The 94,391-nt window shown below is 71.3% G+C and carries 93 protein-coding genes and 3 pseudogenes; 39 read left to right on the top strand and 57 right to left on the bottom strand.

Features of this window, described 5'->3' with window-relative positions:
* The 6 genes and pseudogenes from Ato02nite_RS15005 to Ato02nite_RS14980 all read right to left on the bottom strand — a co-directional run.
* Positions 1–231: pseudogene (locus Ato02nite_RS15005) on the bottom strand (sugar ABC transporter substrate-binding protein); the annotation flags it as partial.
* A 168-nt stretch (positions 232–399) separates the two neighbouring features.
* Positions 400–1,347, bottom strand: a complete 948-nt coding sequence (locus tag Ato02nite_RS15000; protein WP_213007110.1) for a transcriptional regulator TrmB — start codon at positions 1,345–1,347, stop codon at positions 400–402.
* A gap of 244 nt (positions 1,348–1,591) precedes the next feature.
* Positions 1,592–3,082 carry a GGDEF domain-containing protein gene (locus Ato02nite_RS14995; protein ID WP_213007125.1) on the bottom strand — a complete coding sequence of 497 codons (1,491 nt, stop codon included), beginning with the start codon at positions 3,080–3,082 and terminating at the stop codon, positions 1,592–1,594.
* Between the two features lie 119 nt (positions 3,083–3,201).
* Positions 3,202–4,125: a sensor histidine kinase gene (locus Ato02nite_RS14990; protein WP_213007109.1), complete on the bottom strand. Its 924-nt coding sequence runs from the start codon at positions 4,123–4,125 to the stop codon at positions 3,202–3,204.
* Positions 4,122–4,979, bottom strand: a complete 858-nt coding sequence (locus Ato02nite_RS14985) for an MEDS domain-containing protein (protein ID WP_213007108.1) — start codon at positions 4,977–4,979, stop codon at positions 4,122–4,124. Before Ato02nite_RS14985 ends, Ato02nite_RS14990 begins: the two co-directional genes overlap by 4 nt.
* Positions 4,980–5,068: 89 nt before the next feature.
* Entirely contained in the window at positions 5,069–6,229 is a 1,161-nt protein-coding gene (locus Ato02nite_RS14980) for an LCP family protein (protein WP_438873041.1), read from the bottom strand.
* Between the two features lie 204 nt (positions 6,230–6,433).
* Between Ato02nite_RS14980 and Ato02nite_RS14975 the strand changes: the two genes are divergently transcribed.
* The 3 genes from Ato02nite_RS14975 to Ato02nite_RS14965 all read left to right on the top strand — a co-directional run bounded on the left by Ato02nite_RS14975 (position 6,434) and on the right by Ato02nite_RS14965 (position 9,897).
* Positions 6,434–7,435: a glycosyltransferase family 2 protein gene (locus tag Ato02nite_RS14975; protein WP_213007107.1), complete on the top strand. Its 1,002-nt coding sequence runs from the start codon at positions 6,434–6,436 to the stop codon at positions 7,433–7,435.
* Positions 7,425–8,522 carry a glycosyltransferase gene (locus tag Ato02nite_RS14970; protein WP_213007106.1) on the top strand — a complete coding sequence of 366 codons (1,098 nt, stop codon included), beginning with the start codon at positions 7,425–7,427 and terminating at the stop codon, positions 8,520–8,522. The genes Ato02nite_RS14975 and Ato02nite_RS14970 overlap by 11 nt, the downstream gene beginning before the upstream one ends.
* Before the next feature lie 136 nt (positions 8,523–8,658).
* A complete protein-coding gene (locus tag Ato02nite_RS14965; protein WP_213007105.1) occupies positions 8,659–9,897 on the top strand; it encodes an acyl-CoA thioesterase/bile acid-CoA:amino acid N-acyltransferase family protein in 1,239 nt (412 codons plus the stop codon).
* Positions 9,898–9,928: 31 nt separating this feature from the next.
* On the opposite strand, the pseudogene Ato02nite_RS14960 reads toward Ato02nite_RS14965, so the two are convergent.
* A pseudogene (locus tag Ato02nite_RS14960) lies at positions 9,929–10,018 on the bottom strand (IS5/IS1182 family transposase); the annotation flags it as partial.
* 14 nt (positions 10,019–10,032) lie between these two features.
* Here Ato02nite_RS14960 and Ato02nite_RS14955 point away from each other — a divergent pair.
* The 4 genes from Ato02nite_RS14955 (at position 10,033) to surE (ending at position 13,576) form a co-directional block, all read left to right on the top strand.
* Positions 10,033–10,605 (top strand): hypothetical protein, encoded by a 573-nt coding sequence (locus Ato02nite_RS14955; RefSeq protein ID WP_213007104.1) that lies wholly within the window; start codon positions 10,033–10,035, stop codon positions 10,603–10,605.
* Between the two features lie 29 nt (positions 10,606–10,634).
* Positions 10,635–11,807 (top strand): glycoside hydrolase family 27 protein, encoded by a 1,173-nt coding sequence (locus tag Ato02nite_RS14950; protein WP_246606974.1) that lies wholly within the window; start codon positions 10,635–10,637, stop codon positions 11,805–11,807.
* Between the two features lie 76 nt (positions 11,808–11,883).
* Positions 11,884–12,732, top strand: a complete 849-nt coding sequence (locus Ato02nite_RS14945; RefSeq protein WP_213007103.1) for a pyridoxal-phosphate dependent enzyme — start codon at positions 11,884–11,886, stop codon at positions 12,730–12,732.
* Positions 12,733–12,790: 58 nt separating this feature from the next.
* The gene (gene surE / locus Ato02nite_RS14940) at positions 12,791–13,576 is read left to right on the top strand and encodes a 5'/3'-nucleotidase SurE (protein WP_213007102.1); all 786 of its coding nucleotides are present in this window, start codon (positions 12,791–12,793) and stop codon (positions 13,574–13,576) included.
* A 30-nt stretch (positions 13,577–13,606) separates the two neighbouring features.
* Here surE and Ato02nite_RS14935 read toward each other — a convergent pair whose 3' ends face one another.
* Both Ato02nite_RS14935 and Ato02nite_RS14930 read right to left on the bottom strand, forming a co-directional pair.
* Positions 13,607–15,202 (bottom strand): class I SAM-dependent methyltransferase, encoded by a 1,596-nt coding sequence (locus tag Ato02nite_RS14935; protein ID WP_213007101.1) that lies wholly within the window; start codon positions 15,200–15,202, stop codon positions 13,607–13,609.
* Positions 15,199–16,059, bottom strand: coding sequence for a hypothetical protein (locus tag Ato02nite_RS14930; protein WP_213007100.1), 861 nt, complete (start codon positions 16,057–16,059; stop codon positions 15,199–15,201). The genes Ato02nite_RS14935 and Ato02nite_RS14930 overlap by 4 nt, the downstream gene beginning before the upstream one ends.
* A 311-nt stretch (positions 16,060–16,370) precedes the next feature.
* Here Ato02nite_RS14930 and rho point away from each other — a divergent pair.
* Positions 16,371–17,495, top strand: a pseudogene (gene rho / locus Ato02nite_RS14925) (transcription termination factor Rho); the annotation flags it as partial.
* Between the two features lie 8 nt (positions 17,496–17,503).
* Here rho and Ato02nite_RS14920 read toward each other — a convergent pair.
* The 9 genes from Ato02nite_RS14920 to Ato02nite_RS14880 all read right to left on the bottom strand — a co-directional run bounded on the left by Ato02nite_RS14920 (position 17,504) and on the right by Ato02nite_RS14880 (position 24,735).
* Complete coding sequence (locus tag Ato02nite_RS14920) at positions 17,504–18,133, bottom strand: putative glycolipid-binding domain-containing protein (protein ID WP_213007098.1); 630 nt, start codon at positions 18,131–18,133, stop codon at positions 17,504–17,506.
* Between the two features lie 101 nt (positions 18,134–18,234).
* Positions 18,235–18,732 (bottom strand): MarR family winged helix-turn-helix transcriptional regulator, encoded by a 498-nt coding sequence (locus tag Ato02nite_RS14915; protein WP_246606972.1) that lies wholly within the window; start codon positions 18,730–18,732, stop codon positions 18,235–18,237.
* A 50-nt stretch (positions 18,733–18,782) separates the two neighbouring features.
* Positions 18,783–20,654: a pectate lyase-like domain-containing protein gene (locus tag Ato02nite_RS14910; RefSeq protein WP_213007097.1), complete on the bottom strand. Its 1,872-nt coding sequence runs from the start codon at positions 20,652–20,654 to the stop codon at positions 18,783–18,785.
* Between the two features lie 911 nt (positions 20,655–21,565).
* On the bottom strand, positions 21,566–22,186 hold the full coding sequence (locus Ato02nite_RS14905; RefSeq protein WP_213007096.1) for an MBL fold metallo-hydrolase: 621 nt from the start codon (positions 22,184–22,186) through the stop codon (positions 21,566–21,568).
* Positions 22,187–22,202: 16 nt separating this feature from the next.
* A complete protein-coding gene (locus Ato02nite_RS14900) occupies positions 22,203–22,964 on the bottom strand; it encodes an ABC transporter permease (protein ID WP_213007095.1) in 762 nt (253 codons plus the stop codon).
* Positions 22,961–23,704, bottom strand: a complete 744-nt coding sequence (locus Ato02nite_RS14895) for an ABC transporter ATP-binding protein (protein ID WP_281419741.1) — start codon at positions 23,702–23,704, stop codon at positions 22,961–22,963. Before Ato02nite_RS14895 ends, Ato02nite_RS14900 begins: the two co-directional genes overlap by 4 nt.
* A complete protein-coding gene (locus tag Ato02nite_RS14890; RefSeq protein WP_213007094.1) occupies positions 23,701–24,111 on the bottom strand; it encodes an SHOCT-like domain-containing protein in 411 nt (136 codons plus the stop codon). Before Ato02nite_RS14890 ends, Ato02nite_RS14895 begins: the two co-directional genes overlap by 4 nt.
* A gap of 13 nt (positions 24,112–24,124) precedes the next feature.
* Positions 24,125–24,370, bottom strand: a complete 246-nt coding sequence (locus Ato02nite_RS14885; RefSeq protein ID WP_213007093.1) for a hypothetical protein — start codon at positions 24,368–24,370, stop codon at positions 24,125–24,127.
* Positions 24,367–24,735 (bottom strand): DUF2089 domain-containing protein, encoded by a 369-nt coding sequence (locus Ato02nite_RS14880; RefSeq protein ID WP_213007092.1) that lies wholly within the window; start codon positions 24,733–24,735, stop codon positions 24,367–24,369. The genes Ato02nite_RS14885 and Ato02nite_RS14880 overlap by 4 nt, the downstream gene beginning before the upstream one ends.
* A 168-nt stretch (positions 24,736–24,903) precedes the next feature.
* Here Ato02nite_RS14880 and Ato02nite_RS14875 point away from each other — a divergent pair, with 168 nt between their 5' ends.
* The 3 genes from Ato02nite_RS14875 to Ato02nite_RS14865 are packed head-to-tail and all read left to right on the top strand — an operon-like array spanning position 24,904 to position 27,626.
* On the top strand, positions 24,904–25,506 hold the full coding sequence (locus Ato02nite_RS14875) for a hypothetical protein (protein ID WP_213007091.1): 603 nt from the start codon (positions 24,904–24,906) through the stop codon (positions 25,504–25,506).
* Position 25,507: 1 nt separating this feature from the next.
* Positions 25,508–26,455, top strand: a complete 948-nt coding sequence (locus tag Ato02nite_RS14870; RefSeq protein WP_213007090.1) for a hypothetical protein — start codon at positions 25,508–25,510, stop codon at positions 26,453–26,455.
* A 43-nt stretch (positions 26,456–26,498) separates the two neighbouring features.
* Positions 26,499–27,626: a 5-methyltetrahydropteroyltriglutamate--homocysteine S-methyltransferase gene (locus Ato02nite_RS14865; protein ID WP_213007089.1), complete on the top strand. Its 1,128-nt coding sequence runs from the start codon at positions 26,499–26,501 to the stop codon at positions 27,624–27,626.
* Here the strand turns inward: Ato02nite_RS14865 and Ato02nite_RS14860 are convergent.
* From Ato02nite_RS14860 to Ato02nite_RS14840, 5 genes are read right to left on the bottom strand one after another with little or no spacing between them, the layout of a single operon-like run.
* Positions 27,579–28,214 (bottom strand): TetR/AcrR family transcriptional regulator, encoded by a 636-nt coding sequence (locus Ato02nite_RS14860; protein ID WP_213007088.1) that lies wholly within the window; start codon positions 28,212–28,214, stop codon positions 27,579–27,581. The genes Ato02nite_RS14865 and Ato02nite_RS14860 overlap by 48 nt on opposite strands.
* Before the next feature lie 20 nt (positions 28,215–28,234).
* Positions 28,235–28,675 carry a nuclear transport factor 2 family protein gene (locus Ato02nite_RS14855; protein WP_213007087.1) on the bottom strand — a complete coding sequence of 147 codons (441 nt, stop codon included), beginning with the start codon at positions 28,673–28,675 and terminating at the stop codon, positions 28,235–28,237.
* A 41-nt stretch (positions 28,676–28,716) separates the two neighbouring features.
* The gene (locus tag Ato02nite_RS14850) at positions 28,717–29,472 is read right to left on the bottom strand and encodes a metallophosphoesterase family protein (RefSeq protein WP_246606971.1); all 756 of its coding nucleotides are present in this window, start codon (positions 29,470–29,472) and stop codon (positions 28,717–28,719) included.
* On the bottom strand, positions 29,469–30,701 hold the full coding sequence (locus Ato02nite_RS14845; RefSeq protein WP_246606970.1) for a diacylglycerol/lipid kinase family protein: 1,233 nt from the start codon (positions 30,699–30,701) through the stop codon (positions 29,469–29,471). Before Ato02nite_RS14845 ends, Ato02nite_RS14850 begins: the two co-directional genes overlap by 4 nt.
* 59 nt (positions 30,702–30,760) lie before the next feature.
* Positions 30,761–31,621: a Sco1979 family transcriptional regulator gene (locus tag Ato02nite_RS14840; RefSeq protein ID WP_498371284.1), complete on the bottom strand. Its 861-nt coding sequence runs from the start codon at positions 31,619–31,621 to the stop codon at positions 30,761–30,763.
* A gap of 107 nt (positions 31,622–31,728) precedes the next feature.
* On the opposite strand from Ato02nite_RS14840, the gene Ato02nite_RS14835 reads away from it, so the two are divergent.
* Complete coding sequence (locus Ato02nite_RS14835) at positions 31,729–32,538, top strand: SAM-dependent methyltransferase (RefSeq protein WP_213007085.1); 810 nt, start codon at positions 31,729–31,731, stop codon at positions 32,536–32,538.
* Here Ato02nite_RS14835 and Ato02nite_RS14830 read toward each other — a convergent pair.
* Positions 32,535–33,092 carry a P-loop nucleotide/nucleoside kinase family protein gene (locus Ato02nite_RS14830; RefSeq protein WP_246606964.1) on the bottom strand — a complete coding sequence of 186 codons (558 nt, stop codon included), beginning with the start codon at positions 33,090–33,092 and terminating at the stop codon, positions 32,535–32,537. The genes Ato02nite_RS14835 and Ato02nite_RS14830 overlap by 4 nt on opposite strands.
* Before the next feature lie 10 nt (positions 33,093–33,102).
* Positions 33,103–34,206 carry an aminotransferase-like domain-containing protein gene (locus Ato02nite_RS14825; protein ID WP_213007084.1) on the bottom strand — a complete coding sequence of 368 codons (1,104 nt, stop codon included), beginning with the start codon at positions 34,204–34,206 and terminating at the stop codon, positions 33,103–33,105.
* A 27-nt stretch (positions 34,207–34,233) separates the two neighbouring features.
* Between Ato02nite_RS14825 and Ato02nite_RS14820 the strand changes: the two genes are divergently transcribed.
* Entirely contained in the window at positions 34,234–34,824 is a 591-nt protein-coding gene (locus Ato02nite_RS14820; protein ID WP_213007083.1) for an RraA family protein, read from the top strand.
* Positions 34,825–34,829: 5 nt separating this feature from the next.
* Positions 34,830–35,330: an LURP-one-related/scramblase family protein gene (locus Ato02nite_RS14815; protein WP_213007082.1), complete on the top strand. Its 501-nt coding sequence runs from the start codon at positions 34,830–34,832 to the stop codon at positions 35,328–35,330.
* On the opposite strand, the gene Ato02nite_RS14810 is transcribed toward Ato02nite_RS14815, so the two are convergent.
* On the bottom strand, positions 35,260–35,607 hold the full coding sequence (locus Ato02nite_RS14810) for a hypothetical protein (protein ID WP_213007081.1): 348 nt from the start codon (positions 35,605–35,607) through the stop codon (positions 35,260–35,262). The two genes, Ato02nite_RS14815 and Ato02nite_RS14810, sit on opposite strands and share 71 nt — an antisense overlap.
* A gap of 161 nt (positions 35,608–35,768) precedes the next feature.
* Here Ato02nite_RS14810 and Ato02nite_RS14805 point away from each other — a divergent pair, with 161 nt between their 5' ends.
* Positions 35,769–36,374, top strand: coding sequence for a TetR/AcrR family transcriptional regulator (locus Ato02nite_RS14805; RefSeq protein ID WP_213007080.1), 606 nt, complete (start codon positions 35,769–35,771; stop codon positions 36,372–36,374).
* Between the two features lie 6 nt (positions 36,375–36,380).
* Positions 36,381–37,316, top strand: coding sequence for an NAD(P)-dependent oxidoreductase (locus tag Ato02nite_RS14800; protein WP_213007079.1), 936 nt, complete (start codon positions 36,381–36,383; stop codon positions 37,314–37,316).
* Positions 37,317–37,967: 651 nt separating this feature from the next.
* Here the strand turns inward: Ato02nite_RS14800 and Ato02nite_RS14795 are convergent.
* The 3 genes from Ato02nite_RS14795 to Ato02nite_RS14785 are packed head-to-tail and all read right to left on the bottom strand — an operon-like array spanning position 37,968 to position 44,706.
* Positions 37,968–39,269 carry an FAD-dependent oxidoreductase gene (locus Ato02nite_RS14795; RefSeq protein ID WP_213007078.1) on the bottom strand — a complete coding sequence of 434 codons (1,302 nt, stop codon included), beginning with the start codon at positions 39,267–39,269 and terminating at the stop codon, positions 37,968–37,970.
* Positions 39,270–39,323: 54 nt separating this feature from the next.
* On the bottom strand, positions 39,324–41,273 hold the full coding sequence (locus Ato02nite_RS14790; protein ID WP_213007077.1) for an AAA family ATPase: 1,950 nt from the start codon (positions 41,271–41,273) through the stop codon (positions 39,324–39,326).
* Positions 41,274–41,319: 46 nt separating this feature from the next.
* Positions 41,320–44,706, bottom strand: coding sequence for a bifunctional proline dehydrogenase/L-glutamate gamma-semialdehyde dehydrogenase (locus Ato02nite_RS14785; protein ID WP_213007076.1), 3,387 nt, complete (start codon positions 44,704–44,706; stop codon positions 41,320–41,322).
* 97 nt (positions 44,707–44,803) lie between these two features.
* On the opposite strand from Ato02nite_RS14785, the gene Ato02nite_RS14780 reads away from it, so the two are divergent.
* The gene (locus Ato02nite_RS14780) at positions 44,804–45,703 is read left to right on the top strand and encodes a LysR family transcriptional regulator (protein WP_213007075.1); all 900 of its coding nucleotides are present in this window, start codon (positions 44,804–44,806) and stop codon (positions 45,701–45,703) included.
* A gap of 39 nt (positions 45,704–45,742) precedes the next feature.
* Here the strand turns inward: Ato02nite_RS14780 and Ato02nite_RS14775 are convergent, their stop codons facing one another.
* The 3 genes from Ato02nite_RS14775 to Ato02nite_RS14765 form a co-directional block, all read right to left on the bottom strand.
* A complete protein-coding gene (locus tag Ato02nite_RS14775; RefSeq protein ID WP_246606955.1) occupies positions 45,743–47,914 on the bottom strand; it encodes a putative bifunctional diguanylate cyclase/phosphodiesterase in 2,172 nt (723 codons plus the stop codon).
* A gap of 88 nt (positions 47,915–48,002) precedes the next feature.
* Positions 48,003–49,835 (bottom strand): right-handed parallel beta-helix repeat-containing protein, encoded by a 1,833-nt coding sequence (locus Ato02nite_RS14770; protein ID WP_246606940.1) that lies wholly within the window; start codon positions 49,833–49,835, stop codon positions 48,003–48,005.
* A 161-nt stretch (positions 49,836–49,996) separates the two neighbouring features.
* Complete coding sequence (locus Ato02nite_RS14765; protein ID WP_213007073.1) at positions 49,997–51,157, bottom strand: MFS transporter; 1,161 nt, start codon at positions 51,155–51,157, stop codon at positions 49,997–49,999.
* Positions 51,158–51,218: 61 nt separating this feature from the next.
* Here Ato02nite_RS14765 and Ato02nite_RS14760 point away from each other — a divergent pair, with 61 nt between their 5' ends.
* Positions 51,219–51,959 (top strand): hypothetical protein, encoded by a 741-nt coding sequence (locus Ato02nite_RS14760; protein ID WP_213007072.1) that lies wholly within the window; start codon positions 51,219–51,221, stop codon positions 51,957–51,959.
* Here the strand turns inward: Ato02nite_RS14760 and Ato02nite_RS14755 are convergent.
* The 10 genes from Ato02nite_RS14755 to Ato02nite_RS14710 form a co-directional block, all read right to left on the bottom strand.
* Positions 51,920–52,333, bottom strand: a complete 414-nt coding sequence (locus tag Ato02nite_RS14755) for a hypothetical protein (RefSeq protein ID WP_213007071.1) — start codon at positions 52,331–52,333, stop codon at positions 51,920–51,922. The genes Ato02nite_RS14760 and Ato02nite_RS14755 overlap by 40 nt on opposite strands.
* A gap of 34 nt (positions 52,334–52,367) precedes the next feature.
* Positions 52,368–53,132: a cytochrome b family protein gene (locus Ato02nite_RS14750; RefSeq protein ID WP_213007070.1), complete on the bottom strand. Its 765-nt coding sequence runs from the start codon at positions 53,130–53,132 to the stop codon at positions 52,368–52,370.
* Between the two features lie 180 nt (positions 53,133–53,312).
* Positions 53,313–53,771 (bottom strand): hypothetical protein, encoded by a 459-nt coding sequence (locus tag Ato02nite_RS14745; RefSeq protein ID WP_213007069.1) that lies wholly within the window; start codon positions 53,769–53,771, stop codon positions 53,313–53,315.
* A 9-nt stretch (positions 53,772–53,780) separates the two neighbouring features.
* Positions 53,781–55,292, bottom strand: coding sequence for an acyl--CoA ligase family protein (locus Ato02nite_RS14740; protein WP_213007068.1), 1,512 nt, complete (start codon positions 55,290–55,292; stop codon positions 53,781–53,783).
* A gap of 62 nt (positions 55,293–55,354) precedes the next feature.
* On the bottom strand, positions 55,355–56,020 hold the full coding sequence (locus Ato02nite_RS14735) for an esterase/lipase family protein (RefSeq protein WP_213007067.1): 666 nt from the start codon (positions 56,018–56,020) through the stop codon (positions 55,355–55,357).
* Positions 56,021–56,147: 127 nt separating this feature from the next.
* Positions 56,148–56,327: a hypothetical protein gene (locus tag Ato02nite_RS14730; protein WP_213007066.1), complete on the bottom strand. Its 180-nt coding sequence runs from the start codon at positions 56,325–56,327 to the stop codon at positions 56,148–56,150.
* A gap of 65 nt (positions 56,328–56,392) precedes the next feature.
* Positions 56,393–56,833 (bottom strand): protealysin inhibitor emfourin, encoded by a 441-nt coding sequence (locus Ato02nite_RS14725; protein WP_213007065.1) that lies wholly within the window; start codon positions 56,831–56,833, stop codon positions 56,393–56,395.
* Positions 56,834–56,894: 61 nt separating this feature from the next.
* On the bottom strand, positions 56,895–57,821 hold the full coding sequence (locus Ato02nite_RS14720) for an NADP-dependent oxidoreductase (RefSeq protein ID WP_213007064.1): 927 nt from the start codon (positions 57,819–57,821) through the stop codon (positions 56,895–56,897).
* Positions 57,822–57,864: 43 nt separating this feature from the next.
* Positions 57,865–58,908: an NAD(P)-dependent alcohol dehydrogenase gene (locus tag Ato02nite_RS14715; RefSeq protein ID WP_213007116.1), complete on the bottom strand. Its 1,044-nt coding sequence runs from the start codon at positions 58,906–58,908 to the stop codon at positions 57,865–57,867.
* Positions 58,909–58,950: 42 nt separating this feature from the next.
* Positions 58,951–59,298 (bottom strand): ankyrin repeat domain-containing protein, encoded by a 348-nt coding sequence (locus tag Ato02nite_RS14710; protein WP_213007115.1) that lies wholly within the window; start codon positions 59,296–59,298, stop codon positions 58,951–58,953.
* An 83-nt stretch (positions 59,299–59,381) separates the two neighbouring features.
* Here Ato02nite_RS14710 and Ato02nite_RS14705 point away from each other — a divergent pair, with 83 nt between their 5' ends.
* Complete coding sequence (locus Ato02nite_RS14705; RefSeq protein WP_213007063.1) at positions 59,382–60,566, top strand: glycosyltransferase; 1,185 nt, start codon at positions 59,382–59,384, stop codon at positions 60,564–60,566.
* Here Ato02nite_RS14705 and Ato02nite_RS14700 read toward each other — a convergent pair.
* Genes Ato02nite_RS14700 through Ato02nite_RS14670 form a run of 7 tightly spaced genes read right to left on the bottom strand, consistent with a single transcriptional unit; the run spans position 60,563 to position 68,770 of the window.
* A complete protein-coding gene (locus tag Ato02nite_RS14700) occupies positions 60,563–61,855 on the bottom strand; it encodes a BNR-4 repeat-containing protein (RefSeq protein ID WP_213007062.1) in 1,293 nt (430 codons plus the stop codon). The genes Ato02nite_RS14705 and Ato02nite_RS14700 overlap by 4 nt on opposite strands.
* Positions 61,852–63,291, bottom strand: a complete 1,440-nt coding sequence (locus tag Ato02nite_RS14695) for a glycosyl hydrolase family 79 C-terminal domain-containing protein (RefSeq protein ID WP_213007061.1) — start codon at positions 63,289–63,291, stop codon at positions 61,852–61,854. Before Ato02nite_RS14695 ends, Ato02nite_RS14700 begins: the two co-directional genes overlap by 4 nt.
* An 11-nt stretch (positions 63,292–63,302) precedes the next feature.
* On the bottom strand, positions 63,303–64,412 hold the full coding sequence (locus tag Ato02nite_RS14690) for a hypothetical protein (protein ID WP_213007060.1): 1,110 nt from the start codon (positions 64,410–64,412) through the stop codon (positions 63,303–63,305).
* Positions 64,406–65,674, bottom strand: coding sequence for a glucarate dehydratase family protein (locus Ato02nite_RS14685; RefSeq protein ID WP_213007059.1), 1,269 nt, complete (start codon positions 65,672–65,674; stop codon positions 64,406–64,408). The genes Ato02nite_RS14690 and Ato02nite_RS14685 overlap by 7 nt, the downstream gene beginning before the upstream one ends.
* Positions 65,671–66,534 (bottom strand): carbohydrate ABC transporter permease, encoded by an 864-nt coding sequence (locus Ato02nite_RS14680; protein WP_213007058.1) that lies wholly within the window; start codon positions 66,532–66,534, stop codon positions 65,671–65,673. Before Ato02nite_RS14680 ends, Ato02nite_RS14685 begins: the two co-directional genes overlap by 4 nt.
* The gene (locus tag Ato02nite_RS14675) at positions 66,531–67,451 is read right to left on the bottom strand and encodes a carbohydrate ABC transporter permease (protein WP_246606931.1); all 921 of its coding nucleotides are present in this window, start codon (positions 67,449–67,451) and stop codon (positions 66,531–66,533) included. The genes Ato02nite_RS14680 and Ato02nite_RS14675 overlap by 4 nt, the downstream gene beginning before the upstream one ends.
* On the bottom strand, positions 67,448–68,770 hold the full coding sequence (locus tag Ato02nite_RS14670) for a sugar ABC transporter substrate-binding protein (protein WP_213007057.1): 1,323 nt from the start codon (positions 68,768–68,770) through the stop codon (positions 67,448–67,450). The genes Ato02nite_RS14675 and Ato02nite_RS14670 overlap by 4 nt, the downstream gene beginning before the upstream one ends.
* A 126-nt stretch (positions 68,771–68,896) precedes the next feature.
* Between Ato02nite_RS14670 and Ato02nite_RS14665 the strand changes: the two genes are divergently transcribed.
* Complete coding sequence (locus Ato02nite_RS14665; protein WP_213007056.1) at positions 68,897–69,718, top strand: IclR family transcriptional regulator; 822 nt, start codon at positions 68,897–68,899, stop codon at positions 69,716–69,718.
* An 81-nt stretch (positions 69,719–69,799) separates the two neighbouring features.
* Positions 69,800–70,138: a hypothetical protein gene (locus Ato02nite_RS14660; protein WP_213007055.1), complete on the top strand. Its 339-nt coding sequence runs from the start codon at positions 69,800–69,802 to the stop codon at positions 70,136–70,138.
* A 56-nt stretch (positions 70,139–70,194) separates the two neighbouring features.
* Here Ato02nite_RS14660 and Ato02nite_RS14655 read toward each other — a convergent pair whose 3' ends face one another.
* The gene (locus Ato02nite_RS14655; RefSeq protein ID WP_213007054.1) at positions 70,195–71,016 is read right to left on the bottom strand and encodes an NAD-dependent epimerase/dehydratase family protein; all 822 of its coding nucleotides are present in this window, start codon (positions 71,014–71,016) and stop codon (positions 70,195–70,197) included.
* 117 nt (positions 71,017–71,133) lie between these two features.
* Between Ato02nite_RS14655 and Ato02nite_RS14650 the strand changes: the two genes are divergently transcribed.
* The 5 genes from Ato02nite_RS14650 to Ato02nite_RS14630 all read left to right on the top strand — a co-directional run bounded on the left by Ato02nite_RS14650 (position 71,134) and on the right by Ato02nite_RS14630 (position 76,317).
* Entirely contained in the window at positions 71,134–72,015 is an 882-nt protein-coding gene (locus tag Ato02nite_RS14650) for a 2-hydroxy-3-oxopropionate reductase (protein ID WP_213007053.1), read from the top strand.
* Positions 72,012–72,854 (top strand): HpcH/HpaI aldolase family protein, encoded by an 843-nt coding sequence (locus Ato02nite_RS14645; protein WP_213007052.1) that lies wholly within the window; start codon positions 72,012–72,014, stop codon positions 72,852–72,854. Before Ato02nite_RS14650 ends, Ato02nite_RS14645 begins: the two co-directional genes overlap by 4 nt.
* A 77-nt stretch (positions 72,855–72,931) precedes the next feature.
* On the top strand, positions 72,932–74,461 hold the full coding sequence (locus Ato02nite_RS14640; protein ID WP_213007051.1) for a pectate lyase family protein: 1,530 nt from the start codon (positions 72,932–72,934) through the stop codon (positions 74,459–74,461).
* The gene (locus Ato02nite_RS14635; RefSeq protein WP_213007050.1) at positions 74,461–75,369 is read left to right on the top strand and encodes a pectate lyase family protein; all 909 of its coding nucleotides are present in this window, start codon (positions 74,461–74,463) and stop codon (positions 75,367–75,369) included. The genes Ato02nite_RS14640 and Ato02nite_RS14635 overlap by 1 nt, the downstream gene beginning before the upstream one ends.
* 120 nt (positions 75,370–75,489) lie before the next feature.
* A complete protein-coding gene (locus tag Ato02nite_RS14630; RefSeq protein ID WP_213007049.1) occupies positions 75,490–76,317 on the top strand; it encodes an FAD binding domain-containing protein in 828 nt (275 codons plus the stop codon).
* Here the strand turns inward: Ato02nite_RS14630 and Ato02nite_RS14625 are convergent.
* Complete coding sequence (locus tag Ato02nite_RS14625; RefSeq protein WP_246606927.1) at positions 76,314–77,255, bottom strand: S1 family peptidase; 942 nt, start codon at positions 77,253–77,255, stop codon at positions 76,314–76,316. The two genes, Ato02nite_RS14630 and Ato02nite_RS14625, sit on opposite strands and share 4 nt — an antisense overlap.
* 86 nt (positions 77,256–77,341) lie before the next feature.
* Between Ato02nite_RS14625 and Ato02nite_RS14620 the strand changes: the two genes are divergently transcribed.
* Together Ato02nite_RS14620 and Ato02nite_RS14615 are read left to right on the top strand one after the other, a co-directional pair.
* Positions 77,342–78,001, top strand: a complete 660-nt coding sequence (locus Ato02nite_RS14620; protein ID WP_213007048.1) for a response regulator transcription factor — start codon at positions 77,342–77,344, stop codon at positions 77,999–78,001.
* On the top strand, positions 77,998–79,044 hold the full coding sequence (locus Ato02nite_RS14615) for a HAMP domain-containing sensor histidine kinase (protein WP_213007047.1): 1,047 nt from the start codon (positions 77,998–78,000) through the stop codon (positions 79,042–79,044). The genes Ato02nite_RS14620 and Ato02nite_RS14615 overlap by 4 nt, the downstream gene beginning before the upstream one ends.
* A gap of 5 nt (positions 79,045–79,049) precedes the next feature.
* On the opposite strand, the gene Ato02nite_RS14610 is transcribed toward Ato02nite_RS14615, so the two are convergent.
* The gene (locus tag Ato02nite_RS14610) at positions 79,050–79,649 is read right to left on the bottom strand and encodes a malonic semialdehyde reductase (protein ID WP_213007046.1); all 600 of its coding nucleotides are present in this window, start codon (positions 79,647–79,649) and stop codon (positions 79,050–79,052) included.
* An 84-nt stretch (positions 79,650–79,733) separates the two neighbouring features.
* Here Ato02nite_RS14610 and Ato02nite_RS14605 point away from each other — a divergent pair, with 84 nt between their 5' ends.
* Positions 79,734–80,219 carry a MarR family winged helix-turn-helix transcriptional regulator gene (locus tag Ato02nite_RS14605; protein ID WP_213007045.1) on the top strand — a complete coding sequence of 162 codons (486 nt, stop codon included), beginning with the start codon at positions 79,734–79,736 and terminating at the stop codon, positions 80,217–80,219.
* A gap of 1 nt (position 80,220) precedes the next feature.
* Here the strand turns inward: Ato02nite_RS14605 and Ato02nite_RS14600 are convergent, their stop codons facing one another.
* Positions 80,221–81,381 (bottom strand): mannosyltransferase family protein, encoded by a 1,161-nt coding sequence (locus Ato02nite_RS14600; RefSeq protein ID WP_213007044.1) that lies wholly within the window; start codon positions 81,379–81,381, stop codon positions 80,221–80,223.
* Positions 81,362–82,324: a glycosyltransferase family 2 protein gene (locus tag Ato02nite_RS14595; protein ID WP_213007043.1), complete on the bottom strand. Its 963-nt coding sequence runs from the start codon at positions 82,322–82,324 to the stop codon at positions 81,362–81,364. The genes Ato02nite_RS14600 and Ato02nite_RS14595 overlap by 20 nt, the downstream gene beginning before the upstream one ends.
* 221 nt (positions 82,325–82,545) lie before the next feature.
* Here Ato02nite_RS14595 and Ato02nite_RS14590 point away from each other — a divergent pair, with 221 nt between their 5' ends.
* From Ato02nite_RS14590 to Ato02nite_RS14580, 3 genes are read left to right on the top strand one after another with little or no spacing between them, the layout of a single operon-like run.
* Positions 82,546–82,890 carry a VOC family protein gene (locus tag Ato02nite_RS14590; RefSeq protein ID WP_213007042.1) on the top strand — a complete coding sequence of 115 codons (345 nt, stop codon included), beginning with the start codon at positions 82,546–82,548 and terminating at the stop codon, positions 82,888–82,890.
* Positions 82,887–83,333: a pyridoxamine 5'-phosphate oxidase family protein gene (locus tag Ato02nite_RS14585; RefSeq protein WP_213007041.1), complete on the top strand. Its 447-nt coding sequence runs from the start codon at positions 82,887–82,889 to the stop codon at positions 83,331–83,333. The genes Ato02nite_RS14590 and Ato02nite_RS14585 overlap by 4 nt, the downstream gene beginning before the upstream one ends.
* Positions 83,334–83,341: 8 nt before the next feature.
* Positions 83,342–85,690, top strand: coding sequence for an ATP-binding cassette domain-containing protein (locus tag Ato02nite_RS14580; RefSeq protein WP_213007040.1), 2,349 nt, complete (start codon positions 83,342–83,344; stop codon positions 85,688–85,690).
* Here Ato02nite_RS14580 and Ato02nite_RS14575 read toward each other — a convergent pair.
* The gene (locus Ato02nite_RS14575; RefSeq protein WP_213007039.1) at positions 85,687–86,193 is read right to left on the bottom strand and encodes a hypothetical protein; all 507 of its coding nucleotides are present in this window, start codon (positions 86,191–86,193) and stop codon (positions 85,687–85,689) included. The two genes, Ato02nite_RS14580 and Ato02nite_RS14575, sit on opposite strands and share 4 nt — an antisense overlap.
* Positions 86,194–86,210: 17 nt before the next feature.
* A complete protein-coding gene (locus Ato02nite_RS14570; protein ID WP_213007038.1) occupies positions 86,211–86,975 on the bottom strand; it encodes an alpha/beta fold hydrolase in 765 nt (254 codons plus the stop codon).
* 147 nt (positions 86,976–87,122) lie between these two features.
* Here Ato02nite_RS14570 and Ato02nite_RS14565 point away from each other — a divergent pair, with 147 nt between their 5' ends.
* From Ato02nite_RS14565 to Ato02nite_RS14550, 4 genes are read left to right on the top strand one after another with little or no spacing between them, the layout of a single operon-like run.
* Entirely contained in the window at positions 87,123–87,995 is an 873-nt protein-coding gene (locus tag Ato02nite_RS14565; RefSeq protein ID WP_246606911.1) for a sigma-70 family RNA polymerase sigma factor, read from the top strand.
* Between the two features lie 37 nt (positions 87,996–88,032).
* Positions 88,033–88,353, top strand: a complete 321-nt coding sequence (locus Ato02nite_RS14560) for a siderophore-interacting protein (RefSeq protein WP_246606910.1) — start codon at positions 88,033–88,035, stop codon at positions 88,351–88,353.
* Positions 88,354–88,375: 22 nt separating this feature from the next.
* Positions 88,376–89,311 (top strand): SDR family oxidoreductase, encoded by a 936-nt coding sequence (locus Ato02nite_RS14555; RefSeq protein WP_281419739.1) that lies wholly within the window; start codon positions 88,376–88,378, stop codon positions 89,309–89,311.
* Complete coding sequence (locus tag Ato02nite_RS14550) at positions 89,289–90,119, top strand: helix-turn-helix transcriptional regulator (RefSeq protein WP_213007034.1); 831 nt, start codon at positions 89,289–89,291, stop codon at positions 90,117–90,119. Before Ato02nite_RS14555 ends, Ato02nite_RS14550 begins: the two co-directional genes overlap by 23 nt.
* On the opposite strand, the gene Ato02nite_RS14545 is transcribed toward Ato02nite_RS14550, so the two are convergent.
* The gene (locus tag Ato02nite_RS14545) at positions 90,079–90,813 is read right to left on the bottom strand and encodes an SDR family oxidoreductase (RefSeq protein WP_213007033.1); all 735 of its coding nucleotides are present in this window, start codon (positions 90,811–90,813) and stop codon (positions 90,079–90,081) included. The genes Ato02nite_RS14550 and Ato02nite_RS14545 overlap by 41 nt on opposite strands.
* 101 nt (positions 90,814–90,914) lie before the next feature.
* On the opposite strand from Ato02nite_RS14545, the gene Ato02nite_RS14540 reads away from it, so the two are divergent.
* From Ato02nite_RS14540 to Ato02nite_RS14530, 3 genes are read left to right on the top strand one after another with little or no spacing between them, the layout of a single operon-like run.
* Positions 90,915–92,150: a peroxidase family protein gene (locus Ato02nite_RS14540; RefSeq protein WP_213007032.1), complete on the top strand. Its 1,236-nt coding sequence runs from the start codon at positions 90,915–90,917 to the stop codon at positions 92,148–92,150.
* A 28-nt stretch (positions 92,151–92,178) separates the two neighbouring features.
* A complete protein-coding gene (locus Ato02nite_RS14535) occupies positions 92,179–92,781 on the top strand; it encodes an HhH-GDP family DNA glycosylase (protein WP_213007112.1) in 603 nt (200 codons plus the stop codon).
* A complete protein-coding gene (locus tag Ato02nite_RS14530; protein WP_246606909.1) occupies positions 92,771–93,739 on the top strand; it encodes a PfkB family carbohydrate kinase in 969 nt (322 codons plus the stop codon). Before Ato02nite_RS14535 ends, Ato02nite_RS14530 begins: the two co-directional genes overlap by 11 nt.
* The last annotated feature ends 652 nt before the right edge of the window (positions 93,740–94,391 follow it).

The raw sequence follows: 94,391 nt of genomic DNA, 5'->3' as shown, positions 1-94,391 counted from the left end.
GTACTGCAGGTCGACCTGGTAGCCCAGCGCCTCGAGCTGCTTCTTCAGGTTGTCACCGTCGGAGATCCACCGCTCCGAGGAACGGGTCGGCATGGTGACACCGATCAGGGCGCCCTTGGTGTCGCCGGGGGCGGCCTCCTTGTCGGCGTTCTTCTCGCTGCTGCCACAGGCAGCGAGGGCGACGGTAAGGAAAGCGGCGGAGGCGACAGCCCCCATCCGGGAAAATTTCATTGCGCGTTACTCCTTCATCGGGGCGGCGGCGTGGCGTCGAGTGTGAACGCTAACAACCGGGGGTGTCAACAGTTCTGGCAACGTCCGCGACATGTTGAAGAAACTTGTTTCCCAAATGCAACCGGCCGGTTCAGAAGCCAAATTGTTATCGATAACAGACGGTGTTCGTCAGTCCAACCAGCCGAGACGGGCGGCGTGAAAACCGAGCTGCATGCGGGTCCGCCCGCCGGTCAGCTCCATCAGGTGCCGGACCCGGCGCTGGACCGTGCGTAACGACGTGCCCAGGTGGGCGGCCACCGCCTCGTCGGTCAGGCCGGTCATCAGCAGGCCGACGATCCGGGAGTCCAGGTCGTCGAGCGATTTCGCACCGTCCGGAGTGGCCCGGCGCCACTCCGACTCGAACAGGGCGATCAGCGCCTGCAGCAACCCGCTCTCGTAGATCAGCAGGGCGCCGGGCGGGCCCGTCGCGTTCAGCGGCATGAAGGCGTGCTCCCGGTCCACGATCAACAACTTGAGGGGTACGGCGTCCGCGATCCGGATCTCCTCGCCCGCCCGCCGAGCCGCGACGATCCGGGCGTACGCGTCCGGCTCCTCGTCGAGCATCGCCCGCTCGAACACCACCCGGTAGCGCACGCCCCGGGCGACGGCGCTGTCCTCCTCGACGTTCTCGGCCGCGCTGATCACCGCGATCGGCGCCTTCACCAGCGACAGCACCTCGTCGCGGGCACCCAGCTGCAGCCGGCCGAACGCCTCGCGCACGTCGTCGGCACCCCGGATCACGTCGACCACACCGGGGGCACCGCGGCGCAGCGTGGCCGCCCGGTAGACCTCGTCCAGCACGCCCAGCTCGGCCTCGGCCCGCAGCAGCTCCTCGCGGCGGCGGCGCAGCGTGTCGCGCAGCGTGGTGGCGGGCGGGGCGGCCACGAACCGTTCCGGGTCGCCGAGGCCGCGCACGGCCAGCCCGGCCGCCTCGAGGCCGGACAGCAGCGACCTGGCCCGGTCGGCCGGCACCCGCATCAGCGACGCGAACTCGACCGGCCCCGCCGACGGCACCGTGATCAGGGCACGGTAGGCCGCGGATTCGTCGGCCCCGAGGCCCAGCACGTCAGGCTGCACGCCGCGCAGTTTGGCGGATTTACGCCATGAACGGAAGCCGCCGTGTCCGATCCGTTGCACGAGCACCTGCATGTGCACGAACGTCTATCTCCCCACGCGCATCTCCCAGCCCAGAGGACTTCCGACGATGCGATTTCTCGCCCACGGCCCCGGCGGCGGCACGCCGATCTGGTGCTTTCCGTGATCCCGTTCGACAGCGCGGCGTTCGATCCCCGAGAGCCGGTGGCCGCCGGCTGTACAAGGCTCACCGCCCGGTGGGCTGCATGTCCTCGTGGTAACGCATCCAGGTGCCCTTGCCGTCGTGCTTCGCGGCGTACATGGCGAGGTCGGCCGCGCGCAGCAGGCTGCCGACCTCGTCACCGGGCCCGCCGCAGGCGAGACCGATGCTGGCGTTCGCCCGGACCGCGGTGTCGCCGTACCGGATCGGGTCGGCCAGGGACTCCAGGATGCGCTTGGCGGTGAGCACCGCGTCCTCGTCGCCGCAGTCGCGCAGCAGGATCGCGAACTCGTCACCGCCGAGCCGGGCCACCAGGTCGTTCTCCCGGACCGACGCGCGCAGCCGGTCGGCCACCCCGGCGAGCAGGGCGTCACCGGCCGCGTGCCCGAGCGTGTCGTTGACCGCCTTGAAGCCGTCCAGGTCGATCAGCAGCAGGCAGGTGGTGCCGGGCGCGCAGGTGGCCAGCGCCTCGGTCACCTCCTCGTGGAAGTGGGTGCGGTTGGCCAGCCCGGTCAGGCCGTCGAACAGGGCCTGGTGGCGCAGCCGGGCCTCGTGCTCGCGCAGCTCGGCCAGGGTGACGTCGAGCTGGTCGAGCAGCCGGGTGTTGTCGTGGAACGCGGCCAGCTGGCGCAGCACCACCAGGGCGAAGATCAGGCCCAGCCCGGCGACGGCGCCCAGGACCTTGGCGGTGGTGTCACGTGGGAGGACAGCGAGCACCGCGGTGAAGGCGACGGCGATCGACCCGTACGGAAGGAGGCTGTAGCGCCGCCGGCGGCGCGAGCCGAACCCGATCGCCGCGTCGAACCGGACCACGATCTCCTGGATCCGCGGGCCGAGCGCGATCAGCAGCGACGGGAAGAACCGGATCGCGTAGACGTAGGCGGGCAGAGGACCGTCGGCGCCGGGCGCCAGGAAGAAGCCGAGGGAGTTCACCCCGGCCGAGACGACCATCGGGATGGCTGCCGCCCGGTGCATCGGCGCGTTGCCGCTGAGCACGAGTTTCACCGCGGCGAAGCCGGCGGTGAGGATGATGGCGCCGGTGGTGAGGATGCCGACCAGGTCCTCGGCGCCGGCGTTGCCGACGGCGAAACACCAGGCCACCACCGCGCCACCGACCAGGACCGTGGTCGAGTCCAGCCAGAAGGCCATCTTCTCCCGGCGGGACTGGCCGGGCATCGGGTGCAGCAGCATGGCGACGATGACCGCGCCCATGCCGACCGCGAAGCAGACACCCTGCACGGTGCCGCCGGCCGTGGACCACTGGCCGTGGCGGTGGAAGGCGAGGACCACCTGGGTGCTGTCGCCGATCGTGAACAGCGCGCCGGCGATGGCGAGAATCCGCCAGAAGCGGCGCAGAGCGCCGGTCGCCATCCGGAAGACCCGCCACGACGAGTACGCGAGCAGGGCGTCCAGCGGCGCCTGGAAGAGCCAGAACACCCGCACTTGACCGTCGGAGTGACCGCCGAGACCGAACAGCAGACCGACGCCGGCCAGGGCCCACAGCACCGCCGCGATCATCACGGGGTCATGGCGCAGCGCGAGCGAGAGCGCTCGGCGGATGCGCGTGGCGGTCGACCGGCCCGGGATCACATGGTCGGTATCGACCGGCGGGCCGTCCGTCTGAGGAATCGGGCCGGTCAGGTCAGCGCGTGGGTGCGGATGCTGGTGCCGGCCGGGCCGGTGTGGATGCGGACCAGGTCGCAGATCTGGTTGACCAGCAGCAGGCCGCGGCCGCTGGACAGCAGCGGGTGCGGCGGGACGCGCCCGGCCAGCGGGTCGGTGATGTGGCCGCTGTCGTCGACCTGGCAGGCGAACAGGCCGGGCTCGGTCCAGACCGCGAGCCGGCCGGGGCCGGTGGTGTGCCTGAGCGTGTTGGCGGCCAGCTCGTGGGCGGCGAGGACCATCTCCTCGAGCCGCTCCCGGGGCAGCAGCGGGCCGGCCCGCCGGCGGACCAGGGCCCGCACCCCGGCCAGGTCGGGCATCCGCCGGTAGGCCAGGACCTCGGCGGACGCCGGCGGTGGGGGCAGCGGCACGTTGAAGTCGCCGGCGGTGGTGACCGGATCGCCGTAGGACGGGCTCGACACCCGTACGCCGTGGTCGATCATGACGGGGTGGGTGCGCCACGCGTCGGCGATCGCCGACGAGGTGAGCTGGGTCGCGTCGTACGGGCAGAGGAACGTCGCGTCGCGGCCCTCGAACACCGTGTTGATCAGGGCTTCGTGGGCGGCGCAGGCGGGGTACTCGACGGAGGTGCGGCCCGGCCACACCGGCTCGCCGACGAAGCTGACCCGCTTGCCGGGGTGGGCCGCCGCGTAACGCAGGAGCAGGCCGGGGATGATGCGGCCGGGGTTGCGGCCGGTCACCGTCATGTCGGCGAAGTCGACCCGTCCGGCGTCGGCGCCCAGCGCACGCCGCAGCAGGCCGAGATTGTGGCCGGGCAGGGCGGCCAGGACCGGTTCGCCGGCCCGGATCGCGGACCGGACGAACGGCAGGGTGGCCGACAGGAAACCGTCGGCATCGTGGTAGAGAAGGCCGGGATGGTCGAAATGCCGGGTGGTCATCGCGTTTCCACGGTGAGGGCTCCCACGCTGCCGGCACCGTGGAAGTCGAGAAGCCGGAGCAGGTTGGGTGAACAGCCGGTCAGCCGGAGCCGGCCGGCGCCGCTCGCGGCCACGTCCACCAGCACCCGGGCCGCGGCGATGTCGGCGAACCGCAGGCCGGAGACGTCGACGGTGACCTCGGAATGATCGTCGAAGATGTGCTCGACGACGGCGCGCAGGGCGTCCCGGTTCGACAGGTCGGCCTCGCCGGCCACGCGCAGGCCCCACGGCCGGCGGACCCGCCGCACCCGCAGCGACGAGGCGGGGTCGAACGGCATCTCGGAGCCGGCCGCGCCCGGGTGCGCCCACAGCAGCCGGCGCAGGTGCAGCGGGTCGAAGTGGCGCCGGTCGTACGCGCACACGCCGGCCACGAAGCCGTCGGCGAAGACCAGGTGGTTGATGTCCGCCTCGTAGGACGGGAGGTGCTCGACGCCGGGGACGCGGCGGCTGGCCCAGGTCATGTCGCCGACCACCCGGATACCCCGGTAACCGGCCGCCCGCGCGGTGGTGACCGCCGTGTGCCAGATGTCCACCGTCGCCACCGGGTCGAACGAACCGCAGGCCAGGTAACTGGCCTCGGCGGTGGTCGCGTTCAGGTCACCGGTGCCGAGCGCCGTGCGGGTGTCGACGCCGTGCCGCCGGAGACCCTCGAGGACGTCGTCCGGGTCGTCGCCGCAGTAGAGCACGCGATGGTGGTCACGAAGGCCGGCCCGGACGAAGCCGGCGATCGCCTCCATCCGGATGGCGTCGTCGTCGACGGTCCAGCAGATGTGATCACCGAGAGTGACCTGATCTAGGAGCGGTAACCCGCTCACGGCGCTTTCCTCTCACCGCAGAGTGACGGGGTGTGGATACAACGTACCCGCCACCCCGTGTGACGGCGCTACCCCGCGAGAGTGACAGATTACGTGCTGGACACCCAGGTGGGGTGGGTGGCGGCGAACTCGGCCACGGTGTCGTTCTTGGCCGCCTTGAGCAGGTCGAGGCTGTCGTCGTTGAGCAGCTCGACCTCACCGACGCCGGGGACCGACTCGGGGTTGAACTTGCCCTCGTTGGTCTTGATCGTGATGAGGTCGCTCGGGTTGATGCCCTTCATCGCGAAGACCCAGTCCTCGAGCGAGATGCCGCCGGTGTCGACCGTCATGGTGGAGCCGATCGCCTTGATCAGGCTGGGCAGCTTGGTCGGCGAGGAGAGGCCGTCCTTCACCGCCTGGTTGATGATCGCCTTGAAGAACTGCTGCTGGTGCCGCTGGCGGCCGTAGTCGAAGTCGTTGTTGGCCAGCAGGTCGCGCTGGCGCACGAAGTCGAGCGCCTCGGCCGGGGTGAAGCAGTGGTTGCCCTTGGCGTAGAACTTCGGCGTCACGCCCTTGATCTTGGACTTGAGCGTGCCGTCCTTGTTGATCACATACGGCGCCGCGGCCTTGCCGGTCTTGTCGTTGGTGCCGACGTGGATCGACGTGGTGTCCTCGTCGACGTACATGCACACCTTGCCGAGCACGTTCACCACGTTCTTGAAGCCCTCGAAGTCGATGATCGCGCCGGCGTCGGGCGTGATCCCGGTCAGCTCCTTGATCGTCAGCGAGAGCAGCTCGAAGCCGTGCGACAGCGCCGCCGGCCCGGTCAGTCCGCGGCTGCCGAAGAAGAACGCCGCGTTGATCTTGTTCTTCCCGCCCGCGAAGGACTGCTTGCCGTTGTCGTAGGCCGGGATCGGCACGTAGCTGTCCCGGGGCAACGAGATCATGTAGCCGGAGTCGTGGCCGGCCGGAATGTGCAACAGGATGATCGAGTCGGACCGGGTGCCGGCCGTGGGCAGCGCGTCCTTACGGGCGTCGATGCCGACCAGGAGGATGTTCTTCGCCCCGGTGACCGACGCGTGCTTCACCTCGCGGTTGGCGGCCGCACCGATCAGGCTCTGCTGGCTGACCGACCGGGTGGTGGCCGCGACGGTCGCCTGGATCGCCACCACCGACCCTCCGCCGACCACCGTGAACAGGGCACCGAAGGTCAGGCACAGGCGCGCCCAGCGCGGACTGCGCTGGCGACGGGGTTTCCTTCTCAAGATCATCTCCTCGTGGCGGCTCCACCTATAAGACGGATGCCGCGGCCATAAAGATTGCTCTTGGCCGGTGAGAATTCGGTGAGAGATATCTGGCAGGAACCTGTGATTCCCGCCCTTCCCTTCGATGCCTCCTTCCATTAACCGGACGGCTTCCCGGCGCCCATAGCGTCCGACCCGCCAGCTCCTCCCCTCCCGCTAGGCAGGTCACCCATGTCCTCAGACCCGGATGTCAGCGTCGTCATCCCGACGCTCAACCGGCCGGAACTGGCCGCCCGAGCCGTGCGCAGCGCCCTCGCCCAGACGCATCCGAACCTCGAGGTCGTCGTCGTGGCCGACGGGCCCGACCCGGTCACCCGCGAGGCCCTGGAGGCGATCGGCGACGAGCGGGTCCGGGTCATCGAGCTGCCCCGGCGGGGCAAGGCCCCCAACGCCCGCAACCAGGGTGCGCTCGCCGCCCGCGGCCGGTGGACCGCGCTGCTGGACGACGACGACGAGTGGCTGCCCGGCAAGATCGAGGCGCAGCTGAAGCTCGCCGCCACCGCCACCAAGGCGTCCCCGGTCGTCGCCACCCGCATGATCAGCCGCACCCCGCGGGCCGACACCATCATGCCGCGCCGCCTGCCCGCGCCCGGCGAGCCGCTCAGCGAGTACTTCACCGTCCGCCGCGGCCTGTTCTACGGCGACGGCTTCATCCAGACCTCGACGATCATGGCGCCGACCGAGCTGCTGCGCCGCGTCCCGTTCACCGTCGGACTGCGCCGCCAGCAGGAACTCGACTGGGCACTGCGGGCCATCGGCCAGACCGACGTCGAGCTGCTCTACGCCGACGAGGCGCTCGTGCTGTGGCACCAGGACGAGAACCGCGACCGGATCAGCCTGCAGAACCCGTGGGAGGAGCAGCTCGAATGGCTGCGCGCCAACCACGAGCTCTTCACGCCGAGGGCGTACGCTGCCTTCACCATGAGCGTCCTCAGTTCCATGGCCGCTCCGACCCGCAGCGGCCGCGTCTTCCGGGAGTTGCTGTCCGAGGCCCGCGCCCACGGCCGGCCGAGCGCCATCGACTACGTGACGTTCCTGCAGATCTGGACCCTGCCGCCGACCCTGCGGCACCGCCTGCGCGACCTGGTGGTCGGCCGGAGATCCGCCGCCGCCGATTCCGCCGCCTCCGCTGCCTCCGCTGCCGAAGAGCCACGCTCTGCCGATGTCCGCTGATCGCCGGGTCGGCATCTGGCGCAGCGCCATGCTCGGCGGGTCCGAGACGTTCGTGCGCAACCAGGGCGATGCCCTCACCCGGTGGACACCGGTCTATCTCGGTGCCACCAAGGTTCAGTCGGCCTGCGCCCGGGATACCGATCTCATCGCGTACCCCTCGAAAGCGGACCGCAACGCCTTCCTCCGCCTGCGCCTGACCGGGCGGTCGCCGCGCCTGCGGCGAATGCTCGGTGGTCTCGATCTGGTCCACGCCCACTTCGGCGGGGACGGCTGGCTGGTCAGCGGCGAGGCGGCCCGGCTCGGCATCCCGCTGATCGTCACCGTGCACGGCCACGACGTGACCCGGCAGCCGGCCAGCGGCGGCGCGCACGGCCTGCGCTACCGCCGCAACCTGCAGACCGTGTTCGACCGGGCGGCGTCGATCATCGCGGTCTCGAACGTCATCAAGAGCAAGGCGATCGGCTGGGGCGCCGACCCGGCCAAGGTGCGCGTGCACTACACCGGCGTGCCCATCCCGCCGTTCAGCACCCGGCCGAAACGCTGGGACGTGGCCTTCGTCGGCCGCTTCGTGGAGAAGAAGGGCACCGACGATCTGGTCGCGGCCCTCGCCGCGCTCGGTCCCGACAAACCCCGGGCGGTCCTGGTCGGCGACGGCCCCCTGCTTCCGGCAATTCGCGCGTACGCCGAGAGGCTGCACGTCAACGCCGACTTCCTCGGTTCCCGGCCACCGTCGGAGGTCCACCAGGTGCTGCTGCAGTCCCGGATGCTGGCCGCCCCGTCCCGCACCGCCGCCGACGGCGACACCGAGGGTCTGCCCACCACCATCATGGAGGCGGCCGCTCTCGGCCTGCCGGTGGTCGCCACCCGGCACAGCGGCATCCCCGAAGCGGTCACCGACGGCGAGACCGGCCTGCTCGGCCCCGAGGGCGACCGGCCGGCGCTGGCCGCCGGCATCGGCCGCCTGCTGGCCGACCCGGACCTCCGCGAACGCCTGGGCAAACAGGCCCGAGCGTTCATGGAGTCCAAGTTCGACCTGGTCCGGCAGACCGACCGCCTCGAGGACATCTACGACCAGGTGACCGGCTAGGCACCGTTGAGACGCACGGGGGCCCGCGCCAGACGAAGTGCGGCCGGCGAGCCCCGGATCGATCGGCGGAGGCGAGCCCGACGGGTTCCGAGTCGGATCTGGTTGACTGGTCGCTGATTTCGTCATGGGGGGTGGCATGCGTCGATGGTTGGCCGTTGCCGCGGCCGGGGTCCTGGTCGCGTCGGGATGCGGCAGTCCGGCCGCTGACCACGTCCGGATCACGGTGGCGGCACCGGACGCGTTGTTCGACGCGCCGCTCGGTGTCACGGTCACCGGAGCGCCGCCGGGCAGACTGATCACCCTCACCGCGTCCGCGACCGACAGTCATGGCGACCTATGGCGGTCGAGCGCCACGTTCCGTCCGGATTCGTCCGGCCGGATCGACCCGGCTCGGACGGCCCCGGTGGCCGGCGACTACACCGGCGCGCACGACGCCGGACTTCTGTGGTCGATGACTGATCCCGGCGTCCACACCCTCGTCGCCCCGGTGGTCACCGTCCACCTTGCCGCCTCGCTGGACGGGCGGTCGGTGGCGACCGCGTCGCTGACCCGCGAATGGGCGCCGTCCTCGGTCACCGAGCGGGAGACGAGCGTGGCGCAGGAAGGCTTCGCGGGAACCCTGTTCAGCCCGCACGACACCACGGTCCGCCGGCCGGCCGTGCTCACCTTCGGCGGCTCCGAAGGCGGGACGGCCAACGGAGTCCTCGTCGCCAGGGCCCTGGCTGCGAAGGGCTACCCGGCGCTGGGTATCGGCTACTTCCACGTTCCCGGGCAGCCGGGAAATCTGGAGAACATTCCGCTGGAATACTTCGCCACCGCCGCACGGTGGCTGGCCCGCCAACCGGGAGTGGACCCGCACCGGATCGAGGTCTACGGCTTCTCCCGCGGCTCGGAGGCCGCGCTCCTGCTCGCCGTCGGCTTTCCCGGCCTGGTCGACGGGGTCGTCGTCGGCTCACCCAGCTCGGTCGTGCACGCCGGCTATCCGAGCGGGATCGGACCGGCCTGGACCTTGCACGGGCGGCCGATCCCGTACGTCGATTCCACCGAGAAGAACGACCCGCGACCGGCCGATGACCGGGCGAGAATTCCGGTGGAACGCATACGCGGCCCGGTGTTCCTGCTCTGCGGCCAAGACGACGCGGTCATGGCGAGCTGCCCGTTCACCCGGGCGATCGGCGACCGGCTGCGCGCGCGACCCTACACCGAGCTGCAGGAGCCGGACGCCGGCCACAACGTCGGAATCCCGGTGGCGGGAGGGGTCAACACGCCCGACGGCAACGTCGGCGGTACCCAGCAGGCGGACGCCCTCGGCCGTTTGGACGCCTGGTCTGAGTTGCTCAAGTTTCTCGCGGCCCGGACGGAATCCGTCCGCTGACGGCGCGGTTCGGCCGGGCACTGAGCCCCGCTCATCCTGGGTAGCGGTTGGCTTCGACGTGGTGCAGGACGAGGATGGCTTGCACGATCGCGGTCGCGCGGCGCGGGCAGCAGCGCAGCCGCTATCCTCGCACGGGTGTCAGGCAATCGATGGGCTTTGATTTGTGCCGCAGCGATGCTGCTCGCCGGGTGCGCGAGCACCGACCCCGCCGCCGCACCCTCGACGGTCACCGTGGTGGTCAGCGTCACCGGTGCTGACTCGTCCATTCCCGTGCCGGTCCCCGCGCCGGTGACGTCCGGCGCGGCCGACTGCGCGCGGGGCCCGAATCCGGTGCCGTCGCTGGACCCTTCGGCCTCGTTCGACGTGAACGACCCGGAGCAGCGGGCCCGCCGGGCGCTGGCCGAGCAGTACCGACCGACCCCCACCCGCGGCGTCGTCCCGGCCGCCGCCGTGCCCGGTGCCGAGGCGTGCGTCCACTTCCTGCGGATGCAGTTCTCCCTGCTCGCCGCCGGCTCCGGCGCCGCGCCCGGTGAACCGGAGGTCGAGAGCGCGCTCCGCTCGGCCGGCCTGACCAGGATCATCGTCCGGTCCGGGCCGGTCTTCGCGGCGTCCGCCGGTGACGCCTGCGTCCACGGCAGCTTCACCGCGGCGGGCCCGGACTTCGTCATCGCCCCACCCGCCGCCGACGGTTCCTGCGGGACAGGCTGAGCACAGCCTCGGCGGTAACACTGGGCCGCGTGCGTTTCGTCGGTGTCCTGCTCGCAGTCGTGCTGGCCGCCCTTCTCCCGGGCTCCCAGGTGGCGTCGGGCTCGCTCGACCGCGGTTACAACGGTCTGGCGGCAACTCCGCCGATGGGCTGGAACGACTACAACGCGTACGGCCTGGACGTCACCGACACCCTGATCCGCGAGACCGCCGACGCGATGGTGTCGTCCGGCCTGCGCGACGCCGGCTACGTCTACGTCAACATCGACGACGGCTGGCAGGCCACCACCCGCGACTCGGCGGGCAACCTGCGCGCCGACCCGGCCCGCTTCCCGTCCGGGATCGCCGCGGTCGCCGACTACGTGCACGCCCGCGGGCTGAAACTGGGCATCTACTCCGATGCCGGGTTGAAGACCTGCGGCGGGCTGCCCGGCAGCCTCGGGCACGAGACCGCGGACGCCAGGCTGTTCGCCGGGTGGGGCATCGACTACGTCAAGTACGACAACTGTTACGCCGGCCCCGGCTGCGACCAGATCGCCTGCCCCGACGGTACGGCCGCGCCGGCCCAGGACCGCTACGCCCGGATGCGCGACGCGCTGGTGGCCACCGGCCGCCCGATCGTCTTCAGCATGTCCAGCTGGGGCACCGAGGACGTGGCCCGCTGGGCGGCCGGTTACGGCAACCTGTGGCGCACCACCGGCGACATCCAGCCCACCTACGCAAGCATGCTGTCGATCTTCCAGCAGACCGTGGGCCTGTCCCGCTACGCCGGCCCGTACGGCTGGAACGACCCCGACATGCTCCAGATCGGCAACGGCATGTCGGCCACCGAGGACCGCACCGAGCTGACCCTGTGGTCCATGCTGGCCGCCCCACTGATCATCGGCACCGACCTGACCGACGCGACCCCCGCGACCCTCGCCCTGCTGACCAACGCCGCGGTCATCGCCGTCGACCAGGACCCGCTGGGCCGGGCGGCCACCGTCGCTTCCGCCTCCACGGGTTTGTATGTGTTGACCCGCCCGCTCGCGAACGGCGACGTGGCGGTGGCCCTGTTCAACTCGACCGGCACCGCCACGACGATCACCGCCGACACGCCGAGCGGCACCCTGACCGACCTGTGGACCGGTGCCGTGTCCGCCACCACGGGGACGGTCCGGGCGACGGTGCCGGCCCACGAGGTGGTGCTCTACCGCGTCGGGTGAGGCAGTGACCGCGTGGCGGGCCCGCGACCGCGGCAAGCCCGTTCCTGGCGCCCGTCCGGTGGGGAGAATAGCGATCATGATGACGCCCCTGGAGAACGCGCCCCGCCTGGCCGCGGCACTCGGACTCGACCGGTTGTGGATCAAGCGGGACGACCTGATCGGCCTCGGCGGTGGTGGCAACAAGGCCCGCAAGCTGGGCATCACCTGCGCGGAGGCCCTGGCCGCCGGCGCGACGACGCTGATCACCGTCGGTGCACCGCAGTCCAACCATGCCCGCGCCACCGCCGGCGCGGCCGCCCGGCACGGCCTGGCCTGTGTGCTGGTGCTGGCCGGCCACGCCCCCGCCCGGGAGACCGGCAACCTCCTGCTCGACCGGCTCGCCGGGGCCGAGATCGTCTGGTCCGGCGAGCGCCCGCCCGGCGAGGTGGCCGCCGAGCAGGCCGCCGCCCGTGCCGATTCCTTCCTGATCCCGCTCGGCGGCTCCACCCCCACGTCGATCCAGGCCTACGCCGAGTGCGCCGGCGAACTGACCGAGCAGGCCGAGTTCGATCGGGTGGTCGTCGCGCTCGGCTCCGGCGGCACGATGGCCGGCCTGGTGCTCGGCCTCGGCGCGGACCGGGTGCTGGGCGTCGACACCGGCGCCGTTCCCGAGCCGGACGCCGCCGTCCGCGCCCTGCTGCCGAACGACCCCGGCCGGCTCGGCATCGACCGCGGCCAGGTGGGCGCCGGCTACGCCACGGTCACCGATCCGGTCCGTGCGGCGCTGCGGCTGGCGGCCCGCACCGAGGGCCTCTTTCTCGACCCGATCTATACCGGCCGCGCGATGGCCGGCCTCGCCGCCACGGCCACCGCCGGCAGCCGCGTGGTCTTCCTGCACAGTGGCGGCCTCCCCGGCCTGTTCGGCGTCGACCAGCCAGTGCTGTAGCGAATTTCGTGTTACCACTGGGATACCTGAGACAGTGGGGATCCGGGGTGGACATCGAATGACGCGGGTGCTGATCACCAACGACGACGGGGTGGACGCGCCCGGCATCCGGGCTCTCGCCGAGGCGGTCCGTGGCCGTGGCTACGACACGGTGGTGGCCGCGCCGGCCGAGGAGCAGAGCGGCATGAGCGCCGCCCTGACGGCGGTCACCGAGGGCGGCCGGGTCGCTTTCGAAACCAGACCACCGGGGTACGCCGTGGCCGCCTCCCCCGCATACATCGTGATGCTGGCGTTTCTCGGGGTCTTCGGCCCGCCCCCGGACGTCGTGCTGTCCGGGATCAACCGGGGCGCGAACACCGGCCGCGCGGTCCTGCACTCCGGCACGGTGGGTGCCGCCCTGACCGCCGCGAACCACGGCGCGCGCGCCCTGGCGATCTCCCTGGACGTCATCGCACCGGGCGAGTTGGACAGTGGCGGCACCGCGTTCACCATCACCGATGACGCGAGTCTGCACTGGACGACGGCCGCCGATCTCGCCGCCGACCTGGTGGACTGGCTGACCGAATCACCGCCCGGCACGGTGGCCAACCTCAACGTCCCCGATCGGGCGGGTTCCGAGCTGGCCGGCCTGCGCCGCGCAACGCTGGCCAATTTCGGTCAGGTCCGTATGGCGGTGGCCGAACAGGGCGCAGACTTCGCCCGCCTCACCCTGGAGCGCGGCGACCCTGCCGACGAGGGCAGCGACGTTGCCCTCCTCGAGCAGGGCTTTGCGGCGCTCACCGCGCTGCGGCCCGTCGCCGAGGCCGCGAACACAGCGATACCCACCCAGCGTGCTCCGCACTGAGCCTCGACGGACCAGCGCGTCGCCCGGCAATCAGCCGCGGGTGCGGCGGACCACCGCGCGCACCGCGCGGCGGCCGGCCTTCAGGCCGCCGACCAGGGTGTTCGCGGCCCGGCCGGGGACCGTCGCGGAGAGCACCGCGTTGTGCCGGCGCAAGCGCTTCAGCTCGTGGTCGCGGAAGGCGATCTGGCGCTCGTAGAACTCGTGCTGCGCGCGGGCGTCGGCCAGTTCGCGTTCCAGCCGGTCGCGGACGATGGTCAGCTCGCGGATCGAGGTGACGCCGGGGCGCGGGGCCGCCGGGGCGTCGCGCGGGTCCAGTTCGCGGCCGGTCATGCCGGCCAGCAGGGCGGTCAGCTCGGCCTCGTCGGCCGGGGACGGCCACAGATGGGTGTCGCCGCCGGCGATCAGTGTCGCCGCGAGGCGGCGCAGGGCTTCGACCGGTCTCCCGGCGGGGACGAGGCCGCGGTGGACCCCGTCCGCGCCGACCACGACCTGTCCGGCCGGAACCCCGGCCGCCGGGCTCTGCTGCCAGGCCGTCAGCAGCTCACGCACGACCGGCGTGGCCCGCCGCCGGGCGGCCTCGACCAGCAGATCTTCCAGCGTGCGCCCGAGCGGGACAGGCACTCCCCCGCCGCGCACCCAACGACTGCCGGCGTCCCGGCGCACCTCCTCGGCGCCCGCGGCCACATCACCCGAACCGGCGACACCGGCGGAACCGGCGGCGGACGCGGCCACATCACCCGAACCGGCGGCGCCGGCGGAACCGGCGGCGGACGCCCGGGGGCCGGCGTGAACCGCCGGGGCAGCCGCGACACCGGGCGGAGGGGCGGCCGCGATCAGTGCCTCGGGGCCGGCCGGACCGGGGCCCGCGACGAAGACCCAGGCCGGCGCGAGGGCGTCGGCCAGGCCGTGACGCAGGGCTCCGGTGATCAGGCGGGCCGGTTCGGCCAGTTGGGCGGGCGAAGGGGCCGGGGCCGCGGTCAGGGTGGCTTCGAGGAAGCCGCGCAGGGCCTGGTCGGCCAGGATCTCGCCGCCCAGCAGGGCGCCGGGGTAGGCCGCGTAGTCGCGGACCACGGGCACGCCCGCGGCGGACAGGCGGGCGCGGACGGCGTCGGGGCCGGTGGGTCGGGTGTGGCCGTCGGGCCCCACCCACTCGGTGTCGGCGGGTGTCGGCGGCAGCGCCAGCAGGCGGTGCAGGCCGAAGCCGTTCTCCACGCGCAGGACCAGGCGACCCCGGGGACGCAGCAGGGACAGCAGCTGGGTCAGGGTCTCGTCCCAGGTGAGGCCGGCCGACTCGGTGGTCAGGAGACGGTCCAGGCCGTCCAGGGCGACCACCGTGTCGTACGCCCCGGAAAGCTTTTCCAGACTTCCGCAGCGGATGGTGACGCCGGGGCGGGTCGCGTAGCGGGCCGCCAGCGACTCGGCGTCGGGCACGCCGCGGACCAGCAGCGTGAGTTGCCCGGCCGGGATCGCGTCGATCAGGGCGGGGGCGTGCGGGCCCGCCACCAGGGTGTGGCCGGTAGCGGTGCCCAGCAGGGGCCCCCACTCGGCGCCGGCGGCAGGGGCGGGCCCGTGGTTACCGTCGAGGTCGGACCAGGCCGTCATCTCGCCGCCGATCAGCTCGGTCATCGGGTCAGCACTCCGGTCAGCTCGGCGTCGGGGACGCTGGTGGGCATCGGCCAGCCGAGCAGGCGGCGCAGCTCGGCCGGGGACAGCAGGCGGTCGGCGCCCAGCTCGTCGACCGCGATGCGGTGGGCGGCCTCGGGGTCGGGGTGCGGGCCGTGCAGGGCGGCCCACTCGCGCAGGATGCGGGGCTGACCGCCGAACGCGGCCTTCTCGTTCTCCAGGTGCATCGGGTCGCCGTAGACGGCGGGTTCGCAGCCGGCCAGGGCGCCGTAGAAGACGGCGCTGCACAGCCGGTTGGAGGCGACCCTCCGGTGCCTTCGCAGTTCGGCCAGCTGCCGGTAGAGGAAGCCCGGGTCGAGGTCCCTCCACCAGCCGCCGCGGTAGCCGTGGCAGATCACCCGGAAGCCGGCACTCTCGTAGCGGCGCCGCAGCTTCGCCGAGCGGTACTCCTGCCAGTACAGGCACACCGTGACCGGGCCGTCCTCGGTCCGCCGGATCTCGGCCATCAGGCCGTCGTGGTCGCCGACGACGTGCTGGCCCTCCCAGCCGTGGAACGGGTACCAGATCGTGCCCTCACGCCGATCGGAATCGGACAGCGGGTCCATGGCGAGCAGGTAGGCGAACGGGGCACCGACCACGTAGCCCTGGCGGCGGCCGAGTGACCAGGCGCGGCGGCGGGTGCGCTCGGACCACAGGAAGCTGGGCACGCCGGGGGTGTACTCGTGGTCGGGGGCGAGGCCGTCGCCGATGTTCCAGCCGTGCTGGAGGTAGCCGTGCAGCCGCGGCGGGTCGGTGTCGTCGAGGCCGCAGTACCGGGCCAGGACGTGCGAGTGCCCGTAGTAGTGGTTCGCGTGATGCACGCTTCATCCCACACCGCCGAGGCGAACGGCCGGGAAACGGATCGTGTCCGGTGAGTCAAGGAACAACCGGGGGCATGCCGGTGTTGCGCCGAGAGCCGGAGGTGCTACCTTTGGCCCAGACGGATCCCGGATGCAGGCGGTTAGCCCCCGAGGTCCTCCCTCACCGGCCGAGAGTTGAAGACCCGGCCGTGCTTCCATCAAGCCGCTGGGCGCGTCGATGACGTGTACCCCCGGGCGGCTTCCCCTGCCGGACAACCGGCCTTCTGAGGAGTCCCTCGATGACAGATCTCGCTACCCGTACACCACGATCCCGCACGCCGAAACCCACCGAAACCACCGCCGATGTCGCCGTCGACGCGCTCCTCGACATCGTCGACGACCGCGCCTGGTTACGCGCCGAGGGCTACCTGCCCGGCGCCGACGACATCCAGGTCACCATGCAGCAGGTGCGCCAGCTGGGCCTGCGCCGTGGCGACCGGGTCACCGGTTTCGCCAAGGTCACCGGCCACCGCCGGCCGGCCACCCTGTCGGTCGAGGCGGTCAACGGCCGCAAGCCCGGCCGCCGTCCCGACTTCTACGAGCTGACCGCGCTCTACCCGCAGGAGCGGCTGCGGCTGGAGACCGACCCGAAGATCCTGACCACCCGGGTCATCGACCTGGTCATGCCGATCGGCAAGGGTCAGCGCGCCCTCATCGTGGCGCCGCCCAAGGCCGGCAAGACCATCATCATGCAGCAGATCGCCAACGCGATCGCGGTCAACAACCCCGAGTGCCACCTCATGGTCGTCCTGATCGACGAGCGGCCGGAGGAGGTCACTGACATGCAGCGTACGGTGCGGGGCGAGGTCGTCGCCGCGACGTTCGACCGGCCGCCGCAGGAGCACACCGCCGTCGCCGAGCTCGCCATCGAGCGGGCCAAGCGCCTCGTCGAGTACGGCGAGGACGTCGTGGTGCTGCTCGACTCGATCACCCGGCTGGGCCGGGCCTACAACCTGACGGCGCGGGGCGGCGGCCGTACGCTGTCCGGCGGTCTCGATTCGACGGCGCTCTACCCGCCCAAGCGTTTCCTCGGCGCCGCTCGCAACATCGAGGGTGGCGGCTCGCTGACCATCATCGCGACCGCCCTCGTGGAGAACGGCTCGGCGATGGACACAGTGATCTTCGAGGAGTTCAAGAGCACCGGCAACGCCGAGCTGAAGCTGGACCGCTCGCTCGCCGAGTCGCGCACCTTCCCGGCCATCGACGTGGCCGCCAGCGGCACCCGGCACGACGAGACCGTCGTGGGCCGCGCCGAGCTGGCCGTGCTCGCCCAGCTGCGCCGCGCACTGACCGGCCAGGACCCCCGCAACGCCCTGAACCAGCTGCTCGACCAGCTGCGCACGACCAACTCGAACGGCGAGTTCCTCCGCCGGGTGGCCACGTCCATGCCGAACTGACCGATCAGCTAGGGCGTGATGCGCAGACGACCGGCCTGATAGGTGACGATTCCCTCGGCGTCCAGGTCGTAGACGCAGGCCGGGCCATCCCCGGTGACCCGCAGCCGATTGTCACTGACCTGCTGGAACGTCGCCATGCCGGGCACCACGGTCAGCCACGGCATCCGCACCCGGACCACCGGCGTCGTCGTCGCGGCTCCCCCGGCGGCGAGCTTCAGCGAGCGCATCGCCCAGGTCAGGAAGATCGGCGAGTCGGTGACCATCAGCAGCGCGGCGTCGTCGATGCGCGCCGGGTCGGCAATGCCGGCCGGCGGTGCCTCGGGCTTGCCGGAGTGTTCGCCGCCGCACGTCCACGGGCCGTCCGGAGTGCGCGCGAGCGCGAGATTACGGCGCCAGCCGCTGCCCTCGCAGGTGATGGTCAGGGACCGCACCCGCCAGGCACCGTCGAGGTCGGCGTGCCAGCGGGTGGTGTAGGGCTCGGTGCCGCCCACCACCGCCGAACCGGTCACGACGCCCGGCGCGGCATCGTCGCGCAGCACCAGCTCGGTGCCGATCGTGCCGGTGCGCTGCCAGACCAGAGGTCCGTGCGCGCGGGCGGACGCCACCCGGCGCTGGGTGGACGCTGCTCCCAGGGTCATCTCTGCGGCCGCCTCTCGGTGATGGGGATTCCCACACCATTGCACCATGCAAGGATTGCCGCCACCCGTCCGGCGGGTAGCGGCGCGCCAAAGTCCGGAACTCAGTCCTGCAGATCGGCCGTCTGGCGGGACCAGCCCATCCACCACTCCTGCTCGGGCATCTCCCCGGCGGCGAGGGCGAACGCGGTGAGCGCGTCGGTCACGGCGGGCTGCCAGACCGGGGCCGTCTCGGCGACGATCCGTTCCAGCTCGGTGCGGCGCCGGGCCATGATCTTCTCGACGATCTCGCGCCCGGCCGCGGTGAGCCGAAGCTGCACCACCCGGCGGTCGTCGGTGGAGCGCACCCGCCGGACCAGGCCCTTGCCGACCAGGCGGTCGGTCATCCGGGTGCCGGTGGACGGGTTGACGTTCAGTTCCTCGGCGATGTCGGCGCCGCGCATCGAGCCGCCGTGGGTGGAGAGCACGACCAGGGCCCGGAACTGCGGGATCGTCACGTCCGCCTCGACGTCGGCGAGGGCGCGGACGGTGAGCCCGACCAGAGCACGGCTGGCACGCATCAGCGCCTGAACGGCCGGCTCGTGATCGGACGAGGGTTGCACTACGACATCATTGCAGGGCCGGGGTTATCGCCACCCCGGCCCTGCCGCGATCACGGTGCCGGGTAATCGGTGACGAACACCGGCTGGCCGACCTTGGTGGTGTCGGCCGCCTCGCCCACGCCGTTGACGACGTGGTCGATGGTGCCGGCGTTCAGGTTGACGGTCATGATGTGGTGCAGCTTCACGCCGGGACGGTTCGGCATTTCGAAGCCGTTCTCGGTGTGGATGGCCGGGTTGTTCTGGTTGAAGACGTACACGCCGGCGCCGTACAGGTTGTGGGTCTTGACCTTGTCCCCCACCTTGTAGCCGGCGTAGCCCTCGACCTTGCCGTTCATCCAGTCCGCCTGGGTGGGCGGGTCGTACGGCAGTTCGTTCTGGTAGAGCACGGTGGTGCCGCCGTTGCCGTTCCAGACGGTGTTGTACTTCTGGAAGTGCTCGACGAACAGGCCGGTCGCGGTCACGTTGTCGCCGTTGATGACGGCGCCGTAGCGACCGGTGTTGGTCTTCCACCGCTCGGTGTCACCGCTGAAGCCCTCGACGCCGTGGTCGGCCCGCCACACCCAGGTGTGGTCGATGAGGACGTTGTCGCTGTTGACCTCGAGCGCGGTGTCGGTCTTGCCGATGTGCGGGCCGCCGACCCGGAAGTACACGTCGGACAGCGTGGTCGGGTTGCTCGCCGAGCTGGCGCCCAGGCCCAGCTTGGTGCCGACCTGCAGCAGGACCTTCGACTCCTTGGTGCCGGCGTCGATGGTGAGGCCCGCGACGATGGCGCCCGGGACGTCGAGCACCCGCAGCGGGGTGGCGCCGTTCACGGCGGTCAGCGTCGCGTGACCCTGGCCGAGCACGACCTGGTTCGGCCAGAGCACGGTAAGGCTCTGGTCGATGTTGTAGACACCCGGGCTGAACAGCAAGTTCTTGCCGAGCAGCAGGTTGGCCTGGATCAGCCACTCCGGGTCGGACGGCTTGGCGATGAAGAACTTGCTCAGCGGGATGGTGCGGCCGGGCGTGAGGCCGGCCCCCCAGCTGATGCCGCTGGAGTTCTTCTGCGCCGACGGAACGCGGACGTTCCACTTGCCGTCGGCGTCGATGAACAGGTACGGCTTCTCCCGGCTGACCGGGGTCTTCTCCAGGGTGGTGTACGGCGTGGCCGGGAACTCCGCCTCGCTGGGCGCACCCTCGACACCGCTGAACACCTGGTTCCAGACCGCGTTGCTCCAGGCACCGGTGAGCTTGCTGTTACGGGTCAGCCACTGCTGCTGCGAACCGTTGGTCACCGCTCCGAACTGCGAGTCGGCGATGAAGCCGCCGCTGGCGTAGTACGGGCCCGGGCCGCAGTAGTCCATCAGCGAGAACGCGCCGTCCACGTTGACCCGGCGCAGCGACACCGCCTGCGACACCGCCCAGAAGTTGGTGGCACCCCGGCAGCCGTCGGTCTCGCCGTAACCGTTGACCTTGAGCTTCAGGTTGGACAACGTGCGCCAGAAGTTGACCAGCGCGAGGCAGTTCGAGCCGTCGGCCGCGGTACAGCGGTTGAAGACCTCGATCTTGCCGTTGATCACGACGTCGTTCGGGGACGCGCCGAGACCGGCGACCTCGGTGTAGTAGCCGACCTTGAATTTCAGCGGCTTGGTATCCGTACCGTAAGTGCCCGGTTTGAAATAGAATGCGAATCTATCGGTGCCCATCTCGTTGTTGACCTGCTTGGCGTAGGTCGCGTCGAGCACCGCCTGGATCTGCTCCACCGGCTGGCTCGGATCGAAGATGGTCACGTTGCTGCCGAAAGCCGGCGTGGGAACCGCCTTGGTGGTGGGGTCGGCGTGCGCGGCGGTACCGGTCAGCGAGCCGACGGTAACCACCGCCAGACCGATGGCGAACATCCGCCCGAACTGCCGGCGGACCGCTCGCCCGGCGCGAGTCGTCATGCTGGAGGGGTCCTTCCCGTAAAGGGTTTGCAACAGACTGGATCACAGCTGGCAACAGAACCTCGTTGATGTCAACCACACGGAGAGCGGCATAGGCGGCGGCTCCGGACATCTCGGCCCGGTTCCGCACCAGGAACTGCCCGAACGGGCGCCGGTACCGGTACCGGCGCCCCTGGCCTGCGCCGTCGCCCGAACGCTCGGCGACATCCTTCCGGAAGACCCCTTTCCGGTACGGGCGACAAGTCCACAACCGCACCAGCACCCGGCCGCCCAGCCCGCGCGACCGACGTGCAACACCGGCACGTGCCGCGCCTATCTCGCAATGCGACACCCCTCCCGCACGGCCACCTTGTGCTGCCCACCAAGACGCACTGCTCTGCTCCCTGCGGAGGCACAGGGGCCTGGTCCGGAAGCACTCCGACGACCTCGGTTCGGCGGAGCAGGTCCGCGCGGGCGTCGGTCAAACTTGGCAGATCATCCAAGCCTCTCCTTCGACCAAACCCTCAGAGATCTTGGAAAAGTGCAGCACTCAACAGGGTGGCAAATCGACAAGTTCGCCGTGGGTCGTCCGGCCGCTGCCGGATATAGACGGCATATCGGGGTGCCGTGGCCGGAGGGTGGGACCGTCGCCCGCATGGCGGGATCCCAGACTCGCGATATGGGATGCCCGCCCAGCCGCCAGCTTCGGCACGAACGCAACCACCGTGCCCTCAGGATCAGGCAGCAGCCGATTACTGGTGCTGGCGCGCGGAGGGCGCGCCCGGAGGGTGACTCATTTGCTGCGGGCAAGCCGGGCCGGTTGAGCGAGAGGCGCGGCACGTGCCGGTGTTGCACGCCGGTCGCGGGTACGGGCGGTCAGGTGGTGGTGCGGTTGTGGACGTGTCGTCCGTACCGGAAAGAGGTTGTGACCTTCAGAGGGCGGTGGCCACTCCCGCCGGCAGGCGGCGGACCGGGACGTCGCTGAAGGCGCCCAGCATCCCCGCGTACTTTGCCGGGTCGGTGGTCTCGCCCTCGTGCATCGGCACCGCCACGCGCGGGCCGGCCGCCCGGACGTAGTCGACCGCTTCGGCGATCTTGAGCCATGGGCCGTCGATGGCGACCGCGAGCACGTCGACGTCGCCGGGTGGCATCGTGAAAGAGTCGCCCGGGTGGAAGAACGCGCCGTCGTCGACCAGATAGGCGTTGTTCGTGCAGCCGGGCACCGGGCCGTAGACGGCCGCGTGCCGGCCGCCGTGCACGTCGACCCTGGTGCGCCCGAACGTCAGCCGCTCCCCCGGGCGGGCCACCCGGGCCTCGGGCAGGTCGTCGACCGCGCCCACCGAGTCCGGATCGACCACCAGGCGTGCGCCCGGGTTGGCGGCGAGCAGAGCCGCCAGCCGGCCGGCGTCGACGTGGTCGGCGTGCTGGTGGGTGACCAGCACCGCGTCGATGTCGGTCAGGGCGGCGAAATCCGACATCGTGCCCGGATCGATCAGCAGGCGGACGTCGGTCTCGACGAGCAGGCACGCGTGCCCGAGGTGGGTGATCTTCACGTTTCCGACGCTACCCTCAGCCGATCTTTCGCCGGTAGGCCCGCATGGCCAGCGCGTAGGCGACCACCAGGATGCCGGTGCACCAGGCGAGCGCGGTCCAGATCTCGGTGCCGACCGGCTGCTGCTCCAGCAACGCCCGGATCGAGTTGACGATCGAGGTGACCGGCTGGTTCTCGGCGAACGCGCGCACCGGGCCGGGCATCGTCTCGGTGGGGACGAACGCCGAGCTCACGAACGGCAGGAAGACGATCGGGTAGGAGAAGGCGGCCGCCCCGTCGACGGTGCTCGCGGTCAGGCCGGGGATCACCGCGACCCAGGTCAGGGCGAGGGTGAACAAGCCCAGGATGCCGGCCACGGCGAGCCAGGCGAGCGGGCCGGCCGAGGACCGGAAGCCGATGACCAGCCCGGACAGCAGGATGACCACCACCGAGATGCCGTTGGACACCAGCGACGTCAGCACGTGCCCCCACAGCACCGACGAGCGGGCGATCGGCATCGAGTGGAAGCGCTCGAAGATGCCCCGCTGAAGATCCATGAAAAGGCGATAGGCGGTGTACGTGATACCGCTCGCGATCGCGATGAGCAGGATGCCGGGCATCAGGTAGTTGACGTAGTTGTCGGTGCCGGTCTCGATGGCGCCGCCGAAGACGTAGCGGAACAACAGCAGGAACGCGATCGGCATGATGGTGACCGTGATGATGGTGTCCAGGCTGCGGGTCACGTGCCGCACCGAGCGGCCCAGCATGACCGAGGTGTCGCTGAGGGCGTGCGTGGTCATCGCTGCTCCTTGACGATCGCCAGGAAGATCTCCTCGAGGGTGGGTTGCCGCTCCACGTACTCCACGCTGGCCGGCGGGAGCAGCTCCCGCAGCTCCGCCAGGGTGCCGGAGACGATGATCGTGCCCTGGTGCAGGATCGCGATCCGGTCGGCGAGCTTCTCCGCTTCCTCGAGGTATTGCGTGGTCAGGAAGACGGTCGTGCCGCTGTCGGCCAGCTGCTGGATCACCTGCCACACCTCGATCCGCCCCTCCGGGTCGAGGCCGGTGGTGGGCTCGTCGAGGAAGATGACCGGCGGGGTGCCGATCAGGCTCATGGCGATGTCGAGGCGGCGGCGCATGCCGCCCGAGTAGGTCGCCACCCGGCGCCCGGCCGCCTCGGCGAGACCGAACCGGGCGAGCAGGTCGTCCGCCGTGCCCTTCGGGTCGTCCACCCGGCGCAGCCGGCCGATCAGGATGAGGTTTTCCCGGCCGGTGAGGATCTCGTCGACCGCGGCGAACTGGCCGGTCAGGCTGATCGACTCGCGCACCTCGGCCGGCTGGGACACGACGTCGAACCCGTTGACGGTGGCCGTGCCGCCGTCCGGCTTCAGCAGGGTGGCGAGAATCCGCAGGATGGTGGTCTTGCCGGCGCCGTTCGAGCCGAGCAGCGCGAAGATGCTGCCCGCGGTCACCTCGAAGTCGACACCCCGGAGCACGTGGAGCTCTGAATAGGACTTGTGCAGTCCGCTGACCGAGATCATTCGCAGAACACCCTTACCTTGCCGTCGGACGAGTCAACGTCGACGCTGACGTCGTCGAGGTGCTCGATGAGCTCCTCGAGCTGCTGCGGTTTGAGCAGGGTGAGGTCGATCGGCACGCCGGCCTTGCCGAGCTCCGCGTTGGCCCGGGTGAGCGCCTGCGGCGGGAGGAGGCTGGTGAGCCGGACCCCGGCGCGGAGCAGTTTGAGCGGCACCCGGACGTTGATCCGGCCCGGCCCGTCGCCCGCGGTGTCCTCCCAGGTGACCTCCACCCGCAGATATTTCGGCATCTTCGCGGTCACCGGCGAAGGCTTCTCCCGGGCCAGGGCGTCGAGCAGCTTCTCGGCCTCGTCCGCGGTGATCTTCCCGTCGGCCAGCATCTGCAGGATCTGGCGGCGTTGCTCGTTCATCGGTGCTCCTGCCTCATCGGACACTGACCCGCACGGCCGTTTGACCGTCGTCGATTTCGAACCGGGCGCCGGGCAGCGCCCACAGCAGTCGCCCGAGGCCGCGCAGCGCACCCAGCGCGCTGATCCGGTAGACGCGGCATGCGATCAGGCCGCCCAGCACCGCGAGCAGCAACAGCGGGGCCAGCACCAGCACCACCGGCAGGACCGGCACGAAGAACCGGCGCCGGCCGGCCCGGACCGTCACCAGCTGCGGGATCATCGGGGCCGGTCCAGCTGGGACAGCGCCTCCTGGACGCTGATCTCGCCCCGCTGCAGGCGATCGACGACATCGGCGGCGCCGGCCGCCGGTTCGGGGTCGGTCTCGACGAAGTCGAGCTGCTCGGCGATGCGGTTGAGCCGGGACTTGATCGTCGGGTAGCTCACCCCGAAGATGCGCTCCATCTCCTTGATCGAGCCGTGCGAGCGCACGAACGCGGCCACGAACACCTGGTCGTCGGGGCCGAGCTGGGCCAGCTGCGGCGGCTCGAACCGGCCCTCGATCGCGATGTCGCTGCCGGCCAGGCGAACCCGCTCGACCACGAACGGTTGACCCCGGGTCAGGTCGGTCAGTTCCTGCCACTCCATGCGTACAACGTACATCTGGAACTTGATTTTCTTAAGGTCTGAATTCTCAGATTTTGATTTTCTTGAACTCCAAAGTGCGGGGAACGCCGCGAAGGGCATCCGGCGCGCTGAAGATCATGAATGGTTGGCTAGACTCGCGCCCGCCGGAATCGCTGGGGGTGACACGGCTTGTCCACGTATGCGCTGGTCACCAGAGCTTCGGCTGCGGAGGTCACCGAGGCGGTGCGGGTGGGGAAGATCGGCGGGTACGTCGTCGACGATCCGCTCGGCACGATCGTGCTGTTCGACTCGCCCGGCCGGACGTATTCGTCGACCGACCGGCTCGCCCGGCCGGCCCGCGCCGTCGTCGCCCGCACCATGCGAACCGCCGTGCTGCTGCTCTGCGACGAGTTCGTGGCCGAGGCGCTGGTGCTCAGCGGAGCCGGCGAGCTGGCGCTGCAGTGGTCGGCCGGTTGGGAACCGCCCGCCGACCCGGCCCGCTACCTGGCCGACCGGCAGGAGTGGGACGCCTACTGCGCCGAGGTCGCCACGCTCTACGAACGGCCGGACCGCGCCGCCGCCCTCGCCATGGTCCGCAACGACCCGGTGCCGGGCGAGGACCGCACTGCCCTGCCCGACCTGCTGCGCCGGGTCTGCGCGCTCCTCGACCTGCCGGACAACGCGGTCGGCCGGTCGCTGCTCGACGGCGGCGACCCCGGGCTGTACGACGCCCGCCGGGTCGAGGCCGAACCGCCGGCCGGCCGCTGGCAGCGCTGGCTGGCCCGGACCTGACGTGGTCGAACTGTTCGCCGTGCGGGCCACCGCGCACCGCATCGGCGCGCTGGCCGGCCGGGAGGCCGCGGCCGCGGTGGTCGCCGAGCACGACGGCTGGTGCCGGCTGCGCACCGATCCGCGGGAGGTGGGCGCGGCGACCCGGGCGGTCGCCTACGCGCTGCGCCACGAACCGGGGCTGACCGTCACCGCCTACCGTCCGGACGGGACGGTCGCGCACGGCCCCGAGGCGGCCATGCGGGGCGGGAGTTCGCTGCTGCGGCGGGCGCTCGCCCACGACGAACCCCGTTACACCGACGCCGCCCGGGTCGCCGACGTGTGCCGCGCCCTCGGCGTACCCCCGGAACTTCGGCTGGATCGCCCGCCGCGACGTCCGCCGGTGCCTGCACCCCGCACCGGGCTGGTTCTGGTCGGTCTCGACCCGGCCGCCGCGGCGGCCGGCGCCGTGCTGACCGGGCAGTCGTCGTGGACCGTCCCGCTCACCCCGGCCTGGAGCCTGCACCTGTGGGACGGCGCCGGGCGGCCCACCCCGTGCACGACCGCGGCCCGCGTGCTGGCCGGGCGGAACCCGGCGGTGGCGCTGTGGTGGTCGGCGCGGGCGGCCGGGCTGCTGGTGGTGCACGGCAGCCGGCTCGTCGCCGGGCATCAGTGGGGTGACTGGGCGCCGATCACACCGGAGAGCACGGCCGCGGCGGGCCGGGTTCTCGCGGCCGATTTCGGCGTCCCGGATCAGGCGCTGAGCCTCACCGCCCTGCTTCGCCGCCGCGATCTCGCGCCCACCCAGGCCCTGACGTCCCTGGTGGCGCTGCTCGGGCTGCCCGACGCGGGCCTCGGGCGGCTCTCCGCCGACGCGCTCGCCGGGTGGGCCGCCGGCGTTGCCGGAGCGGTCCGCACCCCGCACTTGACCGGTCCGGCCGCGATCCGCCACGCCGTGCGCGAGGCCCGATAGGCGTAATGTTCGGGGCGCGACGACGCGAGGGAAGGAAGCTTCGATGGCGCTGCGTGACACGCCTCCGTTCCGGGCCGACCATGTCGGCAGCCTGCTCCGGCCGCCTCAGCTGCTCGAGGCCCGGGAGCGCCGGGCCACCGGCGAGATCGACGCCGACGAATTACGCGCGGTCGAGGACGACGCGATCCGCGACGTGGTGCGCATGCAGCGCGACGTCGGGTTGCGGTCGGCGACCGACGGCGAGTTCCGGCGTACGTCGTGGCACATGGACTTCATCTACCGGCTCGGCGGCATCCACCGCACCGACGAGAAGATCCAGGTGCACTTCCGCAATGCCGACGGCGAGCTGGACTTCGAGTCGGCGGCGCTGGTCATCGACGAGCCGGTCCGCCTCGTCGAGACCATCTTCGGCGAGGATTTCCGGTTCCTGTCCTCGGTCGTCGAGCCGGGCGTCACGCCCAAGCTGACCATCCCGTCGCCGAGCATGGTGCACTATCGCGGCGGGCGGGCCGCCATCGACAAGTCGGTCTATCCCGACGAGGACCAGTTCTGGGCCGATCTGTCCGCTGCCTACGCCGCACAGGTGGCCGCGGTCGCCGAGCTGGGCTGCCGCTATCTCCAGCTCGACGACACCAGCCTGGCCTATCTCAACGATCCGGCCCAGCGACAGCTGCTGACCGAGCGTGGCGACGACGCCGAGCACCAGCATCTGCGCTACATCCGGCAGATCAACGCGGCCATCGCCGACCGGCCCGCCGGCCTCGCGGTCACCACGCACATGTGCCGCGGCAACTTCCGGTCGTCCTGGGCGGCCGAGGGTGGTTACGACTTCGTGGCCGAGGCCCTGTTCAACGAGCTCGCGGTGGACGGCTTCTTCCTGGAGTACGACGACGACCGGTCCGGCGGGTTCGCTCCGCTGCGGTTCGTGCCGCCCGGCAAGATGGTCGTCCTCGGCCTGGTCACCACGAAAAGCGGGGTGCTCGAGTCGAAGGACACGCTGAAGCGCCGCATCGACGAGGCCGCCCGCTACGTCCCGCTGGAGCAACTGTGCCTGTCACCGCAGTGCGGCTTCTCCTCGACGGTCGAGGGCAACGTGCTGACCTACGACCAGGAGGTCGCGAAACTACGGCTGATCGCCGAGGTCGCTGAGGAGGTCTGGGGCGGTCAGTGACGCCAGGATGATCTCCTGCGCCGCACGGACGGTGGCCGCGAAGGCGGCCGGGTCGCGCACGATGCGTTCGGCGCCCGCCCGCATGGCGCCGGAGAGCAGTTCCACCGCCAGGGTCACGTCGCCGACGTCGCGGAACTCGCGGCGGGCGATGCCGTCCCGGACGACGTTCTCCACCGCGACCACGATCGCGTGGAACGGGCTGGCCGGCCCCTTCGGCACCTCGTCGACCAGCGGCCCGGAGCCGGGCCGGAACATCAGCTGCAGTGCCTGGTCGGTGGAAGCCGCCAGGAACGACTCGATGATCTCCCGCAGCCGCGTCGCGGCCGGGTCGGCGGACCGCGCGGCGATCGCGGCGACCCGCTCGACCGCGGGCCGGCTCGCCCGCTCGGTCAGCGCCAGGACCAGCGCGGTCTTGTCGCCGGCGTAGTTGTAGAGGGTGTTGCGGGCGAGCCCGGCGCGGGCCGCGATGTGACCCATATTGATCGAGTCGTAGTCGCGTTCGAGCAGCAGCTGCCGCAGTGCCTCGGCGAGGTCGGCCCACACCATCTCGTGGTGCTGCTCGATGCTGGCTCCCCGGATCCGCGGCATCCGATCATCTTCCCCCCTCCTCAGCGCGGGACGGTCGCCGGGGCGGCACCCTCCTGGTGGGTCGCGGTGAGCTTCACCCGGCTGAGCCGCCAGCCGGCCGCCGTGCGGACCGCCTCGTTGTCGTAGAAGCCGACCACCAGCCAGCGGCCGGACCCGCCGGCCACCCAGTGCTCGGCGCGGACGTGCGCGTGGACGGTGGCGCGGTCACCGTCGAGCTCGACGACGTGGCCGGTGATGACGTGGTGGGTCGCCGCGAAGGGTGCGAAGGAGGCGCGGAGGACCTCGACGTAGTCGCTCAGCGGCGTGGTCATCGGCGGGATGTCGGCGACCGAGGAGAAGTCGAGCGTGACCGGGTCGGTGAAGACCAGGCCGGGCAGCCGGGTGAACTCCTTCCGGTCGGCGATGTCGGCATAGCGGCCGAACAGCTCGATGATGTCGGCGCGGTCGGCGAGCGCGTTCATGAGGAACTCCGTCCAGTGGATACGACAACCTGTCGCAAAGATTACGACAGGTTGTCGCGAACGGCCAACTCGTGCCGGACCACCCGTCCGGTGAACCAGGTTCCGTGCGGGTCCTCGAAGCGCTCGTGCACCTCCACGGCCGCCGCGGTGATCCGCAGCAGGCTCCACGAGCGCGGCACCCGGCGGACGCGATGGCTGGTAGCGGTGCCGGCGGTCACCACCAGCGGTCCGCCGGCCCAGCGATGCACCTCGGGGACGTGGGTGTGCCCGGCCAGCACCAGGTCGGTGCGGGTGGCGGTCAGAGCCCGCAGAAGCCGTCGGCTGCCGGCGAAGCTTCTCGCTTCCGGCGGGTGGTGCAGGGCAAGCAGGCGTACGTCGTGGGCCGGCGCGCCGCCGAGCACCCGGCGGATCTCGTCGGTCTGATCCGGCCCGGCCCGCCCCGCCTTCCACCGCCAGCGGGGCATCGAGTGCAGGCCGAGCGCCGTCAGGCCGGGCAGGCGGACGACCTGGTCGTGATGGCCCAGCCAGGTGCGGTAGCGGCCGTAGGGATCCAGCAGACGCAGCGGGCTGACCAGCGGGAGGTCGTGGTTGCCGGCCACCACCAGCAGCGGCCGCGGCAGGTCGTCGATCAGGGCGGCGGCCTGGTCGAACTCGGGCGGCCGGGCGCGCATGGTGTGGTCGCCGGAGACCACGGTCAGGTCCGGGCCGAAGGCGGCCACCTCGGCCGCGATCCCGGCCACCGCCTTGTCCACGTGGGCGCCCAGGTGCAGGTCGGACAGGTGCGCGACGACGATCATCGGTGGCGGGCCAGGGCGAGGTGGCGCAGGCGGACCCAGTCGAGTTCCGGCGGCGGCGTCGGGCGATGGCGGGGAACCCGGACCCGCAAGGCGCCGGGGCTGATCGTGCAGTGCACCGGGGTGGGCAGCAGCACCGACTCGCCGTCGATGCCGGCCGGGATCTCCGGCTCGTCGGCCTCCACGGTCACCTCGGTCACCGTGCTGCGGACCAACAGGAGTCCCCGGACCGCCAGGACGCCCAGCACTCCCCCGTCGAGCCCGTGCCGGCGGCCGAGACCGGCCACGTCGTCGGTGCCGTACGGGTTGTTGCTCACCAGGATCGCCTGCGGCCCGGCCACCTCCCGGTCGCCGATCCGCATCCGCAGGTGCGGGCCGCGCTGCCCGGTGAGCAGGTCGGGCAGCAGGTCGAGAGCGGTGCGGGCCTTGTCGTCGCGGTACTCGGGGCGGCGGACCACCTCGGCGTACGCGCCGAACGACACGTTGTTGACGAACACCCGGTCACCGGCCCGGCCCAGGTCGACCCGCAGTTCCACGCCGTCGGTGAGGGCGGCGAGGCCGGCCGCCGGGTCGGCGCGGTCCAGGCCGAGGTCGAGCGCGAAGTGGTTGCGGGTGCCGGCCGAGAGCACCAGGAACGGCACCCCGGCCTCGGCCGCCACCGCGGCGACCAGTGCCTGGGTGCCGTCGCCACCGGCCACCCCGAGCAGGTCGGCGCCGTCCCGCAGGGCCTGGCGGGCGAGATCGGTGACCGGGACGTCGCCGGTCAGCAGCGCGACGTCGGCGCCCAGCTCGCGGGCGCGTTTCTCCAGCTCGAAGCGGACCACCTTGCCGCCGCCGGAGCGCGGATTCATGATCAGGAACGGGCGGCGGGGCGGCGGGACCTCGTGCACCGGCTGATGCTTGACCCGGGCGAGGGCGTTGCGGCCGCAGGCCACCATCGCCGTCCACAGCGCGGCCAGGGCCACCACCACCCACATCAGGTTCTGCCGCGCGTACAGCAAAGCAACCGTGACCGGCGCGCCGAGGACGACCACCGCTCCGATCCATCGGGCGAAGCCTCGATGGCTGAGGAACCAGAACGCGCCGGCCAGCATCACCGCCATCCCGGCGGCGCCGATCAGCAGCAGCGCGACACTGCCCCGCAGACCGGCGACAGCGAGCAGCAGAACGACCGGGGCGGCGGCCGCGAGGAAGGCCAGGCGGGCCATCCAGCGGGTGCGAGGGTCGGCCATGCCAGCAGCGTGGCGGGGGTGCGGCATACCGACATCATCCGCCGCGGATGGCCGGGCGGTCAGAGTTCCTTGAGCACGCGGTTGAGGATCGACTTGGTGTCGACCAGCGGGGCGGCCTCGATGAACAGCCGGCTGATCGCCGCCGCGTAGCGGTCGACCTCCTCGCGCTTGTCGAGGTAGAGGCTGCCGGTGAGGTACTCGATGTAGACGATGTCGGCCAGCTCCTGGTACGGGAACCGGAGCACGCTGAACGCGCCGCCGGACGCCGCGTGGCCGCCGGACGCGAACGGCATCACCTGGATCTGCACCCCGGGCGACTCGGCCGCCTCGATCAGCGACTCGATCTGCTCGCGCAGCGCCGGGGTGCCGCCGATCGGGCGGCGCAGCACCGCCTCGTCGAGCACCACCCACAGCTTCGGCGCCTCGGGACTCTGGAGCAGCTGCTTACGCTCCATCCGCAGCCGGAGCCGCCGGTCGATCTCGTCGGGGGCGGTCTTGTCGCCGAGGCTGATCACGGCCCGGGCGTACGCCTCGGTCTGCAGCAGGCCCGGGACGAACTGGACCTCGTAGGTGCGGATCAGGGTCGCGGCCTGCTCGAAGTCGAGATAGGTCTGGAACCACGGGTCGAGCACATCGCCGTAGGAATGCCACCAGCTCGGGGCACTGGCCTCGCGGGCGAACGCGAGCACCCGCTGATGTTCCTGCGGATCGGTCACGCCGTAGAGGAGCAGCAGGTCGGTGATGTCGCGCTCCTTGAAGCCGACCCGGCCCAGCTCCATCCGACTGATCTTGGACTCGGACGCCCGGATCGGATGCCCGGCCTCTTCCCGGCTCAGGCCGGCCGCCCGGCGCAGGGCACGCAGGCGGGCACCGAGCTGCATCCGGCGCACGGTTGAACCGCCGCCCTGCCCCTGGCTCACATCGCCTCGCCCCGAACGGTGATCCACATTGGAACTTCGTGATCTTTGGGCGCTAGCATACCGGCGAACGCGTTTTCGCCAAGGATTTCGCCACCGGGGAGCCGATCATGGGTGACAGTGACGCCGGCGCCAAGCTCGACACCAGCATTCCGCATTCCGCCCGGGTGTGGAACTACTGGCTGGGCGGCAAGGACAACTTCGAGGTCGACCGCCAGGTCGGCGATCAGTTCTCCGAGTTCTACCCGGACATCACCGTGGTCGCCCAGTCGTCCCGCGGCTTCCTCAAGCGGTCCATCACGTTCCTCGCGCAGGAAGCCGGCATCCGGCAGTTCCTCGACATCGGCACCGGCATGCCGACCGCCGAGAACACCCACCAGGTTGCCCAGGCCGCCGCACCGGACGCCCGGATCGTCTACGTCGACAACGACCCGCTGGTGCTGGTGCACGCCCGGGCGCTGCTGACCGGCACGGCCGAGGGCGTCACCGAGTACATCGACGCCGACCTGCACGACCCGGCCGCGATCCTCGAGGCGGCGGCCCGCACCACGCTCGACCTGTCCCAGCCGACCGGCCTGATCCTGATGAACATCCTCGGGCACGTGCCCGACCTGGACGAGGCCGTGTCGATCGTGCGCCGGCTCCTCGACGGACTGCCGTCCGGCAGCTACCTCGCCACCGCCGACGGCACCAACGTGATCGACGGCCCGGCCTTCGAGGAGGCGATCGGGGTGTGGAACGCGAACGCGCCGCTCTCCTACCACCTGCGCCGCCCCGAGGAACTGGCCCGCTTCCTGGAGGGCCTCGAGGTCGTCGAGCCCGGCCTCGTGCCGTGCTCGCAGTGGCGCCCGGCCCCCGGTGCCTCCCCCGAGGAACTGCGCGAGGTCGACGAGTTCGGTGCGGTCGCCCGCAAGCCTTAAAGCTTGAGAGAGGGCCAGAACCGCTGCGCCCAGTCGGACCAGCTCTCGTCGCCGGGTGGCGGGGCCGGCAGGACCGAACCGGCGAGTTCGTCCGCGTCGGGGACCTCGAACATCTCCCGCCAGGGGTCCAGCTCCGCCTCGGCCATCGGGAAGGTCTGCTCCGGCGCGTGTTTCCAGCGGTGCTGGATCCGGCTCCACTGCACGTCGCGTTCCACCGGCAGGTAGACGATCTCGCTGGTCGCTCCCACCGAGGCGGCCATCCAGCGCAGGGCGGAGCGCTCGTCGCGCGACCAGAGCCCGAAGTCGAGAACGACGCTGAGCCGCAGGCGGAGGGTCTCCACGGCCAGCGCGATGAGCAGGCCCTCCAGCAGCCACCGCTTGCCGTCTGGCCGCTCCTGCTGACGGTCCTCCTGACCGAAGAGGGTGAGCGCCCAGGCGTCGGGGGTGAGCAACAGGGCACCGTGCTCCGCCGCCAGCTCCCGGCCCCGCACCGTCTTTCCGGACCCGGGCAGGCCCACCATCAGGAACAGTGTGGCTGCCTGACCCGCCCGCATGTCTCCCACCCTAGGCCAGCACCCGGCCCAGCCTCCGCGCCGCCTCCCGCAGCTCGTCCGGCGGCAGCAGCGAGAAGCTGAGCCGGATCCGGTCGTGGCCGCCGTCGCCGCGCAGGTGAAAACGCGGGCCGGGCACGAAGGACACGCCCTGCCTCTCCGCGGCCGGCAACAGATCGCCGGCCCGGCGGCCCGGCGGCAGCCTCACCCAGAGGAACCAGCCGCCGGCCGGACCATCAATTGACGCGTACGGGCTGAGCGCACCGACCAGGGCATCGCGTTGCGCGCGGTAACTGTCCCGCAGGCCGGCCAGATGCGTCTCGTAGGCGCCGCTCGTGCCGAACTCGGCCATCGTCACGGCCGCGGTGTGGTTGACCCCGCCGCCGCTGTGCACGTAGCCCAGCATGGTCAGGCGTTTCACCAGCTCGGGGGTGCCGCTGATCCAGCCCAGCCGCAGGCCCGGCGCCACCGTCTTCGCGAAGGAACCGAGGCGGATGACGTTCCGGCCACCGGCCAGGTGCCACAGTGACGGCGGTGCGCTGCCCTCGTAGACCAGCTCCCGGTAGGTGTCGTCCTCGACGATCGTCAGGCCGTCGATCGCCACCAGCGCGCGGCGGGCAGCCGGTTCGAGACTGCGGCCGGTGGGGTTGGCGAACGTCGGCACCAGGTAGAGGAACGCCACCCGCCGGCCCTCCGCGCGGATCGCCCCGACCCTCTCGGCCACCGCGGCGGGATCGCCGGCCGGCACCGACCGCAACTCGGCCCGGGCATCGGCGAGGATCTGGAACGCCAGGTGATAGGTGGGTTCGTCGACCAGAACGACGTCACCCGGCTCGACCAGCAGGGACGCCACCAGGGCCAGGGCGTGCGACGCCCCGGCCGTGACGAACAGCGACTCCGGCCGCGGCGGGCCGCCCTCGATGGCCGCGAGGCGGGCCGCGATCCAGTCGGTGAGCGGGCGCGGTCCCGCCGCGTACCCGTAGGTGAGCGCACGCCAACCGGACGCCCGCAGCGCCCCGGCCTGCGCGACCGCCCACTCGGCCGCGGGCAGCAGTTCGGGTCTCGGATGGCCCCAGCTCAGGTCGAGAATCCCCGGCCGGGCCTCGAACTGGATCAATGGCGCGTCCTTCCGTAGGTTGGGCCGATGGCTGACCTCTCCCCCACCACCCTGGCCGAGATCGTCGGTGCGCAGCAGGTCATGGACATCGGCATCCGGCCGCTCTGGGCACCGATCCCGCGGATCGCCGGGCCGGCGTTCACCGTGCGCTGCCCACCCGGCGACCACCTCATGCTGCACGCCGCCATCTACCAGGCGCCGCCCGGTTCCATCGTGGTCGTCGAATCCGGTGACGTCTCGCACGCGCTGGCCGGCGGGAACGTGTGCGCGGTGGCGCAGCGCAACGGCATCGCCGGCTTCGTGCTCGACGGAGCCATCCGGGACATCGCCGAGGTCCGTGCCATGGGGTTCCCGGTCTTCGCGCGCGGGGTGATCCCGGTGCCCGGCGGCAAGACCGCCGTACTGCCGCTGAACGTGACGATCCGCTGCGGCGGCGTCCCGGTGCAGGCCGGCGACCTGGTCGTGGCCGACGAGGAGGGCATCGTCGTGGTACCGGCCGCGCAGCGGGATGAGGTGCTGTCGCGCGGGGCGGCGAAGCACGCCGAGGAGGAGGCCCAGACCCTCGACGAATGGGAAGAGGCGCACCGCGTGCGCATCACCGGACTGCTGGGAGGATAGGTGCCATGTTGGTGATCAGGGAGCGGTTCTTCGCCTTCGGCGACGATTTCGACGTGCTCGACGAGCACGGCAACAAGATCTACCGGGTCGACGGCAAGGTGCTCAGCCCGCGCGGCAAGGTCGTCATCGAGGACGCCGACGGCAACGAGGTCGCGTCGGTGCACCGGCAGATCGTCGCGCTGCGGGCGACCTACGAGATCCGGATCGGCGGCGAGAAGGCCGCCGAGGTGCGCAAGAAGCTGCTCACCCCGTTCCGCGACAAGTTCACCATCGACGTGCCCGGCCCCGATGACCTGACCATGAAGGGCAACCTGCTCGACCACGAGTACGTGATCGAGCTGGACGGCCAGGAGGTGGCCGCGGTCTCCAAGCGCTGGCTGACCATCCGCGACACCTACGCCGTGCAGGTCTCCGCCGACGTCAACCCACTCCTGATCATCGGAAGCGTGCTGGCCCTCGATCTCGCCCTGGAGCGTGAGGAGAAGAGGGGCTCAGACGACCACTGAGCCGCTCCCACTCCGCGGAGGTGCCGATGGCGGCACGGGCCGGGGCGGCGAACACGCCGTCCCGGAGCAGGAGGAAACTCGGCAGCCGCCCGGCCATGACGTTGGGTATGCCCAGGACGAACGAGGCGACCACGGCGGCGATCATCAGGCCCAGGGCGACCGGCCAGAGCGGCGTGTGCCCGGCGACGACCACGCCGAGAAGGAGCGCGACCGCGATCGTCGCCGCTGCGAACCACCACGGACGGCGGGCGATCGCCGCGTACCCCCTGATCAACACAGGCGGGATGTTAATGCAGTAACGCCCTGGTCAGCACCGTCCGTCCGGATCGTGAACCCGATTTCGCCGGCCATTGATCCGCGGCGGTCGGGTGGAAGAACGATTCCCGCTCCGGCATTTGGAGGGTTCGCGGAGGGGCTTCGGCGGGAAGAGAATCGACCATGGGTAAGCATCCGGAAGCCGAGCCGACACACCACCGCCTCCCGCATCGGGCGGCGGACGATCGGGCGATCCTGGACGCGGCCCATCAGGTGCTGCTCCGATCCGGCACGAAAGGCCTCACCCTGAACGCGGTGGCCCGCGAGGCGCGCACCGACGTCAGCGCCGTCGCGGCCCGGTTCGGCAGCCGGAAAGGCCTGATCGAGGCGCTGATGGACCGGCTGTACGCCGACCCGGCCGCCGGTTTCGCCGAGGCCACCGCGTCACTGCCGTCGCTCGACGACCGCTGGCGCGCCTACCTCCGGCAGGTGCGGCGCAACCACGCCGACCGGGAGGCCACCGACGCGTACTTCGACCTCGTCGCGCTGGCCCTGCGCGACCCGGCGCTCAGTGCCCGGCTCGGACGGCTCAACAAGGCGGCCGCGCGGATGTTCGGCGAGGTGCTCGGCACCGACTCGGCCGTCCTCGCCGAACTGCTGGTCGCGGCGGTCGACGGTATCGAACTCCGCCGGGCGCTGGCCGGCGACGACTACCCGGCCGAAGAGGTGCTGCAACTGCTGGAACAGATGGCGCTCACCGAGTTCCACCTGCGCGATCCACTAACCTGAGCGGTCATGAAGATTCTGCTGCCGGACAGCGTCGACCTCGACCTGCAGGTGCCGGGCGCGATCACCTACGCGGTCGCCGAGCCGATCCCGGCCGAGCACACCGACGCCGACGTGCTGGTCGTCTGGAACAACCCGGGCCCGCAGCTGGCCGACGCCGCCCGGCGACTGACCGGCCTGCGCTGGGTGCAGACCCTCGCGGCCGGCCCGGACGCGGTGCTGAAGGCCGGTTTCGCCCCCGAGGTGCTGATCACCAACGGTGCCGGGCTGCACGACGACACCGTCGCCGAACACACCCTGGCCCTGCTGCTGGCCGCCGCGCGGCGGGTCAACCTGCTGGTGCGAGCCCAGATCGGGCGCCGGTGGGCCGGCGAATGGGGCGGCAACCAACCAAGACGGGAAACGGCCAATTTCCGTACGCTGCGGGACGCGCACGTGGTCATCTGGGGTTTCGGTGGCATCGCCGCGACCCTCGCACCACACCTGGCCGCCCTCGGCGCCCGCGTCACCGGGGTGGCCCGCACGCCCGGCGAGCGGCACGGTTTCCCGATCGTCACCGCCGACGACTTCCCCCGGCTGCTGCCGACCGCCGACGTCCTCGTCATGATCCTGCCGGACACCCCGCAGACGAAACACGCCCTGAACGCCACGGTGCTGGCCCAGCTACCGGCCCACGCCTGGCTGGTCGACGTGGGCCGCGGCAGCACGGTCGACGAAGCAGCCCTGCTCAGCGCCCTGCGCGCCGGCCGGCTGGGCGGCGCGGCCCTCGACGTCTTCGAGACCGAGCCCCTGCCGACCACCTCCGGCCTGTGGGACGAGCCCAACGTGATCATCTCCCCGCACGCGGCGGGCGGCCGCCCGCTGGGCGCCGAGGCCCTGATCGAGGAGAACCTGACCGCCTTCCAGGCCGGCCACCCCCTACGCAACCTGGTCGACCGAGCCTGAGCCCCTTCCCCAACCCAGCCCGCCGTCCCGGACCGACGCGCCCCGGCAGCTCGCCGCCCGGCAGCCCAACAGACGATGTTGCGCGGCTAACCGCCGCCTCGCGCGATCCCTCACCTTTTGTTGCGGCCGCCGTTCTCCGCTGTCGGCCGCCGCGAAGCGCTGCATATGTCCGCGCTACGCGCGGAGCATTTTCGGAGATTTCGTCTATGTTTGTTGGGGTAGGCGGCGTTTCGTCGGGCTCCGACCCTCCTCGAAGCGGCGGCGGCTTCCCCGCCGCCCACTGCAGATCTTGTAGATCTGGTGTCAGGAGCTAACGGGAAGACCACAAGATCGGCTCGCGCCGCGCCGTGTTTCTCGGAATGTGGAAGCACTGTCCATAAAGCAGGATCAGCGTCCGCGAGGCGCGACGCCGATCCAGGATCCGAGGCCCGCGACCACTAGGTGGGAAGCGGGGAGCAGTACGACCGTCGCCCGCCCGAGACGCAAAACCGGCTCCTGCCCGGGCCAGCGCAACTCGTACCCCGCCCGGGCCAACGCGACACGCACCTGCCTGGGCCGACGCGACTTGCACCCCGCCGGGGACGACGCGGCTTGCACCCCGCGGGGGCGGCGTTGCCGGGCGGCGGGTTGGCTTAGGTGGGTGGGTGGCGGCTATGCGGCGGTGGTGAGGGTGGACAGGAGCTGGTCGCGGGTGGCGCCTGGTAGCGGGTAGCGCGGCCCGATTCCGGTCGGGACGGTCTCCGGGGTGGTGGTCAGCATGCAGGCGGTGGCCAACTGGGCTCGCAGCGCCTCTGGGTTTCCCGAGCACGCTGCCGCGTACAGCGCCTTCGCGCCCGTCCACGCCGGGTCGGCCGGCTGGTAGGTCTCGCCGGTCGCGTCGGCGTCGATCTCGGCGATGCGGTGGCGGTCGAACCAGACCGTGGTCTGGTACCACGGGCCTATCTCGGTGGCGGTGTGGTCGGCGAAGGACGTGGGCAGGCCGGCCCGTAGCACGTCGCGGAGCAGGCGGGCGTGCAGCAGGCCGGTGGTGGCGCCGCGGCCCAGTGACGGGTTGGTGCAGCAGGCGGCGTCACCCACCGCGACCACGCCGGGTGTCGTCACCGTGCGCCACTGGTCGACCAGGCCGCCCATCGCCACCACGCCGGTCAGCGGGGCGGCCTCGGCCCAGTGGGCGGCCAGCGGGTAGCGGGCCAGTGCGGCCTCCCAGACGGCCGGGTCGCGCAGGGCCCGCAACGGCTTGTCGCGGACGCTGGTCACGAAGCCGACCGACCAGTTGTCGTTGTCGCCGGGCAGGGTGAGGATCGACAGCGAGTCGTGGTGTTGCAGCAGCGGGCCGCGAACCTCGGGGCGGGCGCCGTGGAAGTGTCGCATGTAGTAGACGAAACCCGCGTCCGCCCGCTCCTCGGCCGGCGCCTCCAGACCCGCCTCGACCAGCCAGGACGGCAATGCCGAGCGCCGGCCGCCGCAGTCGACGACCAGTTCCGCGAGGATCTTGTCGCCGTCGCTCAGGCGTACGCCCGCAACTCGGTCGCCCTGGGTGACCAGACCGGTGACCGCGACCCCGCGCCGGAGAGTGACGCCGGGCGTCTCGGCCGCCTCGGCGGCCATCGCCGCCTCGAGGATCGGGCGGCGCGCGGTGATCGTGTGGAATCGGGAGTCGGAGGGTACGGGCGGGAGCGAACCGGCGAAGTTGAACGGCTGCCCGCCGGCCGCGGTGACCCGGTCCAGCACCGACGGTAGTTCGGCGGACATGACGGCGTGCCATCGCGGCAGCATGATGTGGGCTAGCCGGAACTGGGTGACACCGGGCCGTTCCCACTGTTCCCATTCCCTGCCGGGGGTGGGGCAGGCGAGGTCGCGGTCCAGCACGGTGACCTGGTGTCCGTCGCGGGCGAGCAGCATGGCGCAGGAGAGTCCGGTGAGGCCGGCTCCGATAACGAGTACGTCAGTCATGCCTGTCAGGAAAGGCCCGCCGACTGCTCACTCTCCAGGCCGTTCACTGCTCACCTACTGTCGGGAATCGGCCCCGACCTCGGCCGCCCACAGCAGCTCGACGAGGCGGTCGACGGCCTTGGCCAGCCGCCGCCGGTAGGTGCTGAACGGCAGCCCGAGCACCTCGGCCGCGGCCTCCTGGCTGGCGGCGGGCCGCAGGTAGGTGCGATTGAGCACGGCGCACAGGGCCTCGCCGCGAGGTTCGGCGGCGATCACCGTCAGGGCCGCCTCGACCGCGGCCACGCTCAGCCCGGCTTGGCGGCCGGGCCGGCGCAGGTCGCGCAGTCCCTGCCGGACGGACCGCTCGAACTCGGCGCGGCTCGGTGCGGGCGGCCGGAGCAGGCCGGCCGGTGGCGGGCCGTGGCCGCCGGAGTGTTCCCGCTCGTTCATCAGGTCGAGCCAGACGTCGACCGGCAGCCGCCGCCAGTCCATCCCGAAGCCGACGTGCCGCACGCCGGCCACGTCGATCTCGAAGCAGGTGGCGAACGCCAGGTAGTCGAACATCGGGGCCCAGAACGCGGGCTCGGTGGTCACCACGAACGACCAGGCCGACTGCCGGCCGATCCACTCGAGGATGGACGAGGTGGCGCCGGCCAGCACGGCGTACGGCCCGCTCTCCTCATCCTTCACCCCGGACAGGAACCGGGCCAGGTCGATGCTCTCCCCCGGGCGCAGCGGGCCGGCCCGCTCGACGTGCCGCAGGGCCGCCCGGGTGACCTCGTCCCGTTCCTGCAGGGCGATGCCGCCGGGCAGTTGGAGGTAGTGGACGAAGGCCCGCAGTCCGTCGTCGCCGCGGATCACGCTGAGACCGGCCGGCTGTTCGGCGAGCCAGTCGCGGGCCAGGCCGGCCTGGGCCGGTCCCTGGCAGCGTTCGACGGCGGCGAGGACGGCCGGGTGGTCGGCCGGGGTGCCGGGGACGAGCGCCACCGGGCCGCGTGCGCGCAGGCTGAAGAACATGGCCGACAGCGGGCTGCGCCGGTGCAGGTAGAGCAGGTGCTGGGCGTGCATCGGCCGGTCCGGCCCGGCGGCGGCGCGGATGCCGGCGACGACGTGGTCGTGCACGACGCGGTGCAGGTCGCGGTAGCTCTCCGGGGTGCGGCGCTCGAAGGACGCGTCGAGCACGTCGCGGGCCAGCTCGTGCGGGCGCAGCCCGCGGTCGCCGGCCATCACGAACGGCCGCCGGCACAGCCAGGTCCACACCTCGGGCGCGGCCGGGCCGACCGTGTCGCGCAGCAGGTCCTCGGTGGTCAGCCAGGCTTTCGCGCAGGTGGCCAGGCCGAGCGCGTGCGCCTCGGTGGGCGGTTCGCGGACCAGGCATTCGAGGAGGGCGGTGATCAGGTCGGGGACGTCGGCGAGGGTGCGCGGCACGGTCCCGGCGGTGGCCGCGTCGGCCAGCAGGGCCATCGCGAGCGGGTGGCCGCGGCCCAGCTCCACCAGCCCTTCGCGCAGGCCGGGCGGGACTCCGGCGCGGGCGAGCAGGTCGGCGCTGTCGTCCGGGTCGAGGGCGTCGAGGTGCAGGATCCCGGCGAGCCGCCGCCAGCCGGGGTCGGTGCGCCAGGGCGGCTGCGGCGGTTCCCGTCCGGCCAGGACGACCAGGTCGGTGGCGCCGAGGCCAGGCAGGAAGGTGTGCCGCAGCCAGCCGTCCAGCGGGCCGAGATGCTCGTAGCCGTCGACCAGCAGGACCAGCCCGGCCTGCGCCGGGCCGAGAGCGGCCAGGAAGGCGTCCGGCGCGGCGTCGATCTCACTGCCGTCGATGGATTTGACCGTACGGCCACCGGCGCGCGCCCGGAGCCGGAACTGCTGGAGGGTGCTGGATTTTCCGATGCCGCCCGGCCCGTACAGAAAAAGGACCCGCCGCCCGGACCGGCCGTTCAATGCGTCGCCGAAGGCGCGCAGCTCGGCATCGCGCCCGGCGAAGGATTCCGCGCGGGCGTGATCGAGCAGGTCAGCGACTCGGGTCGGCATCTGCTACCCCCGCCCGCACTGTAGCGGGCGGGGGCGCGGAAAACTGTCAGAGAACTTCCGTTGCGAGGCGGTCGGGGTTACCGAAACGGTGGGCGGTGATGCTGATCGCCTGCTCGTGCAGGAACGGCAGCAGCTCGACCCGGCCGGCCTCGGTGACCGGGCCGGACCAGACGGCCAGGTCCGGAGTGGACGGCAGGTTCGTCGCCGGGCCGATCAGGCGTACCCGTCCCGCGGTCAGATTGGCCGCCCAGGTCGCGTCGTCCTCGACCCGCAGGTCGGCCGGAACGGCCGCGGCGAGCGACTCCGGCAGCGCGGCGGCCACCGAGATCCGCAGCGGCGCGCCGGCCAGCAGACCGGCCAGGACGACCCGGACCAGCGCGGCGACCGGTTCGCCGGCGGCCAGCCGCACCTCGACCGGGGTGGGCCGGTACCGCAGGACGTTCCGCTCGGCCCACAGGCCGGAGACGTCGGACTGCTGGAAGTGGCCGGTCCAGGCGGCCGCGTCACTGGCGGCGGCCCGCTCCACCGAGGCGATCTCGTCGGCGGTGAGCACCGAGCCGGCGGCGGCGAGCAGGGCCCGCACCGCGACGTCGGTGACCTTGGCGCCCTCGGCGGCCGGGGCGGGCGCCCAGCCGGTCAGTCCGGCCAGGTAGTTGGGGCCACCCGCCTTGGTGCCGGGGCCGACGGCCGAGCGCTTCCAGCCGCCGAACGGCTGGCGGCGGACGATGGCGCCGGTGATGCCGCGGTTGACGTACAGGTTGCCGGCCTCGATCCGGTCCAGCCAGGTGCGCACCTCGGCCGCGTCCAGCGAGTGGATGCCCGAGGTCAGGCCGTAGTCGACCTCGTTGACCAGTTCGATCGCCTCGTCCAGGGTGGCCGCGGTCATGACGCCGAGGATCGGGCCGAAGTACTCGGTGCGGTGGTAGTCGGAGCCGCGCCGGACGCCGTCGCGGATGCCCGGCGACCAGAGCTGCCCGGTGTCGTCGAGCTTCTTCGGTTCGAGCAGCCACTTCTCCCCCGCGCCCAGCTCGGTGAGCCCGGCGAGCAGCTTGCCCTGTGCGGGTTCGATGACCGGGCCGACCTGGGTGCGCGGGTCGGCCGGGTAACCGACGGTCAGCGACGACGCCGCGTCCAGGAGCTGGGTGCGGAACCGCTGCGAGCGGGCCACCGAACCGACCAGCACCACCAGCGACGCGGCCGAGCACTTCTGGCCGGCGTGCCCGAAGGCGGAGGCCACCACGTCCTTGACCGCGAGGTCGAGGTCGGCGCTGGGGGTGACGATGATGGCGTTCTTTCCGCTGGTCTCGGCGAGCAGCGGCAGGTCGGGCCGGAAGTCGCGGAACAGCTTGGCGGTCTCGTAGGCGCCGGTCAGCACGACCCGGTCGACCAGCGGGTGGGCGATCAGCTCACGGCCGAGCTCCTGCTCCTCGACCTGCACCAGGGTCAGCAGGTCGGGGTCGGGCAGCACCGACTTGACGATCTCGGCGAGCACCGCGCCACAGCGTTCGGCCTGGCCGGCCGGCTTGATCGCGACGGCCGAACCGGCGGCCAGGGCGGCCAGCAGGGAGCCGGCCGGGATCGCGACCGGGAAGTTCCACGGCGGGGTGACCAGGGTCAGGCGTACCGGGACGGGGGTGGCGCCGTCGACGCGGTCGAGCCCGGCCGCGAGCTCGCCGTAGTAGTGGGCGAAGTCGGCGGCCTCGGACACCTCCGGGTCGGCCTGGTCGGCGGTCTTGCCGGTCTCGGCCGCCATCACCTCGATGAGTTCGGCCCGGCGCGCCTCGATGGCGTCGCCGATCCGGTGCAGGATCGCGCCCCGCTCGGCGCCGGTGCGGGCGTGCCAGGCGTCGGCGGCCGCGGTGGCCCGCCCCAGCACGTCGTCGAGCTTCCGGGCGTCGGTGATACGGGCCGCGTCGATGGTCGCGGTGCCGGCCGCCGAGCGCGGTACCCGGGCCAGGACATCGCGCACCCACGCCCGGTTGTGCTCGACGGACGGATCGGTGTCCGGCGTGTTCTCGAACTGTCCCGGCTGTGGTCTGGAAGTTCCGGCGTAGCGTTCCGCGACTCGGCGGGCGGCGGGCACATCCTCGTCGCCCTTCAGCTCTGCCAGTGAGGCGAGGAAACGGTCCCGCTCCCGCGCGAACAGTCCCTCGTTCGCGTCCAGTTCGAACACCGCCGACATGAAGTTGTCCTGGCTCGCGCCCTCCTCGAGACGGCGGATCAGGTAGGCGATGGCCACGTCGAACTGCTCCGGGCGTACCACCGGGGTGTAGAGCAGCAACCCGCCCACCTCGCGCCGGACCACCTCGGCCTGGCCTTCGGCCATGCCGAGCAGCATTTCGAACTCGATGCCGTCGCGCACGTCGCGCCGGCCGGCCAGCAGCCAGGCGTACGCGATATCGAAGAGATTGTGGCCGGCGACCCCGAGCCGGACGTTGCGGATGTGCTCCGGGCGCAGCGCGTAGTCGAGGACCCGCTTGTAGTTGGCGTCGGTGGCCTGCTTGGACTCCCAGGTCGCGAGCGGCCAGCCGTGCACTGCGGCCTCGACCTTCTCCATCGGCAGGTTCGCACCCTTGACCAGGCGGACCTTGATGCCGGCGCCGCCGCGAGCGCGGCGCGCGGCGGCCCATTCCTGCAGGCGGATCATCGCGGCGAGGGCGTCCGGGAGGTACGCCTGGAGCACGATCCCCGCTTCGAGGTCGTCGATCTCGTCGAGGATCCGGGTGAAGACCGCGATGGTGAGGTCGAGGTCCTTGTACTCCTCCATGTCGAGGTTGACGAATTTCTTCCCGGTCTTCGACGCGAGCTCGAACAGCGGGGTCAGCCGGTCCACGATGTCGTCGACCGCTTCGTCGAACGCCCACGGGTTGTGCGGCTCGACCGCGGCCGACACCTTGATCGACACGTAGTCGACGTCCGGCCGGGAGAGCAGCCGCTCGGTCTCGCGCAGCCGGCGCGACGCCTCACCGCGGCCGAGCACGGCCTCCCCGAGCAGGTTGACGTTGAGCCGCACATCACGGCGGCGGATCCGGGCGATGGCCCGGCCGAGCTTCGCGTCGGTGGCGTCCACGACGAGGTGCCCGACCATCCGCCGCAGCACCCGGCGGGCCACCGGCACGACGACGCCGGGCAGCACCGGCGCGAGGTGCCCGCCGAGACGCACGGCCGCGCGCAGCGGCACCGGCAGGAACTTCGGAACGTCCGGTGCGAGGGTGGCCAGGGCGCGGGCGCTGACCCGCAGGTCCTCCGGCCGCACCACGCCGTCGACGAAGCCGACCGCGAAGGCGAGCCCCTTGGGGTCCCGCAGCAGACCGGCGAGCTGCGCGGCCGACGAGCTCACCTTGACGGCGGAGGCCTCGTGCAGCCAGCGCCGGACGAGGTCGACCGCCTCGTGGGCCAGGTCGGTGTCAGCGGGCATCGCAAGGTCAGTCATAGCGCCAGTGTCTTCCGACCCTCAGTTCAGGAAAAGCGACGGTTCTTGACGGGTACTCTTCAGCTGCCCTTACCTATTACCCACGGGATGGGAAAACATGCTCGAGATCCGGCGCCTGGTGCTGCTGCGCGAGTTGGCCATCCGAGGCACCCTCGCGGCCGTCGCCGAGGCGCTCAACTTCTCCCCTTCCGCAGTGTCGCAGCAGCTCAGCCTGCTGGAAAAGGAAACCGGGATGCCGCTGCTGCGCAAGGCGGGCCGCCGGGTGCGGCTGACCCCGCAGGCCGAGGTCCTGGTCCAGTCGGCCGGCGACGTGCTCGACACCCTGGAGCGCGCCGAGGCCGCCCTGCAGGCGTCCCTGACCCGGGTCAGCGGCAATGTCCGGGTCGCCGTCTTCCAGTCGGCGGCCCTGGCCCTGATGCCGTCGACGTTGCGGGCCATGGCTTCGCAATATCCGGATGTACGGGTGGAGATGGTGCAACGAGAGCCGGAGGAGGCGCTCCGCGAGACGTGGGCGCGCGACTTCGACATGGTGATCGCCGAGCAGTACCCGGCCCACGCCGCGCCCCACCACCCCGGGCTCGACCGGCGTGCCCTGACCACCGACGCGATCCGTCTGGCCCTGCCCTCGGTCGCGGCGTCGCTGCACCCGGTCGACTCGCTGTCCGAGGCGCGGGTGATGCCGTGGGTGATGGAACCGCGCGGAGCCGCGTCCCGGCACTTCGCCGAGCAGCTGTGCCGCGGCACCGGCTTCGAGCCGGACGTCCGCTACGAGACCGCCGACCTGCAGGCCCACATCCGCCTGGTCGAGTCGGGCAACGCGGTCGCCCTGATCCCCGACCTGGTCTGGGCCGGCCGCGACACCTCCTGCCGCCTGCTCGACCTGCCCGACCTGCCCCGCCGCACCATCTTCACCGCCCAGCGCCTGGCCGGGTCGGCGTCACCGGCGGCTCGAGCCTTCCGCGAGACCCTGGAGGCGGCTGCCGCCGCCCACGCCTGAGCCCGCCGCCGATCGGCGAGCATCGGTCCGCGGACATCCTCACACGAACGGTGCTTCCCTCGCGGCCAGGTCGGGCCGGCTGGACGGCTTGCCGAAGTAGTAGCCCTGCAGCAGCCGGTAGCCCAGACCCTCCAGCACGTCGGCCTGTTCGGCGGTCTCCACTCCCTCGGCGACCGCGGTGAGGCCGAGACCCTCGCTGATCTGGATCAGGGATCGGGCGATCACCGTGTGCCGGCCGGTCTCGGTGATGTTGTCGACGAACGACTTGTCGACCTTGAGGATGTCCACCGGGACGGTCTGCAGCAGGCCGAGTGACGAGTGGCCGGTGCCGAAGTCGTCGAGGGCGATGCGGACGCCCAGGGCGCGCAGCTCGTGCAGGGTGCTGATGGCCTGGCCGCCCTGGAAGACCGCCGTCTCGGTCATCTCGATGGTCAGGCAGTCGGCGGGCAACCGGGCGGCGGCCAGCGCCTGGGCGACCGTGTTGGCGAAACCGGGCCGGGCCAGCTGGCGTGCCGACGCGTTGACGCTGACCCGGTCGGGGGCCAGGTCGCCCAGCTCGGTGCGCCACTCGGCGAGCTGCCGGCACGCGGTCGCCAGGATCCACTCGCCCAGCTCGAAGATCAGGCCGTTCTGCTCGGCCACCGGGATGAACTCGGCCGGGCTGATCGGGCCGCGGACGGGGTGCTCCCAGCGGACCAGGGCCTCGACGGCGACGACCCGGCGGCTGGGCACGGCGACGATCGGCTGGTAGACCACCCGGAACTGGCCGCCGTCCAGGCCGGCCCGCAGCTGGGCGCCGAGCCGGGCGTACTGGCTGGTGCGCTCGTCCAGGGCCGGGCTCCAGCGGCGGAACGGTTCGCCGGTCTGTTTCGCCGCGTACATCGCCACGCCGGCCCGGCGCAGCACCTCGGCCGGGTCGGTGGCGCCGACGCCGTCGCTGAGGCCGACCGCGGCCCCGAGCAGCAGTTCGTAGTCGTCCACCCGGATCGGGTCGTGGACCGTGGCGGCGAGCCGGTGCCCGGCATCGAGGTCGGGCAGCAGGACGGCGAACTCGTCGCCGTCGGTCCGGGCCACCACGGCACCCGGGCCGGCCGCCACGCGGAGCCGGTCGGCGAACCGCACCAGCAGGTGGTCGCCGACCCGGTGACCGACCTCGTCGTTGATGGCCTTGAAGTTGGTCAGGCCGAGCAGGGCGACTTCGGCCTCGCCGCGGGCCAGCGCCTCGTCCAGCACCTGGTAGAGGTGCCGGCGGTTGCTCAGGCCGGTCAGGTCGTCGTGCATGGCCAGGCCGTGGATCTTGTGCGCGAACCCGGCCATCCGGGCCAGCCCGAGCAGGAACAGGGCCACCGCGGCGGCGCCGATCACCAGCCGGTCCACGCCGTCGGCGCCGATCCCGGGGACGAACAGCAGGCCGGGCGCCAGCACCGAGCAGGCGCCCAGCACGGCCAGGCGCCGGCGGCTGACCCGCCGCACGGTGTCGATCTTCACGGCGGCCGGCGGCACCGCCATCGACGGGTGCAGCGCGGCGGCCGCCCACAGCACGTACGACATCAGCCAGCCGCCGTCCAGCGCGTGGCCGTCGTACGACCAGTAGAGCGTGGCGACGGAGAAGGCGACGTCGGAGATCAGCAGGAGCACGGCCGCGAGCCCGAGCATGTTGGTGCTGGGCGTACGGGCGTCCGGCTCGACGAACAGCAGCGCCAGCATGGCCAGCAGCATCGCGTCCAGCGCCGGGTAGGCCGTACTGATGAAGCGTTCCAGCGTCGAGGCGGACCCGGCGGCCGCGATCGGGTGCAGCACGAACACCCACAGGGCCAGGCCCAGCCCGGTCGCGACCATGGCGGCGTCGAGCACGCCCCCGGCGTTGCCGCGGCGCCGGCGCATCAGCAGCAGCAACCCGGCGATCAGCGGCAGGTACGAGCAGACGTAGAACAGGTCCGCGAACGAGGGGTAGGGCTCCTCGTGCCGCACGTACTCGTAGTACTCCCAGGTTAAGTCACCGACGACGGACAGGATCTGCCCGGCCGAGAAGAGGTACCACATGGCCGGGCGCGCGGGCCGGTACAGCCGCAGCGCGACCAGGATCAGCAGCCCGGAGGTCAGGCCGATGGCGTTGTAGACGAGGTTCGACGCGAACGTGTCCGCGGGCACCAGGTAGTAGCCGGCCGTCGCCAGCAACCCGATCGCAACCCAGCCCCGCCAAAGCCGCACTCCCTGCACGGCTGTCCATCGGCGCGCGGCCGTCAGACATTAAGAAAAAGCCGGGGCCGGGGCTTGACGCCCCGGCCCCGGGCCGTGGTTACGGGGTGGCCACCACGCCGCCGAACTTCACGATCAGCTTGCCGGCCGAGTCGAAGGACCAGGTCAGGGCACCGGTGTACGCGGAGCAACGGGAGCCGTTGGTGCCGGACCAGAACTGGTTCGTGCTGTCGGCACTTCCGATGATGCGGTCGTTCGTGCCGCTCGACGTACGGCAGGAGGTGTTGTTGGTGAATGTCGATGTTCCGCCGTCGAAGTTGAAGTTGCGCTCGGTGTTGTCCACCGCGACGTTGTTCGCGATGGTCATCGAACCGGGGTTGCTGTTGAAGGTGAAGCCGTGCTTGCCGTTCTTCACCGCGAAGCTGCGCCGCACGACGTGGTTCACCGCGATGTCCTCGCCGCCCAGCTTGAAGCCGTTGCGGTCACCGGCGCCGGCCTGGCCACCGTTACTGAGGGTGCCGTTGTTGTAGGCGAGCGAATCCTCGATGGTGACCACGCCGATCGGGCCGGTGTCGGTCTTCGTGTAGAGGTCCCAGCCGTCGTCGATGTTGTTGTGCGAAACGGCGTACCGGAAGATGTTGCCGCTTCCGACCGTCAGTTTCGCGGCGAAGCCGTCGGCGTCCTCGCCGTCGGAGTCGGCGTTGTCGTGCGATTCGGCCGAGAGCACCAGGTTGTTCGCCGGCCACTGGCTGTTCGGCGTGTCCGAGGCGATCCGGGACAGCTGCAGGCCGGTGTCGCGGTTGTAGCGGGTCACCGTGCGCTCGATGATGTTGTTGCTGCCGCCGACGAAGATGCCGTTGTCACCGGCCCGTTCGACGATCAGGCCGTAGACGCGCCAGTAGTTGCCGTTGAGGGCGAGCCCGCGAGCCGCCGTGTCCTCGGCCTGCGCCGAGAAATTCAAGATCGGAGTTTCCCCGGGGTACGCCGAGAGAGTCTTACGGGCGCTCGACGTGCCGTTGTTGCCGGCCGCGATGGTCTGGGTCGCCGAGTAGGAGTAGGTGCCGCCGCGCATGTAGATCGTGCCGCCGGCCGCGATCCGGGTGACCGCCGAGGCGAGCGTGGTGGGCGCCGCCTGGGTGCCGGCCGCCGAGTCGGTGCCGTTCGGCGCGACGTAGAGCGCGTTCGAGGTCGGCGGCGACGTGGTCGGCGAGACGGTCGGCGAGACCGTCGGGGACACCGTGGGTGACGCCGTCGGGGACGAGGTCGGGGAGGCGGTCGGTGAGGTGGTCGGCGTCGTGCCGCCGCCGTCGTCCACCACGATGTCGTCGAAGCGGCCCGACGCGTGTTCGGTGAGCAGCCCGATCCGGCCGGCACTGATCGTGCTGTCGGTGGCGCTGCCCACGCTCGTGCCGTTGACCGTGCCGCTGATCGTCGACCCGTTCACCGACAGTCTCAGCGTGTAGAAGGTGCTCGTGGAGATCGTCTGGCTGAGGCTGCCGAGAACCGAGACGGCGCTGCCGTTCATCGTCTCCAGCTGGACCTTGCCGCTGCCGGTCAGCGACAGGCGGTACATCTTGGTAGCGCCGGCCGCCCGGGCGGTGATCGACACCACGCCGCTGGTCGAGGCGAACGCGGTGGCTTTGACCCGGGCCTGCACCGAGTAGTTCGTCCAGCTGGTCTGGCCGGCGAAGTCGCGGGCCCGCTCGGAGCCGGTGTCGGACTGCTGGAGCACCTGCGAGCCGTCCGAGACGACCGCCCAGGTGCCGCCCGATTTCGACCAGCCGCTGGTGCTGCCGTTCTCGAAGTCGGCGCTGAAGACGGTGGCGGCCTCAGCGTTCGTTACGGTGACGAAGAGGCCCGCCGTGACCAGCGTGACCAGACCGCCGACACCGGCCAGCCGGCGAATCCGGCGGGCGCGTGGGTGTGGTGTCATGCGCATTTACTCCTTGTCGCAAATGGAGACCGCCAGCGCGTAAGTAATTTGAATTCGCCGCTGCATAACCGCAGCTTGCGACGCGTCCCTGGGGCGGGGACCGGCGGTTTCCGGGGGACGGGTATTCCGTATTGGAATCTCCCATCGCCGATATACGCGAGTCAATGAATCTGATTTGCAGGTTTTTTGCATAGGTCGGCGGCGAGCATTGCCACCGCGGCCACGACGAGCAGGCCACCGGTCAGGGCGAGCGAGCGCGGGCCGTACCCGGGCAGCAACGCACCGCCCAGGAGTGACCCCGCGGCGATCCCGACGTTGAACGCGGAACCCAGTGTCGCCGAGGCGAGGTCGGTGCTGCCCGGCGCGACCTGCAACATGCGGTTCTGCAGGGCGGTGGCGAAAGCGGCGTACGCCAGCCCCTGCCCACCCAGCAGAAGCGCCGTGACCGGCCGCAACCCACCGAGGGCGGCCAGCGCCAGCAGCGCGGCCGCGCCGATCGCCAGGGGCACCAGCATCGATCCGACCGGATGGCGGTCGAGCGTGCGGGAGACCGCGATCGTACCCAGCGTGCCGGCGGCCCCCGCCACGAACAGCAGCGGCGCCAGAGCACCGGCACCGAATCCCGAGACGTCGAGCAGGAACGGGGTGACGTACGTCGAAAATGTCAGGAAGCCGGTGATGCCCACCGCCGTGACCACCACGATGATCCGGAATTCGCGCCGGTCCGGCGCGGTACCGCGGGCCGCGCCGCCGTCGGCCGGCGCGTAGGACGGGATGAGCGCGGCCACCGCCACCGCGGTCACCACGCCGAACACCGCCATCAGCACGAACGCCGTTCGCCAGCCGGTCTGCTGCCCCAGCCAGGTGCACAGCGGCACCCCGAGAACCGGCGCCAGCGCCGGCCCGACCCCGAACAGCGCCACCACCCGGCCGCGTTTCCCGACCGGGAAAAGGCCGGTCACGGCGGGCGCCGCGACCGACCAGAAAAGAGCCTGCGTCAACGCGGTGATCAGCCGGGAGCCGGCCAGGATCGCGTACGTCGGAGCCAGCGCCCCGGCCAGGTCGGCAGCCGCGAACACCACCATCGTGACGGTGAGCAGTTGCCGCCGCGGAACACGCTGGGTGAGCAGGGTCAGCGGGATCGACGCCAGCACGACGACCACGGCGTAGCCGCTCACCAGCAACCCCACCTGCGACCGTGACCGATCCAGATCAGGTGCCATGACGGTGAGCAGGCCGATCGGCAGCAGTTCGGTGGTGACGAACGCGAACGCGGCCAGCGACAACACCACCAGGGCGGCCCAGGCCCGGCGCGTCGTCATGCGGCCATCATGCGGGATATCAGGTGGAAGGCGCTGGTGCGGGTCGGTCACACTCCCAGGCATGCGCACACGGGAGGCGGTCGAGGCCGCGCGCTGGCTGGCAGCACACGGGGTCACCCGGCAGTCCAGGGGGCGGTGGCTCGACGACGGGCGCGAGCTCGACGACAACGAGCTAGCCCACGAGTGGACCCGCGACCTGCTGGTCGACGGCGGATTACGGCTCGGCCTGGGGCTGCTCGACCTGCTGGATCAATATTGGGTGACCGTCGAGATCGGGTGGTACGCGGCGGAGCGCGACGACCCCGGGGTGTACGACGCGATGTGGGCCGGCTACCGGGAACGGCTGGAGAACGCCGCACCCTGCGAGGCGGTGCTGTATTCGCTGTGGGTCGACTGGTTCGAGAACCGCGACACCGTCGACGCGGCGTTCGGCGCGGTGCTGGCCGATGACGTACGCCATCTGCGGTCCCGCCGCCGCCTGCGCGAGCTGGCCGCCGGCCGCACCCACCGCCGGGCCTGGCGGGTCCTGGCCAACTCGGGCCCGGTCCGCTGGTCGCTCAAGCACGACATCTACGAGACGGCGACGGCCCTGCCCGAGCTGCACCAGGCGGTCTTCCGCGGCCTGCTGATGAGCTACCACGACATCTACGGCGACCTCTCCCCGGTGGCGGCGCTGACCCTGCTCGACGCCCTCCACCTGCCACCCGACACCGAACACCTGACGGCACTGCGGGCGGTGCTGGCGACCGGCGCGCACAACCACTACCGCAACCCCGGCCTGTGGGAGCAGATGGTCGGCTGACCGCGGTCCTCAGAAACAGTTCCACTGCTCGATGGTGTCGGACAGGCCCAGGTACGCGTGACGGTGAGGCGTTGCTCCAGCCCGGCTACGTCGAGCACGGCCAGCCGGGCGTGGCCCCCGAGCACGACGAGCCTGCTCAGGTCGGGTGTCGCCATCACGATCAGGTCGCCGACCGACCCGGCCGTGGCGGCGAGGGCTCGCTCGCGGGCACGGTTCTCCTCGTCGGAGGTCAGATCGGGATTTCGCACCAGGTGCAGGCCGCCGGCCTCGGCCAGCCGGCGGCGCACGTCGCCGCCGAAACGGTCCGAGTCCATCTCGCCCCGGAGAAACGCCAGCACGACCTCCGGTTCGGTGGCCGGGCGGAAACCGCGCACCGCAGCCGCTCCTTCCGGCGCAGAGGCCTTCGGCTCAGTTGAAGGGTGGTCGGTTCACGCCGTAATAGGCGTGAATGCGGGACAGCTGGATCTCCATGCGAGCCACCAGCGCGCCGAGCGTGGCCAGCACCACCGCGCAACTGCCGAAGCCCCACCACATCTTGCCGGCCTGGGCGAAGTGTGCCGCAAGGCCGATCGACGCCAGGGAAAGCGCGCCCGTGCCAAAGATGACGGCCACCTCACGAAAAATGCGGTGCAGCATTCTTTGGGCTTTCCGGTCACCGCCGAAGTGGGATACCGGCGACCACATCACCGTGCTCCCGACTCCTGCGGCGACGAACACAAAAAGGATCGCCAGGCAGGCGTCCCACCCGGTGACACGACCAAGAAAGTAGGTGGGCGGAATTTCGAGACTCGTAATGATGAAAGGCTGCGCGCAGTCGGCGAAGGACGGCGCCCATCGGAGAATGATGCTGATCGAGAGGAAGTAGTAGAACGTGCACACGAAGAGCAGCAGCATGCATGCGCTCTGCGCGGCGACGAGGGGGCGCGGGAAGGGAAAGGTCTTCTCCGCCAGGAGCGCGAGCGCCACGCCGAGAATGATGCTGATGATGGTCACGAAGCTGGTGGAGGAGATCTCCAGGGAGCGCTTCTTCAGAATTTCTCCGCTCAGGGCTTCGAGAGCCCCACCCAACTCCGGGCGATCGGAATCTGGAAGTGCGGCCTCCGGCTCAGCGCTGCCCCGGCCGTTTTGCTCCGAGCGGGCGAGACCCCGCGTATCAACTATCACGCCAGCCATGATGCACCGCCTGTCAATGCACCAGGAATTGTTGATCAAATGCCCGGAAGGACCACCACGGATAGTGACGGCAATGTCGTTCGCAGGTGCGTCCTTGTTTATTGAATTCCCGGTGCGGCACAGTGGCAGGATGCCTCATAAACCGCTTGAGTTTCTTGAGTTCCTTTTCTGACGGAGACCTCAGCTGCTTGCCGCCGCGGACTGCTGGGCCTGCCAGATTGCGATCTGGACGCCTACCACGCAGATCTGGACCGGCAGCGGCATGCCCGGCAGGTCCGCCTCGATGGCGCCGGTCCAGGCGCTCGTGCGCCGCAACGATCCCACCGGCACCCCGTCGGCCAGCAGCTCCTGCCGGCTGCCCCAGAACGACGCGCGGCGGAATTCGTACACCCGGCCGCCGGCCTGCACCGACCAGCGTTTGCGGCCGGCCCTCTCGATCAGGGCGACCTCGGTGCCCATCGCGTCGAGCATGCGGTATTTCGTGCCCCAGCCGTTGGCCCGCACCTCGTAGCCGCGGCCGTCCACCTCGAAATTGCCACCGGTGCGCCACCACGACGGGTCCCACACGGCGACCGGTCGTCCGTCGGCGGCCAACTGGTATCGGCCGCGCCACATGCTCATCCGTTCGGCGGTCAGCATGCCACCAGGCTAACCGCGGGCGCGTAGGACGTACTTCTGGATTTTGCCGGTGGAGGTCTTGGGCAGGTCGCCGAACGTGACCGTCTTGGGGGCCTTGAAGTGGGCGAGCCTTTCCCGGACGTACTCGATGATCTGGTTCTCGGTGGCGCTCGCGCCGTCCTTCAGGGTGACGAACGCGGCCGGGACCTCGCCCCAGCGCTCGTCCGGCACCGCGATGACCGCGGCCTCCAGCACGGCCGGGTGGTCGGCGATCACCTGTTCGACCTCGACCGAGGCGATGTTCTCGCCGCCCGAGATGATCACGTCCTTGAGGCGGTCGCGGAGTTCGACGTAACCGTCGGGGTGGCGTACGCCCAGGTCGCCGGTGCGGAACCAGCCGTCGGGGGCGGCCGCCGCGGTCGCCTCCGGGTCTTTCAGGTAGCCCAGCATGACGGTGTTGCCGCGCAGCGCGATCTCGCCGATCGTCTCGCCGTCGGGCGGCACGTCCCGTCCCTGCGCGTCGATGATGCGCGGGGTCACCGCGACCATGTTGGCCACGCCCTGGCGTGCCTTCAGCCGGGCCCGGCCGTCGTGGTCGGCGGTGTTCCACTCGGGGCGCCAGTCGCAGATCATCGCCGGGCCGAAGGTCTCGGTGAGGCCGTAGAGGTGGGTGACGTCGAAGCCGAGATCGGCCATCCGCCGCAGGATCGCCGGTGACGGCGGCGCTCCCCCGGTGGCGACCTTCACCACCCGGCCGCCGGGTACGCCGTCGCCGGCCTCGGGCGCGTACGCCAGCATCGACAGCACCGTGGGTGCCCCGTTCAGGTGGGTGACCCGCTCCGACCGGATCAGCCGCCACACCTCGGCCGGATCGACCCGGGGCAGGCACACGTGGGTTCCGCCGGCCGCGGTCACCGCCCACGGGAACGACCAGCCGTTGCAGTGGAACATCGGCAGCGTCCACAGGTGCACCGACGACGGCGACAGCCCGGTGTGCCCGGCCATCGCGAGTGCCTGCAGGTAGGCGCCGCGGTGGTGGTACATGACGCCCTTGGGCCGGCCGGTCGTCCCGGACGTGTAATTGATCGAGAGCAGGCCCCGCTCGTCGGCCGGCGGCACGACCAGGGGCTCGGCGCCGGCGAGCAGGTGCTCGTCGATGCGGATCCGCCGGATCGACGCGGGAAGCCGGCTCACCAGGTCGTCGAACACCGGGTCGTGCACCAGCACGGAGGCTTCGCAGTGCGCCAGGATGAAGGCCACCTCGCCCGCCGACAGGCGGGTGTTCAGCGCGACCAGCGGAATGCCGGCCCAGGGCACGCCGAAATGCGCTTCCAGCAGTACGTGGGTGTTGGGCGCGAGCACCGCCACGGGACGGCCGCCCGCGAGGGGTGCGAGGAGTCCGGCCAGCCGGCGGCAGCGGTCCCGGAACTCCGTGTACGTCCAGCGGCGGACGCCGTCCACCACCGCGATCCGTTCACCGTGCGCGTCGGCGGCACGGTCCAGGAACGACACCGGCGACAGCGGCTCGAACGACAGCTCCATGCGATCGGACCATACGTGACGGCCGCGCACCCTGCCGGGCACGCGGCCGTCCGCGGGAGGGGTCAGGTCGCCAGGAAGGATCGGACCTGGCTGAGCGTGACCGTGTCGGTCAGGTAGCCGATGTGGGTCTGGCACGCCACGTAGTTGTTGGTGGCGCCGCTCAGCACGGTGCTCGTGTACGGGATGATGATGCCGTCACACGGCGAGTACCACGTTCCGTACCTGGTGCTGCCCGGTGTCTCGTCGCCGGAGCTCAGCGTGTTGATGAACGACGAGCCGGGATACATCTGCTGGCAGGTGGTGTAGACCAGGCAGGCGCTGGCGTACGTGGTGCCGTGGTTGGCGCCGGCGATCGAGGCCAGATGCCGCACGTACTGGGCGCCACCGAGCTGCTTGAGATACCACAGGCTGACCAGGCCGCCCATCGAGTGGTTGACGATGTCGACCTGGGCCGCGCCGGTGCGCGACCGGACCTGACTGACGTAACTGGCCAGGCCCTGCGCGTTGGTGATGTTGTTCCCGTAGGAGTTGTACTCGTACGCGAACAGCTCGCTGCTGGAATAGCCGCCGGCCCGGAAGACCGAGATCGCGGTGGTCCAGTTCGAGGCACTGCCGGTGTAACCGTGCACGAAGATCACCGGGGTGCCGGGGGCGGCGGCCGCGGGGACGGCCGGGCTCAGTGCGAGCGCGGCCAGCACGGCGGTGATCAGGACGATGAGACGACGCATGAAACCTCCAGAGGCGTTCGGGGTCTCTGCATCGTCGGTGCATAAAACTAGCCACGCATCGGTGAAATCACCAGTGGTCGCCGGCGGGCCGGACAGCGGGCGAGCCGATGCTCATCCCGCTCGGCAGTCAGTCGTCGTCCTCGTCGTCATCATCGTCGTCGCCGTCGCCACCGGGGCAGGCGGTCAGGCCGAGCAGGGTCGCGGCCGCGCCGGCCGCCAGCAAGGTGGTGCGGCCGAAGAGCGCCCTACGGCTCATCGACGGGGTGGTGTCCGGATCGTCCTCGGCGTGCCGCTTCTGGTCGTCCATCCGGGCATTCTCGCAGCTACATCCCGCCGCGGGAAGCGAACAACGTGTCGAGAACCGCCTTCCGGTCACGTTCCCGGAGAAAACGGCATCGGGCGTACGCCGACCCGCTGCACCTCGCCGATGAGGTCCCAGAGAATGCGCGGTGCGGTGCCGCCCTGGACGGTGGAGACCGTCTTGTGGCGGCCGTCCCGGTAGGTGACGGCGAGCCGGTAGAGGAAGCGGTCGCAGCAGGGGTTGGCCGGCTGGTAGGAGCCGCGCAGCCGGCGGAACTCGGGGCGGGCGGCCAGCCGCAGCGACCGTTCGCCGCCGACGGTGGTGCGGTCGACCACGAACGACTCCTGGCGCCCCGCGAACCCGCCCGACCGTTCGAGCACGATCGCGGTCGCCCGGGCCGGCGCGGTCGCCTGGGCCGGCGCGGCAGCCCGAGGCGGCGCGGCGGCCACCGGGGCGGCCGGCACGAGCGCCGCGATCGAGCACAGGGCGGCGAGCGTGGTGAGGCGTCGCATGGTGTCTCCCGTCCGGCGCCACCATTGACGCCCGGCCGAGGCAACCACACCAAGCCGTCAACTATGCCCTTATTTCGGACAAATCACCCGGAAGAGTCAGTACGATCTTGCCGCGCGCCTGCCCCGACTCGCTGACCCGGTGGGCTTCGGCCACCTCGGTCAGCGGGAAGGCCCGCACCGGCGGGAGCGCGAAACGCCCGGACTCGATCAGCCCGCCGATCTCGGCGAGAATGTAGAGCGCCCGGCCGGAGTCACCCCGGCTGAACCGCACGCCGTACTTCTGGGCCCCGGCGAAATCGGCGACGGTGAGCACGTGCTCCGCGCCCCCGGCCAGCTCGATGAGTTCCGGCAGGACGCCGCTGCCGGCGACGTCGAGGGCCAGGTCGACACCGCCCGGGGCGAGCGCGCGCACCCGCCCGGCGAGGCCGTCGCCGTAGACGACCGGCTCGGCGCCGAGCGAGCGCACGAAGTCCTGGTTGGCCGGGCCGGCCGTGCCGATCACGCGGGCCCCGCGGACCACCGCGAACTGCACCGCGGCACTGCCGACACTCCCGGACGCGCCGTTGACCAGGAGCGTGCCGCCGCTCCGGACGCCGAGCTGGTCGAGGGCCCGCGCGGCCGTCTCGATGGCGGCCGGCAGCGCGGCGACGGACGCGAAGTCGAGCGCCGGCGGGATCGGCGACCAGGCCGACAGCACGGCCAGTTCGGCCTGCGCCGCCCCGTCGCCGCAGACGCCGAACACCCGGTCACCGGCCGCCACGCCCGCGACACCCTCGCCGACCTCGTCGACGACACCGGCCGCTTCGTACCCCATGGTCTGTGGAAGTTCCTGATCCATCAGACCCTTGCGCTTCTTCCAGTCGCTGAGGCTGACCCCGGCCGCCCGCACCGCGATCCGCACCTCCCCCGGCCCGGGATGCGGGTCCGGAAGATCCACGATCTCGAGGACCTCCGGCCCGCCGAACCGACTGAACCGCACTGCCTTCATCGCACGCCCTCCCGGCCTATCCTCCCGAGGCGGGCCGCCCGGATCAGCGGATCGAGTCGATGTCGATCACGAAGCGGTAGCGGACGTCGGACTTGAGCACCCGCTCGTAGGCCTCGTTCACCGCGTCGCCGTCGATGACCTCGACCTCGGGGGCGATGCCGTGCTCGGCGCAGAAGTCGAGCATCTCCTGGGTCTCGGCGATGCCGCCGATGCTCGAACCGGCGAACGAGCGCCGGTTGCCGAACAGCGCGAACACCTGCACCGGCAGCGGCTCGGGCGGGGCGCCCACCGCGACCAGGGTGCCGTCCAGGCGCAGCAGCGACAGGTAGGCGCCCATGTCGACCGGCGCGCTGACCGTGTTGACGATCAGGTCGAACGTGTTCTTCAGCTTCTCGAAGGTGTCCGGGTCGCCCGTGGCGTAGTAGTGCCGCGCGCCGAAGGCCAGGCCGTCGTCCTTCTTGCCGAGGGTCTGCGACAGGACGGTGACCTCGGCGCCCATCGCGGCGGCGATCTTGACGGCCATGTGGCCGAGCCCGCCCAGACCGACCACGGCGACCTTGCTGCCGGGTCCGGCTTTCCAGTGCGACAGCGGAGAGTACGTGGTGATCCCGGCGCAGAGCAGCGGGGCCGCCTTCTCGTACGGGATCGACTCGGGCACCCGCAGCACGAAGTCCTCGTCCACCACGATGTGCGTCGAGTAGCCGCCCTGGGTGATCGTGCCGTCCCGGTCGACCGCCGTGTACGTCCCGGTGTTGCCGGCCAGGCAGTACTGCTCCTGCCCGGCCTGGCAGTTGACGCACTCCCGGCACGAGTTGACCATGCAGCCGACCCCGACCCGGTCGCCGACGGCGTGCCGGGCGACCTCGGCTCCGACCTCGGTGACCGCGCCGACGATCTCGTGGCCGACGGTCTGCGGGTACGAGATCGGACCCCACTCGCCGCGCACGGTGTGGATGTCGGAGTGGCAGATGCCGGCGTAGCGGATCTCGATCAGAACATCGCGCGGCCCCAGGTCGCGCCGCTCGATGGTGGTGCGCACGAGCGGTTCGGTGGCCGAGGGCGCGGCGATGGCGTTGACGGTACGAATGGTGTCCTCCGAAAAGATTTCTACTGGTACGGCAGTGCAGAGTCAGGCCCCGCGCAGCAGCGCGGCCATCTCCGGAAGCTCGAAGAACTCCGCGGTGGCCAGGGCGGACGGGGTGCCGCCGGCCGGGTCGGCACCGGTGGCGAGCAGCGCCTTCACCGTCTCGGCGTTCTGCCGGAAGACCGCGGCGGAGAGGGCGGACTGCCCGCGGTCGTTGACCCGGTTCGGGTCGGCGCCCTGCTCCAGCAGCGCGATGACGGTGTCGACGTGATTGTGATAGGCCGCGAGGATCAGCAGCGTGTCGCCCTTGTCGTTGGTGAGGTTGGGCGGGAGGCCCGCGATGACGTTGCCGATCAGCTCCTCGGTGCCACCGGAGCGGGCCAGATCGAACATGCGATGGGCGAACGCGATCGTCTCTTCATCCAGTTCAGCCACCCCGAAAGCCTACCCACCCCATTATTTGCGACCCTGGGGCGATGCGGATATTGATCGTGACCGCGGGTTCGCGCGGTGACGTCGCCCCGTTCACCGGCCTGGGTCAACGGCTCCAGCAGGCCGGCCATCGAGTGGCGCTGGCCGCCCACGACCGGTTCGCCGGCCTGGTCCGGGACAGCGGCCTGGAGCACCGGAGTCTGCCCGGCGACCCGGTCGAGCTGGTCCGCGCCCGCACGGCGGCACCCTCCCCGGACGCCGCGCGGGAGGTCTTCGCGGCGTTCCTCGACGAGCTGGGCGACGGCGTGCTGGCCGCCACGGAGGCCGGCACCGACCTGGTGCTCACCGCGTTCGGCCCGGCCCCGCTGAGCCGGTTCGCCGCCGAGCGTTCCGGCATCCCGAGCGCCGCCGTCTATCTCGCTCCCGGCGTCCCCACGAGGGAGTTCCCGCCGCCCGGGCTGCCGTCGGACGGCCCGGACGACAACCTCGCCGCGGGCCGGGCGGTGCTGGCCCGGACCGGCGCCCTCTACGCCGGCGTGCTGCGGCGACTGGGCGCCTCGGAAGCGGCGGCGAACCCGCCGGAGGACTGGCCGGTCTTCCACGGCTTCAGCCCGGCGGTGGTCCCCCGGCCCGCCGACTGGCCGGCGGCGGTGCGGGTCACCGGCTACTGGTGGCCGGCCGACCCACCGGTCTGGCAGCCACCGGAACCGCTCGTCGACTTCCTCGCGGCCGGTCCCCCGCCGGTGTTCGTCGGGTTCGGCAGCATGCTGCCCGACCACGACCGGCTGCACGACATCGTCGCGGCCACCGTGCGCCGGGCCGGCGTGCGCGCGGTGGTCCAGGCCGGCTGGGCCGGACTCGGCCCGGCCGGCGACGACATCCTGCTGGTCGGCGACCTGCCGCACGGCTGGCTGTTCCCGCGCACGGCCGCCGTGGTGCACCACGCCGGGGCCGGCACGACCGCGGCCGGCCTGCGCGCGGGTGTCCCGGCGATCCCGGTGCCGGTCCTGGTCGACCAGCCCTTCTGGGCGGACCGGCTGCACCACGTCGGCGTCGCACCCCGGCCGGTGCCGATGCACGAGCTGACCGCCGAAACCCTGACCGACGCCGTACGCTCCTGCCTCGACCGCACGGCCTACCGCGAGCGCGCCGCCGAGCTGGCCCGGCAGATCGGCGCCGAGGACGGCGCCGCCGCCGTGCTCTCCTTCATCGAGCGGCTGGAAGGCTAGGCCACGTACACGTCACCGTCGGCGACGGTCACCTCGCGGGCGCTGCTGGCGCCGGTCAGCAGCAAGCGTGGCGAACGGCGGTGGCCGGTGATCACCTCGATGCGCTGGATCGGCTGCGGTGTGGCGAGGGTCGACTCGCGGTGCCAGGACCGGCCGGGGACCAGGCGGTACGTGTCGACGCCGGTGGCCGCCGGGTCCGGAGTGGCGTACACCCGCCAGGACCGGTCGTCGGCCGGCTCCATATCGCGGACCCGGGCGCCGGTGCCCAGGTCCTGGTGACGCCAGCCGCCACCGCGGTGGTGCACCGCGGCGTGGCCGTGCACCCGGGCCTGCTCGTCGAGCTGCATCCAGACCACGAACGGGGATCGGCCGCCGTGCGTGGCGCCGACCAGGCTGATGTAGTCGGGTGAGCGCGGGTTCACCACCTGAAGGTCAGTGGTGGCGACCTTCAGGTGTTGCTCCTGGCCGGCGTCGTCGACCACGGTGCCCAGGTCGTGTCCGGCCGCCGAGCGGAAACGCAAGGTCGACGGGTTGAACTCGGCGTAGTAGACGTTGCGGTGGTAGCGGTCGTGCAGATGGCCCTCCGGCCCGCCACCGGCCAGGGTCCAGACCATCGCGATGCGATCCGGGTGGGCGAAGTGGCGCAGCTGGCCGATGTAGATCTCGTTCATGTTGTCGGGGCGGCCGAGCGGCGCGATGCACCAGCGGTCACCGGTCAGCTCGGTGGAGCTCTGCCAGGTGCGGCCGTCGTCGACCGACCGGACGTACTTCATCGGGCGGGTGTCGGTGGGGAACGCCGGGTCGAAGTCGCCGGCCGTCTCCCGGATGAACACGAAGATGTGGCCGGACGACGTCTTCACCGGCATCGGGTAGGTCGCGCCGACGCCCGCCGGGATGATCGTGTCGGTCCAGACGCCGGCGATCGAGTGCGGCCGCGGCGACCGGGCCACCCACAGCTCGCGGTTGTGCAGGCCACGGAAGACCAGCAGGTGCCCGTCGTCGGCCTGGATCAGGGTCGGGTAGTTGTGCGAATCGTTGTCACCGCCCGCCACCCGCACCGGCGCCGACCACGTGCGCCGGCGATGGTCGTACTCCTGAACGTAATTGTCCTCCTGGAAGCCGCCCCACGAGATGAAGGTCCGGCCGGCGCGCGGATCGTGCACGCCGCCGGCCACCGGCCGGCGGTCGGTGCGGGCCGCCGACGCCGCCGCGACCGTCACCAGCCCCGAACGGTCAGGGAAGGGAACAAAAGGCAGAAAACCCGCGGCCAGCAGCGTACGGCGTTTCACAGCGTCACCACCACTGCGCTACCGGCTGCCACGGTCAGCGTCAGCTGGCCGGCCTCCACCCGGGCCGATGACGGTACGGGGTGGAAGCGGCCCGCGGCGTCGACCGTCGCGTCCTGGATGGTGGTGGCCTCCTGGTCGAGCCCGGTGCCGGTCATCGCCAGCACCGAGGCGGCCCGATCACGGCCACCGACGGCGAGGGTGATCTCGGCCGGGGCGGTGTCCTTCTGCACCACGGCGATGCGGGTGCGCCCGTCGTTGCCCTTCACGGCGTACGCGGAAATGTTGTTGGTTGAATTGACCGTGACCGGCAGGAACCGGCCCGAACCCAGCTGCCTCGTCATCCAGATGCCGTAGTAGATCGGCATGACCTTGTACTGCTGGGCCAGCTCGTAGGCCTTGCTGGACGCGCAGATCGGGGTGTAGCGCTGGAATTTGCCGTTCCAGATCGGGTCGTTGCAGACGCCGAGGCCACCGTGGATGTTGACGCCGGCCATCCCGGCCTGCGCCATCGACAGGCCGTAATCGATCACCCAGAGGGCGGACGCGTACTTGTTGCTGACGCCGTCGACACCACCGCTGTACGCCGAGTTGGCCTCGTCCACCCGCATCGGGAGACCGTTCGCGGTGGCCGCGGCCAGGTTGCTCGACACCGCCTTGAGCTGCGCGGTGATCTGGCCGGGCGCGAGCATCCGGTCGATCGTGATGTCCGGGCCGGACGCGTACTGGTGGACGGTCAGCATCGACATCCGGGCGTGTTCGTCGGCGGCCAGCGACGACGCCCAGGAGGATGACGTGCCCGCCGTGTCGGGGCCGGCTATCCGGCCGTGGCCGACGACGTCGGCGCAGGCGGACCAGTCGGCGTGGTACTGCGGGTAGGCGAAGCCGGGCGGGCGCAGCGCTTTACCCTCCCACTGGTCCGGCTCGTTGCCGCATTCCACTGCTACCAGGCGTTTGCCGAGGATGCGGTCCATGGTTCGGACCTGGTCGGCGGCCAGGGCCGGGTCCCAGCGGCCCACGTTTACGCCTACCTCGGCCTTCCAGTTGGTGGCGTCGAGGAGGCTGCGCAGCCGTTTGAGGTCGTTCGGGGTGACTATGTCCTCGACCCAGGCCGGTTTGGGGTCGGGTGGGGTCTGTCCGGCGGGGACCCAGAGGGTGTCGCGGTCGAGGGTGTTGCCGCCGATGCGCAGGTTGCTCGGGCCGAGCGTGCGCATCAGCTGGGTCATGTTGCCCTTGGCCGGGTCGAGATTGCCGATGCCGAGCTCCCGCATCTCGAACGAGAGCCCGACGGCGTCGGCGGCGAGGCGCCCACCCGGATGCGCGGAGTCGACGGAGACGGTGACAGCCGCCCCAACGTTCGTGGTTTCGGCGTGGACTGGGGCTGCTACGCCGAGGATGGCGAGACCGGCGGCGGTCAGGGCCGCTGCTCTTCGGTACACGGTTGGCTCCTTCATGCGACCGCGGCGGCGATCGCGGCGAAAAGGTCCTGGCGCCAGGCGGGGGCCAGGCCCAGGTGGTAGAGGCTGAAGCGGCTCGCGCCGGCGGCTTTGAGGGCCTGGACGTGCGGGGCGAGCGCGTCGGGATCCATCGGGTGGAGCAGGGTCACGTAGGCGTCCACCGGACGGCCGTGGGAGACCGCCTGCCGGACGAGTTCTTCGGAGGAGAGTGGCCAGCACGGCACGAGGAGGGCATCCACGTCCGAGGCGGCGGAGGCGGTCAGGCCCGGCGACGGACCGGTCGCCCACGGGTCCGGGTGCGCGTGCAGCGTGACCGGCAGGGACGCCGGCAGAGCGGCAAGCACTTGAGCACGCAGCAGGTCGGTGTGCCGATGCCGGACCGCCAGCAGCGCGGACAACATCTCGCCGGACGGCGTGCCCGCCCGCGACGCTGACGGCACGTCGCCGGAGCGCGTTCCCGCTCGCAGCGCGGCCACCACCTCGGCCGGGTCGAGGCCGTCGGCCGTCCAGGCCTGCTGGCAGGCGGTGCAGCAGCAGATGGACAGCAGGCGCGCGGTTGCCGGGGACCAGGCGCCGTCGGTTTTCTCGTGGTGGCCCAGGTGGGTGACGCCCATCTGGCCGCAACCCTCCAGGGAGACGCCGTCCAGGTCCAGGTCGTGGACCGCTTCCGCGGCCAGGGTGGCGGCGTGGTCGCGCACTTCGGCATGGGCCGGGCACAACGCGTACGGATATGGCTCGCCGAAGCAGTTGACCACCGCGACGTCCGGTCGTCGCGTCCCCAGCCGGGTGTTGTGGGTCAGCACGATCCAGGCCGTCACCTCGTGGCCGGCTCGTTTGAGGATTGTCGCGGCCTCGCCGAAGGAGTCGGGCGAGGAGACCCAGGACGGTGCGAGCGGTCGCAGGTCCTGGCCTTTCCAGGCGGACGGGCGTACGGGGCGGTAGAGGGCCGCCCACCGGGCGTCGACGATCCGGTGCTCGGGGTGCATCGGGGTCGCGGCCCGGGTGGAGTGGTAGGTCGCGGCCAGCGTGACCCGCCGCGGCGCTCGGGACAGGAAGCCGGGGTCGCCGAGGACGTCCCACGGGTAGGCGTGGCCGCTCACCATCGTGGCCGCCGCTTGACGTAGCCGGGCTCGAACCGTTGCCGGTACGACGTGTCGTCGCGTTCGCGGATGCCGCAGTGCAACCAGTTCTCGTGGAGCCGGGCGAGCGCGTCCTCGTCGAGGGTCACGCCCAGGCCGGGTGTGTCGGGCACGGTGGCGGCTCCCCCGGTGATCTCGAGCGGCGCGGTGACCACGTCCACGCCGGACTGCCATGGCGTGTGGGTGTCCACGGCATAGGTCAGGTTTTGCACGGAGGCGGCGAGGTGCGTCATCGCGGCCAGGCTGATGCCGAGGTGGCTGTTGGAGTGCATGGAGACGCCCAGGCCCCAGGTGCGGCAGATCGCGGCGAGTTCGGCGGAGGCGCGCAGTCCGCCCCAGTAGTGGTGGTCGGCTAGCACGATCTGTACCGAGCCGCGCCGTACCGCCTCGGGCAGGTCGGCGAACGCGACCACGCACATGTTGGTGGCGAGCGGCATCGGGGCGAGCGCGGCCACCTCGGCCATGCCGGCCAGGCCGCCGGTGGGGTCCTCCAGGTATTCGAGGAGTCCGTCGGTCTGCCCGGCGACCTTGATCGAGGTCGCGGGGGTCCACGCGGCGTTGGGGTCGAGCCGCAGCGGCAGTGCGGGGAACGCGTCACGCAGCGCCCGGATCGCGTCGATCTCCTGGTCCGGCGGGAAGACGCCGCCCTTGAGCTTGATCGACTCGAAGCCGTATCGGTCGATCATCGTCCGGGCCTGGGCCACGATCCCGGCGGGATCGAGGGCCGGACCCCAGGCGTCCGGTGCGGCGCCCGGGTGGCCGGCCCATTTGTAGAAGAGGTACGCGGAGAACGGCACCCGGTCGCGCACCTTCCCGCCGAGCAGGTCGTGCACCGGCCGCCCGACGGCCTGGCCCTGCAGGTCGAGCAGCGCGACCTCGAACGCCGACACGACTCGGGCCAGGGTCTTGGCCGCGGTCGAGTCGCCGGTGAGCCCATGCCGGTCGGGTGAGTCGACGGTGCCGATGGCCGCGGCGACCCGCCTCGACAAACCGGACAGGTCATAAATATCCAAGCCGTCGAGGGACGCTGCGGCCGCCGTCAAAAGCGATAAATGCCCCATGTCCCCGTAGGTCTCGCCGAGGCCGACAAGACCGGAGGAGGAGGAGAAGACCTGGATCACCGCTCGCAACGCCCACGGCTCGTGCACCCCGGCCGAGTTCAGCAGCGGCGGATCGGGAAAGGCGACCGGCGTGACCTGGACCGACCGTACCGAAAGAATTGTCATCCTTTGATCGCTCCCGAGGTGAGGCCGCGCATGAACTGGCGTTGCAACGCCAGGAACACCACGACGGACGGCAGCAGTGCGAGCAGCGCCGAGGCGATCAGCACCCCGGTGCCCACCTGTTCGTCGGCGCGCAGGCTGCGCAGCGCGAGGGCCAGGGTGAACTGTTTGGCGTCCTGGGCGACCAGCAGCGGCAGGATGTACTGGTCCCAGATCATGGTGAAGCCGAAGATGCCGAGCACGCCGAGCGCGGGCCGGCAGACCGGCAGGATCACCGACCAGAAGATGCGCACGTCGCCGGCGCCGTCGAGGCGGGCCGCCTCCTCGAGTTCGATCGGCACATCCCGCATGAACTCGGTCATCACCAGGATGGCGAACGCCCACGCGCCGACCGGCACGATCATGCCGGCCAGCGTCCCGACCAGGTTGACGTGGATGATCGGCACGTCCGCGAGCACCAGCGAGAGCGGGATCGCGAGGATCTCTTCGGGCAACATCATGGTCGACAAGATCAAGAGCAGGACGAGGCGTACGCCGGGGAATTGCTTGCGGGCCAGGGCGTACGCGGCGGAGACGCTCACCGCGATCTGGAGCAGCAGTCCCCCGCCGACCACGATCAGGGAGTTGGCGAGGTACCGCAGAACGCCCTGATCGACCGCTGCCCGGAAGTTGTCCAGGGTGAGGTCGTGCGGCACCAGGGAGAGCTTGGTCGGGTCGGTGACCCGGCCGAACGCGCTGACCAGCAGAGCCACCAGCGGCCCGGCGAAGATGAAGATCGCCAGGGCGTACAGCGCGAATTTGATGATCCGGCCGATCGGCCCGCGGACCGCGCCGAGGCCGAGGGCGGTGTCGAGTTGTTTCATGACCGCCGCCGCAGCAGCTGGGCGAGCAGCGTGAGCAGGATGGTGGCCGCGAGCAGGAGCATCGAGCCGGCCGCGGCGATGCCGAGCTCGTTGCGTTCCAGTCCCAGCTTGTAGACGAGGGTCATGACCACCTCGGTGGAGCCGTTCGGGCCGCCGTTGGTGAGCAGGAAGATCTCGGTGAAGACGCGCAGCCCGCGGATCGCGGCGAGGGTGACGACGATGGCGAACACCGGTCGCATCGCCGGGAACGCCACGTGCCAGAGCCGGCGCAGCGGTCCGGCGCCGTCGGCCGCGGCGGCCTCGTAGAGGGTGCGGTCGACGCCGGCCAGGCCGGCAATGAAGATCATCATGTCGTACGGGGCACCGCGCCAGATTCCGACCGCCATCACCGACCACAGCGACGTGTGCGGGGAGTCCAGGTATTGCCCGGGTCCGAGGCCGATCCAGCCGAGCACCGAGTTGAGCGCGCCGTCGGGGGCCGGGTAGTAGATGATCCGCCACAGCGCGGCGACCACGGCCATCGCGGTGACGGTGGGGAGGAAGACCGCGGTGCGCACGATCCACAGGTGCCGGGCGGTGCCCTCGAGGAGCAGGGCCAGGGCGAGCCCGACCACGATGGAGCCGACCGTCTCGCCGACGGCCAGGACGATGGTGTGCCCGGCCGCGGCCCGGAACGCGTCGTCGCCGACCACGGCCCGGTAGTTGTCGAGTCCGACCCAGCGGTCACCGAGGTAGGGGCGCACCTCCTGGAAGCTCATGCTGATCGCGCGGGCCATCGGCACGAACTTGAACAGCGTGAAGAGGATCAGTGCGGGTGCCAGCCAGAGCCATGCACCGGCGTGCCGGAACCGCCTGCCCCGGCGCGCCACCGGTGCCGCCTCTCGGTGGGCCGGCGGCGCAGCCAGGGTGGCGGTCACGCCTTGGCTCCCTGCTTGGTCAGCTCGGCGTCAAATGTCTGGGCGAGCTTGTCCAGTGCGGCCTTCGGGTCGGACGCGCAGTCGGCGACGATGGCGTTGAGGGTGTCGGCCGAGGCCTGCCGGAACGGGGTCCAGTCCGGCACCACCGGGGCGTAGCGGGCGCCGTTCTGGTAGATGTCGGCGAACAGCTGCCAGCGGGTGTCCTTGCGGACCGACGCCATGTCGACCTTCGCGTTGACCGGCAGGCGCACCACGTTGCCGTCGGTGTCACCGGCCATGCCGAGGGTCTGGCCGTCGACCGACATCGCGTACTCGGCGAATTTGGTCTGTCCTTCGGGGTTGGCCGAGCCGGCCATCAGATAGACGTTCTCGCCCTCGGCGAGCGAGACGCTCTTGCCGCCCGGTCCGGCGGGCAGGGCGACCACCTCGTACTTGTCCTTGCCGAGGTTCTTGTCGAAGCGGGCCATGTTGTACGGGCCGGTGAAGTAGATGCCGCCCTTGCCGGTCTCGAACAGCGGGTGGGCCTGGGTGGTCTCGGCGGTCACCGAGCCGGGCACGACGCTCTTGTCGGTGCAGAACTGCTTCTGGAACTCGGTGGCGGCGGCCAGCGACGGGGCGCTGTTGATGGCCGGGGTGAACTTGCCGGTGTCGCCGGTGAGGTAGTCGCCGCCGGCCGACCACAGGAAGCTCGCGAAGTACCAGGAGGCGTACCCGCGCTTGGTGGAGGCGGGGATGACGTAGCCGTACGTGTCGGGCTTGCCGTTGCCGTCGGGGTCCTTCGTGGTGAAGGCGGTGGCCAGGGCGTCCAGGTCGGCCCACGATTTCGGCAGTGGCAGGCCCACCTTCGCGCGCCAGTCCTTGCGGATGAAAAGGGCGAAGGACTGGGCCGAGAACGGCACGCCGTAGATCTTGCCGTCCGCGCCGGTGGCGGCCTGCCACGACGCCGGCGTCAGATCGGCCTGCCCGGCCAGCGCGTTGCGGTCGACCTCGCGCACCAGGCCCTGCTTGACCAGGCCGCCGAGCCGGTCGGTGTCGTTGATGACGACGTCCGGCAGTTTCTTCTGGGCGGCCGCCTGCTGAAGCTTGGTCTCGAAGTCGTCGAACAGCGCGGTGACCTTGGTGGGCACGCCGGTCTTGGCGGTGAACGCGGCCGCCAGCTGCTGATCGGTCTTCTCGGTGTTGGAGCCGGGCGGCTTGCGGACCCAGATCTGCAACTCGGCCTTGGCATCGGCCTGCGGGCTGTCGTCGCCGCACGCCGCGAGACAGCCGGCCGCGACGACGGCGGTCACCGCCAACGCCAGCACTCTCCTACGAGACACGTGCCTGCCTCCTGTCTATATATGTGGACGCATGTTTCGTGTGTGTCATGCGAGTAGGGACAAGCTAGCTGCCGGTATGATGGCCGTCAACACTCTGGAAACAATCCTTCGTAATGGTGGGTATCAATGCCTCGGGCTCGCACGCAACCCGTCCCGGCAACTCTTGACGGATCAGCAACGATCAACGACGCCTCACCGGTGAAATCGGCCGAGCGCACCGTGAAGATTCTCGAGACGCTGGCCGCCTCGCCGACCCGGCTCACCCTGTCCGAGCTGCAGGAACGCATGGGCTACCCGCGGTCGAGCCTGCACGCCCTGGTGCGCACGCTGCGCGAGCTGAAATGGGTGGAGGCGGACGAGACCGGCTCGGCGTTCGGGGTGGGGCCGCACGCGCTGCTGTCCGGCACCGCCTACCTGGACCGCGACCCCGCGCTGCGGTTCGCCCAGGAGACCCTCGAGGATCTGCGCGGCGAGATCGGCTACACGATCCACTACGCCCGGCGCGACGACGCGCACGTGCTCTACCTGGCCAGTCGCGAGGCCCGCGACTCGGGCGGCCGGGTGTCCCGGGTGGGCCGCCGGCTGCCGGCCCACGTGACCGCGCTCGGCCAGGCGCTGCTGGCCGAGCTGACCGAGGCCGAGGTCGACGAGCTGCTGCCGTTCCAGCTGGAGGCCCTGCAGCCGCGCAGCATCGTCGGGCGGGCCGCGCTGCACGAGGAGCTCGACGTGGTGCGCAAGCGGGGCTGGGCGTTCGAGCGCGAGCAGAACACCGAGGGCGTGGCCTGCGTGGCGGCCGCGGTGGGCTACCGCATCCCGGCCACCGACGCGATCTCCTGCTCGATGCCGGCCGACCACGCCACCCCCGGCCACGTCGAGGAGGTGGCCGACGCGGTCACCCGGCACACCGCCGCCCTCGCTCGCCGTCTGCGCCACGAGGGCATCCGCTGACTCTCCGCAGGTAGTGACCCGAACGAGTGGTCCCGCGGCGTGCGCCGTTTCCCTCCTCGGCATCCGGGAAGACGCAAGATCGTGATTCGTGAACTGGCGCTCCCGGTGGTCATCGTGGCCCTCGTCCTGCCCGCGGCCGGATGTGAGGAAAGGGCAACGGCCACTGCCGCCGTCGTCGACAACCAGGCCCAGCAGGCGTGCGACACGCTGGCGGCCGGTTACCCGAAGTCGCCGACCGTCGCCAAGCGCCTCGCCCTGGCCGACCGGGTCTACCGGTGGTCCGCCCGCAGCGACAACCCGGCGATCGCCGACCAGGGCTCGGCCGTGGGACACGCGGCCAACGACAGCGACCGCTCCTGGCGCCAGGCGACAGCGCGGTTCCTCAAGATCTGCCGGCAGGCCGGCTGGAAGTCGCGATGATCCGCCGGCGCCGCGGCCGCCCGGCCCGGCCGTGGCGCCGCGCACGATGACGGCCGTCAGCCCATGCGCCGGCCCAGGGGCCAGTCGCACCACCAGGCGCCGACGCGGTTCAGCTCGGGGTCGCCGTCGAAGTCGGGCTCGCCGAACTCGGCGATGCGCTCCGCCGCGTACACCTCGGCGTCGTCCTTCGGGAAGTAGCCGATCTCCTCGCCCTCGGCCAGCGACCACCAGCGGCGGGTGTTGCGGCTGACGCCCCAGATGATGCGGAAGCCGGGGCTCGGCGCCGACAGGCAGGCTTCGACCAGGCGGGCGCCGTCGTCCGGGGACAGCCAGGTGGCCAGGCCGCGGTTCTGCGGCGGAGTCGGGAACCACAGACCGATCCGGACGCAGATCACGTCCAGGCCGAACCGGTCGACGTAGAGGCTGGCCAGGGACTCCACGGCCGCCTTGCTCCAGCCGTAGAGCGTGTCCGGGCGGGGCGGCAGAGCGGCGGGCAGGCCGTCGGGATAGGTGGCGGCGTCGCGCACGTGGAAACCCGCCGCGTGCGACGACGAGGCGATCATCAGTCGCTTGATGCCCTGGCGGCGGGCGGTTTCCAGCAGGTGGTAGGTGCCCAGCGCGTTCGATCGCAGGACCTCGCCGGCGTCCGCCTCCTTGCTCTGCCCGCCCAGGTGGACGATCGCGTCGACGCCCTCGCACGCGGCGGCCACCGCGTCGGGGTCGGCGAGCGAGCCGAGCACCGTCTCCTCGGCGCCGGCGCCGTCGATCTCGGGCGGGTGGACCAGGTCGAACAGCCGCAGCACCCGGCCGTCGGCGACCAGCCGGGACCGCAGTGACGTGGCGACCTTGCCCGCTCCGCCGGTGACCAGGATTCGCATCGAAGCTCCCCTCTGTGTGGCCGGGAGCCTAACATCCGCGTACATAAATGGAACTTGACCCGTCCTTCGCTTTTTTCTACCTTGGAGACTATCCAGCTCCTAGATTGGCATACACATATGTGGACGATCGGCTTCATCGGCCTCGGCGTCATGGGCGCACCGATGGCGGACAACCTGGTGAAGGCCGGGTTCGACGTCGTCGGGCACACCCGGCGACCGGGTGGGACCGACCGCCTGGTCGCCGCGGGTGGCCGCAGCGCGGGGTCGGTCGCGGAGGCAACGCGGGGTGCGGACGCGGTGATCACGATGCTGCCCGACTCCCCCGACGTGACCGCGGTCGTGCTCGGCGCCGACGGCGTGCTCATGCATGCCGACCCCGGCACGCTGATCATCGACATGAGCACGGTGCGGCCGCAGACCGCCCGGCTGATCGCGGCCGCGGCCGACGCCGCCGGCCTCGCGGCGCTGGACGCCCCGGTCTCCGGCGGCGAGCAGGGCGCGATCGAGGCCGCGCTCTCGATCATGGTGGGTGGTACCGACGCCGCCTTCGCCGCGGCCCGGCCGGTGTTCGAGGCGCTCGGCACCACGATCGTGCACGTCGGGCCGGCCGGCTCCGGCCAGATCGTCAAGGCCGCCAACCAGCTCGTCGTGGCCGGCACCATCGAGCTGGTCGCCGAGGCGATCGTGCTGCTGGAGGCCAGCGGCGTCGACCCGGCGCTCGGCCTGGAGGTGCTCGGCGGCGGGCTGGCCGGCAGCACGGTCCTGGCCCGCAAGGGCACCGCGATGCTGGAACGGCGGTTCAAACCGGGGTTCCGGGTCGACCTGCACCACAAGGACCTCGGGATCGTGCTCGACGCGGCCCGCACCGCCAAGGTCGCGCTGCCGGTCGGCGAGCTGGTCGCGCAGCTCATGGAGGCGGTCCGCGAGCTGGGCAACGGCCACCTCGACCACGGCGTGCTGCTGCGCGGCGTCGAGCACCTCTCGGGCCTGTCCCGATGAGCGGCCCGAACGACCGGCCCGCACCCGGCGGCCCGCACGACCGGCCCGCACCCGGTGGCCCGCACGACCGGCCGGCGGCCGGCGGCCTGCGCGCTCGGCTGGTGGCCGGTGACACGCTGTTCGGCACCTTTCTCGGGCTGGGGTCGGCGCTGGCCACCGAGGCGTGCGCGGTGGCCGGCTTCGACTGGCTGCTGGTCGACCTCGAGCACGGCGGCGGCGACGAGCGGGCGCTGCTGCACCAGCAGCTCGCCGCCGAGGCCCGCCGGGTGCCGATGCTGGCCCGAGTGGAGTCGGCCGAGCGGATCCGCACCGGGCGGCTGCTCGACGCCGGGGTGGCCGGCGTGATGTTCCCGCGCCTCGACTCGGCCGCCGACGTCCGCGCGGCCGTCCGCCACCTGCGCTACCCGCCGGAGGGCGACCGGGGCGTCGCCACCTACAACCGGGTGTACGACTTCGGCCTGCGCCCCGAGGGCCTGGACACCGCGAACGACGGGGTGGTCGGGATCGTGCAGATCGAGAGCCGCGGTGCCCTGGCCGCGACCGCGGAGATCGCCGCCGTACCCGGGGTGGACGTGCTCTTCGTCGGCCCGCGCGACCTGTCCACCGACCTCGGCTGCGCCGGCCGGTTCGACGCCCCGGAGTTCGTCGCGGCGCTGGACCAGGTGCTCACGGCCGCGAAGGACGCCGGGATCGCGGCCGGCATCCTGGCCGGCGATCCGCAGCAGGCGGCCGCCTACACCGCCCTGGGTTTCCGCTTCGTCGGGGTCGGCTCGGACGCGTCCCTGCTGGCCCGCTGCGCGACCGAGGTGGTGCGGCAGCTGCAACATTCCTGCAAATAGAATCCATTGACTTCGATCAATTGGTCTACCTACCTTCGGGGCAGCCGGAAAGGCGCGCCTTATTCGAAGGAATCAGCATGGCCAAAAATCGATGGATCATCATTGCGGCCGTCGTTCTGTTGAGCGCGGCCGCGACCGTTCCCGCCTATGCCGACACACTGTTCGGCGACAATTTCGACGACGGTAATGCGACCGGCTGGAGCACGAACGGCGGCTCCTGGTCGGTGGTCACCGACGGCTCCCCCGCCTACCGGCAGTCCAGCACCGGTGCCAACGCGCGGGCCCTGGCCGGCGACACCTCCTGGACCGACTACACGGTCACCGCCCGGGTGCGGCCGATCGCCTTCGGCGCGAGCAACCGCACCGCCGGGATCGCCGCCCGGGTCCGGGCCTCCGGCGAGTACTACGCGCTGGTCCTGACCGGTGCCGGCACGACACAGCTGCAACGGGTGTCGGGCGGGTCGGCCACCGTGCTGGCGACGGCCGCGGTCACCGGCACCACGCTCGCGCTCACCGTGCGAGGTTCGGCCCTGACCGGCTCGGTCGACGGCACCGCGGTCGTCCGGGCGGTGGACGCGACCTACTCCGGCGGGCGGATCGGGCTGGTCGCCTCGTACGCCAGCGCCTCCTTCGACGACGTCGTCGTCGACACCGCCGCGCCCGGCCCGGGGCCCACCCCGACCACGTCGCCGCCCCCTCCGGGCGAGTGCCGGGTGGCCGGCACGCCGGCCGGCTTCGCCACCGGCACCACCGGCGGCGCGGGCGGGCCCACCGTGGCCGTCGACACCGCCGCCGAGCTGCTGGCCGCCATCGCGACCAGGGGGCCGCTCACCGTCTGCGTCAGCGGCACGATCACCCTGCCGGCCGGCATGTACGACGTGACCAGCGACAAATCGATCGTCGGGGTCGGCGCCACGGCCGGCATCACCGGCGGCGGGTTCAACATCGGGCTGCCCGTCTCGGACGTGACGACCCCGCCCGCCGACGCCGTGCACAACGTGATCGTGCAGAACCTGTCGTTCCGCAACGCCAGCGACGACTCGATCAACGTGCAGATGTTCTCGCACCACGTCTGGATCGACCACAACGACCTGGCCCAGGGGTACGACGGGCTGATCGACATCAAGCGCGGCTCGTCGCTGGTCACGGTGTCCTGGAACCACACTCACCACCACACCAAGAACATGCTGCTCGGGCACGACGACGGCAACGGCGCGCAGGACACCGGGCGGCTCAAGGTGACCTATCACCACAACTGGTTCGACGCGACGCCGCAGCGCAATCCGCGGGTGCGTTTCGGCGAGCCGGTGCATATCTACAACAACTATTACTTCTACACCACCGACACCGGAGTGGCCTGCCAGAACATGGCCGGTTGCGTGGTCGAGGGCAATTACTTCGAAGACGTCGAAGAACCGATCACCAACACGTACGCCGGGCCGGCCGGCCGCTGCGTCGCGCGTAACAACGTCTTCGTGGGTGAGTCGGGTGCGCCCGTCTGCAGCGGAACCGTCCAGGAACCATCCACCTACTACTCGTACACCCTGGACGACCCGAACGCGGTGAAGTCGATCGTCACCGGGGGCGCCGGAGTGGGGAGGATCTGATGCACGCACTGCTCGCAATTGTTCTCGCCGCCGTCCCGGTCAATGCGGCCTCGAGCGCCGCGGACGGCTTCGCCACCGGCACCACCGGCGGGGTCGGCGGCGCCATCGTCACCGTCGACACGACCGACGAGCTGCTCGCGGCGATCGACACCGTCGGCCCGCTGATCATCCAGGTGAGCGGGACCATCGCGATCACCAGCAAGCAGGGTGTCCGGCCGAACAAGACGATCGTCGGGATCGGCTCGACCGCGACCATCACCGGCGGCGGCTTCGACTTCTACAAGTCGTCCAACGTCATCGTGCGCAACCTGACCTTCGCCGACGCCGAGGACGACGCGGTCAACGTCGGCCAGCAGTCGCACCACATCTGGATCGACCACAACACGTTCGTCCGCCCGGTGGACGGCTCGGTCGACATCGTGCGCGGCGCCGATTACGTCACCGTCTCCTGGAACCACTTCGCCGGCACCGACAAGAGCATGCTGATCGGCCACTCCGACGGCGCCTCGTCCACCGACGTCGGCCATCTGCGGGTGAGCATCCACCACAACTGGTTCGACGGCTCCCGGCAGCGGCATCCCCGGGTGCGCTTCGGCGACCCGGTGCACGTCTACAACAACTACTTCGACGACAACGAGCTGTACGGGGTGGCCTCCACCATGAACGGCGGCGTCCTGGTGGAGGGCAACTACTTCGCCGGCGTCCCCTACCCGTGCTTCTCCACCAGCGGTTACGCCGACAGCGCCCCGGGCCGGCTGGTGCAGCGCAACAACATCTTCACCGCGTCCGGAGCGTGCGAGGCGGGCGGCACGGTCACCGAGCCGGGCACGTACTACGCCTACACCCTGGACCCGGCGGCGTCCGTACCGTCGCTGGTTCAGTCGGGAGCCGGCGCCGGCAGGCTGTGACGCGTCCGGGTGATCGGTGGCCCCCGGGAGGGTGACAGGCTTTCCGGGGGCCACCGATCACCGGCAATATCTGCTGAGTCGCTTGGGGAGCTTCGACCGGAAGAGCGGAGGGTGACGGCGATGACTGCGGCAGCGGTGGACTACGTCGCCGCGGGCAGCTACGACGAGGTGCGGGCTGCCCTCGCGGACGGTGACGCGTCGGTGCTGGCCGGCGGGCAGAGTCTCGTCCACGACCTGGCCCGGCGCACCGCGCTGCCGCGCCGGCTGGTCGACATCAACCGGGTGACCGAGCTCGCGACGCTCACCGAGACGGACGGCGTGCTGCGGGTCGGCCCGCTCGTCCGGCACCGGGTGTTCGAGTCATCGGCCGTCGGCGGCGCGCTCGGCGACCTGCTGCGCCTGGTCGTCCGCAACATCGGGCATCCGCCGGTCCGGGCCCGGGGCACGATGCTGGGCAGCCTGGCGTACGCGCACCCGGCCGCCGAATGGCCGGTCATGGCGGTGACCGTCGGCGCCGACATCGACCTGACCGGCCCGGACGGGACCCGGACGGTGGCCGCGGAGCGATTCTTCACCGGGCCGTTCACGACGGTGCGCCGCCCGGAGGAGCTGCTGGCCGAGGTGCGCCTGCCCGTCCTGCCGGCCGGCACCGGCACGGGCTACGCCGAGGACCGCCGCGGCCCCGGCATCTACCCGGAGGCGGCCGTGCTGGCCGCGGTGACCGTGGTGGACGACGTGATCACCGCGGCGGCGATCGGCCTGGTGAACGCCGGCCCCTGCCCGATCCGCGCGCGGCAGGCCGAGCGGGTCCTGATCGGTACCTCGTTCTCGGACAGCGCCATCATCGCCGCGGCCGACGCGGCCGTGCGCCTCGACGCGGAGTTCGCCCCGCATGCCCTGCGGGCGCTGACCCGCCGGGCGTTGACCCAGGCCCGGGAGGGCACCTAACGCCGCTGGGGCGCGTACTCGCGAGCTTGGTAGCGCTCCGGGGCGGCCCGGGCCACCGGCGGCTTTCTCCGCCGCCGCGCGACGAGCACCGCCGCGACCAGCACCACCGCTACCAGGGCCACCGCTACCGACGCCGCCGCGACCGGCCATCCCCAGCGGCCCGGGCCCGGCCCGGCGGTGATCTCGGCGGTGATCCAGTCGCTGATGGTGTCGATCCGGGCGCTGTCGTCACCACCGGTGTGCGGACAGCTCGGGCCCGAGCTGACCACCGCGACCAGCACCGGGCTCTGGCCCTTCGGCTGGCGGAAGTACGGTCCGCCGGAGTCGTGCCGGCACGGGCTGGTGTCCGGGTGCGGGGCACGGCCGGACGTCTCGATCAGCGCCGGGCCGATGTGGCCGACGGTGAACTGGCCGGTCTGCAACCGGGTCGCCGGGCTCTCGTCGCTGTCGGCCAGCAGCCCGAAACCGGCCAGCCGCACCACCTCGCCGGGAGTGGGCGCCTCGGTGGCGATCCGCAGCGGCGTGATGCCGGTGACCTCCTCGTCCAGCTCGGCCAGGGCCACGTCGGTGCGGTCCGACTGCTTCACCGCGATGACCTCGACCACCGTGCCGCCCGTACCGTTCAGCCGGGTGCGGCCGATCGTCGCGGTGGTGCGGCGGGCCACCGGGCGGCTGACGCGCTTGCCGTCGCCGTCCCGGAAGCAGTGCCCGGCGGTGATCACCCAGCGGGGTGCGATCAGCGCGCCCGAGCAGGAGCTGTCCCGGGTTCCACCACCGTCGGCGGGCAGGCCGGTCATGGTCAGCAGGGCCGCGAACGGATAGGCCCCGTCGCGCGCGTTCTGGCCGTTCGCGATCGCCGCGGCGGGCCCGCCGGTCCCGGCCACCCCGGCCACCGCCGCCAGCAGGACCACCAGGCTCCTGAGCAGAGTCTTCGACACCTGAACCACGGTGCTGATCCGGCCGTCAGGCGACCGTCATCGGCGTCCTTATGATTTCTTTATCCGGGCTGTGCCAGGGTGGCGGCGTGCGCGTACTGGTGGCTGAGGACGAGAAACTGATGGCCGACACGGTCGCCGAGGGACTGCGGCGGTTGTCCATGGCCGTCGACGTCGTCTACGACGGCGACGCCGCCCTGGAGCGGCTCGGCGTCAACCGCTACGACGTCGCGGTGCTGGACCGGGACATGCCCGGCCGCACCGGCGACGAGGTGCTGCGCTGGATGGCCACCGCCGGGCTGACCACCCGGGTGCTGCTGCTGACCGCCGCGGCCGGCATCCGCGACCGGGTCGAGGGCCTGGGGCTCGGCGCCGACGACTACCTGACCAAGCCGTTCGCGTTCGCCGAACTGGTGGCCCGGCTGCAGGCGCTCTCCCGGCGCTCCGCCCCGGCGCTGCCGCCGGTGCTGGAGCAGGACGGCATCGTCCTGGACGTCACCCGGCACACCGCCACCCGCGACGGCGGGGTGCTGACCCTCTCGCCGAAGGAGTTCGCCGTGCTGCACGTGATGCTGCGGGCCGGCGGCCGGGTGGTGAGCGCGGAGGAACTGCTCGAACAGGCCTGGGACGAGAACACCGATCCCTTCACCAACACGGTACGGATGACGGTCATGACGCTGCGCCGGAAGCTGGGCGATCCGCCGGTCCTGCACACCGTTCCGCGCACCGGATACCGGCTCGGCGCATGAGGTCCCCGGCCCGGCGCATCCTGCTGGTCTGCGCGATCCTGCTGGTCACCTCGCAGTTCACGCAACCGGCGGCGGACCGGCTGGTGCGGCTGGCGCGCGACTTCGGGCCGTCCTGGTGCACGCCGCAGAACGTCTGCGGGCAGCTCGTCCAGCACCTCGAGCTGTTCACCGCGCTCGCCCTGCTCGCGGTGCTGCTGCTCCTCCTGGCCGCCGGTGGGCTGCTGGTGCGCTGGTGCCTGCGCCCGGTCGCCGACCTGGCTCCGGTGATCGCGAGCGTCGGCCCGCAGAACCTCGGCTACCGCCTGCGCCCCGGCCCGGGCTCCGACGAGCTGGCCGTACTGGGCCGGGCGATCGACGAGATGATGGACCGGATCGCGATCGGTTACGAGGCGCAGCGCCGGTTCGCCGCGGACGCGTCGCACGAGCTGCGCACCCCGCTCGCCGTGCAGCGCACGCTGATCGAGGTGAGCATGGCCCGCAGCCTCAGCGACGACCAGCTCACCCTGCTCACCGCGCAGTTGCTGGAGACCAACGAGCGCAACGAACGGCTGATCGAGGGCCTGCTGGTGCTCAGTGAGAGCGACCGCGGGCTGCTCGCCCGGACGCCGCTGCGGCTGGACGAGATCGTGGCCGCGGTGGCCGACAAGCACCGGGCCGCGGCGGCCGAGGCCGGGGTCACGATCAGCACCCGGCTGCGCCCCCGCACCGTGCTCGGCGAGCAGGTGCTGCTCGAACGGCTGATCACCAACCTGGTGCAGAACGCGCTCAAGTACAACCGGGCCGACGGCACCGTCGAGATCGAGGTCGGCGACGACCCGGCCCTGATCGTCACCAACACCGGCGACGACGTGCCCGCGGACGAGGTGTCCGCGCTGTTCGAGCCGTTCCGCCGGCGCGCCGCCGCCCGCATCGACCACAGCGGCGGCGCCGGCCTGGGGCTGGCGATCGCCCGGTCCATCGTCCGCGCCCACGACGGCATCATCGCGGCCTCGTCGACCGGCCACGACGGCCTGCGGGTGCAGGTGTCCTTCCCGCCCGCCTGACGTCGTCAGGCCCACTGGACGACGTCGTCGTGGTCCAGGCGGGGCAACCGGCCGAACCACGGGTTCTCGCCGGGGTGCCCGATGTTGACGACGAGGATCGAGCGGTAGCGGCCGTCGGGGAAGAACTCGGCGTCGATCCCCGCCGCGTCGAAGCCGCCCATCGGCCCGGCCGCCAGCCCGAGAGCCCGGACGGCCAGGATGAAGTAGCCGGCCTGCAGCGTGGCGTTGAAGGTGGCCGCCTCGGTGCGCCGCGCGTCGTCGGCGTCGAAGACGTCCTTCAGCTCCGGCCGGAACGGCAGCACCGCCGGGATGTGCTCGTGGAACCGGGTGTCCATGGCCAGGACGGCCACCGCCGGCGCGTCCGCCGTCTTGGCCCGATTGCCCTCGTTCATGTGCTTGACCAGCCGGTCCCGGCCCTCGCCGGGGCGGATGTAGAGCACCCGCAGCGGCTGGGTGTTGGCCGCGGTCGGCGCCCACCGGGCCAGCTCCCAGATATCCGTCAACTCTGCGTCGCTGACCGGGGTGCCGGCAAACGTGTTGGCGGTCCGCGCGCCGGTGAACAGCACGTGCTTCGCCTTCTCGTCCAGGCTTTCGAGGTTGGTCATGTCCGTCCGCCAATCTGGTTAATGTGTGAACCAGACCGTAGGCGCGGATTGGTTCACACGTCAACCAGATGTAGAGTGACGAACATGACCGAGCCGCGGTGGCTGGACGAGCCGGAGCAGCGGGCCTGGCGCAGCCTGATGACGATGCAGGACGGCCTGTCGGAGTTCCTCGATCGGCAGCTGCGCACCCGGTGCGGGCTGTCCGACGCCGACTACCAGGTGCTGGCCCATCTCTCCGAGGCGCCCGAGGGGCGGCTCCGGCCGTTCGAGCTCGGCGGCCTGCTGCGCTGGGAGAAGAGCCGCCTGTCCCAGCACCTCGGCCGGATGGAGAACCGCGACCTGGTCACCCGCGAACGATGCCTCACCGACCAGCGCGGGGCGGTCGTCGTCATCGCGCCGCGGGGCCGCGACCTGATCGAGGTGGCCGCTCCGCAGCACGTCGCCGACGTCCGCAGCGCGCTGATCGACCACCTCACCCCGGCGGAGCTGCGCACCCTGACCACGATCGGCGACAAGGTGCGCAAGCGGCTCGCGGAGCTCGAACGGGAACAGCTCGACCGGGAGCAGTGAGTCAGCCGACCAGGAACGTGCCGGCCATGAAGATCACCAGGAAGACCGCGTGCAGGGCGATGCCGATCACCAGCACGCTCCGGTCGACGATCTGGTTGGCGCCCATCCGGGCCAGCACCAGGAAGATCGCCACCGCCTCCATCGCGTACCGCGCGGCCGACTGCATCGACCGGCCGCCGACCTCGGTGGACATCAGCAGGGCAAGAGTGATCGCGCCCTGCACCACCAGGTAGAGCTGGTCGCGCCGGAACTTGAACGGGCCGGCGACGCACAGGATCAGCAGCACCACGGCGATCAGGATGGTGCCGGTGTCCAGGATCGCGGCCAGTGTCGCCTTGTCGCGCAGGTGGTGCCCGCCCATCTGGCGGACCGCGATCAGCCAGGCCTCGCCGGGGAACGTGTACCGGCGGCCCCACTGGTCCTGGGCCGCACTGAACGCGAGCGGGTTGCCCAGCTCGATCGCGCAGTAGACGGCGTAGGCGACCACGCCCAGCGGGATCAGCGCCAGGCTCAGCACGTCCGGGCCGAGCCGCCGCCGCTGGCGCAGGTACTCGATCGCGAGCGGCACCATCAGCAACAGGCCGAACAGCCGGGTGGCCGACGACAGCGCGCCCAGCGCACCGGCCAGCCACCAGTGTCCGCGCCGCCCGGCGTACAGCGCGCCCACCGCGAGCAGGATGAACAGCGACTCGTTGTAGCCGATGAACAGGAAGAACCCGGTCGGGAAGGCGGCCAGATACCAGGTGGCGCGCTGGGCCACCGCCGGGCCGAACTCGTGGGCGGCCAGCCGGTGCAGCACCGCCAGGGCACCGAACGCGGCGGCGTTGGCGACGAACAGGGCGCTGAGCGGGGTGCCTCCGGTGAGGTGGATCAGCAGCGGGTACAGCGGGAAGAACGCCGGGAAGCCCGGGCCCAGGTGGTAGCCGCTCTCGGCGATCCGGACGTAGTGCCCGGCGTCCCAGCCGTTCAGGCTGAGCAGCAGATCCGGGATCCGGCCGCCCCGGGGCAGCCCGGCCAGGGCCATCACGGCCAGGTGCGTGACGGTGATCGCCGACCAGACCGCGAGGGCCGCCAGCAGCGCCGACCGCCAGGGCCGGCCGGCCGGCGGAACGACCGGCCGGTCCGGCGCGGTCTGGGCCGGCTCAGCGAGAAGCGACTGCAACGCGGCTCCCCTCCAGGGCGGAATCCGAAACGATCACGTACGCCGGGCGGCCCTGCATGGCGGTGAAGATGCGCGCCACGTACTCGCCGAGCAGCCCCAGGCAGAGCAGTTGCAGCGCGCCCAGGAACACCATCGCCACCAGGATCGACGTCCAGCCGGGCACGACGGTGCCCCGTTCGTGCGCGGCCAGCCCGGCCGCCGCCAGCAGCACGCACAGCGCTATGCCGACACTGCCCAGCCAGGTGGCGACCCGCAGCGGGGCGGCCGAGAAGCCGGTGAAGCTGTCCACCGCCAGCCGGATCATTTTGCCGATCGGGTACTTCGAACGCCCGGCGGCGCGCCGCTCCCGCGCATAGGTCACCTCGCCGCTGGGCAGGCCCAGCCACGGCACCAGCAGGCGGTAGACCGGGCGGTGCTCGGGCAGCCCGGCCAGCGCCTCCACCGCCGTACGGCTCAGGAGCCGGAAATCGCCGGCCTCGGCCGGCACCGGAGCGCCGACCACCCGCCGGACCAGGCGGTAGTAGAGCGCGGCCGTCCACCGCTTGAACGGGCTGTCGGTGCTGCGGTCGGCGCGCACCCCGTAGACGACGTCGAGCCCGCCGGTCTCGGCCAGTCGCAGCATCTCCGCGATCACCTCGGGCGGGTCCTGCAGGTCGACGTCGATGCTGACCACGTACTGCCCGCGGGCCCGGTGCAGACCGGCCGAGAGAGCGTTCTGGTGGCCGCTGTTGCGCCGCAGCCGGACCACTCGCAACTGTGGCCACCGGCGGCGCATCACCTCCAGCACCGCCGGGGTGGCGTCGGAGCTGCCGTCGTCCACGGTGAGCACCTCGTACGGCACGCCGAGGCCGTCGAGCACCGGGCGCATCCGGTCGGCGAACAGCGGCAGCACGTCCTCCTCGTTGAACACGGGCACAACTACGGACAGTCGCGGCACATCCATGACGTCTCCCCTTCCTGATCTTCGCCGAGGAAAGGTTGGGCCAACCGGCGAGGGCGGCCGGACGGGTTGCCGGCGACGTGGCACGTTCATGGGAGTTGCACAGGAGATACAAATCTCTTCCCGGCCCGGCGTGCAACCCGGTAACCGGTCAGGAAACGAGAAGTCCCGGCCGGACGGCGCCGTTAGCGTTTCTCCCAGGACGACAGAGATGAGGAAAGATCATGAACCACGGCATCAAGACTGTCCTGCACCCCGTTGCTGACCTGGGCAAAGCGAAGGCCGTCTACGCGGCGCTGCTGGAGACGCAGCCGGCCGCGGACAGCGAGTGGTACGTCGGGTTCGACGTCGCCGGCCAGCACATCGGCCTGGTGCCCGGTGGCGGGCCGCAGGGGCTCACCGGCCCCACCGCCTATTGGCACGTCGACGACATCGAGGCCAAGCTGGCCGAGGTGACCGCCGCGGGTGCCACCGTCAAGGAGCAGCCGCACGACGTCGGCGGTGGCCGGCTCGTCGCCTCCTTCACCGACACCGACGGTAACGTCCTGGGACTGGTGCAGGACAAGTGAAGCCGGCACCCCGCTCCCGCGCGCAGCGCCGCCACGACACCGAGCACCTGCTGAACAGCGAAGTGGACCTGTGGGTGGCCACCTCGTCCCCGGCGGGTGAACCGTGGCTGGTTCCGCTCTCGTTCGAGTGGGACGGCACCACGCTGCTGCTGGCCACCTCGATGAACAGCCGGACCGGCCGTAACCTGGCCGACGGGGCGTTCCGGCTGGGGCTGGGGCCGACCCGCGACGTCGCTATGATCGATGGCGAAGTCGAGGTCCTCGAGTTGGACGCGCTGCCGCGGGAGCGGGGTGACCGGTTCGCCGAGCGCACCGGTTTCGACCCGCGCGGGCTGCCCGGCTTCAACTGGTTCCGGGTGACTCCGCGGCGCGTGCAGGCCTGGCGTGACGACAGTGAGCTGTCCGGCCGCGACCTCATGCGCGCAGGAATCTGGCTGACCTAGGAGAACCGATGCACGAGGCCGACGCACACGACCTGATCCGCGTGCACGGTGCGCGGGAGAACAACCTGAAGGACATCAGCATCGAGATCCCGAAACGCCGGCTGAGCGTCTTCACCGGGGTGTCCGGATCGGGCAAGAGCTCGCTGGTGTTCGACACCATCGCCGCCGAGTCGCAGCGGATGATCAACGAGACGTACAGCGCGTTCCTGCAGGGCTTCATGCCGACCCTGGCCCGGCCCGACGTCGACGTGCTGGAGGGGCTGACCACCGCGATCATCGTGGACCAGCAGCGGATGGGCTCCGACCCGCGCTCGACCGTGGGCACCGCCACCGACGCGAACGCGATGCTGCGCATTTTGTTCAGCCGGCTGGGCCGGCCGTACGTCGGCTCGCCGCAGGCCTTCTCCTTCAACGTCGCCTCGGTCTCCGGGGCCGGCGCCGTGACCCTCAACAAAGGCGGACAGCAGGTCAAGGAGCGGCGGGCCTTCAGCATCGTCGGCGGCGCCTGCCCGCGGTGCGAGGGCCGGGGCTCGGTCACCGATTTCGACCTGGGCGAACTGTACGACGCGAGCAAGTCGCTGAACGAGGGCGCGATCACCATCCCCGGCTACAGCATGGAGGGCTGGTTCGGCCGCATCTTCCGGGGCTGCGGCTTCTTCGACCCGGACAAGCCGATCGCGAAATACACCAAGCGCGAACTGAACGACCTGCTCTACAAGGAGCCCACGAAGATCAAGATCGAGGGCATCAACCTGACGTATACCGGCCTGGTGCCGAACATCCAGAAATCGATGCTGTCCAAGGACATCGACGCGCTTCAGCCGCACATCCGCGCGTTCGTCGAGCGGGTCGTCACGTTCACCACCTGCCCCGAGTGCGGCGGCACCCGGCTCTCCGAGGCCGCGCGGTCGTCCAAGATCAACGGTGTCAGCATCGCGGACTGCTGCTCGATGCAGATCAGCGACCTCGCCGAGTGGGTGAGCGGCCTCGACGAGCCGTCGGTGGCGCCGCTGCTCGCGTCGCTGCGGCACACCCTCGACTCGTTCGTGGACATCGGCCTCGGCTACCTGTCGCTGGACCGGCCGTCCGGCACGCTCTCCGGCGGCGAGGCCCAGCGCACCAAGATGATCCGGCACCTGGGCTCGGCGCTCACCGACGTCACCTACGTCTTCGACGAGCCGTCGATCGGCCTGCACCCGCACGACATCCAGCGGATGAACGACCTGCTCAAGCAGCTGCGGGACAAGGGCAACACGGTTCTGGTGGTCGAGCACAAGCCGGAGATGATCGCCATCGCCGACCACGTCGTCGACCTCGGCCCGCGGGCCGGCACCGACGGCGGCCAGGTGATGTACGAGGGCACCCTGGAGGGGCTGCGGGCCAGCGGCACGCTCACCGGCCGGCACCTCGACGACCGGGCCAAGCTGAAGCCCGACGTCCGCAAGCCGTCCGGGACGCTCGCGATCAAGAACGCGAACACCCACAACCTGCGGGACGTCAGCGTGGACATCCCGCTCGGCGTGCTCGTGGTGGTCACCGGGGTGGCCGGCTCCGGGAAGAGCTCACTCATCCACGGTTCGCTCGCCCGCAACGAGGACGTGGTGTCGGTCGACCAGACGCCGATCCGTGGATCGCGGCGGAGCAGCCCCGCCACGTACACCGGACTGCTGGAACCGATCCGCAAAGCCTTCGCCAAAGCGAACGGCGTCAAGCCGGCCCTGTTCAGCGCCAACTCCGAGGGTGCCTGCCCGAACTGCAACGGCGCCGGCGTCACCTACACCGACCTGGGCATGATGGCCGGCATCGCGACCACCTGCGAGGTGTGCGAGGGCCGCCGCTTCGACGACGCGGTGCTGGAATACAAGTTCGGCGGCCGCGACATCAGCGAGGTCCTGGCTATGCCGGTGGCCGAGGCGGTCGAGTTCTTCGCCGACGGCGACGCGAAGACCCCGGCCGCCCACAAGATCCTCACCCACCTGTCCGAGGTCGGCCTCGGCTACGTCAGCCTGGGCCAGCCGCTCACCACGCTGTCCGGCGGCGAGCGGCAGCGCCTCAAGCTGGCCACCCACATGGGCGGGAAGGGCGGCCTCTACGTCCTCGACGAGCCGACCACCGGCCTGCACCTGGCCGACGTCGACCACCTGCTCGCCCTGCTCGACCGCCTGGTCGACACCGGCAAGTCGGTGATCGTCATCGAGCACCACCAGGCCGTCATGGCCCACGCCGACTGGATCATCGATCTCGGCCCCGGCGCGGGCCACGACGGCGGCAAGATCGTCTTCGAGGGCACCCCACGCGACCTGATCGCCGACCGGTCCACGCTGACCGGCCAGCACCTGGCCGAGTACGTGGGTTAAGGCTTCGCCAGCCATCGCGCGCCGGCGTTCTGCACCACGCACAGACCCACCAGCAGGACCGCGCAGACCGCCTGCGAGCCGAGCGCGACAGCGGCATGGACGGCCCACGCTCCGGCGAGCGTGGGCCCACCCCATGCTCCGGGGAGCACCTGCCGGTCCGGCGTGAACGGGTGCCCCAAAGCGGCGATCGTGTCCGGCCGCAGCGGATACAGATAGCCGGACCAGGCGAGAAACAGCTGCATGGCCGCGAGCGCGAACGCGAGGGCGGCCGGGACCAGCATCAGCGCGCTGTGCCCCAGCACCCGGCCCACGCCGATGTCGCGCACGGCGGAACCGGCTCCGGGACCGGCTCCGGGACCGGGGAACCGGGCCGCCACGCGCAGCTGACGCCGTCCCGCCGCGGCGGAGCGGCCGGCCGGGGCCATCGGCACCGCGGCGAGAGCGAGGGGCAGACCGGTCAGACCGCGCACGAAGGGATCAGCAATCCAGCGACGGATGTTCATACCTCGACGATGCCGTTTCACCAACGCGGGGACGACCGGGCCAGCACGTCCGCGAGGGTTCGGGAAACCGCACCCTGGGCGGCGGCGACGGCCTCGAGGATCGACGCGGTCACGGCCTCCGGCTCGCTCACGCTGAGGGCGTGCGAGGCTCCGGCGATTTCCCGTACGCCCTTGGCGCCGGCCCGCTCGGCCATGAAACGGTGCAGGGCGACCGGGATGTTGAGGTCCTGGTCGCTGAAGACGAACCAGGCCGGGATCGTCGTCCAGGCCGGGGTCCCGGTGGGCAGCGCATCGGTGAGCGCCTTCTCGGTGACCGGCCGCTGGGTGGCGGCCATCAGGGCGGCCGGCCCGGCCGGGACGTCCGCGCAGAACTGGTGGTGGAAGACGTCCGGGCGGATGGCGAACTCGGTGCCGCCCGACGCGACCGGGTAGGCGGCCAGGGCCTCGCCGAGGGTGCTGCCGGGAAACTTGGTCGACAGCCCGAACGCGTTCTCGCCCTGCTCGGGGGCGAACGCGCAGACGTAGACCAGCGCGGCCACCTTGTCGTTGCCGGCCGCGGCCTCGGTGGCGACGAAACCGCCGTACGAGTGGGCGACCAGCACGACCGGCCCCTCGACCGAGTTGATGACGTCGCGCACGTAGGCGGCGTCACCGGCGACACCGCGCAGCGGGTTCGAGGCGGCGAGCGCGGTGACGTTCTCGGCCCGGAGGCGCTCGATGACGCCGTTCCAGCTGTTGTTCTCGGCGAACGCGCCGTGGACGAGGATGACGGTGGGCCTCATGGCTGACTCCTTCGTAGGGCCTTGCGGAGGATGTGGATTCCGGTGCCTTTCTGTTCCGTCGATGTCGGTCAGCAGCAAGGACCGGGCGGCCGTGAAGTCTGTGACAGAGGTTGGAGATTTTCGGTGCGGAGAGACGACGATGACGGGGTGACGGATCTGGATGACGCCGCCGCGGTCTTCGCGAGCCTGCGCCCACGGCTGTTCGGTATCGCGTACCGCATGCTCAGCAGCGCCACCGAGGCCGAGGACCTGGTGCAGGACGTCTGGCTGCGGTGGCAGACCACCGACCGCAGCAAGGTGGTGAACCCCGGCGCCTTCCTGGCGACGACCACGACCCGGCTGGCCATCAACGAACTTCAGTCGGCGCGGGTGCGCCGCGAGACCTACATCGGGCCGTGGCTGCCCGAACCGGTCGACACCAGCGCCGACCCCTATCTCGGGGCCGAGCGCGGCGAGGCGCTCGCGTTCGCCTCGCTGATGCTGATGGAACGGCTCACCGCGCACGAACGCGCCGCGTATGTGCTGCGGGAGGCGTTCGACTACCCGTACGCCCAGATCGCCGACATCCTGAAGTCGACCGAACCGGCCGTGCGGCAGCTGGTCAGCCGGGCGAAGAAACACATGGCCGGCGAGAAGCGTACGGAGGTCGACCCGGCCGCGCAGAAGGAGCTGCTCACCACGTTCCTGGCGGCGGCCCGCACCGGGGACCTGGCCGAGCTCGAACGGCTTCTCGCCGCCGACGTGGCCAGCATCTCCGACGGCAACGGCGCGATCCGGGTGGCCCGGCGTCCGGTGCTCGGCCCGGTCCGGGTGGCGCAGTTCTACACCGCGCTCGCCAGTTGGTATTGGGAGGGCGTCGAGATCTCGTTCGTCACCACCAACGGGCAGGCCTCGGCCGTGCTGCGCCGCAACGGCAACCTCGAGGGCGTGATGACCGTCATAGGGTCGGCGGACGGCATCGAGCAGATCCTGTGGATGGCCAACTCGGACAAGATCGCGGCGTTCGCCGGTCACAAATAGGTGTTCGGCCCGGTCAGTTACGGGCATGCACCCTGTCGTGCGAGAGTTCGTGGAAGCGTGCCGGGCATCCGACCTGGCCGCCATCCGTGCTGCCCTCGCCGCCGAGGTGATCGCGGTCTGCGACGGCCGCGGGGTGGTCCACGGCGCCGGGCCGGTCAGCGGGCTGGTCGCCGAGCTGCTGTGCGGCCAGCCGGGCACGTCGCTGACGGTGGAATCGGTCAACGGGTCGGACGGGCTCGCGCTGTGGCGGGCCGGTCAGGCACTCGTGGTGGTCGCCGTGGACGTCGCCGCGGCCCGGATCACCGCGCTCTGGATCGTGCTCAGCCCGGCCAAGCTGCGCGGCTGGCGCCGGGGATGAACCTTGTATCGGGAGACCATGGTTGGCGTTCCGAACCCGCGTCAGCGTTGCGGACATGACTTCACTGAACGGAAAACTCGCGCTGGTGACCGGGGCGAGCAGCGGCATCGGCCTCGAAGCGGCCAGGCGGCTGACGACGGCCGGCGCGCAGGTGCTGGTCGCGGTGCGTGACCTCGCCAAGGCCGCGAAGGTGCTGCCGGGCGCCGCGCTGCGCGCCCTGGACCTGGCTTCGCTGGACTCGGTGGCCACCCTCGCGGACGAACTTCTCGCGGACGGCCGCCCGATCGACCTGCTGATCAACAACGCTGGGGTGATGGCACCCCCGACCCGGCAGACCACGGCGGACGGGTTCGAGCTGCAGTTCGGCACCAACTACCTCGGCCACTTCGCCCTGACCGGGCGGCTGCTGCCGCTGCTGAGCCGGGTCACCACGCTGACCAGCAGCGCGGCCCGGCAGGCCCGGCTCGACCTGGGCGATCTCCAGTCGGAACGCAAATACTCCGGAGTTCGAGCGTACGGGCGGTCCAAGCTGGCCGACCTGCTCTTCGCCCTGGAACTCGACCGGCGCAGCCGCGAACACGGCTGGGGCATCGTCAGCAACGCCGCCCACCCGGGCACCACGCTCACCGGCCTGTATGCCGCCGGGCCCAACCTGGGCCGGGCCAAGCCGGCACCGCACGAGGCCATCATGACCCGGCTGGCCCGCTGGGGTGTCCTCGTGCAGGGCGTCGACCAGGGCGTTTTACCGATCCTTTATGCGGCCACCGACCCGGCGGCGACCGGCGGGAAGCTCTACGGGCCGGACGGCCTCGGACAGTTCACCGGCGGGCCGACCGAGCTGCCCGTCTACCGGTCGGCCCGCGACCGGAACGTGGCGGCCCGGCTCTGGGACGCCTCCGCCGCCCTCACCGGCGTCACCTTCGAAAGGAACCTCAGTGGACCGAGCGCGGCTCGCTGACTATCTACGCACCCGGCGGGAAGCCCTGCAACCCGAGGACGTTGGGCTCCCACGTGGACCGCGCCGGCGCACGCGCGGACTGCGGCGGGAGGAGGTCGCAGTGCTCAGCGACATGTCGATCGACTACTACACCCGGCTCGAACAGCCGCGCGGGCCGCAGCCGTCGGCGCAGATGCTGGGCGCGCTGGCCCGCGGGCTGCGGCTCTCCCTGGAGGAGCGGGACCACCTGTTCCGGCTGGCCGGTTACGCGACACCGCAGCGCAGCGCCGACGGCGAGCACGTCAATCCCGGGATGCTGCGCATCTTCGACGGGCTGCACGACGCGGCCGCCCAGGTGGTCACCCACCTCGGCGAGACGCTGCTGCAGACCCCGCTGCACGTCGCGCTGATGGGCGACGCCCGCCTCCACACCGGGCTCGCGCGCAGCTTCCACTACCGGTGGTTCACCGACCCGTCGAGCCGGCTCGTCTACCCGGCCTCGGAACGCGCCGAGCAGAGCCGGTTGATCGTGGCCGACCTGCTCACGGCGTACACCCGGAAATCGGCGAAAGCGCAAGCGATCGTCGCGGATCTCCTGGCCGGCAGCCCCGAGTTCGCCGCCCTCTGGCGGCAGCATCCGGTGGCCGGGACCTATTGCGGGCCGGTGCGGCTCGAGCACCCCGAGGTCGGGGTGCTCGAGCTGCACTGCCAGCGGCTGATCGACCCGGACCAGTCGCAGCAGCTCGTGGTCTACACCGGTGCCTCCGAGAAGCTGCGGCTGTTGTCGGTCATCGGGCCAGCCACTCCCGATACGACGTCTTCTCGATGACCGTGCCCTCCTTCGCGATCAGCGCGTCGCCCTTCGCGGCGGCGAACATGCCGGCCGTGTTGTCGGTGACGACCTCGCGCTGGTCGCCCTGCGCCGCCAGGGTCAGGCGGCCCAGCTCGTCGAGGGCGAAGACCTCCGGGCCGGCGTAGGAGCGGGTGCCCATCAGCGGGCTGCCCACGCTCACGTCGGCCACGGCCCGGGCCACCTCGGCGGCGGCCATCGGCTGGATCAGCGTCGAGGGCAGGCGGACGGTCTTGTCGTCGGCCGTCCATTTCAGCACCGAGCCGATGAACTCGAAGAACTGCGTGACCCGGACCACCGAGTACGGGATCGGGCCGGCCTTCAGGATGTCCTCCTGCAGCACCTTCGCCCGGTAGTAGACCAGGTCCGGCACCAGTTCCGCGCCGACGATGGAGAGGACCACCGCGTGCCCCACGCCGGCGGCCTCGGCGGCGGCCAGGAGGTTGTCCATGGTCGTACGGAAGAAGGCCGGCGAGGCGTCGTCGAACGTGGGCGAGTTCGTCAGGTTGATCACGACGTCCGCGCCCTCCAGGGCCTCGGCCAGCCCGGCGCCGCTCAGCAGGTCGAGGCCGGTCGACGGCGAGTGCGGCACCGCCTCGTGCCCCTCGGCGTTGAGGATCCTGACAACCTGCGAGCCGATGAGCCCGGTGCCGCCGATGACTGCGATCTTCATGGTTCTTGTCCCTCCGGTCGTTGCCTTGTCGTCAGCAGTGACCGGGCACGGTCGTGATCTGTGACAGTCACATCCGGCCGGGCTGCCCGGTCTCAGCTGTCATGGACCACTGCCTCAGCCTCGTACGCGCCGCGGACCGCCCCATCGGCACGGCCCGCTACGGCCACATGTTCCCGTCCCTCGACCCGCTGAAGATCGATTCCTCGGCTCTGCTGCGGGCCGGCGACGTCGGCGGCATGTGCGACGCCCTCACCGTCGAGGGCGACGACGCCACCGAGGCGGCCGGATGGCCGTTCTTCGGGCAGCTCATCGCGCACGACATCACCGCCGACCGCTCCCCCATCAGCGGCGGGGCCTTGCGCAACGCCCGGGCTCCGCTGCTCAACCTGGAGATCCTCTACGCGGACGGACCGATCGGGTCGCCGTTCCTGTTCGACGTCGCCGACCCGGACCGCTTCCTGCTCGCCGGCTCCGACGTGCCACGCAACCAGCAGGGGGTCGCGCTGATCGGCGACCCGCGCAACGACGTACACCTGATCTCGCTGGCCCTGCACGTCGCCCTGCTGCGCGCCCACAACCGCCTGGGCCTCTCCTTCGAGGAAGCGCGGGTCCAGCTGACCTGGCACTACCAGTGGGTCATCGTCCACGATTTCCTGCCCCGGCTGGTCGGGCCCGCGCTCGTCTCCTCGGTCCTCGCCGAGGGTGGGCGCTGGTACGCGCCCGCGCTGTCCGAGGCGTTCATCCCGCTCGAATTCGCCGACGCGGCCTACCGCTACGGGCACGGGCAGGTCCGGCACAGCTACCGCCTCGTCGACGGCGGCCCGGCCCGGCCGCTGTTCCCGGACCTGGCCGGTTTCGGGCCGCCCGCCCACCGCGTCGACCTGGCCCAGCTCTTCGACATGCCCGGAAGGCCACCCGCGCAGCGCGCGAAACGTCTGGACGGCCGGCTGGCCGCCAGCCTCATCGGCCTGCCGGCCCGGGTGACCGGCGAGGTCTCCGAGGCGGCCTACCGCTCCCTTGCCGTACGGGATCTGGTGCGCGGCGAGAACACCGGGTTGCCGAGCGGCGAAGCGGTCGCCGCGCTGATGGGCGAGACTCCCGTCCCGTCACCCGCGTGGCCCGCCGGCACCCCGCTGTGGTTCTACATCCTCGAGGAGGCCGCGCAACTGTGCGACGGGAACCGGCTGGGTCCGGTGGGCGGGCGGATCGTCGCCGAGGTCCTGATCGGCCTGCTGCGCGCCGACCCGGCGAGCTACCTCACCCTCGAACCGGACTGGCAGCCGACGCTGCCGGCCGCCGGCCCGGTCTTCGGCCTGACCGACCTCCTGGGTGATTGATCGGCCGCCGGACGGGTACCCCGCCGACATGGACGTGGTCGACGATCTGCTGCGGGAGCACGGCACCAGCTACGCCGAGGAAGCCGGTATCAGGCTGGCCGACAAGCCGTCGCCGCTGTACCGGCTGCTCGTGCTGGCCACCCTCCTCAGCAAGCCGATCAACTCCGGCGTCGCGGTCGCGGCCGCCCACGAGCTCTCCCGGGCCGGCTACCGCACCCCGCAGCGCATGCTCGCCGCGAGCTGGCAAGACCGGGTCGACGCACTCGGCCGCGGCCACTACCGCCGCTACGACGAAAGCACCGCGACCATCCTGGCCGACAGCGCGAAACTGTGCCGGGACCGCTGGCGCGGCGACCTGCGCCGCCTGCACGCGGCCGGCGGGAGCGACGTGCGCGCGCTGAAAGACCTGCTCACCGAGTTTCCCGGGATAGGCCCCACCGGCGCCGACATTTTCCTGCGCGAGGCGCAGGGCATCTGGCCGGACATCATTCCGTACGCCGATGAGAAGGTCCTCGACGGCGCGCGCCGCGCCCACCTGCCCGCCTCCGGAGAGAAGCTCGCGGGCCTGGTACCCGCCGCAAAGCTGCCCGCCCTGATGTCGGCGCTGGTCCGGCTCGGCCGTGAGCACTGACCGGCGCTCGCCCGGGCCGGGCGCGAGCAGTGACCGGCATTCGCCCGGCCCGGGCCCGAGCAGTGACCGGCATTCGGCCGGGCCGGGCGCGAGCACTGAGCGGCACTCGGCCGGGCCGGGCGCGAGCAGTGATCGGGTCGTCGTGGTCGGGCAGCTGGCCCGGGACATTGTCCTGGTCGTCGGTGCGATGCCGGAGACCGGCACGGCCGCGGACGTCACGGAACGCCGCGAGATGCTCGGCGGCAAGGGCGCCAACCAGGCGGTGGCGGTCGCCCAGCTCGGCATGCCGGTGAGCCTGGTAGCGGTGGTCGGCGACGACTTCATCAGCGACCAACTGCTCGCGCAGGCCATCAGCGACGGCATCGACGTCCGGCCCGTCGTGCGCCGGCGCGGCGCCCCGACCGGCCTGATCGTGGAGGTGCTCGAGGCCGACGGCCACTGGCGCTACCTGCAACACCTGCCGCCACCGGTGCTGCTCACCGCGGCTGACGTGGAAGCCTCGGCCGACCTTCTGCGAACCGCGGCCGCAGTCATGATCCAGCTGCAACAGCCGGCCGCCGGGGTCGAGGCCGCCCTCCGATACGCCCGCCAGGGCAACGCCCTCGTGGTGGTCGACGGCGTCGCCGACCCCGAGACGATCGCGCAGGCCGACGTGGTGCGGGCCGACGAGAACGAGGCTGCACAGCTGGGCGACATCGACAGGATCCTGGCGTCGGGCCCGCGGCTGGTAGCTTTCGGCACCGAGAACGGCAACCGGTTCGCCTGGCCGGGCGGCACCCTGGAACTACCACTGACCGGCGGCCCGGCCACCGACACCACCGGCGGCGGCGATTCCTTCGTAGCGGCGCTGACGGTGGCCCTGCTGCACGGCGACACCCCACCGCAAGCGGCCCGAAAGGCAGTAGACGCCTCCGGCAGCACAGTCCGCCACCCCGGCGGCCGACCTGCACTGCGCTAGCGGCGCCCCCTCGGCACATCTGGTAGAGCGGCCTCCTTGCTGAAGATTTGGCCTGTTCCGCTGCCAGAGCAGTCAGTAGTTACCCCAGCGCGGCACTCGCCGCCACGTTCGGCGAAAGCTCCGCCCGGCGACCGTCATCACCATCACCGCAGTCACCGCAACCGGCGGCGCAGCTGACCTACGCGGCCACATCAGCCACCTGATGCTCGCCGGCCGTGACCGCAGAGGCAGAACGAGTAGGTACCAGACCCGAGCCGAGCCACCCTTCAGGCCTTGATTGGCGACGCCCATCGATCAGCAGACGGCGCCCGGCTCACCAAGCTGAACGACCACCCCCGCCGCCCGAACAGAGGCATAAGAGTCGCTTTCTCCTCCCGGCCATGAATTGTTTCTTTGATTGGTCACGCAACCTATCAGCCTGGCTCTGGAATTTCTTCCGAGGTTGGCATGATCGCTTATTAGCGGACGCGGTTCGTGGCGCGAGAGAATATGTCTATGCGGTACCAGCAGCTCCAGCTATTCACGCGACCGGCGACCGCCGCGATGCGTGATCGCACTCGGGCGCGTAACTATTCGCCGTCGAATGCGGAATTCCGCCGCGAGCATGCGCGTCGGCGGCGGTGGGGACTCGCTCAATGCCGCGTAGCTTAAG

This window comes from Paractinoplanes toevensis (genome assembly GCF_018332695.1).
Classification (GTDB): domain Bacteria; phylum Actinomycetota; class Actinomycetes; order Mycobacteriales; family Micromonosporaceae; genus Actinoplanes; species Actinoplanes toevensis.
Note: the sequence above shows the minus strand (reverse complement) of the source record. Positions and strands in the feature narration are given on the sequence as shown.

What these genes read in the sequence shown, in the direction of transcription:
- Ato02nite_RS14995 (WP_213007125.1), bottom strand. Translation starts at nt 3,082, where the DNA reads ATGATCGCGGCGGTGCTGTGGGCCCTGGCCGGCGTCGGTCTGCTGTTC.
- Ato02nite_RS14990 (WP_213007109.1), bottom strand. Translation starts at nt 4,125, where the DNA reads ATGACCACCCGGCATTTCGACCATCCCGGCCTTCTCTACCACGATGCC.
- Ato02nite_RS14980 (WP_438873041.1), bottom strand. Translation starts at nt 6,229, where the DNA reads ATGATCTTGAGAAGGAAACCCCGTCGCCAGCGCAGTCCGCGCTGGGCG.
- Ato02nite_RS14975 (WP_213007107.1), top strand. Translation starts at nt 6,434, where the DNA reads ATGTCCTCAGACCCGGATGTCAGCGTCGTCATCCCGACGCTCAACCGG.
- Ato02nite_RS14970 (WP_213007106.1), top strand. Translation starts at nt 7,425, where the DNA reads ATGTCCGCTGATCGCCGGGTCGGCATCTGGCGCAGCGCCATGCTCGGC.
- Ato02nite_RS14965 (WP_213007105.1), top strand. Translation starts at nt 8,659, where the DNA reads ATGCGTCGATGGTTGGCCGTTGCCGCGGCCGGGGTCCTGGTCGCGTCG.
- Ato02nite_RS14945 (WP_213007103.1), top strand. Translation starts at nt 11,884, where the DNA reads ATGATGACGCCCCTGGAGAACGCGCCCCGCCTGGCCGCGGCACTCGGA.
- surE (WP_213007102.1), top strand. Translation starts at nt 12,791, where the DNA reads ATGACGCGGGTGCTGATCACCAACGACGACGGGGTGGACGCGCCCGGC.
- Ato02nite_RS14935 (WP_213007101.1), bottom strand. Translation starts at nt 15,202, where the DNA reads ATGACCGAGCTGATCGGCGGCGAGATGACGGCCTGGTCCGACCTCGAC.
- Ato02nite_RS14920 (WP_213007098.1), bottom strand. Translation starts at nt 18,133, where the DNA reads ATGACCCTGGGAGCAGCGTCCACCCAGCGCCGGGTGGCGTCCGCCCGC.
- Ato02nite_RS14910 (WP_213007097.1), bottom strand. Translation starts at nt 20,654, where the DNA reads ATGACGACTCGCGCCGGGCGAGCGGTCCGCCGGCAGTTCGGGCGGATG.
- Ato02nite_RS14900 (WP_213007095.1), bottom strand. Translation starts at nt 22,964, where the DNA reads ATGACCACGCACGCCCTCAGCGACACCTCGGTCATGCTGGGCCGCTCG.
- Ato02nite_RS14895 (WP_281419741.1), bottom strand. Translation starts at nt 23,704, where the DNA reads ATGATCTCGGTCAGCGGACTGCACAAGTCCTATTCAGAGCTCCACGTG.
- Ato02nite_RS14890 (WP_213007094.1), bottom strand. Translation starts at nt 24,111, where the DNA reads ATGAACGAGCAACGCCGCCAGATCCTGCAGATGCTGGCCGACGGGAAG.
- Ato02nite_RS14885 (WP_213007093.1), bottom strand. Translation starts at nt 24,370, where the DNA reads ATGATCCCGCAGCTGGTGACGGTCCGGGCCGGCCGGCGCCGGTTCTTC.
- Ato02nite_RS14880 (WP_213007092.1), bottom strand. Translation starts at nt 24,735, where the DNA reads ATGGAGTGGCAGGAACTGACCGACCTGACCCGGGGTCAACCGTTCGTG.
- Ato02nite_RS14865 (WP_213007089.1), top strand. Translation starts at nt 26,499, where the DNA reads ATGGCGCTGCGTGACACGCCTCCGTTCCGGGCCGACCATGTCGGCAGC.
- Ato02nite_RS14860 (WP_213007088.1), bottom strand. Translation starts at nt 28,214, where the DNA reads ATGCCGCGGATCCGGGGAGCCAGCATCGAGCAGCACCACGAGATGGTG.
- Ato02nite_RS14855 (WP_213007087.1), bottom strand. Translation starts at nt 28,675, where the DNA reads ATGAACGCGCTCGCCGACCGCGCCGACATCATCGAGCTGTTCGGCCGC.
- Ato02nite_RS14850 (WP_246606971.1), bottom strand. Translation starts at nt 29,472, where the DNA reads ATGATCGTCGTCGCGCACCTGTCCGACCTGCACCTGGGCGCCCACGTG.
- Ato02nite_RS14845 (WP_246606970.1), bottom strand. Translation starts at nt 30,701, where the DNA reads ATGGCCGACCCTCGCACCCGCTGGATGGCCCGCCTGGCCTTCCTCGCG.
- Ato02nite_RS14835 (WP_213007085.1), top strand. Translation starts at nt 31,729, where the DNA reads ATGGGTGACAGTGACGCCGGCGCCAAGCTCGACACCAGCATTCCGCAT.
- Ato02nite_RS14830 (WP_246606964.1), bottom strand. Translation starts at nt 33,092, where the DNA reads ATGCGGGCGGGTCAGGCAGCCACACTGTTCCTGATGGTGGGCCTGCCC.
- Ato02nite_RS14820 (WP_213007083.1), top strand. Translation starts at nt 34,234, where the DNA reads ATGGCTGACCTCTCCCCCACCACCCTGGCCGAGATCGTCGGTGCGCAG.
- Ato02nite_RS14815 (WP_213007082.1), top strand. Translation starts at nt 34,830, where the DNA reads ATGTTGGTGATCAGGGAGCGGTTCTTCGCCTTCGGCGACGATTTCGAC.
- Ato02nite_RS14805 (WP_213007080.1), top strand. Translation starts at nt 35,769, where the DNA reads ATGGGTAAGCATCCGGAAGCCGAGCCGACACACCACCGCCTCCCGCAT.
- Ato02nite_RS14800 (WP_213007079.1), top strand. Translation starts at nt 36,381, where the DNA reads ATGAAGATTCTGCTGCCGGACAGCGTCGACCTCGACCTGCAGGTGCCG.
- Ato02nite_RS14795 (WP_213007078.1), bottom strand. Translation starts at nt 39,269, where the DNA reads ATGACTGACGTACTCGTTATCGGAGCCGGCCTCACCGGACTCTCCTGC.
- Ato02nite_RS14790 (WP_213007077.1), bottom strand. Translation starts at nt 41,273, where the DNA reads ATGCCGACCCGAGTCGCTGACCTGCTCGATCACGCCCGCGCGGAATCC.
- Ato02nite_RS14785 (WP_213007076.1), bottom strand. Translation starts at nt 44,706, where the DNA reads ATGACTGACCTTGCGATGCCCGCTGACACCGACCTGGCCCACGAGGCG.
- Ato02nite_RS14780 (WP_213007075.1), top strand. Translation starts at nt 44,804, where the DNA reads ATGCTCGAGATCCGGCGCCTGGTGCTGCTGCGCGAGTTGGCCATCCGA.
- Ato02nite_RS14770 (WP_246606940.1), bottom strand. Translation starts at nt 49,835, where the DNA reads ATGACACCACACCCACGCGCCCGCCGGATTCGCCGGCTGGCCGGTGTC.
- Ato02nite_RS14765 (WP_213007073.1), bottom strand. Translation starts at nt 51,157, where the DNA reads ATGACGACGCGCCGGGCCTGGGCCGCCCTGGTGGTGTTGTCGCTGGCC.
- Ato02nite_RS14760 (WP_213007072.1), top strand. Translation starts at nt 51,219, where the DNA reads ATGCGCACACGGGAGGCGGTCGAGGCCGCGCGCTGGCTGGCAGCACAC.
- Ato02nite_RS14750 (WP_213007070.1), bottom strand. Translation starts at nt 53,132, where the DNA reads ATGGCTGGCGTGATAGTTGATACGCGGGGTCTCGCCCGCTCGGAGCAA.
- Ato02nite_RS14745 (WP_213007069.1), bottom strand. Translation starts at nt 53,771, where the DNA reads ATGCTGACCGCCGAACGGATGAGCATGTGGCGCGGCCGATACCAGTTG.
- Ato02nite_RS14740 (WP_213007068.1), bottom strand. Translation starts at nt 55,292, where the DNA reads ATGGAGCTGTCGTTCGAGCCGCTGTCGCCGGTGTCGTTCCTGGACCGT.
- Ato02nite_RS14735 (WP_213007067.1), bottom strand. Translation starts at nt 56,020, where the DNA reads ATGCGTCGTCTCATCGTCCTGATCACCGCCGTGCTGGCCGCGCTCGCA.
- Ato02nite_RS14730 (WP_213007066.1), bottom strand. Translation starts at nt 56,327, where the DNA reads ATGGACGACCAGAAGCGGCACGCCGAGGACGATCCGGACACCACCCCG.
- Ato02nite_RS14725 (WP_213007065.1), bottom strand. Translation starts at nt 56,833, where the DNA reads ATGCGACGCCTCACCACGCTCGCCGCCCTGTGCTCGATCGCGGCGCTC.
- Ato02nite_RS14720 (WP_213007064.1), bottom strand. Translation starts at nt 57,821, where the DNA reads ATGAAGGCAGTGCGGTTCAGTCGGTTCGGCGGGCCGGAGGTCCTCGAG.
- Ato02nite_RS14710 (WP_213007115.1), bottom strand. Translation starts at nt 59,298, where the DNA reads ATGTTCGATCTGGCCCGCTCCGGTGGCACCGAGGAGCTGATCGGCAAC.
- Ato02nite_RS14705 (WP_213007063.1), top strand. Translation starts at nt 59,382, where the DNA reads ATGCGGATATTGATCGTGACCGCGGGTTCGCGCGGTGACGTCGCCCCG.
- Ato02nite_RS14690 (WP_213007060.1), bottom strand. Translation starts at nt 64,412, where the DNA reads ATGGTGAGCGGCCACGCCTACCCGTGGGACGTCCTCGGCGACCCCGGC.
- Ato02nite_RS14685 (WP_213007059.1), bottom strand. Translation starts at nt 65,674, where the DNA reads ATGACAATTCTTTCGGTACGGTCGGTCCAGGTCACGCCGGTCGCCTTT.
- Ato02nite_RS14680 (WP_213007058.1), bottom strand. Translation starts at nt 66,534, where the DNA reads ATGAAACAACTCGACACCGCCCTCGGCCTCGGCGCGGTCCGCGGGCCG.
- Ato02nite_RS14665 (WP_213007056.1), top strand. Translation starts at nt 68,897, where the DNA reads ATGCCTCGGGCTCGCACGCAACCCGTCCCGGCAACTCTTGACGGATCA.
- Ato02nite_RS14655 (WP_213007054.1), bottom strand. Translation starts at nt 71,016, where the DNA reads ATGCGAATCCTGGTCACCGGCGGAGCGGGCAAGGTCGCCACGTCACTG.
- Ato02nite_RS14650 (WP_213007053.1), top strand. Translation starts at nt 71,134, where the DNA reads ATGTGGACGATCGGCTTCATCGGCCTCGGCGTCATGGGCGCACCGATG.
- Ato02nite_RS14645 (WP_213007052.1), top strand. Translation starts at nt 72,012, where the DNA reads ATGAGCGGCCCGAACGACCGGCCCGCACCCGGCGGCCCGCACGACCGG.
- Ato02nite_RS14640 (WP_213007051.1), top strand. Translation starts at nt 72,932, where the DNA reads ATGGCCAAAAATCGATGGATCATCATTGCGGCCGTCGTTCTGTTGAGC.
- Ato02nite_RS14635 (WP_213007050.1), top strand. Translation starts at nt 74,461, where the DNA reads ATGCACGCACTGCTCGCAATTGTTCTCGCCGCCGTCCCGGTCAATGCG.
- Ato02nite_RS14630 (WP_213007049.1), top strand. Translation starts at nt 75,490, where the DNA reads ATGACTGCGGCAGCGGTGGACTACGTCGCCGCGGGCAGCTACGACGAG.
- Ato02nite_RS14615 (WP_213007047.1), top strand. Translation starts at nt 77,998, where the DNA reads ATGAGGTCCCCGGCCCGGCGCATCCTGCTGGTCTGCGCGATCCTGCTG.
- Ato02nite_RS14610 (WP_213007046.1), bottom strand. Translation starts at nt 79,649, where the DNA reads ATGACCAACCTCGAAAGCCTGGACGAGAAGGCGAAGCACGTGCTGTTC.
- Ato02nite_RS14605 (WP_213007045.1), top strand. Translation starts at nt 79,734, where the DNA reads ATGACCGAGCCGCGGTGGCTGGACGAGCCGGAGCAGCGGGCCTGGCGC.
- Ato02nite_RS14595 (WP_213007043.1), bottom strand. Translation starts at nt 82,324, where the DNA reads ATGGATGTGCCGCGACTGTCCGTAGTTGTGCCCGTGTTCAACGAGGAG.
- Ato02nite_RS14590 (WP_213007042.1), top strand. Translation starts at nt 82,546, where the DNA reads ATGAACCACGGCATCAAGACTGTCCTGCACCCCGTTGCTGACCTGGGC.
- Ato02nite_RS14580 (WP_213007040.1), top strand. Translation starts at nt 83,342, where the DNA reads ATGCACGAGGCCGACGCACACGACCTGATCCGCGTGCACGGTGCGCGG.
- Ato02nite_RS14575 (WP_213007039.1), bottom strand. Translation starts at nt 86,193, where the DNA reads ATGAACATCCGTCGCTGGATTGCTGATCCCTTCGTGCGCGGTCTGACC.
- Ato02nite_RS14570 (WP_213007038.1), bottom strand. Translation starts at nt 86,975, where the DNA reads ATGAGGCCCACCGTCATCCTCGTCCACGGCGCGTTCGCCGAGAACAAC.
- Ato02nite_RS14545 (WP_213007033.1), bottom strand. Translation starts at nt 90,813, where the DNA reads ATGAAGATCGCAGTCATCGGCGGCACCGGGCTCATCGGCTCGCAGGTT.
- Ato02nite_RS14540 (WP_213007032.1), top strand. Translation starts at nt 90,915, where the DNA reads ATGGACCACTGCCTCAGCCTCGTACGCGCCGCGGACCGCCCCATCGGC.
- Ato02nite_RS14535 (WP_213007112.1), top strand. Translation starts at nt 92,179, where the DNA reads ATGGACGTGGTCGACGATCTGCTGCGGGAGCACGGCACCAGCTACGCC.